The following is a 111,711-nucleotide window of genomic DNA, read 5'->3' as shown; positions in this document are numbered from 1 at the left end:
GGTCGGGGATTTCCGTGAGTCCACGCCCCGTCCTGCCGTCGGCGGCCTGCAGGGGCAGGGCAGGGGCCATCAGCAGCAGAGCCATCCATACGTGTTGACGGAACATGGTCGTACCTCCTCAGAACAGGTCGGCGTGGCTGAAGCCGAAGTCGACCAGTTCGGCATCGGTGATCGGCCCTTGCCGCGCGTAGAGCGCGCGGGCGCTTGGCCGTTCGCTGGGTTGCAGAAGAACGGTGTTGCGATCGAAGTCGCTGCCGATCACCACGAAGACCGCGCGCGATGGCCAGGCGGCCAGGAACTCCGGCAGCGCCAGGCTGCGGTTGCCGAGGATCGGGTCAGCCACTTCCACGATGCCGTTGCGCACCTGCTTGAGCACCACGAAATGGCGGAAGCCGCGCACGTCCATCAGCACCAGTCCTGGCACGCGAAGGGTGCGCAGTCGTGTTTCATCGATGCGGTAGCCCCGGCCACGCATGCCCAGCGATTCCACGTAGCGCTTGATGTCGAGCAGGGAGAAGCCGCGTTCGGCCACCAGCGCTGGATCGGAAACCCCCATCATTCCTTCGATCACCGTCGCTTCGTCGGTCTGCAGGTGATAGGCATGGCGCAGGATGGTCGCCAATGCGGCTGCCCCGCAGCTGTAATCGGTGTGCTGGCGCACCACGTTGCGGTAGCGCCGCTCCTGCATGCTTTCGACCTTCTGCTGCAGCAGCGCGCCGTTGGGCAGCACGCCGGCGAAGTGGACCTCGCCGGCCCACGCCCATGCGGTGCCCAGCAGCCACAGGCAGGCCAGCAGGCGCATCGATGGAGGGCAACGGATCATCTACGTTCTCCGGCAGCAGGGGGGAGCCCCCGTTCCAAGGGGGAGGAGGAACAGGGGCTCCCGGGGACCCGGCCATTGGCGGACGGCCGGGGTGTTGCGCTTACTCGCCGCTGCCACCACCGCCGCCGGTGCTGGGCTGGGCGACTGCCAGGGCCAGGCTGTTGGCCTGCAGGTTGCCGGTGCCCGCAGCAACGTTCACGCCGATGTTGCCGGAGGCGCCCGAGAAGGCACTGCCGGACAAGGCCGAGGTGTTGGTCGCATTGACGTTCACCCACCGCGTGGTGCTGACCGTGCCGCTGAGGCTGGCATACAGGTCAGCCACGCCCAGTTCGACGAACTGGCTGGTGCCACTCTCACGCGTATCGAAGCCCAGGCCGCCCACCCCTGGCCGGTTGGGGTTCATCGTGGCGTTCTGGATCTGGTTGTCCAGATCGATATGGCCGGTGCTGTTGCCACCCGGGTGCGGCAGCTCGCCACTCCACGTATCCAGGTAGTAGTTGGCCATCTGGTAGGCGTTGCCGGTGCCGCGGTAGGTGCCCGCGCCATAGGCCAGTGTCAGGCCGCTGACGCCGCCACGCATGCCGACCTGCACGGTATCGGTGTAGGACTGCACGAAGCCGGCGTTGCTGACCGTGTTGCCGGTGGAGACCTGGTTGGAGCTGATGCTCGACTGGGCCACCGCCGTGGTCGCTACCGACGCCGCGAGCGCGTTCTTCTGCTCATTGTTGTTGCCCGAGGCGATGTTTACACCGATGTTGCCGGACGCGCCGCCAAAGGCGTTGCCGCTGAGACCTGCGGCGTTGGTGACACCGGAGTTCATGGTGGCGTTGCCGAAGCCGGCCTGGTTGACGAACACCTCGGCGTCGGCCATGCCGAAGCTGAAGGACGCATCGGCCGCAGATAGTGAGGCCGCGTTGTCCTGCGCATTGTTGTCGCCGGAGACGACATTGAAGCCCAGATTGCCCGAGGCACCGGCACCGACGCTGTCACCGATCGACGCGCTGTTGGTGACCAGGCTGTTGCTGGTGGCGTTGTTGCTGATCGACTGCCGGTTGTCGATCACGGCAATGGCCGCCGAGTCGAGGTCGATGTCGCCGGTGATGTTCGGGTCGCCGGAGAAATTGATGTCGGTGCTCAGGCGCAGGTCCTTCTCCAGGTTCACGTCGACGCCGTGGTTGTTCTTTTCCTTGCGTTCGTCGGCCTGGATGTTGCTGTGCTTCTGCACGTTGACGTTGACAGTGCGGTTGCGCACGTCGTTGTCGGTGTGGTTGTGCGTGTCGTTGCGGGTCTCGCTGACGGTGTGGTTGTGGTTGATGTTCGCGTTGGCGTTCTGGTTGTCCCAGCCATTGGCCGCAGCGGCGGTCGAGGCAGTGGCAATCGCCATGGCGAGCATGGTCTGTTTGACGGTCGCTTTCATGGTGCCCTCTCTCTCATCAGGTGGTGCATCGGTTGGGTGGTTGTCACGGGCGGTCCTGCACGACCAGGCCCAGTACGTTGGCCGTGTCGTTGCCGTTGCCCGCGATCTGATTGAGTTGCAGGACCCCGTCGAATCCCCGCAGTGCGGTGCTGGCTACACCGGCGCTGCGGGTGCCCGTCGCGACGCCGTAACCGGTGTCGTCCCGCCCCCCTGCCAACGCGGAACCCTCGGCGGCCAAGGCCGTATCGTCGGTTTCGCGTATGCCCTGTCGGGCCAGCGTCGCGCTGACGACGTTGAGCGTCGTGTTGGCGATGCCGCTGGCCTGGTTGATGGATGCGATGCCACTGGCACCGGCCAGTGCGTCACCGCCAATGAACGCGGTGGCCTGCAGCGGCCCGGACAGCACGCGGTTGCCCTGCTGCAGTTGCCGGGCATTGATCGCCACGTCGGCGCGATCACCCTTGGCGATACCCCGCAGGTTGGCCTGCACGTTGAGGTCGCCGGCGGCCTGGTTGACGGCGATGGCCCCATTCGCCCCGGCCAGTGCGTGGCCGTCGATGCGGGCCACGTCGAGATAGGCGAGCATGCCGCCGTAGTCATCGGCCCGGGTCGCCCAGGGCGCGGCAGCGAGCAGCAGAAGCACGCCGTGCAGGGCCTTCATTTTCCACCTGCCGGGGCCGTGCCCTGCAGGGGGAACTGGGCCAGTGCGCCGCGCACGGTATCGGCGATACCGCGGGTGCTGCTGCCGACCGCACCGAGCGGACCGCTCATGGCGCCCCCGAGGTTGCTGCCGACCATGCCATCACCACCGCGGCCAAGCGTGCCGCCCAAGGCCTGCTGGGTGACCCGTTCAACGGTGGTTCCACCCGGCGCCGCGATGGACGCGGCCTGGCCGGCGCCCATGCGGGCATAGTCCTCATCGCTCAACTCGTCCATGCCGGTCGTCGTGCCACCGGCGCCCAATGCGGTGGCGATCTCGCGCTGTGGCTTCGGGTCGGCAATCAGGGCCATGCCCGGTGGTGCCATGCGATAGGCCGGCCGCGCGGAGACGTCCCGCAACAGGACGATTTCGCCCGGCTGTGCCTTCACGCCCTGGCGGGCGCCGGACGCGGATGCGCCCGTGCCAACCAACAGCAGGGCGATTGCCAGTGCTGCGGCCAGGCCGCGAACCAGGGTGGTGCCGTCCATGCCGATCTCCCGCGATGGGTGCGGCGGAACCACGCATCAACCGTGCCAACCTGGAAGTGCCCACCCGCCAATGTCGGGACCGTGCAGCACCTGACCGTGCTGCTGCCACGGTGTTACAGGCACGTCGGGGAATCGTTGGGATTTCGAAGCCCCAGGCACCGCAGGGCAAGGGTGGCGGGCAACTGTTGCATGGGTGTTACAGGTGGCGCCGCCGTCTGCAACGGTGCCGGTTCAGCCACGAATTTCTTGACGCATTGCTCATTGCGCCGCCGTTTAGGGAAGCGCTAGGATCCGCCCAACAAAGGCCGCCCCGGTGGCCGTAGAGGTCCCGGCGGGGGGCGGCACGCCGGCGATTGCCTGACAGTCCGCCGACGGTGTCCGGATGCTGGGGGAAGCATGGCAGCGGTCCCGGAGGCTTCTACGTCACGTTGCGTGCTCTGGTTTGGCGAGCCGTTGGCGAACGAGCGCAGTGCGCTGGCGGCAGCAGGCTGGCATGTGCGCAGCATCCATCCCGATCCCGCCATGGCGATAGGCCTGCGTGGGCGCGATCGATTGCTCGCCGTACTCGATCTGCGCCATCTCGATGCGGCGTCGCTGCAGCTGCTGGAACCGTGGATCGAGCAGCACCAGCATCTGCCCTGGCTGGCGGTACTGCCACCGGGCGCCGGACCCACATCGCCGGCCTGGCTGCCGTTGCTGCAGCGATGTGGCGCGCGCTTCACGCTGCCGTTCGGCCTTCAGGACCTGGTCTGCGCAATGCGCCAGCAGTTCGATGCGGATGATCCGCCTGTCGATGCAACCTGCAGTGGGTATGGACCGCATGCACTGATTGGCGAAAGCGCTGCGCTGCATGCGGTGCGCACGGTGCTGCACAAGTTCGCGCCGGTGGAACTGCCGGTGCTGGTCACCGGCGAAACCGGTACAGGCAAGGAACTGGCTGCACATGCGCTGCATGCGCTGTCGGGGCGCGCCGGCAGGCCTTTCATTGCGGTTAACTGTGGTGCGATTCCGGCCAGCCTGGTGCAGTCGGAGCTGTTCGGCCACGAACGTGGCTCGTTCACCGGTGCCGACAAGCGGCAGATCGGTGTGTTCGAATCCGCCCATGGCGGTACGGTGTTTCTTGATGAGGTAGGCGATCTGCCGGCAGAAGCGCAGACCAGCCTGCTGCGCGTGCTGCAGGAGGGGACCTTCGAGCGCGTGGGCAGCAGCCAGCCGCTGCGCGCGGACGTGCGAGTACTTGCCGCGACCCACGTCGAACTGGAACACGCGGTGGCGCAGGGGCGGTTCCGCAGCGATCTCTACTACCGCCTGAACGTGCTGCGCCTGCTGATGCCACCGCTGCGCGAGCGCGGTGCCGACGTGCAGCTACTGGCCGAGCACTTCCTGCGCTGCTTCCGGTTGCGCCACAGCGTGCGTGCACGCGGCTTCGCACCGGCCGCACTGCAGGCGATGCGGCGCTTCGACTGGCCCGGCAACGTACGCGAACTACTGAACCGTGTGCAGCGTGCAGCGATCATGGCCGAAGGCGAGCTGATCAGTGAGCGTGACCTGGAGCTGGGCGCATCGGTAGCGGCCCTGCCCGCGGCGATGCTGCACGATGCGCGCGGCCAGGCCGAGCGCGATGTACTGCTGCAGACCCTGCGCCAGACCGGCTACAACGTCTCCGAGTGCGCGCGGCAGATGCAGATATCGCGGGTCACGGTGTATCGCCTCTGCCGCAAGCACCGGTTGGAACTGCCTGCACAGCGCTGATCAGCCGGCCGCCAGGTGCTTGAACAGGCGCAACGGTTTGCCCGCGACGCGCTCGATCACGCCCTTGGCTTCCAGGTCCAGCTGCACGGCCTTCAACCACCAGCCGGCGGTGGCACCTGCCGGGAACAGCGCGGCGGGCAGGTGTGGCAGCAGTGCCTGTTTCGCCTGCGCGACGGTCAGGCCGGGCGGTTGCGCGGGCAGCGCCCGCAGCAAGGCATGGCGCATGGCGAGGTACTTGGCGCGATCCACGCGCTGGATGTGCCCGGGCGTGGTGATGCTTTCGATCTCGATCCGTCTGGGCTCAGGCATGGGTATCTCCCGCGACCTCGATGCGTGGGCTGCGGAAGCCCATGGCGATCCACGCCTTCATCAACCGCGCATAGAAGCGCAGCGACCGGGTCTTCAGGTTCGGCACATCGTCAGGAAGCACAGACGCATCAGGAAGATCACTGACCATGGTCCGTATCTCCACGGCAGGTCTTGTCGATGCCGGCCACAACAGGCCATACAGGCTCAGCCAATGGCCGCCGCTGAACTCCAGGAAGAGCGGCGTATTGCAGCAGCCGGCCAGCACGCGGCGGCTGCCGCCCCTGCTGGACAATCGCAAGGCACGCAGCATGGCATGCCCGGCATCGATGCTGACGCGATCCTTGCGGTGCATTACGAAGAGCGTCTGGCCGTGCGGGCCCAGCACGTCCGGTGCTCGGGGCATCGACTGCAGCATGGCGCCGGCCTTGCGGCAGCTGTCGCAGCAGCATTCGACGGTGGCAATGGATTGGCCCGTGGCGGTCAGGCGTACCTGGCCGCAGGCGCAGGCAAGGGACTGGTGTGAGGCCATCTGCGTTTTCTCCTGGGGGAGTCATCCTCTCGACGAACCGGGGCGCGGAAAATCGACAACATCTGCCTTCAAGGGCGCATCATCCGATAGCGGATGCGGTACAGGTCCAACCCTGCACCGTCCGCGCGCCGCGCCGAATAGGTCAAGGTGTCGGGTTGCGAGCCATCCAGCATCGCGCCGTAGCTGTCGCCGGAGGCCTCGTTCAAGGGGGAGGGCAATGCAAGGCCCGCGTCATAGCGGCCTCCACGCTCGTAGGCGATGAACTGGCGTACCGGTGCACTGCCGAAGTCCAGGGCGCGGGCAAACACCAGCGTCCGGCCGTCGCCCAGGAAGGTGGCATCGAACTCCTGCGCTGCGGTATTGAGGTCTCCCGGCAGCGGCCGTGCCGGCTGCGCCATGTCACGGACCATCGCTGCGACGTAGAGGTCATGGCCACCCGCACCGCCTGCGCGATCGCTGGAGAACAGCAGCGTGGCTGCGTCCGGCGAGAGCATCGGCGCGAATTCATCGGCCGCGCTGTTCACTGCCGGGCCAAGATTGACCGGCTTCCCGAATCGACCGTCGCTCCCCATGCTGACCCGGTACAGATCGTCGCCGCCCAGGCCGCCTGCGCGATCCGAACAGAAATACACCACGCGGCCATCGGCGGAAAAAGCGGGATCGAAGTCGCGCCCCGGCGAGTTGAACGGCACCGGCATCGCCGGCCGCCAGCGCTGCCCATCGTTGCGGGAGACCCAGATGTCATACCCACCCGGCCCGCCGGGCCGGTTGCGGCTGAACCACAGTGCGGTTTTTCCGTCCGTGCTCAAGGTCAGTCGAATCTCGTCGTATTGCGTGGATGCAACGCCCGGGGCAAAGCGCTCGGCGGGGCCGACGATCCGCAGCTCCCGTGATGGAGACGCGGGATGCGACGCAGCAACCAGCAGCATCACGGCCAGCAGCGCCTTCATGCCTGTCGCTCGAAGTCGCTGACCCAGTTTGTTTCCCAGCTGCGCCCGCCATCGGTCGATGCCGCCTGTTCCCAGCGCGCCGAGCGCGGGGTAATGCGTGACCAGATCACCCGCGTCTGGATTGATTGACCGTCGTGCTGGTCTTCGCCGAAGAAGCGGCCGACACCGGCATGGAAACCACCACGCAGTGGCGCGCCGATCCGGGTTGGCTCCCGGCCATCCAGCCACCAGCTCAGCCAGTGCCGCTCCGCCGCATTCCAGGCGCGGATGCCCATGCCTCGCAGCGGCGCTCCAGGCATGTCCATCAGGTTGTCACCCACGTTGCCGAATCCTCCCAGGACCGGCCAGTTGTGCAGGGTGCCGTTGAACGCGTCCCATGCATCGCTGCCTGCCAGCCGAGCGCGCAGGCGACGATGGCGCACGTTCCAATGGCCAACCAGGAAATCAAAATCGCCCGGTGCATCCGGCAGCTTCGGAAGCGGAGAGGGGACCGCAGCAGTGCGGCGGAACCAGTTGCGCCAGTTCACTTCCCAGTGCGCACCGGCATCGTCGGAGAACGCCTGTTCCCACCACGGCTCCTCGCCGTGGATGTCATGCCAACGGAACCAGACCTCGACGGGGCGCCCGTCGATCCGGTCGGTGCCGCGGAAGCTGCCGGCATCGCCCTTGAAAGCGCCGCGCACAGGGGCTTCGATATGGGCAGGGTTGCGGCCATCGATCCACCAGATCGACCACGTGGAAGACACCGGATCGAATGCACGCACGCCCAGGCCCCTGTAGGGGCCCGAAGGCAGCGCCATGACGTTGTCATCGATGGTGCCGAGTCTGCCCAGGGTGAGCCAGACCGCGCTGGAACCGGTGAAGAACTCCCATCGGGTATCGCCGACCAGGCGCTCCTTCAGGCGTCGGTGCCGGACCTGCCAGTTGCCCTGCAACCATTTCCAGTCTTCGCTGTGGCTGGGCAGCGCCCACCCGGAGGGCAGCGCCGTAGATGCCGCCGCGGCGGCCAGGGTGGCCAGGAACTGCCGTCGATCCATGTGCGTGATCCCCTGTCGAAGGTGCCTCCATCGTTGCGCGTACCAGGGGGATTGACCACGCAGATATCGGGGCTCAGGCTAAGTCACACTTATGGTTACCCAACGCCAGCTGCCATCGCTTGCCGCCATCCGTGCCTTCGAGGCGGCGGCGCGGCTGGGCAGCTTCGCGCGTGCCGCCGAAGAGCTCGACACCAGTGCGGCATCGGTGAGCTACCACGTGCGGCGGCTGGAGGCCCAGACCGGTACCTGCCTGTTCCTGCGCCATGCACAGCACGTAGAACTGACAGCGACGGGTGCCAGCGTCGCCCAGGAGGCCACCCGGGCATTCGATGCACTGCGCGCCAGCTTCATGCACGCCGCAGACATGGATGCGGCGCGACTGCGCCTGTCCGTGCTGCCCACGCTGGGCACCAGTTGGCTGACGCCGCGACTGGGCACGTTCCGTGCCCGCCACCGGCAGCTCGTGCTGGAACTGGACCTGTCGGCAGCGCCGCAGGATCTGGCCGCCGGTCACTTCGATGCCGCCATCCGCAATGGCCAGGGCGAATGGCCGGGTCTTCAGGCAACTCCCTTGTTTCCCAGCGTGTTCACACCGTTGTGTGCGCCGGCGCTGCTGCACGAGGCGCGTGGGCTGGGCAGCAGCGCGCTGGAGATTCCCCTGCTCGGGCGGCCGGACTGGTGGGCCCTGTGGTTTGCCGCGCACGGGCACATTCCACCGCCGGCACCGGAGAGTTTCGTCGCGCCCTTTGCCGTCGAGCATCTGGATGTCGGCGCCGCGATCGCCGGGCAAGGCATCGCCATTGGTTCGCCGATCCTGTTCCAGGCCGAGCTGGACAGCGGGCGGCTGGTGCAGGCGCATCCGGGTGTCGCCAGCGACGGTCGCAGCTTCTGGTTCGTGGCACCCACGGCGCGAAATGGCAGTGCCAAGGTGATTGCATTGCGTGACTGGCTGGTCGAGCAGGCCGCTGAGGCGCGGCACGCGGCACGCCACTACCTGGCCCAGGCGGTGGTGCCATGAACCAGAGCCCCGAACTGCTGCGGCGCCTGCTGCGTGCCAAGGACCGGATGGACCGCGCCAGCCATGAGGAATGGCCGGTCGCGCGCCTGGCCGAGGTCAGTGCAGTGTCGCCGGCGCACTTCGCCCGCTCGTTCAAGCAGGCCTTCGGGCTGCCACCGCACCGCTATCTCCTCAGCCGGCGCATCGAACGGGCCGTGGCGATGTTGCGTGACACCGAGTTGCCGGTCACCGAAATCGCCGCGCAGACCGGGTGGAGCAGCCTGGGTACCTTCGGCCGCATCTTCCGTGACATCACCGGTGACAGCCCGGGCAATGTGCGTGAGCGTGAGCGTGCAACCCGGGCGGCGTCGGCCAGCGTGCCGGAATGCCATGCACGCGCCGCGCAGCGCCCGGACCTGAAGATCGCAGTTTTGGAGAAGCGCCGCCGCGAGGCGGTTGCTAACGTGGACCCCACCTGAGGGAGGTCCCATGACGAACACTGTGAACACGGTCGGCCTGTATGTGCGCGACCAGGATGAGGCGCTGGCGTTCTACGTCGGCAAGCTCGGCTTCGAAGTGCATACCGACGTACGCAATGGCAGCTACCGATGGCTGACGGTCCGCAGCCCGGGCCAGGACGGTTTCCAGCTGGGCCTGTTCGTGCCAGGCCCGCCCACCCACGACGCCGCTACCGCACTTGCGCTGCAGCAGCTGGTGGCCAAGGGCGCAATGCCGCCGCTGGTGCTGGCCGTGGATGACTGCCAGGCGCGCTACACGCAATGGCTGGCACAGGGCGTGGAATTCACCCAGGAGCCGATCGAGCGCTATGGCGCCGTCGACGCCGGATTCCGTGACCCGTCAGGCAATGGCTGGAAGATGATCGAAGCCCGTTCCGAAGCGAGGCGCCGGCAATGAGCCGCGGTGGCTGGGCACGGCCCGTGCATCGTTGGACCTCGATCGTGTTCACCCTGGCGGTGATCGCCAACTTCGCCGTTCGCGGGCTGGGGCAGGGCGAACCTGCAGCGTGGATCACCTATGCGCCGCTGCCGCCGCTGTTCCTGCAACTGTTCACCGGGTTGTACCTGTTTGCGCTGCACTACAGCGGCAGGTGCCGCAGCGCCGGGCAGGGCGCTGCGGGTTGACGCCTGGTCAGGCGGCAGCGTCGGCGGCGTAGGCCGCCAGCAGTGCGGGAAGATCTTCCATGCGCTGGAAGATCACCTGGGCACCGGCCGCGCGCAGAGCTTCGGGTGTGCTGTGGTGCGGGCCGCCCTCGGTGAAGCCGAACACGGTGGCACCTGCCGCCACGCCGGCGGTCGCGCCGGTCACGGTGTCTTCAATGACCGCGCAGCGCTTCGGATCCACACCCAGCGCGGCAGCGGCCGCCAGATAGACGTCCGGGTGCGGCTTGGTGTTCGGCATGTCCTGGCCGCTGTAGACGTGGTCGCCGAATGCATCGAGGATGCCGACCTTGCCCAGCTGCAGTTTCACCTTGATCAGGTCGGCACCGGACGCGCAGGCAATGCGGCCACCGGTCGCTGCGGCGATCGCACGCACGGCCTCGGGCGCCCCCCGGATCGGCTCCAGATCCCGTTCCAGCGCCCGGTTGCGCTGCTGGCGGAACTCCTCCAGCCATTCCTCGGTGAACGGCTTGCCGGTGCGCTCTGCGATCAGCCCTGCCAGATGGGCCACGGACTGCCCGAGGAAGACTTCACCCGCCTGCGCCGGGGTCAGCGGCCAGCCGCGTGCGGTCAGCATTTCCGAGAGAACGCGGGCGACCAGCGGCTCGGAATCGACGAGTACGCCGTCGCAGTCGAACAGCACGGCATCGAAGGGGAAACAGGACATCTACAGCTCCAGGGGGCAATGCGGTGGTGCAATTGCCCGCCATTTTCCCACAGCCATCCTTGCGTGGCACCCGGACCGGGTGCCACCCATTCCCGGCAGACCGGTCAGCCCAGATCACACCCCGCCGGCTGCGACCAGGTGCTGGCCGGCAGCATGTTCTTCAGCGAGGCCGGTGCGTTGATCGCAACGTAGCTCGCACCCAACAGCTCCTCCAGATCGGCGATGGTCACCAGGTAGCTGTCGAGGCTGCCCAGATTGGCTTCGTTGGGAATGATCCAGCTGATCGCCTTGGCCGTGCCAGTGTTCGGATCACGGGTGATGATCGTCTTCCAGAAGAACTCCGGCGTCGGGATGCCGTGGCTGGCCAGGAAGTAATCGTTGGCGGCGTCGCCGTAGACCACACCACCGTAGACGTCCACCGGTGCGATGTCGCGGTAGCACTCGGCCACGTTTTCGGCCTTCACCCAGATGCCCTGGTTGAAGCTGGAGACCTGCGGGACGATGTTGGTCATGTAGTTGGCGCGGCGGATGTAGGTCGCGTCGTAATCCATGTGGTTGGACGTGACCAGATGGCCACGGTCATAGCCGGATCTGATGCTGGCGTAGGACGCGGTGCTGGACTGGCCCAGGCAACCGGCCGGCAGGTCCGGGTCCTTGTAGAAGCTGGACGGCCGTGCGGCCGAACCGGTATCGGCGGTAAGCGTGTACTCGTAGCGGGTGGCGCTGTGGATGCTGCAGTCGTAGGTGAGCACGAAGCCGCCCTTGTTGAGGGTGACGACCTGGGCTTGGGCAGCGCTGGCGAAGGCACTGAGGACGAACGCGAAGAAGAAGCTTGCAAGGCGCATTGCGGTTCTCCAGCAGAAGTTCAGGGCGCAGCCGTCCGCCACGACCTGGCAGGGCGAGGTCACGGGGAGACGGTGCGGAGTCGGGTGCAGCGGATTGCGGTGGGACGTGACCGCGTTGTTGGGCTGTGGAGGCCCTGCGGTGTCGTAAGCGTCACAAGCTGTCGTCTTTCGGTCAACGACGAAAAGACGAAGCTGTGACCGCCCGCAAGCACTGGAGAGGTGTCAGATCACACGGCGCGTGGGTGACATGCGCGCGTGCTAGGGCGTCGTAGCGCAGGGGGTGTACGACTCGATATCCTGCGCAGCAGGACCGGAAACCGCAGGATCGAGCAAGGCGAATGATCAACAGTGAACTGCTTGCAGGGGGCGCTGCTGCTGCGCTGATCGGGGTTGCAATCGTGGCTGCGCTGCGTCGGCAGAGACGCCCGCCACATCGCAGTTTCAAGTGTGGGCGCTGCGGCAACGCCGCCCTCCATGACGAACGTACCCGTGGCGCTTGGCGCGCCGGGAAGCAGCGCTTCTACTGCAGGGCCTGTCATGCCGCTTGGCTGCGATCGCATCCACAGGCTTCCGCGCCGCACCGCGGGGCGTCCGGATGCCTGGGCGTCGTTGGCACACTTGCATTGATGCCACTTGCAGGCCTGGTGGCGTGGGTGATCCACCGCGCCTGAATGTGGTCCTGCATCGATCCAGCCGGGCGCCTGGTTCGAAAGCGCCATGCTGCGTCGCAAGGTGCCGCCCACCATTCGCACTGGTACGGTCCGATCCGTTGCACCACCACCGACGGGGAGAGACAACGATGCGCAAGGTTCTGCTGCTGTTGATCCTGCTGACCGGGCTGGCGCCCACGGTCCTGGCGGCCACGGTCAAGACCACCCATCGCACCATCCCCAGCTGGGATGGCACGCCCCTCGGGGCCTTCGTCATCGAACCCCAGGATGCCGGCAGTGGCCGCTATCCGCTGCTGGTGATGCCCAGCAGCTGGGCAGTGCCCAGCGTGGAGTACGTGGGCGTGGCACAGTCGCTGGCGCAGCGCGGCTATGTGGTCATCAGCTACAGCTCGCGCGGCTTCTGGGAGTCCGGCGGCAGCATCGACATCGCCGGGCCCGCAACGGTCGAAGACGTCAGTGCGCTGATCGACTGGGCGCTGGCCAACACCCGGGCCGATCCGGCCAGGATCGGTGTCTCGGGCATCTCCTACGGGGCCGGCACCAGCCTGCTGGCGGCGGCACGCGACCCCCGCATCAAGGCCGTTGCCGCGCTGAGCGGCTGGGCCGACCTGCAGGCGTCGCTCTACAGCCATGACACGCCCAGCGCACAGGGCATCGCCCTGCTGGTGGCAGCCGGCCTGGCCACTGGCCGCCCCGGGGCGGAGCTGGCCACCATCAACGGCAATGTGCTGGTCGGCAACTACCAGGGGGCGGTGGACTCGCTGCTGCCGGTAGCGGCACAGCGCAGCCCGGCCAGCAGCCTTGATGAGATCAATGCCAACCAACCCGCGGTATTCCTCGCCAACGCCTTCAACGACAGCCTGTTCCCGCCGGGCCAGCTGGTGGACTTCTTCAACCGTTTGAAGGGCCCCAAGCAGCTGCAGCTGCGCCATGGCGACCACGCCCTCAACGAGGCCTTCGGTGCGCTCGGCATTCCCAATGAAGTCTATGCCGCGGTGGGCGACTGGTTCGACCACTACCTCAAGGGCGTGGCCAATGGCATCGACCGCCAGCCGGCGGTGCAGCTGAAGTCGCAGAAGGGCAGCTGGAGCCGTTATCCGGACTGGCAGGCCACCTCTACCGGCGCCGTAAGCTACGGGCTGACCGCGCCGAGCGGGTTGTTACAACCCACCGGTGGACTGGTGGCGAACGGTGGCGGCACCGGCTGGAGCTACCGCATCGGCAGCGGCCTGCTGACGGCCGCCAACTCCGGCGTGGTGATGGCGTCCGGCGCGCTGCAGATGATCAACCTGCCACCGGGCGCGTATGTGCCGTTCGTCGGACGCAACGCCGCAGGAGTCTGGCAAGGGCCGATCTACTGGAGTGCGCGCCGTCTGGATGGCGCGCCGGAAGTGCGGATGACGGTCACGCCAAGCCGCGCCGACACCACGTTGTATGCCTATCTCTATGCCGAGGACGTGCTGGGCAATGGCCAGCTGATCAGTCACAAGCCCTATACGCTGCGGGGTGCCACGCCGGGGCAGGCGAAGACCATCGACCTGCGGCTGGAGGCCAGCAGCTGGGAGGTGCCGGCCGGCAGTCGCCTGACCCTGGTGGTGGACACGGTGGACCTGCGTTATGCGGGCATCAGCCAGTTGGGTGGCACGGTAACCTTCAGTTCACCGGCGAACGCGCCGTCGGTACTGAAGCTGCCTTTGCACTGATTGGTCATCGCAGGTCCGGTGGATTCATCGAAGCGTCGCGGACACAGGGATCACCGGCGTCCGGTGTCAGGCGCGCCTCGATGTCCGGTGGAAACCGCGGAATCCTGCTGGTCTGCATCACCACCCAGCGCATGATCGTGTGCAGGTAGTTGAGTGGCAGCATCGTGAGCCACATGAAACCCGGGAGGCGCGCGTCTTCGGCGAAGATGCGCTCCTTGCCGGACGCGAAGCTCTCGCGCTTGCCGTCCAGCGGCATGCAGCAGTGCACCGCGTCCACGACGGCTGCCGGTCCTTCTTCCATGTAGCGCCGCAGGAACTCCCAGTGGGCATGCGCGTTCTCGATGCGGGAGGTCGCGATGCAGAACGCGAACGTCTCCCGTACTGTCACGCCATCCGCGTCCAGGATCAGTCCGCGGACATCCCAGTTGTACCATCCGAAGGTTCCGGTTCCGCGGCCCAGCGTGAAATGGACCCGGTCCCAGGGCACGCTGAGGGTGGTGCCATCCAGCCGGAACACGTGTATCTGCCGGTGCTTGCGATCGAGCGCGATCGGATAGTAGGTCCAGCGGAACAGCTCGAGGCAAGCCACCCAGATGCTCGCTGCAGTGAAGGCGGCCAGCATCGCCATGCCGATGAATATCGCCTCCCACAGGCCGTTTTCGTTGGGTAGCCTGTTCACGACCAGCGACCAGAGCAGCATCAGCATGCCGCCCAGCCCAAAGGCAATGCCGATCGCGCCCAGCAGGGCTGCAAAGCCACGCGCGGCGAACCAGCGATCCACCGAAACCAGGCCGTTCGAATTCATCTTCACCACGCACAGCTGCGCCAACGGCACGACATCCAGCCGCTTCTTCTGCAGCAGGCGGTGCTCGCGTTCAAACGCATTCAGCGGGCGGTTGTTGGGAAACTTGCGCGTGTATCCGGTGTAATCCATGGGCGATCCCTGCGCGATTCCAGCGCCCGTTGGATTCTAGCGGGATTCTCCCGGGGGGAGATCAGCGACGGACGTCGAACGGGTGGCTCTCCATCAGTGCCCGGACTTCAGCTTCGCGGGCAGGGCTGAAGTCGCCGGGAATGGCGTGCTTCAACGCGCCTGCGGCCAGTCCGAAGCGCACGGTGCTTTCTGCGTCCAGCCCGGACAGCAATCCGTGCAGGATGCCGGCGGCAAAGGCATCGCCACCGCCGATGCGATCAACGGTGCCGGGCAGCGGCCTCGGAGGAGCCTGCGCGCGGGTTCCATCGCGCCCCAGTAGCAGCGCGCCGAGCACGTGATGGTCGGCGCTGATCACCTCGCGCTGGGTGCAGGCCAGCCACCGCAGGTGCGGGAACGCGGCAAAGGCAGCGGCCGCAGCGGCCTCGGTTCGGGCGACCGCATCGTCCTGCGCGAAGTGCAGCCCCAGCACCAGTTCGATGTCCCGATGATCGGCAAAGACAATGTCGGCCTCGGCGAAGACCTCGCGCAGGATCGCCGCTGCGTCGCCATCCCAGCGTCGCCACAGTGACGGACGATAATTGCCGTCGAAGGACACCTGCACACCGGCCGCGCGAGCCGCACGCACCGCACCCAGCACCGACTCGGCCACGTTGGCGCCCAGCGCCGGACTCACGCCCGAGACATGCAACAGGTGCGCGCCGGACAGCAGGGCGGGCCACGCATGGTCACTGGCATTGCTGTTTGCGAATGCAGAACCGGCGCGGTCATACACCACTTCACTGGCGCGCTGCACCGCACCGGTCGCCAGGAAGTACAGGCCCATGCGGTCACCCGCCACTTCACGCACGGCGGCCACGCCCACGCCATGCCGCCGCAGCTCGGCCACGGCATGCCGGCCCAGCGCGTTGCCGGGCACAGTGCTGGCCATCTGCACATCGTGGCCCAGGCTGGCCAGCGAGACCGCCACATTGGCCTCGGCACCTCCCACATGAACCTGCAGCTGCGGCGTCTGCAGCAGCAGTTCACGACCGGGCGCGCCCAGGCGCAGCAGCAACTCACCGAAACAAACGACGTGGCTCATCGGTTCTCTCTCACTCGGGGGTAGTGCAGCCCAGCATGCGCAGATCGATGGCATCGGCCATGCGCCGGTAGCCCTCGTCGTTGGGGTGCAGATTGTCGCGGGTGATCTCGTTGGGCAGCGATTCGGCTGCCTTCGGGTCACGCAGCGCGGCGTCGAAATCGATGATGCCATCGAAGCCGCTGTTGCCGCCGCGTGCCCACTGGTTGATCGTGGTGCGGGTGGCGGCGGACACGGGCTCGTAGCGCTCGGAACCGCCGAACGGGGTCAACGTACCCAGCCAAGCGCGGATGCCGTGCGCATGCAGCCGCGCCGCAACCTGTTGATAGCCCAGCAGCATGTCCGCCGCACTGCGTCCAGGCAGCGGCTGCGCGCCACCGCCGTGGCGGATGTCATTGATGCCTTCGAACAGGATCACCTGATCGGCGTCGGCCACGGCGATCACATCGCGATCCAATCGTGACAGGGCGCTGTGGCTGCGGCCATGGTCAAGCAGTTTGTTGCCGCTGATGCCCTGGTTGAGTACCACGAACCGGTTCGGGCAGGCCTGCTGCAGGCGCTGCGCCAATCGCTCCGGCCACTGGTTGAAGGTGCCGCGGCGTGCGGTGGCGCCTTCCGTGATGGAATCGCCCAGCGCCACGATTACCTGGGGACGATCTTCACGCTGCACCATCACTGCCGAGAACACGTTCTGCTGGTAGCTCAGCCGCACGCTGTCGGCGACGGCTGTCTGCCTGCCATCTGCGACCCGCAGCTCGGTGCGGCGCACGGCGGGGCGGGTGGGCTGCGGGAAATAGGCACTCACGCTGATCTCCTGCAGCGCCGCCACCGGCATCCGCACCGGGTCGCTCAGCAGCGCGGCTCCGACCGGCACCTCGATGACCGCGCGGCCATCCACCGTTACCGGCAGCGGTGCGGCCTTGCCGTTCTTCACTCCCACGCGCAGGTCCTCGACCCGCAAGGGCGCCGTGCCGAGCTCGTTGCTGATGCGCAGCCGCAGCGCATCGCCACGGCTGCCGATACGCATGTCCTGGCGCACGGTCTGTGCGGCGAACTGTACCGGCGCATCGGACGTTCCGTCCTTGCGGTCGGGCGCGGGCGCGGCCGTCCAGGCAGTGACCCACACGGGTGCGGCCCACGCAGCGGGCGCCGTCATGGCGGAGCAGAGCGTCAATGAAAACAGAAGTGTCCAGCGCTGCATGGGCAGGAGTCCGGTCAGGTGTCAGGAGAAGTAGGTGCCGCCGTTGACGTCCAGATTCGTGCCGGTGATGAACGCCGCCGCATCCGAGGCCAGGAACACCGCAGCGTCGGCGGCTTCGTCCGGCGCACCCTGGCGGCGCAACGGGGTGGCGCCGGCAACGGCCGTGCGTACTTCCGGCTTGGTGAATTCATCGTGGAAGCGGGTGGCGATCATGCCGCAGCACAGTGCGTTCACCCGGATACCCTTCGGCCCCAGCTCCTTGGCCATGGCGCGGGTGAAGGTCATCACCGCCGCCTTGGCGGTGGCGTAGATCGATGCGCCCGGGCCGCCACCATCACGGCCTGCCTGTGAGGCGAAGTTGACGATGGCCGCGCCTTCGCGCATGTGCGGCACCACCGCGTGCGTGGTCAGGTAGGTCGAGGTGAGGTTCAGGTCCATCACGGTGTGGAAGAACGCCGGGTCGATGTCGGCCAGCGGCCGGCGCTGCACCATGCCACCGGCCACGTTCACCAGCAGGTCGATGCGCTCGCCGAACGCGGCCTGTGCCGCAGCGACCAGGCCGGCGACGGCCGTGGCGTCGGTGACGTCGGCACGGTGCACGATGGCCTGGCCACCGGCCGCACGGATCTGTGCCAGCGTTTCCTGGGCACTGGCTTCATCATTGGCGTAGTTGATGCAGACGCGTGCACCGGCGGCAGCCAGCTTGATCGAAACGGCGCGACCGATATCGCGGCCACCGCCGGTGACAATGGCCACCTTGTCCTGGAACGACATGCGGAAAACTCCTTGGTTTGCGGGGGAATTGAAGAGAGATGCAGGCTCAGCCGGCGCGGCGGTCGAGCTTGTGGATCGGGCCGGTCCACCACCACAGCGCGGCCAGCGACAGCGGCACCAGGGCGGCGACGAGGATGAAGATCGGCGCATAGGAGTGGCGGGTCAGCACCGGCACCAGCCAGGTGGTGATCAAGGTGCCGGCCACGGCGGCCAGGCCACCCAGGCCTGCCAGCGTGCCCACCGAGCGGCCGTCGAACAGGTCGCCCGGCAGGGTCTGGATGTTGCCGATGGCCACCTGGAAGCCGAACAGCACCGCAGCGATTGCCAGCACCGCCAGTAGCGGCTGGTTGGCCAGCACGGCAGCCAGCAGGGCAGGGGCCATGATCACGCAGCCCAGCGTGATGGCCAGCTTGCGGGCGCGGTCCACGCTGTGCCCGGCGCGGATCATCCGCCCGGACAGCCAACCGCCGCTGAGGCTGCCCAGCATCGCGCCAACGAACGGCACCCAGGCGAACAGGCCGATCTGCTTGATGTCGAAGCCGAAGGTTTCGGCCAGGTAGATCGGCAGCCAGGACACGAACAACCACCAGATCGGGTCCAGGAGGAAGCGGCAGGCGAGCATGCCCCAGCTCTGCCGGTGGGCCAGCAGCTCACGAACGCTGGCCTTCGGTGCCACCTCTGCCTGCTGCCCGGCTTGGTCTTCCTGGATCAACCGGCGCTCGGCATCGCTCACCCACGGATGCTTGTCCGGCCCGGCGCGGTAGACAAACAGCCATGGCAGCAGCCACAGGAAGCCGATCGCACCGACCAGCACGAAGGTGCCGCGCCAGCCCAGCCACAGGTAGAGGCCGGCGATGGCCGGCGCGGAAACGATCGCGCCGATCGACGCGCCGGCGTTGAACACGCCTTGCGCCAATGCGCGCTCGCGCGCCGGGAACCACTCGGCATTGGCCTTGACCGCGCCCGGCCACGCCCCGGCTTCGCTGATGCCGAGCATCGCCCGCACCAGGCTGAAGGAGAGCATCGAATGGGTGATCGCGTGCAGGGCGATGGAGATCGACCACACGCTGATCGACAGGGCGAAACCCAGGCGCGTGCCGATCATGTCGAACAGGCGCCCGAACAGGAACTGGCCAGCGGCGTAGAACAGCATGAACACCGTCACCAGCAGGGCGTAGTCATCCTTGGTGGCGCCCACTTCCCTGGCGATTTCCGGCCACATTACCGCCAGTGCGTTGCGGTCGATGTAGTTGATCACCGTGGCCACGGCGATCAGGCCCACGATCAGCCAGCGCACGGCCGACCGTAGCGGCACCTTGCGCAGGTTGGCCACCACCGCAGGGCCGTTCATTTGCCGTCAACCTTGCTGCGGTCCATGCGTGCATGGCTGCCGCTCCAGCGGTAGGCATGGCCGTCCACGCTCACGCTGTGCTCGCCCTTGGCGCTGCTGTCGTCGGCCACGCCGAGGGCGATGCGTGCACCGCTGGCCAGGCGCAGCTCGATCACCTCGGCATCGTTGCCCCGGCTGCGCACGATGTCCTTGATGCGGCTGTCCGCGCCGTGCACGTATTCGGCGGTGCCGTTGTACTCGCCGTGCGGCTCCAGCACGCTGAAGAAGGTCACGTCCTTCTGTCCGTCCACGCGCTGCAGCAGGGCCGGTTCGCGGCGCAGGTTGAATTCCGGATCGTTCGCGCCGCTTTCCACCAGCAGCGCCTGTGCCGGCGCACTGCTGCCGAAGCGGTAGGTGTAGAAGCGCCCGTCCAGCAGCCATGTCAGCGACCGCGGCTCGCTGCCGGGTTTGCTGCGTGCATCCAGCCACAGGTGCTGGTAGCCGTTGTCCTTGCCCAGCACCGGGCGCTGGGCGGGGAAGTGTTCGGCTTCGAAGCCGGTGGTGACGATGTGGCCGTTGAAGTGCAGCGGCAGGTCGTAGCGCGCGGCCTTGCCGCCGTGCACCTGCAGCAGGTCCAGCGCGACCGGCAGGCCCAGGTCGGGATGGCGCAGCAGCGCCTGGGTGCGGGTGAACACCACGCCGGGGTAGGCGTCGCGCATCGTTGCCGAGGCAATCTGGGTATCGGCATCGGCCTGGAAGAAGCGCACCTGCGGCGCGTGTTCCTCGCCGCGTTTCCAGTCGCCCTTGAAGTGGCTCTGCTCGTCCACCACCAGGGTGTTGTGCGCCACGGTCTGCTTGGCCCAGCTGCGGTTCTCGGCCAGGTAGATGCCGCCGCGCTTGGCTTCCACGTTGAGGAAGCGGGCCGCGCCGTAGTCGGTCACCACTGGATTGCCGTTGTCGTAGAACAGCCAGTTGAGCTTGTCGAAGTGGCCATGGCCCATGCCCTGCATCGTGTCCTTCTGCACCAGCGCCTGGCCGCGTTCGCCGTTCATGCGCAGGATCGCCAGGCCGCCGCGATCGCCGTCGGGGCCATCGCGCAGCAGCATCGGCCGATAGTCGAAGGGCCTGGTCTTGTTCGCCGCCAGCGCCTGCGCCACCTGCAGGCCCTCGGGCGACAAGAGCAGGCGCTTCTGCTGCTGGGCCACGGACAGCAGGCGGTCGTCACCGGTACGCGCATAGGCGATGCCGATGCCGGCCACCAGCTCTTCGGTGTCGATGCCCTTGTCCAGGATGGCGTCGTTGATCGGGAAGAACAAGCCGTTGTAGCTGGACTGCACCAGCACATCCACGGCCTTCAACAGCACGCCGTCGCGGCGCGCGAAGATCTTCCGCTGCGGTTCGTTGCGTTCGATGGCATTGGCGAACAGCAGGAACGGCGCCAGTGCATAGCGCTGGTAGTAGGGGCCTTCCTCGTAGTAACCATCGGGCGAGAACAGCAGGTCGATCTGCCGAAGAAAGCCGAATTGATCGTCCTTCCGGCTGCCGCGCAGGGATTTCTCCACCAGCTCAGGGTCGCGCAGCACGTAGCCGGTCATGCCGGTGGCGGCCACCGCCCAGGTGGCGTGGTTGTGGATCTGGTCGTAGTTCTTCGGCTCGCTGACGAGGAACTCGGCCATTGGCCGGAACACCTTCGATTCGATGGTGTTGCGGTCGTTGGCGGACAGCGCGTCGCGGATCGCGTCGTAGCCCTGGATGGCGTTGACCAGCCATACCGAATCGTTGAGCACCTGCCAGAACACGCGCCCGGGGATCTGCCCACGGCCTTCCGGGTGCGGGCCCAGCGTCGGGTAGAGCTGGGCATACTGCAGCAGCATGTCGCGCGCATAGTCCACGTAGGCCCTGTCGCCGGTCAGCCGGTACAGCGTGCCTGCCGCCAGCAGCGCCTGGTAGTTGCGCTTGTGCTGTTCGTGGGTGCGGCCGCCGCCCTTGTCCTTCGGTACCGGCACGTCGATGCCGGCCTTCATCATCTTCTTCAGCGTTGCTTCGGTGCGTGCCTGCTCTTTGGCAAACCACGGGTAGCGGCGGCCTTCGCTGGCCATCTGCTGCCATTGTGCGGCGGTGACCAGCACCGGCGCGGCTTCGGCCTGTCGCACGGCAGCAGTGGGGGATGCGAACAGCGATGCGCTCGGCAGCAGGGCGAAGGGGGCGGCCAAAGCCAAGGAAACGAACAGCGGCTGCAACCTCATCGATCAACTCCAGTGCGGGTGCGTGAGAGGGTGGCTTCGCCCACCTTGGGATACCAGTCGACGCCGGTCGCCTCGCGTGCGGTCATCGTCAAGGCAGGATCGGCGCCCACGGCGGGCAGGGCAGGCGTGGCAACCCACAATCCGCTATCAGCCTGCTGCAGGCTGACACCACGGCTCTCTACGCCTCCCGGGAACACGGTGCTGGCTGCCGGCGACTGCACGTTGCCGCTGAAGTCGATGCCGGCCAGCGAACTGGCGGCAGTGGGCGGATTCCGGTTGTCGCGGTTGACGATCAGGTTGCCGGTGAAGCGGCTGTTGCTGGCGGCCACCACGATGCCCTTCGCCTCATCATGGCCGACACCGAAACTGATCTTCGCCACGTCCACGAAGGTGTTGCGGCTGATCGTGGCATTCACCACCGGCGCATAGCCGGACAGCGGCGGATTGGCCTGCGCATCCATCACCGCCAGTGCCGAACGGTTGCTGGACCCGGCCAGCCGCTCGAAGTAATTGTTGCTGACGGTCTGGTCGGCGTTGATGATGCGTACGCCGCCGGTGCCGGCCTTGTCATCGCCGAGGAAGACATTGTCGATCACCCGGTTGCCATTGCCGTGGCGCAGGGTGAGTGCTCCGGCGGAACGATAGAACACGTTGCCGCGGTAGGTGTTGCCGCCGGACTTGTTGCTGATGATCTCGGTCTCGCCGTCGCAGCCTTCGAACCAGTTGTTCTCCACCGTGCTGTTGGAATCGCTCAGTGAGCTATCGCTGGTGCCGACGCGGAGGGTTTCGCCGCCATTGACGCCCAGCGCCGGGCGCGGCCCGAACCAGTTGTGGTCGATGCGGTGCTGGTTGTCCAGGCCCTGGGTTGCATCGCGCACCACCACGACTGTGGGTCCCGCATTGGTCTTGCCGCGCAGCTGGCTGTGGTCCAACCGATTGTGGCTGCCATACAGCGACACCCAGTAGTCCTGGTCGCTGGCATCGGGGTTGGTGTAGTCGTCGATCACCAAGCCGGTGACGCGGCTGTTGCTGGCGACGGCCTTGCTCGACTCGCGGAATGCCACCACCGCATCACCCGGCGCATAGCCGCTGCGGAACACCAGGTTGGACACCTGCAGGTAGCTCCCCGCCAGGCGCAGGTCCGAGCGCCCGCTGAAGATGACCTTGCCGGCGGTCTGCGCGCGCAGCACGATCGGGGCATCCGCCGTGCCTTGGCCCTTCAGCAGCAGCCGGGCGTCGGTCCAGGTGCCGTCAGCCAGCACGATCTCATCGCCGGGCTGCAGCGCCGAGGCGGCGGTAGCGAACTCCGCGACATCGTGGACGAGCCAGCTGGCTGCACTTGCTGCTGGAGTGGTCAGGCACATTGCCAGACCAGTGGTCAGGCAAAATAGCCATGAACCATTGGATCGGTGACGCGCCAGCGAGTGAATGCGCATGAAATCCTTCCAGGGACGGCCGGGCCGTCGTTTCAGGGTGGGCCTGCATACCACTTTCAGGTCTGTTGTAAGCCAGCTTTCGCGCAAAGTCATGCTGCATGAGCACATTAAATTGCGATCAACTGGTATGGATCAAAGGCATTTGAACAATCGCATACCAATTGGTTGACATTTTCATGTCGCCGTGCCGAAGCTGCGTCCCACGCCTGGCATGCAGGCGATCCTTTGGGAGGAGGAAACCATGCGGCGACCCGCCGGAGCAGTGCACAGCATCTCGTTGTCCCCTACACCCCTGATCGTGGCGCTGCTTGCCGCATTGGCTGGCCTGCCCGCTGCCCACGCGCAATCCGGCAAGGACGCGGCAGGGCAGGATCCCACCACGCTGGACCAGGTGCAGGTCACCGGCATCCGCGAATCGATGCAGAGTTCGATCAACAAGAAGCGCGACGACACGGTCATCGCAGACGTGCTTTCCGCAGATGACATCGGCGACCTGCCGGCGCCGTCGCTGGCCGACGCGATCGAGACCCTGACCGGTGCCGCCTCGACCCGCGACAAGACCGGTGCGTCGGAGATCTCGATCCGTGGCCTGGGCGCCTTCCTAAGCAGCACCAACTTCAACGGCCGCGAAATCACCAATGGCAGCGGCGACCGCTCGGTGAACTTCAACATGTTCCCGGCCGAGCTGATCAACACGGTGGCCATCTACAAGACCCAGCGTGCCGACATCATCGAAGGCGGCGTGGCTGGCACCATCGGCCTGGAAACAGTGCGCCCACTGGAGTACGGCAAGCGTGCGGCGCAGCTGGACCTGCGCGGCAGCTGGGCCGAGTATGACAAGAAGTACCGCGACGACGACGGCATCGGCTATCGCGGTACCGCCAGCTACATCGACCAGTTCGAGTTCGGCAACGGGCAGAAGCTGGGCATCTCGCTGGGCTTCCAGCGCCTGGATGGCACCGACCCGGAAGAGAGCATCACCAGCGGTTCCACCTGGTATGCCTGCGATGGCACGCAGAACGTGAGCAATGCCAACTGCAATGAAGTGTCCGCGCAGGCCATCGCCAACGGCGCACCTTATTACCTGGTGCCCAGCAGCCGCATCTACCGGCTCAAGCAGGAGCGCAACGACCGGCAGAGCGAGTTCGCCGCATTGCAGTGGCGGCCCAATGACGTGGTTGAAGTGAACCTCGACTTCGAACACACCGAGCGCAACTGGTACGAGAACCGCAGCGACCTGAGCCTGTCCAACGCCCGCCGTGGCATCACCCGGCGCGAGGTGGACGAGGACGGCATCGTGCGCCACCTGCATGGCAGCACCTCGATTGATTCCACCTCAAACCGCTACTGGCGTGGCGAGGAATACACCGGGGGTGGCCTGAACCTGATCCTGCGACCGACCCCGGCCTGGGAACTGTCCACCGATCTTTCGTACTCGCACACCAATCGCCTCGACAGCGAGCGCATGACCCGCCTGCGCGCCAACCAGCGCGACGTCAACAATGCCATCGTGCCGGGCATCAGCAGTGGTGCCACCGGCTACGTGGACTATGACTGGGACTGGCGCGGCGAAGTGCCCAGTGTTGCGCTGGCGCCGAACTTCGACCCCAACAACTGGGACGCCTACACCGGCGCGGCGCGCGTCACGTCCAGCGCAACGGAGAACGACCACAGGATCAGGGCCGGCCGCTTCGATGCCAGCTTCATGCCCGAGTCCGGTTTCTTCACCCGCATCAAGGGCGGCGTGCGTGCCAGCCAGGCCGACTACCGCCTGCGCGACAACACCCTGGTAACCGACTACGACCAGCGCGTGGCGGCCGACAAGGCGAAGATCATCGCCGCCAACCAGGCCTGCCGTGCGCCGTTCCCGCAGGATGACTTCATGGATGCCGCCAGCGGCAACACGATCTCCTCGTGGGCGTACTTCGTTCCGGACTGCCTGTACCAGTCGTTCCGTGGCAGCCTCGACAGTGGGTTGGATCCGGGTTTCCAGGATCCGAACAATGTCGATATCACCGAGAAGACACGCGCGCTCTATCTGATGGGTGAGTTCAGCAGCAGCCTGTTCGGCTTGCCGGTGACCGGCAACCTGGGCCTGCGCTGGGTCAAGACCGACGTTCGCTCCGAAGGCGTGCGTACGGGGCTGCGTATCGAGGACAACGGTGACGGCACGATCCGCCTGCAACCCACCGGTGCGTACAGCACGCAGGTGTTCAAGGCGGGCAACGACAAGCTGCTGCCCAGCCTCAACGCGGCCTTCGAACTGCGCCCGGACGTACTGCTGCGGGTCGGTGCATACCGCGCTATGTCACGGCCGGACATCGCCGCGCTGGGCGCCGGGCGCACCATCAACGTCAGTAGTGATGCCACCTACGGCAATCTGGCCGACGCGCTGGATGACATCAGTGCCAGCGGCAACCCCGCTGCGCAGCCGCTGATGTCCTGGAACGGTGACCTCTCCCTGGAGTGGTACCCGAACCCGGACACGATGCTGGCCGGCGCGGTGTACTGGAAGCAGTTCAACGGCGGCACCGCCACCGCGCTGGTGCCTGAGACCTACACCATCGACGGCCGGAGCGTGACCGTGCCGGTGCGGCAGCAGGTAACCACCGACGAGGACAGTACGCTGACCGGCTTCGAGCTGACCGCCACCCATCGACTGTCTTACCTGCCCAAGCCGTTCGACGGGCTGGGCTTCAAGGTCAGCTACAACTATGCCGATGCCGACTACCAGACCCAGGATTCACGGCTGGGTGAGCAGTTGGCCGGTGATGGCACGATCATTCCGGCGATCGTGCCGCCGGCCGGTCTCAGCGGCTTCTCGCGGCACGTCCTGTCCGGCTCGATCTACTGGGACGTCGGGCGCTTCAACATCCAGGCCATCGGCAAGTTCCGCTCGCACTACTACCAGGACTTCACCGGCAACGCCGCGCAGCAGAACCGCTACTACGATGACAACACCAGCGTGGACCTGCGCCTGCGCTACCGGGTGAACAAGCAGTTGTCGCTGTCGCTGGAGTTGATGAACCTGACCAACGAGCCGCGCGTGGCCTACCAGCCGCTTTATGGGAACTTCCGCGAAGTAGTGACCTACGGGCGGCGTGCGTATTTCGGTGTACGATACAAGTTCTGAACAGGGCGGCGCGGCCAGTGGCCGCGCCGTCGCTCCAACCGGACCCTCGCCGGCCGCGGTGGCAGGGCAGGGACCCGGAAGGAATTGAATTGCCAAGGGTCAGCCGCATGTCCGCCAACCGCCTTTACCAGACCATCGCTGCCAAGCTCCGCAAGCTGATCGAGGACGGCGAATTCCCGCCGGGCTCGCGGCTGCCGGGCGAGCGCGAGCTGGCCGAACGGTTTGGCGTCAGCCGGGTCACCATCCGCGAAGCGGAGATTGCACTGGAGGCACAGGGCTGGATTGCGATCCGTATCGGTTCGGGCGTGCACGTGAAGCCGCGCCCGACGCAGGCGTCCGGCGGGCTGCCGGATGTCAGCGCCTTCGACCTCACCGCTGCCCGCGCGGTATTCGAGGCCGAGGCCGCCGCTCTGGCGGCAAGCAATCTGGATGATGCCGGCATTGCCGAGCTTCAGGCGTTGGCCGAAGCGCTGTGCCGTCGCGACCTGAGCGACGCGGAAGCCGGCGAGTACGACCGCCGCTTCCACCTGACCATCGCGCGCCTCTCCGGCAACCCGGTGGTGGAGTTCTTCGTGCAGCAGATCTGGCGCATGCGCAGCGAGTTGCCGCGGGTAACCGAAGTCTATGCGCGGGTCTGCCATGATGATGGCGCCAGCCGTGCCGACGAGCACATGGCCATCTTCGAAGCATTGCGCGCACGTGATCCGGTGGCCGCGCGCAATGCGATGCGCCATCACTTCCAGCGCCTGTTCGAGGCCATGCTGCAGGCGACCGAAAGCCAGGCGCTGGAGGAGATCCGCCGGCGCACGCAGCAGGATCGTGAACGGTTCCTGGCCACGACGCGGATCTGAACGACGGAGCGGACACCGGCCGAGCGTCTGCGTGCCGCGACCTGGCCAGCGCCGGGGGTAATGGCTGTTGCATCGTTGAGCATGCCGGCGGGTGATCGCCGGTGATGTGTCATGCCAATGATGCATGCCGGTGCCGAGAGGGCAGCGACCATACTGCACCGTTGCGTTTCCATTGAACGATTCACGGCCGCGGCTACGTGCCCATTCGAATCTCATCCCCTGCGACGGCAGCCCGTATCCTTCCTGCATGCATTCCTTCTCCGATCTTCGCGGTCTCCCGGCAGTCCCCGCGTCCTCCGGCTGGGTGCAACGCGGTGAGCGCTGGGATCTATGGTGGAGCGGCCGCATCGTGGCCAGCATCGTCCCGCACGCAGTGCTCGGCTTCCAGGTGTACCTGGATGCACGCAGGATGTCCCCGGCCAAGGTGGTGCACGCGGTGAATGCGCGGCAAGCCCGGCGCTATGCCGAGCGCTGGTGCGCGGCTCGGCTTTGCCCCCGGTTGCGGCTGCGCGACGCGGTCGCCTGTCTTGTGGGCGCCGCGCCTTCGGCAGGCGCGGCGCGGCCGCCGCCGCTCACACGGGAGCAGCGCCAGCAGGCGCGCCGCCTGGCCGAGGCCGGGACAGGGGAGGTGGCACGCATCAAGCAGGCGCTCGCACTGCGGCAGCCTGCCAGGCCCTTGGGGCGGTTAACGTGTCAGGCGTGGTCGGTACCCGGCAGGACGCCCACAGCCCTGGCAAGCGCTACGCCGAAAGCTCCTCACGCACGATCCTGGCCCCTTCGCTGAGCGCGCGCAGCTTGCCCCTGGCCACGGTGCGGGCCAGCGGCGCCATGCCGCAGTTGGTGCTGGGGTAAAGCTTGTCGGCATCCACGAACTGCAGCGCCCTGCGCAGGGTGTCGGCCACTTCTTCCGGTGTTTCCACCGCGCTCGAGGCCACGTCGATCGCGCCTACCATCACCTTCTTGCCACGGACCAGCTCGATCAGGTCGATCGGCACGTGCGAGTTATGGCATTCCAGCGAAATGATGTCGAGGCTGGAGGCCTGCAGTTTCGGGAACGATTCCTCGTACTGGCGCCATTCCGATCCCAGCGTCTGCTTCCAGTCGGTGTTGGCCTTGATCCCGTAACCGTAGCAGATGTGCACGGCTGTCTCGCACGTCAGCCCTTCGATCGCGCGCTCCAGGGCGGCCACGCCCCAGTCGTTCACTTCGTCGAAGAACACATTGAAGGCCGGCTCATCGAACTGGATGATGTCCACGCCGGCCGCTTCCAGCTCCTTCGCTTCCTCGTTGAGGATCTTCGCGAACTCCCAGGCCAGCTTTTCCCGGTTCCTGTAGTGGGCGTCGTACAGCGTGTCGATCATCGTCATCGGGCCGGGCAGCGCCCACTTGATCGGCTGCGCAGTCTGGCGGCGCAGGAACTTCGCATCCTCCACGAACACCGGCTTCGGACGGCTCACGGCGCCGACCACGGTGGGCACGCTGGCATCGTAGCGGTTACGGATGCGCACGGTTTCGCGCTTTTCGAAGTCAACGCCGCTGAGATGCTCGATGAAGGTAGTGACGAAGTGCTGCCGGGTCTGCTCACCGTCGCTGACGATGTCGATGCCCGCGTGTTGCTGTTCCTGCAGCGACAGGCGCAGCGCATCCTGCTTGCCTTCAGCCAGGCCTTCGTCCTGCAGCTTCCAGGGCGACCAGAGCTTTTCGGGTTCTGCCAGCCAGGACGGCTTTGGCAGGCTGCCGGCGGTGGAGGTGGGGAGCAGTTTCTTCATCGGTGTCGGGTTGTCCTGGAATGCGAAGGGGAAATCGATGGATCAGCGCGCAGCCCACTGCTCAAGCACGGCGCGGTACGGCTTGATGAAGTGCTCTTCGGTGAACCGGCCCTGCTTGACCGCCAGCTGGCTGCGCTCTTCGCGGTCGTAGACGATGCGGGTGGACGAGTAATCCTGGTGCTTCAGGCTGGGCTGGTAGACCTTGCCGGCCACGGAATTGGCGTTGTAGATCTCCGGGCGGTAGATCTTCTGGAACGCTTCCATCGTGCTGATGGTGCCGATCAGCTCCAGGTTCGAGTAGTCGCCCAGCAGGTCGCCCTGGAAGTAGAACGCCAGCGGCGCGACGCTGCCCGGCGGCATGAAGTAACGTACCTGCAGGCCCATCTTGTCGAAGTAGTGGTCGGTGGCGGAGAACTCGCCCTGCCGGTACTCCACGCCCAGGATGGGGTGATGATTCTCGGTGCGGTGGTAGGTCCTGCTGCTGGAGACGCTGATGCAGATCACCGGCCCCTTGCGGAAGCTGGCGCGGTAGGCGCCCGATCCCAGGAAGTGCTTGAACAGCTTGCCATGCAGGTCGCCAAAGCCTTCCGGAAGACCGAAGGTGGCCTTGCCCTCGTTGCTGGCCGGCAGCACCACGCTGAAATCATAGTCACGCACGTAGGACGAGAAATTGTTGCCGACGATGCCTTCGGTACGCGCGCCGGTCCGCGTGTCGACGATGGTCGGTTGCAGCACCTCGATCAACGGAAACGGATCGTTGCCGTCGGCGCCGTCGATGTGCATCTCCACCGAGATGATGTCCAGCTCGACGGCATAACGATCGGCGCTCGGGTTGTCCCAGTGCGCCAGGTCGTTGAAGCGGTTGTTGATCATGCTGAGGGTGTTGCGCAGGTTTTCCCGCCGGGAAGCGCCGCGCGCCAGATTGGCGAAATTGGTGGTGATGCGCGTGCCCTCGGCGGGCTGGTAGTCCTCGTTGAAGGGGATGCGCGTGATGCTGAAGGTGAAGGTGTCGTTCGTCATGGGCGGCGTTCCGTGATGCGGGGTGACATCCGGATGCGGGCGAGGGCATCCGGCATTCAGGGTGCTGCGGCAGCCTCGAGGGCGGCGACGGGATGGCGGGCCAGGGCCAGCAGTGGCATGGCTCGGTGGACCGCCAGTCGAGCGCGCTCGATCAGCGGTTCGTTGCGCACGCGGCCGTCGGCGAAATCGCGGTCGGTGGCATAGACGCCCAGCGGCAGGGTGCGGGCCTGGAAGAAGCTGAAGAGCGGCCGCAGCTGGTGATCGATCACCAGCGCATGGCGCTCGCTGCCGCCGGTCGCGGCCAGCAGGATGGGGGTGTCGACCAGCGCATCCTGGTGGATGAAGTCGAAGAAATGCTTGAACAGCCCGGTGTACGAGCCGCGATAGACCGGCGTGCTCACCACGAGGACATCGGCCTGCTCGACGGCAAGCAGCTGGCGCTCGACAGCCTCGGGCAATTGTGAGCGCCACAGGGCGCCGGCCAGCTGCGGGGCGAGCTCGCCGAGCTCGATCAGATGGTGTTCGCAATGGACGTCGTTGCCGATCACGCCCAGCAGATGCTCGGCCAGGAGGGTGGCCCGCGAGGGGCGCTGCAGTCCGCCGGACACGGCGACGATACGGAGAGGGCGGTGGGATGAAGGCATGACCCGATCCTAGTCATGCCTTTCCATGACGTAAAATGGTATTACTTCACCTATCCATGAGTGAGATTCATCGTCATGCTGGAGCGCATCCACCTCAGCATCGTGCAGCAGGTCGAGCAGCAGGGCTCGCTCACCGCCGCCGCCGGCGTGCTCAACCTGACCCAGTCGGCGCTCAGCCACAGCATGAAGAAGCTGGAGCAGCAGCTGGGTACCGAGGTCTGGCTGCGTGAGGGTCGCAGCCTGCGGCTGACCCAGGCCGGACAGTACCTGCTGGCAGTGGCCAACCGGGTGCTGCCGCAGCTGGACCTGGCCGAGGAGCGCCTGCGCCAGTTCGCGCAGGGCGAGCGTGGTGCGCTGCGCATCGGCATGGAGTGCCATCCCTGCTACCAGTGGCTGTTGAAGATCGTCTCACCGTACCTGGCGGCATGGCCGGACGTGGATGTGGACGTCAAGCAGAAGTTCCAGTTCGGCGGTATCGGCGCATTGTTCGGCTACGAGATCGACCTGCTGGTTACCCCCGACCCGCTGCTGAAGCCGGGCCTGAAGTTCATTCCCGTGTTCGACTACGAACAGGTGCTGGTGGTGGCCGGGAACCATGCCCTGGCCAAGGTGGACCACGTAAAGCCGCGCCAGCTCGGCCAGGAAGTGCTGATCAGTTATCCGGTGCCGTTCGAGCGCCTGGACATCTACAACCAGTTCCTGCTGCCGGCCGGCATCACGCCGCGGCGCCACAAGGCCATCGAAACCACCGACATCATGATGCAGATGGTGGCCAGCGGCCGCGGCGTGGCTGCCATGCCGCGCTGGCTGGTGGAGGAGTACGCCACGCGCATGGACGTGGTGCCCGTGCGCCTGGGCGCCAAGGGCATCCCCAAGCAGATCTACCTGGGCGCGCGCGAGGCCGATACCGGTATCGACTACCTGCAGGCCTTCATCGAACTGGCCCGCAACAGCTCGCCGCTTGCCGGCAATGCACGCGAGGCGCGCTGATGCCGGCCGGTACCTCAGCGCACGCGGAAGCCTTCATCAACGCCTTTTCACTGGAAGTCAGCGCGAAGGCCATGCCCGCGCTGCGCGCCGAGGCGGATCGGATCCCGCGCGGTACGGTCATCTCCATTCCCTGGCTGGCCAGCGAGGATGACGACGCCCGCCTGGCCGCCGTGCGCACCGTGCGCGCGCTCGGATTCGAGCCGATGCCGCATCTCTCCGCGCGGCGCATCGGGTCACGCACAGCGCTTGAACGCTTCCTGGAGCGCGCCACCAGCGAAGCCGGGGTGGAGCGCTGCCTGCTGATCGCCGGTGACCTCGCGACGCCTGCCGGGCCGTTTGCCGACAGTGCTTCGATCATCGAGACCGGGCGTCTTGAGCGTTTCGGCATCAAGGTCGTAGGTATCGGCGGGCATCCGGAAGGCCATCCGGCGATGAGCGGCGACGCTCGCTGGCAGGTACTCGAACGCAAGTGCCAGGCCATCGAAGCGCGCCGCATGGCGCCTGTGATCGTCACCCAGTTCGCCTTCGATGCCGATGCCGTGCTGGCCTGGCTGGATGCACTGCGCGCGCGCGGCATCAGCGTTCCGGTGCTGGTCGGCGTGCCGGGCCCGGCCAGCGTCTCTCGCCTGCTGCGCTACGCCGCGATGTGCGGCGTAGGCGCCAGTGCATCGATGCTCGCCAAGTACGGCATCTCGATCGGCCGCCTGCTCGGCACGGCAGGGCCGGAGGTGTTCGTCGATCGCCTGGTGAAGGGGCTGACCCGCGCCCATGGCCAGGTCAGCCCGCATTTCTTCCCGTTCGGCGGTGTTGCGCCGTCGCTGGAGTGGGTGGCGCAGTACCGGCGGCGCATTTCCATCAGCCAGCGCCGATGATCTGCGTCATGGCATGGATCGCGTTGTCCGGGTGCCGGGTTGATCCAGCGAAGGCGCCGGCCTGGAAAGCCTCCCATTGCAGCGACTCATGCCCAGGTCGAGGCGCTCTGCAATGCCCTGCGGGTTGATGTCTCCGGCGCGATTGATCAGTACGACGAGCGTTCTTCGATCGGTGGGACGGTGCCGGAGATACCCGGTAAAGCCTGCGGTCCCGCCGCCATGGCCGACTACCTTTCCGCCATCGGAAACTTCCCAGCCGGCCCCCCAGCCCGCCTTGCTGCCATTGGCGAGGAGTGTGTCGCACCACATCCGCTTCAGGGCCGCCTCGGGCAACAGTCGATGCTGGTCCAGCGCCACAGCAAAGCGCGCCATGTCGTCGATGCTGGCGAGCAGGCCGCCGGCGGCCCATGCCGAGCCCGGAGCAGTGGGCGGTGGTGCGCGCCAGTGGCCATCCTGGAACAGATGCCCCTGGGCAACCCGGCGCCGATCGCCTGCACGACGCGGTCCCGCATCGCGCATGCCCAGCGGCGACAGTATCTCCTCCTGCAGAACCCGCCAGTAGTCCATGCCGGTTGCATGCTCTATGGCCAGGCCGAGCAGGATGTAGTTCGTATTGGAATAGGCGTGCCGCGCACCGGGCGCAAACGCCAGCGGCCGCTCGGCCACCTCTGCGAGCAATTCACGGGGGGCTGGATTCGTCGGCATCAACCGCAGGAAATTTTCTTCATTCAGATAGTTGGGAATGCCTGAGGTATGGCTCAGCAGCTGCAGCAGCGAAGTGGATGCCCATGCGGAAGGCAACCCTTCCATGTACTGGCCGATGGGCGCGGTGACGTCGAGCAGATGCCGCTGCTGGAGCCGGAAAATCAGCAGGGCCGTGAACAGCTTGGTGATCGACCCCAGTTCGAACACGGTATGGCGATCAATCGGTGCAGGCCGGGTGTCATCGAGCCGCCCGGTCGTGCACAGCGCGGCAATGCGCCCGTGATCAACCAGAACGGCCGCCATGCCAGGCTGCCGTTCGGCCTGCAGCAATGCGGTCAGCGAACCGCATCCCGCCAACGTCGCCCGGCTCGCCAGCGCCGATGGTGCTGACAGGCCGAAGCCAGTGGCCAGCAGCGCCGCACACAGGCGACGTCGAACAGGGTCGTGGTACATGCACGTGGCTCGCAGCGGCGTCGTGGTGATGGTAGCGCGGACTGAGGGCCGGCCCGCGCAGGGTGCACCGGGTGAATCCACCCCGACAGCTGCCGGGGACGCGCAGCATGCCGGCGGGTCATCCGCGATGGCTGACAGCTGTCACTGGCTGCAACCCGGGCGGAAGCGAATAGTGAGCGCCAAGGCGAGGGCACCTCGCCACCACTCAGCCACCACTCATCAAGGGGACCGCTCATGAACATGCTCCAGCAACTCGCCTCGCAGACGCCGATCTGGGTCTGGCTGCTCCTGGCCTTCCTGGTCACCCGTGGCATCGCCGCCATGAAGCCTGCAGAAACCTCGCTGCACAAACTGGCGATCGTGCCCGCGCTGTTCGCCGTCTGGGGCGCGTGGTCGATCAGTCATCGCTTCGGCGCGTCGCTGGCCGCCTGGAGCGAGTGGCTTGCCGGCATAGCCACGGGCGCGGCACTTGCCTGGCTGCTGCTGAATCGATTGAAGCTGACGCTGGACCGCAGCACCGGCAAGCTCTGGCGCAGCGCGGACTTCAGCCTGCTGCCGCTGCTGCTGGTCACCTTCCTGGTGAAGTACGGCTTCGAAGTCGCGTTTGCGGTGTCGCCGTCGCTGTCCGCCAGTGCCGGCTTCAGTGCCGCCTACCTGCTGCTGACGGGCGGGTTCACTGGCATCTTCGTCGGCAAGTACTGCCGGTACCTGGCCTCGTTGCGGATGGATGCGGCAGGCAAGGGGCTGGAAACCGCAGGCTGATTGACCTGGTAGTGCCGGCCGCTGGCCGGCTTCCCCATGCAGCGTTGCGCGGGGCTGGCGCAGGCGTCACGATGCCCGCCACTGGCCAACACCGGAAACGCTGACGTCATGAAGACCACATCCTGGTTCTGGATCAACGTGGCCAGTCACTTCGGCATTGTCGCAGCCCTGGCTTGGCTGCCCGCACGGTGGACGGGGCAACTTGTGGAAGCCCTGGCCGGGACTCAGCCGGCTATCGGCGACACCCGCCATTTGGCCTTCATAGGCTCCATGTTCGGCTTCTGCGTGACCGCACTGATCCTGATGGGGGTGTTGACTGTCACCGGCGAACTGCTGGGTTTCTCCAGGCCCTATGCGCGACGGTCGGAGGCCCAGAACGAAGCGCAGGCCGTCCACCGGAAGGTACTGCTGACTGCGTTCGCCACGCTCTCATGGGTGGCCGTGGGATCGCTTGCAGGTATTGCGTCGATCTTCGCGGCCTCGTCATGAAGGGCGGCCCCGTCAGCGCCCCGTGTGCCGGAACGGATGGGTGCGTGAACTGCGGGGCTGCTCACGCCTCCCCACGCCACTGGCTCATCAGCATCTGCAGGAATCGCTCCGCCGTGGGCGAGAGCAGGGCGCCGCGGCGGCGGACGATGCCGATCGTGCGTGACACCACCGGGTTGCCGATCGCGCGCGTCACCAGGGTGGGGTGATCCCCATCTGGCGTAGCCATCTTCGGCAGCACCGACACCCCGATGCCCGCCTCGACCATGCCCAGTGACGTCGACAGGTGGGTCACTTCGTAGTGCCAGCTCAACTTGAGGTTCTCGCGCGCCAGCGCACCATCCAGCAGCGTCCGGTTGCCGCTGGTGCGATGCACGGTGATCAACTGGTGCTCGGCCAAGTCGGCCCATTCCACTTTGCGCTTGCGCGCCAGCGGATGATCGCGCCGGCAGGCGAGGACGAAGGGGTCCTCAGCCAGCACGTCGAAGTCGAGATTCGGATCGTTGGCGCCCATGAAGTTGATGCCGAACTCGACTTCGCCACGTTCCACTGCCTGCAGACCCTCCGTGGCCGGGATATCCAGGATGCGGAAGCGAACGTTCGGGTGCGCTTCGTGGAAACGCGCCATCACGCTGGGCAGGAAGTAGAACGCCGCCGTCGGCAGGCAGGCGATGGTCACTGTCGCGCCGCGGGTGTCTTCGCGGCCGCGCAGCGAGAACAGTGATCCATCGAATTCCTCCAGCATGCGGCGCACCAGTGGCAGCAGGTTCTCGCCGACAGCGGTGGTACTGACGCTGCGCGTGGTGCGCTCCAGCAGCGGCGAGCCCACCGCCTGCTCCAGTTTCTGGATCCGGCGGCTGAGTGCGGGCTGGGAGACGTGAAGGATTTCCGCGGCCCGATGAAAGCTGCGTGTCTCCGACACCAGCAGGAACGCACGCAGATCGAGGATTTCGCAATTGATGCTCATCAGGTATCAATCATCCAAAAAACAGCAATTCACAGATCAATTGGGGTCATGCCAGTATCGAATCACAGAGGGGTCATTCATCCCCTATACGCATCAATCTAGCACACGTATGTCCAACGATCTGCTCAGCATTCCCTGCGTGCTCATGCGCGGCGGCACCTCCAAGGGCCCGTTCTTCCTGGCCAGCGACCTGCCGGCGGACACCGCCGAACGCGATCGCCTGCTGCTGGAAGTGATGGGCTCGGGACATCCGCTGCAGATCGACGGCATCGGCGGTGGCAACGCGCTGACCAGCAAGGTGGCGATCATCGACCGCTCCAGCCACCCGGACGCCGATGTCGACTACCTGTTCGCCCAGGTACGGGTCGAGCAGCAAGTGGTGGATACCTCGCCCAACTGCGGCAACATGCTGGCGGCCGTAGGCCCGTATGCCATCGAGCGTGGGCTGGTGCAGGCGCAGGATCCGCAGACCGAAGTGCGCATCCACAACGTCAACACCGGCAAGTTGATCATCGCCACGGTGGAAACGCCGGGCGGCAATGTGGCCTACCGCGGTGATACGCGCATTGCCGGCGCGCCGGGCTCAGCCGCGCCGGTCAGGCTGTCCTTCCTTGATGCGGCAGGCGCCCGCACCGGCAAGCTGCTGCCCAGCGGGCATGCGCAGGAAACCATCAATGGCGTGCCGGCCAGCCTGGTGGACTGCGCCATGCCGATGATGCTGGTGCGTGCCGAAGACCTGGGCGTGCGCGGTGATGCCTCGCCCGCCGAACTGAACGCGGACGCGGCGTTCATGCGCCGACTGGAAGCGCTGCGCATCGAGGCGGGCGCCCGCATGGGCATCGCCGACGCCGGCAACAAGGTCATTCCCAAGCCGGTGCTGCTGTCGGCGGCGCAGCAGGGCGGCGATCTGCAGGTGCGCTATTTCATGCCGCACCAATGCCACACCGCACTGGCCATTACCGGCGCGGTCGGCCTGGCCACCGCCGCCGTCACGCCGGGCACGCTGGCCCACACTTTGGTCGGATGCCGGTCCGTTCCCGGCAGCATTACCCTCGAACATCCGAGTGGGGCGCTGGAGGTGGGCCTCAGTCGCAGCTCGGGCGATTCGCCGGTGATTGCCAGCGTGGTCCGCACCGCACGCCGCTTGTTCGAGGGGCGCGTGTACGCGACTTCGCCCGCGCCCGCCACGGCCAGTGCCACCCAAGCCCGCCAATGGACGTCAGCGGCATGATCTGAACCCGGACGGGCCTGCGTAGACGCGCATGCCCGCCATTACAACGTAGATGCTTCACTCCTGGGAGGGATGATGTACAAGCAGTTCTTGATGGCCGCGCTGTGCGTGGCCGGGCTGGCCGCGGCCGGATGCAGCAACAGCGGGCGCGTGGAAGGCGCGGCCGCCGGCAGCAGCGACAACGCACCGGTGCGCATCAGCGTCGGCTCCTACAACCTCAACAACCTGCCGTTCTTCATTGCCGACGCCAAGGGCTACTTCAAGGACGTCGGCCTGCAGGTGAAGACCGAGAACTTCGCCCAGGGCGGCTCCAAGGTGCTGCAGGCGCTGGTGGCCAATTCCACCGACGTAGCCGTCGGCTTCTACGACCACACCATCCAGATGCAGGCCAAGGGCAAGGACGTGGTGGGCTTCGTACTGCTCTCGCGCAACTCCGGCCTGGTGATGGCCGGCCGCGAGGATGCCACCTTCGATCCGGCGCGCCCGGAGACCATCAAGGGCCAGAAGGTCGGGATCACCGCACCGGGCTCCTCGTCCGACTTCTTCGTCCATCACTTCCTCGCCCAGCACGACATTCCGGCCGACAGCATCTCATTGATCGGGGTCGGCTCGGGCGCCGCAGCAGTGGCCGCGCTGGAGCAGGGCAAGATCGACCTGCTGGTCAACTATGATCCCGCCGCCACCCTGATCACCGAGCGCAAGGTCGGCAGGATCCTCCTCGACGCGCGCAGCGACGACGGCGCCCGCCAGGTCTATGGCGGCCTGTACCCGACCTCGGTGATGTACGCCAACCAGAGCTTCCTGGACAAGCGCCCCGAAGCGGCCGAGAAGATCGCCCGCGCCGAGCAGATGGCCTTGAAGTTCATCGCCGACAACAGTGCTGAAGACATCGTCGCTGCGCTGCCGGACAGCTACGTCTCCGGTGACCGCGCCACCTATGCCCGCGCAGTGGAGAACGCGCGCGCGATCTTCACCCGGGACGGTCACTTCACGCCTGCCGATCTGGAAACACCGCTGAAGGTGCTGCGTGAGTTCAACACGGATGTCGCCAAGGCCGATATCGATCTGTCCCGGACCTACACCAATGCCTTCGTCGAGCGTGCCAACGCTGCGGCGCCGGCTGCCCAACCGTAAGCGGAGGTAACCCATGGCCCTCAATGCCACCGTGCGCCAGTTCAATGGCGCGCCGCAGCTGGAGCCTGCACAGACCATGGTCGCCATCAACAAGGTGACCATGTCCTTCGGCGAATTCACCGCCGTACGCGATGTCGACATCCAGGTGGGTGACGGCGAGTTCCTTGCCATCGTCGGGCCGACCGGCTGCGGCAAGAGCACCATCCTCAATTCCGTGGCGGGCCTGCTGAAGCCGTCGTCGGGCCAGGTCAGCATCGATGGCCGTGCCGTCAGCGGCGTGCAGGAGTCGGTCGGCTACCTGTTCCAGCAGGACGCGCTGCTGCCGTGGAAGACCGCGTACCAGAATGTTGAACTCGGCCTGCGCTTCCGTGGTGTGCCCGAGGCCGAACGCAAGGCCAAGGCCAACGCTTGGCTGGCCAAGGTCGGCCTGGCCGGCTTCGAGCATCGCTACCCGCACCAGCTGTCCGGTGGCCAGCGCAAGCGCGTGCAGATGGCCCAGGCGTTGATCGTCGAGCCGAAGGTGATCCTGATGGATGAACCCTTCTCGGCGCTGGACATCCACACCCGCCATCTGATGCAGAACGAGCTGCTGCGGTTGTGGCAGGAGGATCGCCGCTCGGTGATCCTGATCACCCACGACCTGGAAGAAGCCATCGCCCTGGGCGACCGCGTGGTGGTGCTGTCCTCCGGCCCGGCCAGCCGCGTGGTGCGCAGTTTCGATGTGGATCTGGAACGGCCGAGGAACGTGGCCGAGATCAAGCTGGATGACCGTTTCACCGACCTGTACCGCGACATCTGGGCCTGCCTGCGCGGCGAAGTGGAGAAGAGCTATGCACGCCAAGACTGACAAATTCATCCAGCTCGCGCTGGTGGTTGCCGTGTTCGGTGGCTGGGAAGGCGGCATCGCGCTGGGCGTGATCGATCCGTTCTTCTTCCCATCGCCAACCGCCATCGTGCAGCAGGCCTGGACCTGGCTGTCCGATACGTCGTTCTATCAGCATGTCTACATCACGCTGACCGAAACCGCGCTGGGCTACATCATCGGCACCGGCCTGGGTGTGGCCGGCGGCGTCTGGCTCGGCCTGAGCCGCCGCTCGGCACGCATCCTCGATCCCTTCATCAAGGGCTTCAACGCGATTCCGCGCGTGGTGCTGGCGCCGATTTTCGTGCTGTGGCTGGGCCTGGGGCTGTGGTCGAAGGTGGCGCTGGCGGTCACGCTGGTGTTCTTCACCACGTTCTTCAATGCCATGCAGGGCGTGCGCGAGGTGAATCCGGTGGTGCTGGCCAATGCCCGCATCCTGGGGGCGAGCCGCAGCGACCTGCTGCGCCATGTCTACTTCCCCGCAGCGGCGAGCTGGATCCTGTCTTCGCTGCGCACCTCGGTGGGCTTCGCGGTGGTCGGCGCGATCATCGGTGAGTACCTCGGGGCCTCGGCGGGCCTGGGTTACCTGATCGCGCAGGCCGAGGGCAACTTCAATGCCGTGGGTGTGTTCGCCGGCATCATCATCCTGGCCGCCTTCGTGCTGGTCATCGACGCGCTGCTGGACGTGGTCGAGAACAAGCTGATCACCTGGCGTCCCAACGCGCAGGCACAGGCCACCAGCTGACCGGGCCGGGCTGAGCCCGCCTGCCGCGCCGCCGGGCCGATCCGGCGGCGCGCGCTTCCTCCCCCGATCTTCCCCCGCACCACCGCAACAGGCCAGCGCCGGGCCAGGCGGCCGGCTGGCCGGAGAGAGAGCCCATGAATCATTCCACCGTGCTGCCGCTGGCAGTGCTGCCGGTCGCGCTTGGCCTGCTGTTGGCCAGTGGCCATGTTGGCGCCCAGGCTGTTTCGTCCCCTCCCGCACCACTGAGCCAGGCCGAACTCTCACGCCTGGTGCAGCAGCAGGCACTGCAGATCCAGCAACTGGAGGCGCGCCTGCGTGCCGTGGAGGGCGGGCAGGGCAGTGCGGGCGCACCGTCAACGCCGCCCCCGCCTGCGCTGGAAACGCGGGTGGCCGCACTGGAAACCAGCCAGTCCAGACTGCCGAAGGTCTCCTGGGCCAAGGGTGCGCCGGAGTTCAGCAGTGCCGATGGCGCCGTGGCGTTCCGTCCGCGCGGACGCCTGTTCGTCGACGCATCCAGCACCGACGGATCCTCAGTGAGTGACCGCAATATCTCCGGTACCGAGATCCGCTCGGTGCGGCTGGGCGCCGAAGGCCGCTACGGTATCCTCGGCTGGGCAGTGGAAGGTGACTTCGCCGACAACGCGGTGGCGTGGAAGTCGGTCTACGCCACCGTGGAACACCGCCTGTTCGGGCTGCCGGCCGACCTGACCGTGGGCAACCGCCTCAACGACCGGGGTATCGACGGCTCCAGCAGCACGTCCAACACGCCGTTCCAGGACCGCAACGTGGTCGGCACGCTGATGCTGCCGCAGCGCGGCCTGTTCGGTGTCGGGCTCACCGAGCGGGTGTATGGAAAGGGCTGGCATGCCAGCCTGTCGGTAGCCGGCAACGACCTCAACAACGCCGGCACCGACAACGACAGCCAGACCTGGGCCACCCGCGTCCACTGGAATCCGCTGGACACTGCCGACGCCACGGTGCATCTGGGCGCATGGGCCTTCCACGAGAAGATTCCCACCGGGGCCACCGGCGTGGTGCGCAGTTCGGCCATCGCGGGGCATTTCAACGATCTGGTCAGGATCACACCGGGCACGCTGGTGGGCGCCGAGCGCAGCACCGCCTACGGTGCGGAACTGGCCGGCTTCTTCGGCCCGGCGTGGGCAACCGGCGAGTGGGGTACGCGAAGCCTGCGCGGGGCCGATGCCGGCGGGCGCTATGATCGCGACCACGAGGCGTGGGCGATCTCCGCTGGCTGGTTCCTGGCGGGCGCGCTGCCGTCCTACTCGGGCAAGGCCGGCACGTGGGGCAAGGTAAAGGTGGCCGATCCGGTGACGCGCGGCGGCAGTGGCGCGTGGGAGCTGAAGGGCCGCTATGAGGACGTGGACTATGCCGAACTGCCCAGTGGTGGTACCGGCCACGCGTGGACACTGGGCGCGAACTGGTACCTCAACGATTTCAGCCGGGTGATGTTCGAAGCCGTGCGCTGGCAGACCCGCCACCGCAGCGGCAGTGCTGCGGGCAGGGATGAAGGCACCACCTTCAATACCCGTCTGCAGTTGGCCTTCTAGGGCCGGGCCGCCGCCTGCATTCTGGTCACAGCAGCAACAACGCAGCGATGAGTGCAGGCGGCATCACCAGCGCGCCGACGCGCAGGAAGTCGAGCGCGCTGACATGCTCGCCCTCGCGGCGCAGCGCCACCAGCCACAGCATCGTCGCCAGCGAACCGGTGACCGACAGGTTGGGTCCCAGATCCACGCCGACCAGCAATGCGGCACGGGTCTGCGCGGGCAGGTCGGCCATCTGGCCCAGCGAACCGGCGGCCAGGCCGACCGGCAGATTGTTGGCCACGTTGCTCAGCAGCGCGGCCGCGCCCCCGGCCAGCCAGCTGGCCTGGCGGGGAGATGCCTGCGCCACGGCCTGCAGTGCGCTGGCCGCGCTCTGGATGACACCGGTCTGCGCCACCGCTTCCACCAGCACGAACAGTCCCGCCACCAGCGGCAGCACGCCCCAGGACACGTGGCGCAGCAGTGGCAGCGGGCTGCGCCGCTGGCGGATCGCCACCACCGCCACACTCAGCGCGCCCGCGCAGAACGTGGTCAGGCCCAATGGCCCGTTCAAGGCGGACGTGACCAGCAACACGGTGCCGGTGAACAGCACGCCCAGTGCGCTCAGCCGGCCGCCGTCGGTCAACGGGCGATGCGCCGGCGCGGCCACCAGCGGCTGGGCGATCTCGCGCCGGTGCACCCAGCGCAGGACCAGGTAGGTGGCACCGATCGCCGCCGCCGACGGCAGCGCGAACTGCGCCAGCCACTGCAGCAGCGGCGGCATGTGCTGGCCGTACACCACCAGGTTGGCCGGATTGGAAATGGGCAGCACGAAGCTGGCCGCATTGGCGATGAATGCACAGACGAACAGGTAGGGCAGGGGATTGGCGCGCGCCGCCTTGCAGGCGGCGTAGACCGCCGGGGTCAACACCACGGCTGTCGCATCATTGGAAAGAAAGACTGTCACCAGCGTGCCGACCAGGAATACCAGGTCGAACAGGCGTCGCCCGGATCCGCCCGCATGCCGCACCGCGTACAACGCCAGCCAATCGAACAGGCCTTCGCGCCGCGCCAGTTCGGCCAGCACCATCATGCCGACCAGGAACAGGTAGACGTCGCGGCCTTCGGCCACCGCGCCCCATGCGGTGTGCAGCGACACTGCGCCCAGCAACGGCAACAGGGCGGCAGCGCCCAGCGCCCACACATATTCGGGGATGCGGAAAGGACGGAACAGCAGACCGAGGGTGGCAACGGCGACCGCTGCCCAGATCACGAGGGGGGCTTGGGGGGGGAGCATGGAGTGGGGCTTCAGCGGCACCTGCAGCGACCCCGGCGCAGGGGGGGGGCCTGGCGCGCGCGATCAGCGGATGGGCGGCCGCTGCAATCATCGCAGGTTCCGGGTCGCCGCATCATACCGTGCGGCGCGGCATGGCGACCGCTGCCGTCGACCGCGCTGCAGGTGGGCCGGGGCGGCGCCCAGCCCACGTTCAGCACTCAAGCGGGCCATGACTTCAGGCACTGCAGTGTGACTACACATGTAGTCAAGCTACGCACACACTCATTGGACGAGATTGCGATGCCAAGATCCTGCTGGTTGTCCTGCGCCCTGGCCCTGGTGTTCGGCATCGCCGGGCCCAGCCAAGCGGCGACACGTGCCGATGCCCTTGCCGCGATCGAGCGCAATGCACGCGCCGCGCATTCCGATGCGGTCCTGGTGATGCATGAGCGGGAGACGCTGCTTGAGCTGAAGCCCGCCGCCGGGCAGGAATCCGTTCACCTGATGTCGGCCACCAAGTCGGTCGTCGCGCTGGCCATTGCATTGCTGCTGGACGACGGAAAGCTGGCTTCGATCGATACGCCGGTCAGCCAGATCTATCCCGAATGGAAGCAGGGCAGGAAGCGCGCCATTACCGTGCGCATGCTGCTGGACCATACCTCGGGCCTGCAGAACGTGGCGAACGCGGGCGAAGAGCTGGAAGGGGCCCCGGACCTGGTCAGGCTGGCACTGGCCGCCGAGCTGAGCGATGCCCCGGGTGCCGTGTTCTCCTACAACAACAAGGCCACCAACCTGCTGCCCGGTATTGTCGAGCGCCTGGCAGGCGAGCCGCTGGATGCCTATGTGGACGCGCGCCTGTTCAAGCCCCTGGGCATTGCCCACTACACCTGGATGAAGGATGAGGCAGGCACCCCGCTGGGCATGGCCGGGCTGTCCCTGCGCGCGGCCGATCTTGCCGCCATCGGGCAACTGTTGCTGGACGGAGGCGTGGCGCCGGATGGCAAACGTCTCCTGAGTGAGCAGTCGGTCGCGTTGATGACGACCGAAAGCGCCCGTGCGCCAGATGTTGGGCTGCTGTGGTGGCGGATACCGGCCTGGGAACGCTACCAGCTCAAGCCCCGGCTACGGGATCTGCTGGTGAAAAGGGGCGTGGACGACGACGTACAGCGCGCACTGCAGGCCAGCGCAGGGCGAGTATTCGAAAGCCGCAGCACGCTGGTCGCCTTCCTCGCCGATCAACTGGGCGCGGACTGGTCCCAGCGCTACGGCAGCCAGATCTCCGCGCGCGGCCTGAAGCTCGCCGATCTCTACGACATCTCACGGGGGCCGGTCGTCGGCTTTGCCGCCAACGGCTACCTGGGCCAATACCTGATGATCGTTCCGGAACAGCGTGTCGTCGCAGTGCGCCTGATCCACCGGCGCCAGACCCACAACGCTCCTCAGGACGACTATCCCTCCTTCTTCGCCGATGTCCTGCAGTTGGCGCGGGCACTGCAATAGGCCCTGTCGCCATCATGTCCACGCGCGCTGAACATCTTCCTGGAGCGTTCTTCACTGGCATGCCGCCTAAAGTGGGATGACATCTTGGCCGCACACGTACTGAAGCATGTTTGATTATCAGGACTGGACCTTCCACGCCAATGGCCGAACGGTAGTGGCGCGGGTAGCGCTGGACGGTGAAGGTGGCGGCACCATCAACCGCTACCAGCTGGTGCCGGGACCGGCACAGTCGGGGTTGTGCATCAAGGTCGCCTCCCAGGACGAGGCCGCGCAGAAACTGGAGGCCGAAGTGATGAAGCTGCTGGGACCGGTGTGGTAGCCACTACGCCATGCCGGCCGCGCATCCGCATGTTGACGGCGGCATGACCGGCCCGGGCAACGGGCATCGCGCCGGATGCCCGTTGCATGAGGCCGCATACTAGGGCATCAGCACGGTGTCGACCACGTGGATGACGCCGTTGGACTGGCTGACATCTGCAGTGCTGATGCCTGCCTTGCCACCCTTTGCGTCGATGATCCAGAGCTTGCCATCGTGGAGCGCCACGGTGAGAGGCTCACCCTGCACGGTCTTGAGGGTGGCCTTGCCGCCGTGCTTGCGGGCATCGGCCAGAAGCTGCGCCGAACTGTAGCTGCCCGGGACGACGTGGTAGGTCAGGATCCGGGTCAGCTGTGCCTTGTTTTCCGGCTTCACCAGCGTATCGACAGTGCCTGCAGGCAATTTTTCGAAGGCCGCATTGGTGGGCGCGAAAACAGTGAAGGGCCCGGCGCCGTTGAGGGTGTCGACCAGGCCGGCTGCTTTGACCGCTGCAACGAGGGTGGTGTGATCCTTGGAATTGACGGCGTTCTCGACGATGGTCCTGGTGGGGTACATCTCTGCCCCGCCCACGATGACGGCGTTGGCGGCGAAAACTGAGGAGCCGGACGAAACGAGTAGGGCGAAGCCGACTGCGGCGGCGATGCGCTGAAGAGCGTTCACGGTGCGTTCCTTTCTGGATGACCCGCAAGTGCGGGCATCCTTCCTACGTCGGGTGCGCCTGACCGGATGCAGCAGCAGCCGGGTCATGAGCTGTGCCGCGCGCTGCTGGTTTGCTGCGCTGCATGGTGACAAGCGCGAACCGGGGTGATTACTCTCCGCTGCAACGCGATGGTAGCGCTACCAGTCGGACGGGGATCCAAGGTCCAGGGGCTGCCTTCTTTGCCGCGTGTTTGTCCTGGCAGGCTTGAAAAGCAAGTGTAAGTCGCGGCGTGCCCGAGCACCCGTGCTGTTCGGTTTGGAATGCGGGCCACGCCCGTGCGTGCCCCTGGGAGGGGGCGGTACATCCATTCGATCGTATGTCAGAGGGGACTTTCATGAGCACTTGCAGTTTCCGCGGCACCCTGGCCCCGAGGTCCGGTTCATGAGCCGCGCATTGGCGAAGTTCCGGTCCCGGGCCATGTTCACCTTCGTGGGTGGCGCCCTGGTCATCAATCCTGCCTTTGCGCAGGACGCAGCACCGGCGACCGGGCAGCAGCCGCAGAGCCAGTCGCAGCCCACCCAGCTCGATGCAGTGCAGGTCACGGGCATACGCAACAGCCTGAGCCAGGCCATGGACATCAAGCGCGACTCGGCGGGCGTGGTCGACGCGATCAGCGCCGAGGACATCGGCAAGTTCCCCGATACCAATCTTGCCGAATCGTTGCAGCGCATCACCGGCATCTCCATCGAGCGCCGTGACGGCGAGGGTGCGCAGGTGACCGCGCGTGGCTTCGGCCCCCAGTTCAACATGGTCACGCTCAACGGTCGGCAGATGCCGGGTGCCGATGCATTCGGTGCCTCTGGACAGGTCGCCATCGGCGGTGTCGACGGCGGCACCCGCGCCTTCAATTTCGCGCAGCTGGCCGCCGAGGCCATCAATGGCATCGAGGTCTACAAGACCAGCCAGGCACAGGTGCCCAGCGGTGGCATCGGTGCGACGATCAACATCCTGACCTCGCGCCCGCTTGATCACGCCGGCATCGTGGCCAACGCCGGGGCGAAGCTGGTCTCCGACCAGAGTCAGCCGTTCGACAATGACCTGACACCGGAGCTGTCGGGCATCTTCAGCTACAGCAATCCGGAAAAGACCTTTGGCGTCAGCCTCAGCGCGAGCCAGCAGAAGCGCAAGGGTGGCTCGGTGCAGGCCACGGAGAACTACTGGAACGTGCAGCCGTGGACAGGGTCGATGCCGGGCAATCCGACCGTGGTCAATGCCCCGGCCGTCGGCCAGCTTTACGCGCGGCCCAACGACCTGCGCTACGCGTTCTCCGAATTCGAACGCGAACGCGTCAACGGCCAGGCCGTGCTGCAGTTCGCACCGACGGACAGCCTGACCCTGACCGTGGATTACACCTACTCGACCAACGAAATCACCGAGAATCGCGGCGAGCAGGGCATGTGGCTGCAGAACAGCAACTACACCAACGTCGAGTTCGACACCAGTGGCGCCGTCGCGACGCCGGTATACATCCGTGAAATCGCCGGCACCAAGGATTTCGGCCTGGAACAGCAGCGCAGCATGCAGGAGTACAAGCTGGGCTCGCTGGGCTTCAACGCCGTCTGGAATGTCAGCGACCGCTTCAAGCTCAGCTTCGATGCGCACAACTCGAAGAACGAGAGCCGCCCGAATGATCCGCTGACCGGCGGTGGTTCGATCTTCATGAGCATCGCCGGCACCAACAACTGCACCCGTGGCCCGCATTGTGGCGGCTCCTGGGTGCAGGAATTGAACTTCAACAATGGCCTGCCGGTTGGCACCCAGGTCTGGTATCCCAGCACCGCCGATGCGGTCGCCGGGACCAATGGCGTGGTCAACCCGGGCTTCCAGGAAGGCGAGGTTGGCACGCAGGTGCTGCGCGTCAACGCGCAGACCCAGATCAGCGAGATCAAGCAGGCGCGCGTCGATGGCGAATGGAACTTCGACCACGGCCGCTTCCAGTTCGGCGTGGACACCAACAAGTCCACCACCCACCGCATCCAGGCCGCCGAGGCCTACTCCACCCTGGGTGACTGGGGCGTGGCCAACGTGGACCGGGATACCGCCGCGGGCCTGATGGACCTGCTGCAGCCGGTCAGCATCGTCGGCCTGTTCGACGACTACAGTGCCAACAGCTGGCCCGCCTGGCGCGGCAATGCCGGACAGCTCGCGCAATGGGCATCGGGCGAGTACGGCGTCGGCCTGGGTGTGAACCCGCAACGCGCGGCCGACAACTTCGTGGAAGAGAAGACCAAGGCGGCGTACTTCCAGGTGGAACTGGACGGGGAGCTGGGCGGCATGCGCACCAACACCCGCCTGGGCGTGCGCTATGAAACCACCGACGTGGTGTCGACCTCGGTCATTGCCGTTCCCGAATCCATCGAGTGGCAGGCCAACAACGATTTCCGCATCGTGCTGTCCGATGAGCAGCAGCCCTTCACGGAGAAGGCGCGGTACAGCTACATCCTGCCCAACCTTGATTTCAGCATCGACCTCACCGAGGAGCTGAAGGGCCGCGTTTCGTTCGGCAAGAGCATCGCCCGCGCGCCGTACGGCAATCTCTATGCGGGACCCGGGGCCCAGCAGCCGTTCGGCTCGGTGCTGATCGATCCCTCCTCGCGCGCCAGCGGCAATTCCCAGAACCCGAGCCTGAAGCCGCTGGAATCGGACAACCTCGACCTGGGGCTGGAGTGGTACTTCGCCGATGCCAGCTATGTGTCATTGACCTACTGGAACAAGTCGGTCAGCAACTTCATCGGCAACACCGTCGTGCAGGAAAGCCTGTACGGCCTCACCGACCCGACCTCCGGGCCGGATGCGCGGGCGGCGTTGGACTTCCTGACCAGCGGCGCCTGCGTCGCCCAGGTCGGGCCGGCCAATGCCGCTGCCTGCTCGGCCAACGACACCTCGCTGTTCACCGCACTGGCGTTGCTGCGCAACAATCCCGCCGGGCTGGGTGCCTACAACGGCACCGATGCGCAGGTGCTGGCCACCGAAGCGGCCTACGATCTGTATGGGCAGGCCAACGATCCGCTGTACCAGTTCAACGTCAATCGCCCGATTAACCAGAACAAGTCCAAGCTGCACGGCTGGGAGCTGGGCGGGCAGTACTTCTTCGGTGACACCGGGTTCGGCGTACTGGCCAACTACACGGTGGTGAAAGGTGATGTCGGCTACAACAACGGCGGCGATCCGGGTATCGACCAGTTCTCGCTCACCGGCCTGAGCGACACCGCCAACGCCATGCTGATGTACGAGAAGTACGGGTGGTCGGTGCGACTGGCATGGAACTGGCGCGATCAGTACCTGATCCTGGCCAACCAGGGCTCCAGCCGCAATCCGTACTATGTGGAGCCGTACGAGCAGTGGGATCTCAGCGTCAACTACGCGCTCGATGACCACTGGTCCTTCAGCCTGGAGGCGATCAACCTGACCGGTGAGGATGTGCGGTGGCGCTCGCGCACGTCGCAGATGATCGTCAAGCTGGCAGACCAGAGCCCGCGCTACATGCTGGGCGTCCGCTACAAGTTCTGAACCTGGTTGCCGATGCGTCCGGCACGGCACCGCTGCCCGCCAGCGGTGCCGTGCCGGGACGGTGTCGCCGCACCTGTCGCGCCTGCGCTACCCTGCCGGCCAGCAACCCGCATTGGACTGGATACCCTGATGGCCCGCTACGAAATGCTCAACAACATCGCGCATCGGGACCTGAAGGTCGCCACCGGATTCGGGCCGCAGTTCGGCGATGCGGTGGGCATGGTGCCGGCCTATCCCAGCGAGTTCGCTGAACTGCAGCGTGAGTATCCGATCTTCCTGCGCAGGGAAACCGGGTCAGAAGCGTGGCAGTCCGTGGCCCTGCTGGGTTTCGAACAACACGAGAACCTGTTCCTGCAGGACGGGCGCTGGAATGCCTCCTACCTGCCTGGTGCGGCCGCCAAAGGGCCGTTCCTGATCGGGTTCCAGGAGCACTACGTGGATGGCCTGCTCACCCAGGATGCGGTGATGCACGTGGACCTGGACCATCCGCGCGTCACCGCCGGCGCCGGTGAGCCGGTGTTCCTGCCGCAGGGCGGCAACACGCCCTACCTGGACCACATCGCCGGCGTGCTGCGCGGCATCCACGAGGGCAGCGCGTACGCGGCCGCAATGTTCGCGATGCTCGACGACTGCGGCCTCATCCAGCCGGTCACGCTCGACGTGCAGATCGCGCCGCACCACCGGGTGAGCGTGAGCGGATTGCACGGCATTGACCGCGAGCGCCTGGCGGCGCTGGACAGTTCGCGCCTGGCTGCGTTGAACCGCGCCGGTTACCTGGAAGGTGCGTACCTGATGCTTGCCTCGCTGCATAACATGCGCCGCCTGATCGCCGAGAAGCAGCGCCGCCTCCGCGTCCAGGACGGCACCGCGCGGGCGGTCAGGAACTGACCGGTGCACGCCCGCCTGCCGATGCGGATCCTGGAAGGCATCGATCCTGCCGCCTTGCCATTGGCTGACCTGGTGGAGGCCGGTGAGCCGGTTGTACTGCGCGGCATCGCCAGCGGTTGGCCGCTGGTCCAGGCCGGACTGGGCGGGGTGCAGGACGCAATGGCGTACCTGTGCAGCGTCGATGCGGGTGCGCCCATCCAGTACTCGTTCGGCGGCCCCGAGATCGCAGGCCGCCCGTTCTACAGCGCGGACTTCACCCGGCTGAACTTCGAAGTGCGGCGTGGCGGTCTGGCCCAGGTGCTGGAAGAGATCGCCATGACGCTGCATGCACCGCAACCGCCCACTTACTACGTGGCCTCGCTGCCGATTGCGCGGGCACTGCTGCCGGCATTCGCGCAGGCCAACGACGCCGGTCTGGCGAAGCAGGGCATCGACGCCACCGCCAGCATCTGGATCGGCAGCCGGGTGACGGCCTCGTGCCATTTCGACACACCCGACAACCTCGCCTGCTGCGCGGTGGGGCGGCGCGAGTTCACCCTGTTCCCGCCCGCCCAGATCGACAACCTCTATCCGGGCCCGCTCGATCCCACGCCGGGCGGACAGGTGGTCAGCGTGGTGGACTTCGAACAGCCAGACTTCGATCGGCATCCACGTTTCCGCGAGGCGCTGGCGAACGCGCGCAGTGCGGTGCTTGGGCCCGGCGATGCGATCTTCATTCCCAGCATGTGGTGGCACCATGTACGCAGCCTGGAACCGTTCAACGTGCTGGTGAACTACTGGTGGCGAAGCTCGCCGGCCTGGCTGGGGTCGCCGCTGGCGGCGCTGCAGCACGCGATGTGGTCCGTGCGCGACCTGCCAGCGCGTGAGAAGCGGGCCTGGGAAGGGCTCTTCCGTTACTACGTATTCGGCCCCGGCGAGCGCGCGGGGCAGCACCTGCCTGACGCCGCGCGCGGGGATCTGGCACCGTTCGACGAGCAGCGCGCCCGCCGCATGCGCGCGATGCTGCTGGGCAGGCTCAACCGTTGAGAGAGGGCACCGCGTTGGATACCGAGAGCACGCCTGCAGGGCGCATCCGCAATGTGGTCATTGCCGGTGGCGGTACAGCGGGATGGCTGGCCGGCTGCGCGCTGGCGCATCAGTTCCGTGACCAGCTGCAGATCACGCTGGTCGAGTCCGAGCAGATCGGCACGGTCGGCGTCGGTGAGTCCACCGTGCCGCCGATCCGCACCTTTCATCGCTTCCTGCAGATTGACGAGCAGGAGTTCCTGCGCGCGGTGGCCGGCACCTTCAAGCTGTCGATCTCGTTCGAGAACTGGCGGCTGCCGGGGGATCGCTTCTTCCATCCGTTCGGCACCATCGGCCATGGCACCTGGGCGGCTCCCTTCCATCACTTCTGGCTGGACAGCCTGCGCCGCGGCATGCCCTCGGACCTGGGCGACTTCTGCCTGGAGAGCATCGCGTCGCGCGGCGACCGCTTCTCGCTGCACACCCAGCCGCAGGCCAGCTATGCGTATCACTTCGATGCCAGCCTGTATGCGCGGTTCCTGCGCGGCAGGGCCGAGGCCAACGGCCTGCGCCGGATCGAAGGCAGGATCGCCCAGGTCAGGCCGCACGCGCACGACGGCTCGGTTCAGGCGCTGGTACTGGACGACGGCCAGGTGATCGAGGGCGATCTGTTCATCGACTGCACGGGGTTCCGTGGCCTGCTGATCGAGCAGGCGCTGGGCACCGGCTACGAGGACTGGCACGAATGGCTTCCGTGCGACCGGGCCGTGGCGGTGCAGACCGAAGCGGTGGCGCCGCCGGTGCCCTATACCCGGGCGATCGCCCACGAGGCGGGGTGGCGCTGGCACATCGCGCTGCAGCACCGCGTTGGCTGTGGGCTGGTGTATGACAGCCGCCATCTGTCTGATGACGAGGCCGCCGCGAAACTGCTGCGCGATGCAGGGGCTCCACCTTTGCGCGACCCATGGAACGTGCCGTTCCGCAGCGGGCGCCGGCTGAAGGCCTGGAACAGCAACGTGGTGTCGCTCGGGCTGGCCAGCGGTTTCATCGAACCGCTGGAGTCGACCAGCATCCATCTGACGATCAGCGCGGTGGTGCGCCTGATCCAGTTGTTCCCGTTCGACGGCATCAGTGCGTCGCTGGTGCAGTTGTACAACGATGTCAGCCGCCAGGAAATGGAGCATGTGCGCGACTTCATCATCCTGCACTATCACGCAACGCAGCGCACCGAACCGATGTGGAAGGCGTGTCGCGAGATGAGCGTGCCCGGATCGCTGCAGCAGCGGTTGCAGGCGTGGCGCGAGCGTGCGCACGCCTGGCAGGACCCCGGCGAGCTGTTCCGCATCGAGTCCTGGACCAGCGTGCTGCTCGGGCAGGGCATTCCGCCAGGCCCGCCGCATCCGCTGGCGCGGGCGGTGAGTGACGCCGATCTGCGCACCCTGTTGAAGGGCATCCAACAGCCCGTGCATCACGCCGCGGCGCAGATGCCGACCCAGGCAGAGTTCATCGCGCAGTACTGCAGGTCCGGCGCAGACGTGTGGCGTCCGACGGCGACGATCGCATAGCAGGGTTTTGCGTTGCAGCACGCTTTTTCCGCTGCAGCTGGTTACAGTGCGGGAACACCGCAGGCGATGACGCATGCGGTGGCAACGAGGGGGCCGGACAGCACGCCCCCTTTTTGAGTCCACGGAATGTTAGCGCTACCTTTTTGTTGATCGGAGGCGGTTTCGATGGGTCTGGTTGCAGGGATCGATGCAGGGACGCAGAGCCTGAAGGTGCTGGTCTACGACCCGCAGGCGCAAGCGGTGGCCGCCGTCACCAGCGCGCCGCTCACGCTGGACAGCGGTGCCGACGGCAGCCGTGAACAGGCGCCTGCCGACTGGGTGTCGGCCCTGCGCGACTGCTTTGCCAGGATCGACCCCTCGCTGCGCGCTCGCATCGTCGCACTGGCGGTATCGGGGCAGCAGCATGGGTTCGTGCCGGTTGATGATGCTGGCGAGGTACTGGCGCCGGCCAAGCTGTGGTGCGACACCAGCACCTCGGCCGAATGCATCCAGATCATGGACGCCGTGGGCGGATTCCAACGGACCATCGCGCTGGCGGGCAACCCGATCCTGGCCGGCTACACAGCGTCCAAGCTGCCCTGGACCCGGATCCACCGTGCCGACGCCTACGCGCGGCTGGCGACCATCCTGCTGCCACACGACTACCTGAATTTCGTGTTGACCGGGCAGCGGTTCTGCGAGCTTGGCGATGCGTCCGGAACCGGCTGGCTGGACGTGCGCACACGCACCTGGTCGCAGGAACTGCTGCGCGCCACCGATCCTGATCGTGATCTTGCCGCCTGCCTGCCGCCGATCGCCTCACCCGACGCCCTGTTTGATATCGCGCCGAAGGCCGCGGCCGCGCTCGGGCTTGCAGCGGCGGTGAAGGTGGCCGTTGGCGGCGGCGACAACATGATGGCCGCGATCGGCACTGGCTGCGTCACCGAAGGCCGCCTGGCGATGAGCCTGGGAACGTCTGGAACGCTGTTTGCCTATTCCAGCGCGCCGGTGATCGACGCGAACGGCGCCTGGGCCGCGTTCTGCTCGTCCACGGGAGGATGGCTGCCGCTGATCTGCACCATGAACTGCACCGTGGCGACCGAACAGGTGGCCCGTGCCTTCGGCTTCAGCACCCGCGACGGCGATGCGCACCTGCGCGCGACGCCACCGGGAGCAGGCGGGCTGGTGATGCTGCCCTTCCTCAATGGCGAGCGTACGCCGGACCTGCCGCTCGGCAAGGGTGTGCTGGCCGGCCTGGACACCGCCAACTTCACTCCGGCGCACCTCTACCGCGCCGCCATGGAGGGCGCGACCTACAGCCTGAGGTACGGCTACGACGCCTTCGTCCGCGCGGGCATGCAGTTTGATCGCATCGTGCTCACCGGCGGTGGCAGCAACAGCGCTGCCTGGCGTCAACTGGTGGCCGATGTGTTCGGCCTGCCCGTGGAGGTCCCGGTGCAGGCCGAAGGCGCGGCGTTTGGAGCGGCGCTACAGGCGCTGTGGTCGCTCGCCAGGGCGCAGGGCAACGCCGCTTCGATCAGCGACATCACCGCACGGCACGTCACCGTCGATCCCACGCTCTCCGCGCGCCCGGATCCGGACCGCAGCGATGCCTATGCACGGGCCTACGCACGCTTCCTCAGTCATCTTGATGCCATCACGCCGCTGCAGCGCGGCTGATGGCTCCTCCACGCCACCCCGTACAACGACAGGAGCACGCACCATGAGCACGCAGCCCTTCATCGGCGCCAAGGAATACTTCCCCGGCATCGGCCGCATTCCGTTCGAGGGCAAGGGCTCGGACAATCCGCTTGCCTTCAAGGTCTACGATGCAAACCGGGTCATCGGTGGCAAGACCATGCAGGAGCATCTGCGCTTTGCCGTGTGCTACTGGCATACCTTCTGCAATGCCGGGCACGATCCGTTCGGCCCGGGTACCCGGCAGTTCCCGTGGGAGGCGGGCTCGCCGCTGGCCACGGCCGAAGCAAAGGTGGACGCGGCGTTCGAGTTCTTCACCAAGCTGGGCGTGCCGTACTGGTGCTTCCACGATATCGACCTGGCGCCGGATGCCGATGATATCGGCCAGTACCTGAAGAACCTCACGCACATGGTGGGCCTGGCCAAGGCGCGCCAGGAGGCCACCGGCGTCAAGCTGCTGTGGGGCACGGCCAACCTGTTCTCGCACCCGCGCTACATGAACGGTGCATCGACCAATCCCGATTTCGCCGTGGTGGCCCGCGCCGCGGTGCAGGTCAAGGCCGCCCTGGAGGCCACGGTCGAACTCGGTGGCGAGCACTACGTGTTCTGGGGCGGGCGCGAGGGCTATGCGTCGCTGGCCAATACGCAGATGAAGCGCGAGATCGAGCACTTCGCACGCTTCCTGACCATGGCCCGCGACTATGGCCGCAGCATCGGCCTGAAGGGCAACTTCCTGATCGAGCCCAAGCCGATGGAGCCGATGAAGCACCAGTACGACTTCGACAGTGCCACGGTGGTGGGTTTCCTGAAGGAGCATGGGCTGGACAAGGACTTCAAGCTCAACATCGAGGCCAACCACGCCACATTGTCCGGCCATACCTTCGAGCACGACCTGCAGGTCGCGTCCGATCATGGCCTGCTCGGCAGCATCGATGCCAACCGCGGCAACGCGCAGAACGGCTGGGACACCGACCAGTTCCCCAGCGATCTGTACGACACCGTGGGCGCGATGCTGGTCGTGCTGCGCCAGGGCGGGCTGGAGGGCGGGTTGAACTTCGATGCGAAGGTGCGCCGTGAGTCGACCGACCTGGAGGATCTGTTCATTGCCCACATTGGTGGCATGGACGCGTTCGCACGCGGCCTGGAGGTTGCCCATGCACTGCTGACCGAGTCTCCTTGGGAGCAATGGCGCAAGGAGCGCTACGCAAGTTTCGACAGTGGCGCCGGCCAGGAGTTCGAGCGCGGCACGCTCAGCCTGCCGGACCTGGCGGCACTGGCCTCCCGGCTCGGCGAACCGCGCCAGGCCAGCGGCAAGCAGGAGCGTTACGAAAACCTGCTCAACCAATACCTGCTGCGCTGAGCGCGGCAGGCGAAGGGCGCAACGGTGCACTCAAGGGGATGGGGATGAACCAGGCAGCGGGCAGTGGTGAGAACACGCGGCTGATCGTACTGATCAGTGTGGTGGCGACGATTGGCGGTTTTCTGTTCGGCTTCGACAGCGGCGTGATCAACGGTACCCAGGATGGCCTGCACCAGGCGTTCCGGTCCGGTGAGTGGATGCAGGGATTCGAGATCGCGTCGATGCTGCTGGGCTGTGCGGTGGGCGCGTTCAGTGCAGGCCGGCTGGCCGACCGCTTGGGCCGTCGCAACGTGCTGATCCTGTCGGCAGTGATGTTCCTGCTGTCGGCACTCGGTGCCGGGGCAGCGGTGTCGTCGGGCTGGTTCATCGCCGCACGGGTGGTGGGTGGATTCGCGGTCGGCGCGGCCAGCGTGATCTCGCCGGCCTACATTGCCGAGGTCGCTCCGGCCCGCTATCGCGGCCGCCTGGCTACCGTGCAGCAGATCGCGATCATCACCGGCCTCACCGCTGCCTTCCTGTCCAACTACCTGCTGGCGGCCGCAGCGGGCGCGTCGACCGAACCGCTGTGGGGCGGGCAGGCCGCCTGGCGCTGGATGTTCTGGATGCAGGCCGCGCCGTCGCTGCTGTTCCTGCTGCTGTTGCTGACCATTCCTGAGAGCCCGCGCTACCTGGTGGTGAAGCGGCGCAAGGACGATGCACTACGGGTGCTGACCCGGCTGCTGGGCAGCGGCAAGGCCCGCGCCACGCTCGAGGAGATCGATGCCTCGCTGTCCAACGACCACCATCGCCCGCGACTGTCCGACCTGAAAAGCAGGGGGACCGGGCGGATCCGCCCGATTGTCTGGGTCGGCGTCGGGCTGGCCTGCTTCCAGCAGTTGGTCGGCATCAACGTGGTGTTCTATTACGGCGCCGTGCTGTGGCAGGCGGTCGGCTTTTCCGAAAACGACGCACTGCTGATCAACGTGCTGTCCGGCGCGCTGAGCATCGGTGCCTGCGTGGTCACGGTGCTGCTGATCGACCGGATCGGCCGCAAGCCGTTGCTGTGGTTCGGCTCGGCCGGGATGTCGCTGTCGCTTGCACTGGTGGTGGTGGCCTTTGCCAGTGGTTCGCTGGCCGACGGGCATCTGCAGCTGCCCGGCCGCATGGGCACGCTGGCGCTGGTGGCGGCCAACGCCTACGTTGTGTTCTTCAATCTGTCCTGGGGGCCGGTGATGTGGGTGATGCTGGGCGAGATGTTCCCCAACCAGATCCGCGGTTCGGCCCTGGCGGTCGCCGGCGCGGCGCAGTGGACCTCCAACTTCGTGGTCACGGTGACGTTCCCGATGCTGCTGGCCGCGGCAGGGCTGGCAGCCACCTACGGCATCTACCTCGTCGCTGCCGTGATCTCGGTGATTTTCGTGGTCCGGCACGTGCACGAGACCAAGGGCAAGGAACTGGAGCAGATGGAAGGATGAGCGCCATGACATCGCAGGCCTTGGTAATCCGCAGTGGCGCGCTGGTCGCCGCACTGATGCTGGGATTGTTCGGCTGCCGCGGCCAGGACCGGGCTGCCGCCGCCGCAGCCACCGACAAGGATCCCTGGCCGAAGGTCACCTGGCCGCTGGCCGCAGAACCGGCACTGGAGAAGCGCATCACCGATCTGATGGCCGGCATGACGGTGGAGGACAAGGTTGGCCAGCTGGTGCAGGGCGACATCGCCAGCGTCACCCCCGATGACGTGCGCCGCTACCGGCTCGGCTCGATCCTGGCCGGAGGCAACTCCGATCCCGGCGGCCGCTATGACGCCTCGCCGGCCGAATGGCTGGCGCTGGCCGACGCTTTCTACGACGCCTCCATGGATACCTCCAAAGGCGGCAAGGCCATCCCTCTGCTGTTCGGCATTGATGCCGTGCACGGGCAGAGCAACATCATGGGTGCCACGTTGTTCCCGCACAACATCGGGCTGGGCGCCACGCGCAATCCGGAGCTGCTGCGGCAGATCGGTGGCATCACCGCGCTGGAGACCCGCGTCACCGGCATGGAGTGGACGTTCGCGCCGACCGTTGCGGTACCCCAGGATGATCGCTGGGGACGCACCTACGAAGGCTACTCCGAATCGCCGGAGGTGGTGGCCAGCTATGCCGCCGCCATGGTGGAGGGATTGCAGGGCAGGGTGGGAACACCGGAGTTCCTCGATGGTCGCCATGTGATCGCCTCGGTGAAGCACTTCCTGGGCGATGGGGGCACCACTGACGGCAAGGACCAGGGCGACACCCGTATCAGCGAGTCAGATCTGGTGCGCATCCACGCGGCCGGATACCCGCCGGCAATCGCCGCCGGCGCGCAGACCGCAATGGCGTCGTTCAACAGCGTCAACGGTGAAAAGATGCATGGACATCGGCATTACCTCACCGATGTGCTCAAGGGTCGCATGAACTTCGGTGGCTTCGTGGTGGGTGACTGGAATGGTCATGGACAGGTCAAGGGCTGCACCACCACAGACTGCCCGGCCACCATCATCGCGGGCCTGGACATGGCGATGGCCTCGGACAGCTGGAAGGGCTTCTACGAGACGACGCTGGCTGCGGTCAAGGACGGCCGGATCACGACGCAGCGGCTGGACGATGCAGTGCGCCGGATCCTGCGGGTCAAGTTCCGCCTTGGGCTGTTCGAGGCCGGCAGGCCATCCACGCGGGCCGTCGGCGGGCAGTTCGCACTGATCGGCGCGCCGGCACATCGCACGGTTGCCCGGCAGGCCGTGCGCGAATCGCTGGTCCTGCTGAAGAACCAGAACGGCCTCCTGCCGCTGTCGCCGAAGCAGCGGATCCTCGTGGCCGGCGACGGAGCCGACGATGTCGGCAAGCAGGCCGGCGGCTGGACGCTCAACTGGCAGGGCACCGGCACCACCCGCAAGGACTTCCCCAATGCGGACACGATCTACGAGGGCATCGCGCGCCAGGCCAGCGCGGCCGGTGGTGAAGCCGTGCTTGCCGTTGACGGTCGCTATGCAGTGAAGCCCGATGTGGCGGTGGTGGTGTTTGGCGAAGACCCCTATGCCGAGTTCCAGGGAGACCGGCCGACGCTGGCGTACAAGCCCGGCAACGAAACGGACCTGGCGCTGCTCAAGCGGCTCAAGGCCGAAGGCATACCGGTTGTTGCGGTTTTCCTGAGCGGGCGGCCGCTCTGGGTGAACCGGGAAATCAATGCCGCCGATGCCTTCGTGGCTGCATGGCTGCCGGGCTCGGAAGGCGCCGGCATTGCCGATGTACTGCTGCGCGGAAGCGATGGCCGCGTGCAGCACGATTTCAAGGGCAAGCTCAGTTTCAGCTGGCCGCGCACCGCCACCCAGTACGCCAACAACGTTGGCCAGAAGGACTACGATCCGTTGTTTGCGTTCGGCTTTGGCCTGACCTACGCCGACAACGGCGACCTGGCCGCGCTGCCGGAGGCATCGGGCGTGACCGGCAACGAGGGCGCGACCGGCGTGTTCTTCGCCCGCGGTGATGCAGGCCCCGGCATGGCGCTGCGCCTTGAGCAGGCCGCAGGCCAGGGCCTGACCGTGACCCGCGTGCCGGATGCATTGCCCGATGATCGGCTGAAGATCACCGGCGTGGATCATCTGGCGCAGGAGGATGGGCGACGCCTGGCCTGGTCGGGCAAGGGCGAGGCCGTCGCTGCACTGCAGTCGCACACGGCGCTGGACCTGCAGCGCGAATCCAACGGCGACCTGATGCTGCTGACCACGCTGCGGGTCGACGCTGCGCCGCAGGGGGAGGCGTGGCTGTCGGTCGGTTGCGGCGCGGGCTGCTCGGCACGCATCGCCATCGGGCCGTCGCTGGCGGCGCTTCCACAAGGCCAGTGGAAGCGTGTTGGCGTGCCGCTGAAGTGCCTGGGCAAGGCGGGCGCCAAGCTGGACGCGATCGACCGGCCGTGGTCGGTGGTGACGGGCGATGCGATGACGATCTCCGTGTCACGCGTCGCGCTGGGTGCGCTGAACGAAGCCGAGGTCACCCTCGGATGCGGAGCATGATGCCTGCGCTACCGCCGCCGGGGCGGCGCGGCGACCGAACCGCGTGCGATCAGCCGATGCGGCATCACATGATCGCGCAGCACCGTTGTGTCCGCCGCCGGACGGCGGATGGTGCGCAGCAGGATGTCGACGGCCGCGTTGGCCATCGAGGCGATGGGCTGGTGGATCGTGGTCAGTTCCGGCCACACGGTGGTGGCGGCCGAGGTGTCATCGAAACCCACGACCGACAGGTCGCGCGGCACTTCCAGCCCGCGCCGATGGGCGACGGAGATCGCGGCGGCGCCCATGTCGTCGTTGCTGGCGAAAATCGCGGTCGGTGGCCGGCGCTGGGACAACAGCTTTTCGGCGGCAGCCAGGCCGGACCGGTAGGTGTAGTCACCGTGCTGGACCAGGCCGGGGTCCACCGCCAGCCCGGCCTCGCGCAGGGCGGTGACGAAGCCGTCGTAGCGGAGCGCACTTGCGCTCAGGTCATCGCGCCCTCGGATGAAGCCGATGCGGGTGTGTCCCTGCCGGAGCAGGTGCTCGGTCATTTCCCTGCCCGCACTGAAATCGTCGATGCGGACGCAGGACAGGGCTTCGCTCAGGCGACCCGATGCGATGGCCACCACTGGAATGCCAGCCTTGACCAGTTCGCTTACGGCGGCCTGCGATTCGCAGAGCGGCGGCGGCAGGATCACCCCGTCGACGCGTCCGGCGAGCGCGCGCGCCGCCCTGCGTTCGGATTCGGCATCCAGGTTGTCCCAATAGTCGATGACCAGCTGGATGGCGGAACTGGAGGCGACGCGCAGCAGGCCCACCAGCAGTTCGCGCAGGTAGGCGCCGCTGGGGTTGGTGTAGATCAGCGCAATGCGCGTGTGCTGTGCGGCGGCCAGCGAACTGGCGGCAAGATTGGGCGTATAGCCCAGCTCACGCACGGCGCGCAGCACGCGCTCGCGGGTGACGTCGCGCACCTTGCCCTGGTTGATCACCCGCGACACGGTCATCGGCGAAACGCCGGCAAGGGCCGCAACCTCGTCGATCGTCACGCCTGCGGTTCTGCGGCGAACCGATTTCTTCGGCTTGTCCAATGCACGATCCCTTTGTTCTTGGTGGCGCTGCCGCGGGGGTGCGAAGGACGATGATGCGCTGCCCCGGGCCCGGACGTAGTCTACAAAGGCGCATGTTAACGCCCTTGTTGCGTGCTGTCGGCACGCGCCTGTCGGCCGTGGTCGTGCTGCTGGCCTGTGCTGGCGTGGCGCGGGCGGAGGATGGCTACGGGCTGTGGATGCGCTACCAGCCGGTTGCCGCAACGGTCGCTGCCGATTACCGGCGGCAATTGGCCGAAGTGGTGGCCCCGGATTGCACGCCGATGCAGCGCGCTACCCGCGACGAGCTTGCGCGCAGCCTCCCTGGATTGCTGGGAACGGCGCTGCCAATGCGAACGGCAATCAGTACTGACCATGCCCTGGTGCTGGGTACGCCGCAGTCCTCGGCGCTGGTCGCCGCGTTCGGCAACGAGGTTGCCACGCTGGGCGACGAGGGCTTCCTGATCCGGGGGGTCCGGATCGAGGGGCGCGATGTACTGCTGGTGGCGGCACGCCGGGATGTCGGCGTGCTGTATGGCACGTTCCATCTGCTGCGCCTGTTGCAGCGTGGCATGCCGCTGCAGGGGCTGGACGTGCGGGAGTCGCCGCGGGTCGCACTGCGTGTGCTCGACCATTGGGACAACCTGGATCGTTACGTCGAGCGTGGCTATGCAGGCAGCTCCCTCTGGGACTGGCAGACGTTGCCGCAGTGGCGTGACCCGCGCTACACCGACTACGCCCGTGCCAACGCCTCGCTCGGCATCAACGGCACCGTCCTCAACAACGTCAACGCCAGTGCGATGAGCCTGTCGCCGGCCTATCTGGCCAAGGCCGCAGCGCTGGCCGACCTGTTCCGCCCCTATGGCATCCGGGTCTATCTGAGCGCGCGCTTCAGTGCGCCCATCGAGCTCGGCGGCCTGACAACGGCCGATCCCCTGGATCCGGCTGTGCGGCGCTGGTGGCACGACAAGGTCGATGAGATCCATGCGCGCATTCCGGATTTCGGCGGCTTCCTGGTCAAGGCGAACTCGGAGGGGCAACCCGGCCCGCAGGATTACGGTCGTTCCCATGCCGACGGCGCCAACCTGCTGGCCGACGCGTTGGCACCCTACAACGGCGTGGTGATGTGGCGGGCCTTCGTGTATTCGCACGAGGTTCCCGAAGATCGCGCCAAGCAGGCGTACAGCGAGTTTGTCGGGCTGGACGGTGCCTTCCGCCCCAACGTGATCGTGCAGGTGAAGAACGGCCCCATCGACTTCCAGCCGCGCGAGCCGTTCCATCCGCTGTTCGGCGCGATGCCACGTACGCCGCTGATGATGGAACTGCAGATCACCAAGGAATACCTGGGTTTTGCGACGCACCTGGTCTACCTGGGAACGCTCTACGAGGAAGTGCTGCATGCCGACACCCATGCCCGTGGCGAGGGCTCCACGGTTGCCCGCGTGGTCGATGGCTCGCTGGAGGGTCATGCGCTGACCGGTATCGCCGGCGTCGCCAACATCGGCGTGGACCGCACCTGGAGTGGCTCGCACTTCGATCAGGCCAACTGGTACGCCTTCGGCCGACTGGCCTGGAACCCGCAGGAATCCGCGCGCGCGATTGCCGAAGACTGGGCAGCGCTGACCTTCTCGCCCGACCCGCAGGTGACCGGCCCGATCGTGCGGATGATGATGGACTCGCGCGAGGCGGCAGTGGATTACATGACGCCGCTGGGCCTGCACCACCTGATGGCACGCGGCCATCACTACGGCCCCGGCCCCTGGGTGGACGGAGGCCCACGTGCGGACTGGACGTCGGTGTACTACCACCGCGCAGACAGCCAGGGCATCGGCTTTGACCGCAGCGCCGGCGGAAGCAACGCCGTGGGCCAGTACGCGCCGCAGGTCGCCGAGGTCTATGGCGACCCCGAGCGGGTGCCCGAGTCGCTGCTGCTGTGGTTCCATCATGTGCCGTGGGATCACCGCATGCGCTCGGGCAGGAGGCTCTGGGATGAGCTGGTCGGGCGCTATTCGCGGGGTGTGCGCCAGGTGCGGTCGATGCAGGACACCTGGGCCGGCCTGAGCGACCGGATCGATCCGCAGCGGCATGGGCACGTCGCGGCGTTCCTGCAGATCCAGCACGACGAAGCGCAATGGTGGCGTGACGCCAGCGTGGCCTACTTCCAGTCGCTCAGTGGCCGCCCGCTGCCCGCGGGCGAACAGCCACCGCCGCATGCGTTGTCGTACTACCAGGCCTTGCAGTTTCCGTCCGCACCGGGGGATGGCCGATGAGCAGGTTCGGAGCGGTCGGGTGTGCGCTGTTGATGATGGCTGCGGCAGTGGTGGCGATGCCGGCCGCGGCGCGGGAAACGACGGGATTGCTGCATCCGCTGTTCAGCGATCACGCCGTCCTGCAGCGTGACCGGCCCATTGTGGTCTGGGGGCACGCAGGCCCTCTGCAGCCGGTTTCCGTGACGTTTGCCGGGCAGGCGGTAAGCACCCGGGCGGACGCCGCAGGCGGCTGGCAGGCAACGCTGCCCCCGGTGGCCGCAGGCGGTCCGCACATGCTGGAAGTAAGCGCCGGGACACGTCGGGAGATGGCGCGCGACGTGCTGGTCGGCGACGTGTGGCTGTGCTCGGGCCAGTCGAACATGGAACTGCCGGTGTGGCGCTCGCTCAACGCAGCCAGCAAGATTGCCGCAGCCACGATGCCACGGATCCGGCTGTTCACCGTGCCGCAGCACGCCGCCGTGCAGGCACAGGAGAGCTTCAACGGCAGCACTGCCTGGACATCGGCAACGCCTGATACGGTGCGCGATTTCTCCGCCACCTGCTTCTACTTCGCGCGCGAACTGCAGCGCACGGTCGACGTGCCGCTGGGGCTGATCGAGGCGGCGTGGGGGGGCTCGCGGATCGAGGCCTGGACCAGCGTGGGTGCACTGCGAGGGCAGGATAGCCTGGACGAGGCACTCGATATCCTCGCGCGGTCTGCGCGTGATCCGCTGGAGGCACGCGCAGCCTGGGGCCGCTACTGGCAGCACTGGTGGGCCACACGCGAGGGCACGCTGCCCGGCGACGCCCCATGGCGGACGGATGCCGATGACCGCGGATGGTCGCCCGCACCGGCCACACTGGGCGCATGGGAGCGGTGGAACGAGCCCGCACTTGCCGACTACAACGGCATGGTCTGGTATCGCACGCAGGTGATGCTGAGCGCTGAACAGGCCGCACGCGGCGCGACCCTGGAGCTGGCATCGGCCGACGAGGTGGACGTGACCTGGGTGAACGGGGTCGCCGTCGGCAGCCAGTACGGCGCCGGCGAGAGGCGCTACCCGTTGCCACATGGCCTGCTGAAGGCAGGATCCAACAGCATTGCGGTCAACGTGCTGGACACCTACGGCGAAGGCGGCCTGGCCGGTCCTTCAACGGCACACGGCCTGCAGTTCGATACCGGCGAGCGGGTGCCACTGCAGGGACCGTGGATGTATCGGGTTGCGCCGGGCCAACAGGCGCCGCCATTTGCCCCTTGGCAGGCGGCCACCGGGCTGTCGACGCTGTACAACGGAATGATCGCACCGCTCGGCGGTTTCGGGCTGCGCGGCATGCTGTGGTACCAGGGCGAATCGAACACCGGTGATGGCGCGGCATACGCGGCGCGGTTGCGTGCGCTGCGCGAGGACTGGCGGCGGCAGTTCGGTGCGCGCACGCCACTGCTGCTGGTACAACTGGCCGGCTACGGCCAGCCGCCGGCTGCGCCCGCCGACAGCGGCTGGGCGCAGGTGCGTGAGGCGCAGCGGCGCGTCGCGGCCGAGGATGCGCAGAGCGGTCTTGCCATTGCCATCGACATCGGCGACGCCTACGACATCCATCCGCCGAACAAGCAGGAGCTCGGGCGCCGCCTGGCGCGCGTGGCGCGCCATGTGGTGTACGGCGAGCAGGATCTGGCACCGTCAGGTCCGCGGGCGGTCACGGCCGTGCGGACGCCCGCGGGCGTGGCCATCGCGTTCGAGGATGTCGAAGGTGCGCTCACCGCAACCGGCGCACTGCGTCCGATCGGCTTTGAACTGTGCGAGGCCAGGGGCCATACGCGCCACTGCGAGTACGCCGATGCCGGACTGGATGCGCGCCGGATCCTGCTGCGCGGCCCGCTGTCCACGCGCGCAACGCATGTGCGCTACTGCTGGGCCGATGGCCCGGTGTGCACGCTGCGCGACCGCAGCGGGGCGCCGGCCGGCCCGTTCGAACTTCCCATTGCCGAAGCCGAGGCCCGACGATGATGACGTTGTCCAAGCAGTCCCCTGTGGCCCGCGACAGGGCCGGCCTGAGGTCGATGGCGCGCCACCTGCTGGGGGCGTTGTTCCTGCTGTCGGCCGCAACCACCCGGGCCAGCGCGCCGCCGGATGCTCCGCCGGTGTACTTCGACTGGTTCGAGTACCGCGGCAATGACCAGGCGTTTGAAGTGCCGCTGCCGGCCGGGCACTACCGCAATCCCGTCCTGGCCGGCTTCCATGCCGATCCCAGCATCGTGCGCGCGAACGGCCGGTTCTATCTGGTCAATTCCAGCTTCACCTACTTCCCGGGCATTCCGGTGTTCGAAAGTGCCGACCTGGTGCACTGGAAGCAGATCGGCAATGTGATTGACCGCCCCACGCAACTGGATTTCGACGGCCTGAGCGTCTCGCGCGGCATCTTCGCGCCGACCATCGAGTACCACGAAGGTACGTTCTACGTCGTCACCACCGCCACCGACAGTGGTGGCAACTTCATCGCCACCGCGCGCGATCCGGCCGGTCCGTGGTCCGATCCGCACTGGCTGCCCGGCATCGATGGCATCGACCCGTCACTGTTCTTCGACGATGACGGCAAGGTATACCTGGTCAACAACGATGCACCGCCCGGCCCGCCGCGCTACGACGGGCACCGCGCCATCTGGATGCAGCAGATCGATCTGGCGGCATTCAGGCCGGTCGGGCCGCGCCGGGTGCTGGTTGATGGAGGCGTGGAGCCGGCAAAGAATCCCATCTGGATCGAGGGACCGCACATCTACAAGCGGGAGGGCTGGTATTACCTGTCCGACGCTGAAGGAGGTACCGGGCCGCAGCATTCGCAGGTGGTGCTGCGCAGCCGCACGGTGTGGGGCCCCTACGTTCCCTATGCGGGCAATCCGATCCTGACCCAGCGCGAACTGCCGGACGACCGTCCACTTCCGATCACCAATGCCGGCCATGCCGACCTGGTCGAAGGCCCGGATGGCTCGTGGTGGGCGGTGTTCCTGGCCAGCCGCAACTACCAGAAGCAGCACTACAACACCGGGCGCGAGACCTACCTGTTGCCGGTACGCTGGCAGGATGGCTGGCCGCAGATCCTGCCGGTTGACCAGGCCATTCCCTATGTGGCCAAGGCCCCCGCGTGGATGCAGGGCGAGGCATCCCAGGCCCCTTCGACCGGCAATTTCGTAGCGCGCGACAATTTCGATGGCCCGACGCTTGATCCACAGTGGCTGCGCGTGCGGGTGCCCAGGCATGCCTGGGCCGACCTGGCCACGCGCCCCGGCATGCTGGCCGTGCACCCGCTTGCCGAGGATCTGGACACGCTGCGCAATCCGGCATTTCTCGGCCGGCGCCAGCAGCATCTGCGCTTCGAGGCGAGCACCGCGATGACCCCGCCAGCTTCCGGAGTCGCCGCCGGTCTGGCGGCGTTCCAGAGCGAGGCGTACTGGTACTTCCTTGGCGTTCGTGACCTTGGCGGGGGGCGCCTCTCGCTCTTCCTCGAAGCGCGCGACGGTGGCCGCAGCACGCGGACGCTGGCCAGCCGTGAAGTACCTGTGCCTGCAGCACTGCGCCTGAAGGTTGCCGGCAACGAGGGCGACTATGCGTTCTCGTTCGACACTGGCGATGGGCAGGGCTGGCAACTGCTCGCAGGCGGGGTGGACGGCACCGTTCTGAGTACGGACCGGGCAGGCGGCTTCGTGGGCGCACTGCTGGGTCCTTTCGCGCGCGACGAGCGCACCGGGAGAAGCAAATGAGGCTGTCGATTTCGTCCAAGGCCCGCCGCCGTACCTTGCGCGGTGGGGCCGCCCTGTTCGTACTGACCTGCGTGGCGGCCGCCGCGTCCGCGGCCGCGCCGCGGCCCTGGCTGGACGTTTCGGCCAGCTTCGAGCAACGGGCCGCCGCACTCGTCGCGCAGATGACGCTGGAAGAGAAGGCCGCGCAGATGCAGAACGCCGCGCCGGCGATCGAACGGCTGGGGGTACCCGCCTACGACTGGTGGAACGAGGGACTGCACGGCGTCGCACGGGCAGGGCAGGCCACGGTGTTTCCGCAGGCAATCGGCCTGGCCGCGACCTTCGATGTACCGTTGATGGGGCAGGTGGCCACGACCATCAGCGACGAGGCCCGCGCAAAGCACCACCAGTTCTTCCGCGAAGGCGCGCATGGCCGTTACCAGGGCCTGACCTTCTGGTCGCCGAACGTCAACATCTTCCGCGACCCGCGCTGGGGGCGCGGACAGGAAACCTATGGCGAGGACCCGTACCTCACCGCGCGCATGGGCGTGGCCTTCGTACGTGGCCTGCAGGGCGACGACCCCGTCTACCGCAAGCTGGACGCCACCGCCAAGCATCTGGCCGTGCACAGCGGACCGGAGGCCGACCGCCATCACTTCGATGCACGGCCCAGCCGGCGCGACCTGTATGACACCTACCTGCCGGCGTTCGAGGCGCTGGTGAAGGAGGGCGAAGTGGATGCGGTCATGGGCGCCTACAACCGCGTGTACGGCGAGTCCGCCAGTGCCAGCCGTTTCCTGCTGCACGATGTGCTTCGACGCGACTGGGGTTTCAAGGGCTACGTGGTCTCGGACTGCTGGGCCATCGTCGATATCTGGAAGCACCACCGTATCGTCACCACGCGCGAAGCCGCTGCGGCGCTGGCGGTGAGGAACGGCACCGAGCTGGAATGCGGCCAGGAGTACGCAACGCTGCCTGCCGCAGTGCGCCAAGGGCTGATCAGCGAGGCGGAGATCGACGATGCGGTGACCCGCCTGTTCACCGCACGGATGCGCCTGGGCATGTTCGATCCGCCGGAGCGGGTGCGCTGGGCGCGCATTCCGGCCTCGGTGAACCAGGCGCCGGCCCATGATGCGCTGGCCCTCAAGGCCGCGCAGGCATCGCTCGTGCTGCTGAAGAACGACGGCATCCTTCCACTGTCGCGCGACATCAAGCGCATTGCCGTGGTCGGACCCACTGCCGACGACACCATGGCACTGCTCGGCAACTACTTCGGCACACCGGCGGCGCCGGTGACGATCCTGCAGGGCGTACGCGAGGCGGCCAAGGGCGTTGAAGTGCGTTATGCCCGCGGCGTCGACCTGGTGGAGGGCCGCGACGATCCCGGCGCCACACCGCTGATCGAGCCGACCTACCTGCGGCCCTCGGCGGAGTCGCCCGAGCGCGGCCTGCGCGGTGAGTACTTCCGCACGCCCGACCTGTCCGGCACTCCGGCCCTGGTGCGTACCGACGCGCAGATCGGCTTCCGCTGGGACCGCGGCTCGCCGACCGACAACCTGCTGGCACGCGGCGAAGCGGCACCGGGGCAGGGGATTCCCAACGACCGCTTCAGCATCCGCTGGAGCGGCCAGCTGCTGCCCCCCGTGTCCGGTCGCTACCGGCTGGAGGTGGCCGGCGATGATGGCTACCGCCTGTATCTGGACGGCAAGCGCGTGATCGATCACTGGGTGAACACGGATCGCCTGCATGCCGAGGGTGTCGAACTCGACCTGCAGGCCGGGCGTGCTTATGACCTGAAGCTGGAGTACTACGACGACCAGCGCGATGCCGGCGTGCGCCTGGGCTGGCGCATGCCCGGCGCCAAGGCACCGTTCGATGAAGCGCTCGATGCCGCACGCGATGCCGATGTGGTGGTGTTCGTTGGTGGACTCACCGGCGATGTCGAAGGCGAAGAGATGACGGTCAACTACCCGGGCTTTGCCGGTGGCGACCGTACCGACCTGCGGCTGCCCGCGCCGCAGCGCACCCTGCTGGAGGCCCTGCACGGCACCGGCAAGCCGGTGGTAATGGTGCTTACCGGTGGCTCGGCCATCGCCGTGGACTGGGCGCAGGCGCATCTGCCGGCGATCCTGATGAGCTGGTACCCCGGGCAACGCGGCGGCACCGCAGTCGGTCAGGCGCTGTTTGGCGACGTCAATCCCGCCGGCCGTTTGCCGGTCACGTTCTACAAGGCCGGCGAAGCGATGCCGGCATTCGACGACTACGCCATGGAGGGCCGCACCTATCGCTACTTCCGCGGCACGCCCCTGTATCCGTTCGGTCACGGTCTGTCGTATACCCGATTCGACTATGGAACGCTTCGCCTCGATGCAGACAGCCTCCGCGCCGATGGCCGCCTGGGCGTGGCGGTGGATGTGACCAACGCGGGCACCCGCAGCGGTGACGAAGTGGTGCAGCTGTACGTGCGGCGCGAGCACGCTGGCAGCGGCGACGCCGTGCAGGAACTGCGTGGCTTCCAGCGCGTCCAGCTGGCCCCGGGCGAACGCCGCACGGTGACGTTCATCCTGGAGGCGGCGCAGGCCCTGCGCCACTATGACGAAGCGCGCGCGGCGTACGCGGTGCAGCCCGGTGCCTATGAGGTCAGGGTGGGGGCGTCCAGTGCCGATATACGTGCGCAGGGCAGGTTCACCGTGGTGACCGCGCTTGACTGATCATCCCCGCCGGCATCGATTCCGCTTCGACCAGATTCCTTTTCAAGGACGTCCGCTGCATGGCAAGCACTGAACACGCGCTATCGGTACGCGAGAAGCTCGGCTACAGCCTGGGCGATCTCGCCGCCAACCTGATCTTCCAGACCCTGATCACCTACCTGGCGTTCTTCTACACCGACGTCTACCGCCTGCCGGCTGCCACCGCGGCCACGATCATCTTCGTGGTGGGCCTGCTCGGTGCGTTCGTGTTCACGCCGTTGATCGGCATCGCGGCGGACCGCACATCCACACGCTGGGGCCGCTTCCGCCCATGGATCCTGTGGACAGCCATTCCGTTCGGCGTGCTGTCGCTGCTGGCGTTCAGCACCCCGGACCTGGGCGAGCGCGGAAAAGTGATCTATGCACTGGCCACCTACGCGCTGCTGGTCTGCGTCTACGCCGCGAACAACCTGCCGTACTCGGCGCTGAGCGGCGTGCTGACCGGCAGCATGGCCCAGCGCAACAGCCTCTCGGCCTACCGCTTCGTGGCTGTGATGGTCGCGCAGTTCATCATCCAGGTGCTGCTGATGCCGCTGGTGCTGATCCTGGGCGATGGCGACCGGGTGCGCGGCTTCGAGCAGGTCATGACCGCATTCGCCATCATCGGCACGGTGTTCTTCCTGATCACGTTCGCCACCACTCGCGAACGCATCGTGCCGACGCGCGAGCAGACCGGGGGCGTACTGCAGGACCTGTCGGACCTGCTGCACAACCGCCCGTGGCAGGTGATGCTGGCCCTGACCGTGCTGGTATTCATCAACCTGGCGCTGAAGGGCGGCACCTACATCTATTACTTCCAGTACTACATGAGTGAAGCCGCGCTGGCCGGCTTCCTGGACGGCTCAGGCTTCAACGGCCTGATCAGCGCCTTGAATGCTGCCCTGGCCAGCGCCGGCTTCGCGGCGTTCACCTGGCCGAAGGACGCGGCCACCTCGGCGTTCAGCCTGTTCAACGCGTGCGGCATCCTGTGCATGATCCTGGGCATCGGCGCATCACGACGGCTGGCGGATCGCTTCGGCAAGCGCGACGTCTTCGGTGGCGCCCTGTTTGTCTCGACCCTGTTCCTGCTTGCCTTCTACCTGTTTCCACCCACGGGCGTGGCGGTGGCCTTCGCTGCCTTCATGCTGCATGGCTTCTGCTATGGCATCACCATCCCGTTGCTGTGGGCGATGATCGCCGACGTCGCGGACTACTCGGAGTGGAAGAACCATCGGCGGGCGACCGCGATCATCTTCTCGGCGATGCTGTGCGGGCTGAAGATCGGCCTCAGCGTCGGAGGCGCGCTGGTCGCGGCCATCCTTGCGCACTACGGCTACCAGGCAGGACTGGCGCAGCAGCCTGAGGCCGTGGTGCAGGGCATCCGCTTGACCGTAAGCGTCTACTGCTCCCTTCCTTTCCTGCTCGCCGTCGCGCTGCTGTTCTTCTACAGGATCGACAAGCGCACCGAGACCCGCATCGAGCAGGACCTCCACCTGCGTCGCCGTTCCGCCGACGCTTCCGCGTAAGGCCAAGATGACAACCATGATCGACCTCCATGCCGGCGAAGACGGCCAGGCCAGCGAAGCCCGTCTTGCGCAGCTCACCGCACACGCCATTTCGCAACCGCTGGTGACCCACATCTACACCGCCGACCCTTCGGCGCACGTGTTCGAGGGGCGCCTGTACATCTATCCGTCGCACGACATCGACGGTGGCCAGCCGTTCGACGACGAAGGTGGTCACTTCGGCATGCAGGATTATCATGTGCTGAAGATGGATACGCCCGACAGCACGGCCGTGGATTGCGGCATGGCGCTGCACGTGCGCGACGTGCCCTGGGCGCGGAAACAGATGTGGGCCCCCGATGCCGCCTGCCGCGATGGCCGCTACTACCTGTACTTCCCGGCCAAGGACGCCGAGGGCCGGTTCCGCATCGGCGCGGCGATCGGCACGCGGCCGGAGGGCCCGTTCGTGCCCCAGCCGGAGCCGATCAAGGGCGCGTACTCGATCGACCCTGCCGTGTTCGAAGACGAGGATGGCAGCCACTACCTGTACTTCGGCGGCATCTGGGGCGGGCAACTGCAGAAGTATCGTGACAACCAGTACGACGTGGCACACGAGGAACCCGAGGGCAGCGCACCGGCCCTGGGGCCGCGCGTGGGCCGCCTGGATGCCAGCATGACCGAGCTGGCCGAGCCCACCCGCGAAGTGCAGATCCTGGATGAGCATGGCCAGCCGCTGCGTGCGGACGACCACGCGCGCCGCTTCTTCGAAGGCCCGTGGCTGCACAGGTACCAGGGGCGCTACTACCTGTCGTACTCCACTGGCAACACCCATCAGCTGTGCTACGCCATCGGCGACAGCCCGTATGGCCCGTTCACCTACGCTGGCGTGATCCTCACCCCCGTGGTCGGTTGGACCACCCACCACTCCATCTGCCAGTTCGAAGGGCAGTGGTACCTGTTCTATCACGATGCACTGATGTCCGGCGGCATCACCCACCTGCGCTCGGCCAAGTGCACACCGCTGCACATGGAGCCGGACGGAAGCATCCGCACGATCAATCCGTATGGGGCCTGAGCGCATGCTGCCGGTGGATGATGCGCTGGCCCCGCTGCCGGCCGGTGAACTGCACTGGCTGAGATGCGGCGAACTGGAGGTTGCGCTCGCCGCAGGGGCGGGCGGGCGCGTGGCGCACCTGCGTTACCAGGGCGTGGAGTGGCTGGTGGATGCGCAGGCGGGCGGGGCGGCTGCGATCGCCTGGGGCTGCTACCCGATGGTGCCCTGGGCCGGGCGCATCCGCCATGGAACGTTCCGCTTTGATGGCAGGCCGCATCGGCTGCCGCTCAACTTCGACGGGCATGCCATTCATGGGTTGGGCTTCTCGCGACCGTGGCAGATCGACCGGCTGGATGCGGCGGCAGCCAGGTTGGCGCTGGCGTTGCCGCACGACGGCTACTGGCCCTTCGGTGGCATCGCCATGCTGGACCTGCAGCTGGAGGCTCACGCCCTGCAGATGCGCCTTTCGGTCCAGGCCGGCGAGCAGGCGATGCCGGCGGTGCTGGGCTGGCATCCCTGGTTCCGGAAGCCTGACGGGCTGCTGTTCACGCCTCGTGCGATGTACCCGCGGGACGGGGAAGGTATTGCCACGCTGCCCTGTGTGGCTCCCACTACCGGTCCCTGGGATGACTGCTTCATCGCCGACAGCGACATCACGCTGATACGCGGAGGCCAGCGCCTGCGGCTGCGCTCGGACCACGACCATTGGGTGGTCTACGACGGCACGCCGCACGCCACCTGTGTGGAGCCCCAGAGCGGTCCGCCGGACGGCTTCACGCTGGCGCCGCACCGGCTGGAGCCCGGCCAGCGCCTCGCGTTGACGTTCGACCTGGCGTGGGCAGCGGACAGGGCGTGAGCCTGGCACTGGCATGCGTCTCCCCGAACCTGCGGTGCCGGCACAGGAGGAAGACCGGCTGCGGATCCTGAACACGCCGAGGAAAGGTGCACCGCTGGTCGGATAGTGGCGATCGGATCACGGAATACACACGATGGGAACTTCCCAGGTCCTCGGATGGGCTACGGTGAGGCCATCGGAATCTGGGGGGATTCGTCACAGGAGCAACCGATGCCTATCAGGGCAGTGGTATACGTCAGCGAAGCCAGCCCCACTGTTGTGGGCGACAACGGGCGCAAGGAGGGCAACAGGCTGGACCAGCTGGTCGACGACGCCGCACGTTTCAACCGGGACGCCGGCGTTACCGGCGTGCTTCTCTTCGATGGCGGGCGGTTTCTCCAGTACATGGAGGGACCGGAGGACGGGTTACGGGTGGCGTACGCGCGTGTGCTGGGCGCAACCAGCCACGCAGGGCTGGTGGAGCTGCAGCGGGGCAGGGTGGGCAACCGGCGCCTGCCGTTCTGGCCGATGCGCTGGCTTCCGGTAGATCCCGGGCCGTTGAAGTCGCTGGCCCACGCGGACTGGGTCGGCTTCGTGCAGCGTGGCGATACGTCGGCCGGTGGGCAATCGGCAATGGATCTGCTGGTGGGACTGGTGGAGCCGTACGCTCTTGCCGCATAACGCAAGGGGATTGCCAACGTACGCTACGGGCGAGCAGTCATCTCCTGCAGTTCCAGTCAACCCGCACTGCCCGCGATCACTGCATCGTGCAGATCATGCTGGCGTGCCGGTTCATTGGACGGGTCCGGACGGACGATGCAGGGCAGGTGCCATGCCGCTCTCCGCGTGAAGACCCTGCACAGTCGTGACACGGTGCTTTCACTGCCGCCGACATCCGTGATGGCCACACTGCAGGCTCCTTCCAGAGCAGGAGGTGCCCGATGGCTACCTGTGATGTCTGCGGCAACGACTACGACAAGAGCTTCACCGTACAGCAAGGCGGGCGTAGCGGCACGTTCGATTCCTTCGAATGCGCGATCCATGCGTTCGCCCCGCGCTGCGCCCACTGCGATTGCGCCATCATCGGACACGGTGTCGAGGGAAACGGCCGGATTTTCTGCTGCGCACATTGCGCCGGTCATGCCGGTGTAAAGGGTGTCGCAGACCGGGCTTGAGCCGAATGCTGCTCCATCCCGCTGGTCATGCCGGCACCAGAGAAGCAATTCGTGCCACCCGGGCTGCTCCCGAATCGGCGAGCAGCGCCATTGCCCGCTGTTTCTGTGACGGCATCCCCGCCACGGCCTCCCTTGCCAGGACGACGTCGAACTCCCTGGCGTTGGCGTCCAACGCGGTTGCCAGCACACACGAATCGGCTGTCATCCCGCTGAGCCAAAGTCGGCGCACGCCCAACTTGGCCAGCAGGACCGGCAGCGGGGTGGCGAGGAACGCCGAGTGCTTGGGCTTGAGTACAAAGTAGTGATCGGGCAGGGGCGAGAGCAGGTCGGCTATCCGCCCGGCTGCGCCCCCGTCCCGCCTGCACTGCGCAACCTGTTGTCGGAAGTCACGCTTCCAGTCGGAGAAATTGTCATTGGCATAGATGACCGGCCACCTGCGGTCATCGAAGTGGTCTCTCAAACGCCGGATCTGTCTGGCCGCCCGCTCCGCAACGGGCGCAAGATCCTGCGCGCCGGGGAAGTCGAAACGGCTGAACATGTCGATGATCAGCAAGGCCGTCGATGGATCCTGTCCCATGCCTCAATCACCTGTCTGTGCGTGCGGGGCCTCGACCGGCTTGGACTGCGGTGAATCCTTCTGGCGCAGGAAGATCGTCAGTACAACCAGGGACAGCACGGCGAGAAATTCGCTCTGCCAGTTCTGCATCGATTCAAACCAGAATGTGCTGCTGGCCAGGTGCCGCAGGAAGCCGGGTGCGGGCAGGCCCCGCAACAGCTGCTCGGCCTGCTCGGCTCGCCAGCTTCCCAACGCATGCAGCGTGAAGCTCAACAGGAACAACAGCCCGAAGGCGATTGCAAGCGAATGACCGTACAGCACCTTCCAGACGCCGCCACGCCTCACCGGCCAGGGCGTAGGTCCTGGCTCGACGCGGCTCTGCTCCTGTGCAGGATCCAGCGGCCGCGATTCAGCCGAGCCACGCTGGCGAAGGGTGACGGTCAGGAGGACATACATGCCCATCTGCAGGAATTCGCTCTCCCAGTTCTCGAATGTGGCGCTGACGAAGTGGCCGGTCGCCAGGTAGTGCCATAGATCGATCGGCGCGCGCCCGTGCTGCGTCAACTCCTGGTTGTGGACATGGTGCCCCGCAACTGCCTGCCCAACGATGAACACGACGGTGAGTGCAAGCAGCACCAGCGAGAGACCGTTGCGTTTCCACATGCAACACCTCGATCAGCTGTTCCAGAGACCGTGCGGAAGCATGCGCGGGCAAGAGGGCAGGGCTCGTGATCACTGCGCATCGAGGATGTGAGGCGGGCTCAACGCTTGCCTGTCGGGTCAGGATCCGGGCGCTCGTAGTCTTCAGGTACCGCCTTGGGGCCGTCCCCATCGTCGGGCATGTCGTGGTCCTTCCACCTGGCCTGGTCGTTGCGACGCTTGTCCGGCGTGTGGGCCTTCGACTGATCGTCCACGTCCGTGGTTGGATTGAAAGGCAACTTGTCGTTCATGAGCAGCTCCTGCGGCGAGAACCTGAAGCCTGCACCGCGCCGGGTTAACGCCACGACGCCGCGGAATGAACGCCGCGCACACCCGGATGTCACCGCAGCAGGGGGACAGCCCTGAGATGCTGATGTTCCGATCTTTCTGGAGAACCGCGATGCAGGCATTGACCTATCACGGCCGCAGGGATGTGCGCGTCGAGACCGTGCCGGACCCGGTGCTGGCGGCCGAGGATGATCTGATCCTGAGGGTGACCGCCACCGCCATCTGTGGTTCGGACCTGCACCTGTATCGGGGCAAGATTCCTGACCTGCACGATGGCGATGTGCTGGGCCACGAATTCATGGGCGTGGTGGAAGAGGTCGGCAGCGGCGTGACCCAGGTGAAACCCGGTGATCGCGTGGTGATCCCGTTTGTGATTGCCTGTGGCGAGTGCTTCCACTGCCGGCTGGCCGAGTATGCCGCCTGCGAGACCACCAATCCGGGCAAGGGCGCCGCACTGAACCAGAAGGGCATACTGCCTCCGGCCGCATTGTTCGGCTACAGCCATCTGTATGGCGGCGTGGCCGGCGGGCAGGCCGAATTCGTACGCGTGCCGAAGGCGAATGTAGGCCCGCTGCGCATCCCGGAAGGCGTGGCCGACGAGCAGGTTCTGTTCCTTTCAGACATCCTGCCCACCGGCTACCAGGCCGCGCTGAACGCTGGGGTCAAGCCCGGCTCGACGGTGGCCATCTTCGGTGCCGGGCCGGTGGGGCTGATGAGCGCAGCCTGCTGCCGGCTGCTGGGGGCCGAGACCATCTTCATGGTGGACCATCTTCGCTACCGCCTTGACTACGCGCGTCGCGCCTACGGGGTGACCCCCATCGACTTCAGGGAGATCGAGGACCCGGCCGATTACATCCTGACCCAGACCAGCGGGCGGGGCGCAGACGCCTGCATCGAGGCCGTAGGCTTCGAGGCCGAAGGGAGTGCGCTGGAGTCAGCGCTGACCGCCGTGAAACTGGAAGGCAGCAGCGGGGTGGCGATCCGGCAGTGCATCGCCGCGGCCCGCCGCGGCGGCGTTGTCAGCATCCCCGGTGTCTATGCCGGCTTCATCCACGGTTTCCTGCTGGGTGACGCGTTCGACAAGGGCTTGACGTTCAAGATGGGGCAGACCCACGTGCAGGGACTGATGCCGGAGCTGCTCGACGCCATCTTGGAAGGAAAGCTGGATCCGGGTGACATCATCTCGCACCGGATGCGCCTGGCCGATGCAGCGCAGGGCTATGCGATGTTTGATGCCAAGGATGACGACTGCCGCAAGATCGTTCTGACACCGTGAGCGTGGCGCCATGAGTGCGATTGTCGTGGGCTGTGTGTACGCACTGTGGTTGTTGGCCGGTTCGCTGGACTTCCATTTTCACCGCCGGACCGACCTTCCACACACCTCCGCGATGCGCGAAAGCCTGTTGCATGGGGTGCAGCTGCTTCTGATCGGCAGCGGCGTGCTGGCGTGGCTGCTGCTGGAAAACACGTTGTCGCTGGTCACGCTCCTGGCGCTTCTGGTCATTGCTCACGCAATCGCCGGCTACCTAGACACCGTCAGCGCAGACGGCCGCAGACGCATCAGTCCGGCGGAGCAGCATGTGCACAGTGTGCTGGATGCCGCGCCGTGGGTCCTGTTGGCCTGGGTGGCCTGGCAGGCCCATCCTCGATGGTCGCTCAGTGTGGAACCGGCAGCACCCGGGATCTGGTGGTGGGTCCTGCTGCCGGCGTCTGGCCTGGTGGTGCTGCCTTGGCTGTGGGAGCTTCTCCAGTGCGTGAGGGCGAGAGCGAGGCGCCCGCGCTGACCGGGTGAGGATCACCGCACAGGGTATTCATGGGCACGCCACGCTTCCAGCCGAGTGATGTGGCCGCCGGCGCCTGCGCCCATTACCATCAACAGCCGTGAACGCTGTTGGCGCTGAACCGCTCGGCCGGGAGCGCAGAAGCTCCCGCCTGCCGACGCGTTATCGCAGCGTGCAGCTCGGGGGAGGGCACTGGTAGCCCGGCGATTGAACACCTCATCTCTGCCTACATCAGCGCGGCGATCATTGAAGTGCAGGAAATTTCCTGCGCCAGAAGGAACGAATGTGCCCCTCCGTGCAGTCGCCTACGCAAGTGAGGCGACATCGGGGCTTTCCATGGACCATGTGGATGACCTCGCCAGGGCCGCCGCCCGCTTCAACCTTGAAGCCGGCGTTACGGGTGTGCTTCTTTATGACGGGCTCCGCTTCCTGCAGTACATCGAGGGGCCGGAAGACAGCATCAACGTGGTGTACAGCCGCATTCTCAGTGCCCGCAGCCATCGCGAGCTGATCGAACTGGGCCGCGGCAGGGTTTCCGGCAGGTTCTTTCCCTATTGGTCGATGCGGTTGCTGTGGGTTGAGGCCTCCGAGATCCGTAGCGTCGCGCACGGCAACTGGGATGGCCTCTCCCGTGGCGGCGCGCTGCGCCAGCTGGGCCTGGTGGTAGCCCCGCACCTGGGGTGACGGTTGCATGGATTCAATGCGGGGGCGGCTGCGCGCAGGTATCGCCCAGCACGCGCCGAACCGTGTCCTGCAATTGACTCACATGGAACGGTTTGGCAACGAAGGCTGCGCGCCGGTGGCGCTGCGGCACCAGCTGGTCGTAGACCGCAGAGACGAACAGGTAGGGGATGCCGAGTTCTGCCAGGCGATCAGCGACGGGAAAGACCACACCGTCGCGAAGTTCGACATCGAGCACGGCGCCGTCGAATCGCTGGGTGTCCAGCAGCCCGAGAGCGTCGAACACGCTGTAGGCATGCGTCACCTGATCACCCACGTCCTCAAGGGCGTGCTCCATGAGTGTGGCCAGGTCGAGTTGGTCTTCCACCAGCAGCAGGTTGCACCTGCGCTGGCTCATTGCGGATTGCATGCGTACATGCCTGTGTTGTCCTGGGAACACGAGTTTCTGCTGTGCTGCATCAAGATCCTGCGTGCACATTGTCAGTCCGGCGCGAAGCCTTGCGCGAGTGCCAACCTCGTGGAGGAGGCGTGGAGGGCCTTATGGATCTCGTTGACGGCTTCTTGGCATGCGCTGTGGATACTGCCGCCGACCCCTGTATCGGAGTTTCTGTCATGCCTCTATCCGGAAACGAAGCGGCCTCTCCAGGCGTGCTGCGTATCGAGTGCATGCCGCTCGATTGTGGCGGCGCCGCCATTGTCGTGGAACTGGACCGTACGCCTGAACGGACATGGATGAAGTCGCTGAAGCGGGCATTGCAGGCCGACGATGCCCTTGAAGGCGCACAGGCCAAATTTGATGGCCGTTTTGTCTATGTCGTGGGCGTGGACGGGGGTGGGCACCGCGCTCAACACCGCGTGATGCAGGCCGTGATGGCGGCGGACGGCGGGGGCGCTTCGAACACCCGCCCCCGGGGCCCCAGGGCGGGCGCGGTCGCATCGAGCGCCCTGGCGACCTGAGGGTGCCCCGGGTCCAGTCCGGGGTGCGGATGTTATCGCTGCATCAGCGCCGCGTGCAACGCCAACCTGCGGCGGCTCACATCGCCCGCAACGCGGTGATTGCGCTCGCTCCACGATGGTCTCCGGAGGCATGTCGCCCCGCACCGGAGATCGAGATGGCAGACCAGAACACCGCCCGAAGCGAGCGCCTGCAGAAGTGGCTGCAGGACGCCTACGCCATGGAACAGGAAGCGGAGACCATGATGAAGGCCATGGCTTCGCGGATCGAGAACTATCCCCAGCTTGCCGCACGCATCAGCCAGCACGTCCAGGAGACGCAGGGGCAGGCTGCCTCACTGCGGCAGTGCATTGAGGCGCTGGGAGGAAGCGTGCCCACCGCGAAGGGATTGTTCGCGAGCATGACCGCCGCCATCCACGCCGCCGGCAACACGCTGATGGAGGACGAGGTGGTCAAGAGCGTGGGCCTTTCATTTGGCTTCGAGAACACCGAGATCGCCACGTACAGGGCGCTGGTGATCGCTGCCGAGCGCGCCGGCGCGCCCGACATTGCGGCGGTGTGCGGCCAGATCCTGCAGGAAGAGGTTGCCATGGCGCGCTGGCTGGAGGACCACCAGGACGGGCTGGTCGGAGCGTTCCTCAACCGTGACGAAACGCCCGGCGCCCAAGCCAAGCGTTGACCCCTAAGCCAGCCCACACCAGCCACCGGAGAAGCCCTCATGTTCTTTCATCACAAGAAACTGATGTATACCGTGCGCGTCCGCGAATCCAACCCGCAGCTCGCCAGCCTCATGCTTGAACAGTTCGGCGGCCCACAGGGCGAGTTGGCCGCCGCGATGCGCTACTTCACCCAGGGACTTGGCGAATGCGATCCCGGGCGCAAGGAACTGTTGATGGACATCGCCACCGAGGAGATCAGTCATCTGGAGATCATCGGCACCATCATCGCCATGCTCAACCGCGGGCCCAAGGCGATCCAGTCCGAAGGGCTTGCCGAGGCCGAGGACATGCGGCTGCTGGGCCAGAACAGCACCAGCCACACCGAACAGATCCTGTACGGCGGCGGCCCCGCGCTGGTCAATTCCAGCGGGGTGCCGTGGACAGCCGCCTACATTGACTCGATCGGCGACCCCACCGCCGACCTGCGCTCGAACATCGCGGCCGAAGCGCGCGCCAAGCTGGTGTATGAGCGCCTGATCAACGTTACCGACGACCCGGGCATCAAGGATGCGCTGCGCTTCCTGATGACCCGCGAGATCGCGCACATGAAGTCGTTCGAGAAAGCGCTGCACAGCATCCAGCCCAACTTCCCACCGGGCAAGCTGCCGGGGGATCCGGCGTTCACCGACCTGTACATGGACATGTCGCAGGGTGACGGCGCCGACGATCTGCAGGGCAGCTGGAACAGCGGCGAGCTCTGGGAGCGGGTCAGCGACCGCGACGCACAGGCCGCTGTGGATGGTGGCGACGGCGGCGGCACGGTGGACCTGGACCCGCGCGAACAAGCGGCGGTGCAGGCCATGACCCTTCGCACGCTCTCCGACCCGGAAGCGCGGCCGGCCACCGGGGCCGAGCTGGGGGCAGGCCCGGGTGCAGGTGCACTGGACCTGCCGCCACGCGAGCCGTGAAAGAAGCCGGGGCGCCCGTTCGCGGCGCTCCGGTTGCAACGCCCCTGAGCCGCGTGGGGCGTACAAAAGTGGGCGGACATCACGTCCGCCCACGAAGGGATGCAACGGGTTTCAGCGCCGATCAGCGCTGCTGGCCACCGCGGTTGTTGTTGCCGCCGCGTTCCTGCTGTTGCTGCCCGCCGCCCTGGTTGCCGCCCTGGTTGCCACCACCGCGACTGTTCTGGCCGCCTTCGCGGCCGATGTCAGCCATGTGCTGGCGGTCCTGGCTCACTGCTTCGCCGCCCTTGCGGCCGGCTTCGCGTGCTTCTTCCGAGCTGAATTCATGGGCGTTGCCTGACTCGTGCGCGGCACGTCCACCCTTGGCGGCGATCTCGCGCTGCTTGTCCTCGTCCATCGAAGCGAAACCGCGGTTGCTGGTGCCCTGGTTCTGGTTCTGGTTGGCCATGGAAAGTCTCCTTGGGTTCAGCCGCCTCATTGGCGGCAGCGACCATCTTCCAGATCCGGCGCTAGACGGCGGTGGCACGACCGCCAACGTCGCGTCATCCGGAAGGCTCTGATTCCTCATCCGGCCTCCACGAACATCCCTGCACGCGTGCGCACAGTGGCAGACACACGTTCCGCGGCCCAACCGTGCGTCAACGCGATGCGGAAGGTACACGCCACAGTTCGACGCAGCCTCCACACCGGTCTCACCGCGCGTACGATCGGTGTGGCTAAGGTAGAGCGGTCTGCAACAACCGGTGGTGCCATGCCCTTCAGAGCGATTGCCTATGTAAGTGAAGCCTCCCGCAACCTGACGGAACATCGGCTGCAGCAACTCGTGGCGGAGGCGGTGCAGTTCAACGAGTCCGCCGATGTCACCGGCACATTGCTGTTCGATGGCTCGCGCTTCCTGCAGTACCTGGAAGGCCCGGAGGCAGGGGTCAAGGCGGTGTACACGCGCATTCTGGCTGCAAGCAGCCACAGCGGAATCGTCGAACTGAACCGGGGCAGGGTGGGTCGCCGACAGTTTCCGCGCTGGCGGATGCGCAGCGTGCGGGTGGATGAGCTCGCGCTGGGAAAGATCGCCATTTCCGACTGGACCGGATTCGTGCGCAGCGCGTCGGCGCTGCAGTCGGGCACCAGTGCCCTGGATCAACTACTGTCGGTTTCGCAATCGCAGACGGAAGCAAGCGCGGGTGGCATCATCGAACCAGACGGGCAGCTGGCACGATGAAGGCCACAGCCGCCCCGGTTGCGTCCGGCCCACCACGCGTCGGTTGTGCGGGATGGTCGCTGCCGCGGGCGGATCAGGAAGCGTTCGGCGCGGGCGACAGCCTACTGCAGCGCTATGCCACACGCCTGTCGATGGTGGAGATCAACTCTTCCTTCTATCGACCGCACCAGCCCAGGACTTACGCGCGATGGGCGGCGAGCGTTCCGGAGGGCTTCCGGTTTGCGGTGAAACTCCCGCGCGAGATCAGCCATGAGCGTCGGCTGCGCGATGCAATGCAGCCGCTCGAACAGTTCCTTGAGGGCGTGCTGGAGCTGGGTGGAAAGCTCGGTCCATTGCTGCTGCAGCTGCCGCCCAGCCTGGTGTACGACACGGCCACGGCCGAAGCCTTCCTGCGGGGCCTGCGCGCGCGCACGCAGGCCGATGTAGCGTGCGAGCCGCGGCATCCGACTTGGTTCACGGCGGACGTGGATGCGCTGCTGAGCGCGCATGGTGTTGCACGGGTAGCCGCAGATCCGGCACGTGTGCCGGCGGCAGCGGTTCCCGGCGGTGATCGTGCGTGGAGCTACTGGCGCTGGCACGGCCAGCCGCAGATCTATCGCAGTGCGTACAGCGAACAGGCCCTGGCGGAACTGGCGCAAGGGCTGCGGCGCGACGCTGATGCGCAACGGCCGGCCTGGTTCGTACTGGACAATACAGCACTGGGCCATGCCACCGGCAACGCACTGCGCCTGCAGGCGCTGCTGCAGGAGAACGCCCATGCCTGAAGGTCCTTCCATCGTACTGCTGCGCGAAGCCACTAGCCATTTCAAAGGGCACGTGGTCCGCACCGTCTCCGGAAACAGCCGCATCGACCTGTCGCCGCTGCAGGGCCGAAGGGTCAAGGCGGTCCGCAGTTGGGGCAAGCACTTCCTGCTGGAATTCAGCCGCCACACACTGCGCATCCATCTGATGATGTTCGGCAGCTCGCGCATCGACGAACGGAAGCCAACCCCGGCGCGTGTATCCCTGCTGTTCGACAATGGCGAGCTGAACTTCTATGCGTGTTCCGTGCGGCTGATCGACGAGCCGTTGGACGACGTCTACGACTGGCGCGCGGACGTGATGAACGATGCCTGGGATCCGAAGCTGGCCCGGCGCAAGCTGAAGGCAATGCCGGACGTCATGGTCTGCGATGCGCTTCTGGACCAGACGGTCTTTGCCGGCGTGGGCAACATCATCAAGAACGAGGTGCTGTTCCGTATAGGCGTGCACCCCGCCACCCGCTTGGGCGACCTGCCGCCACGCAGGCTTACCGCGCTGATCGGCCAGGCGCGCGCCTACAGCTTCGACTTCCTGGAATGGAAGCGGCGCTTCGAGCTGAAGAAGCATTGGCAGGTGCACACGAAGAAGGTCTGTCCCCTGTGCGGTGGCCCAATCAGCAAGCTCTACATGGGGACCACGCGGCGGCGCACGTTCTTCTGCCCCAATGATCAGGTGCTCTACGGGCACTGAGGCCGCCGTCCGTGGCAGCCGGGTTCCAAGGCGCGCCGATCAGGCGGCCTGCGCGGCCTTGGCGTTGCCGCCGTCCTTGGCCAGCAGGGTCAGCTTTTCGTCGGTGGCCTTCTCTTCCTCAAGCGTCTCCAGCAGCAGCGGCAGGGCGTCCTTGTAGCCCAGCTGCTTGGCCAGCGCGGCAATGGTCCCGTAGGACGCAATCTCGTAATGCTCGACCTTCTGCGCGCCGCCGATCAGCGCAGCATCCCGCACAGGGCCCTTGTCGATGCTGTCGATCACTTCCTTGCCTTCCTCCACCAGGCCCTCCATCGCCGCGCACTTGATGCGCTTCAGGCGAATGCCCAGGATCTCGACAACCTGGTCGATGCGTTCGATCTGGCCCTGGGTCTCTTCCAGGTGCGTCTCAAACGCCGTGGCCAGGTCCGGATTCTCGGCCGCACGGGCCAGGCGTGGGAGGGCCTTGGTCAGCTGCTTCTCGGCGCTGTAGATATCCGAGAGTTCGTGGATGAACAGGTCTTCCGCCGTCTTGATAGCCATACTGGGCTCCGCAGTGAGTGGAGCGATCAGCGTAGGGTCTTCCCGGTTGCGATCAGGCAGGTGCCAGGTGAAGGCGGCATGTGAAGGTCCACGCGAACCGTGCGCGTGCCCTTCACGATGCGGGATCCGCCACTGCGGGTTGGCGCCGGTGCCGCCAGGCCTTCGCCATGGCTTCACAATGGCATCGCCTCGTGCCCATGCACCGGCCGGTACGGTCACTTCACGCCCGACCACGCGCGGAGACTCCCATGAGCGATGACAAGCAGAAAACCGGCCGCCCGGACCGGGATCGCATCAACGTCAACGAAGATTACGAGCTGCAGTACTGGACCACCACGCTGGGCGTGTCCGCCAAGGAACTTCGTGCTGCTGTGGCGGCGGTCGGACCCACCGTCGTTGCTGTCCGCAAGCATCTGGGAAAATAGCGCGGAGCTGCCCATGTCCCTGGTCGAGTACCGCCGCAAGCGCAGTTTTGACAAGACCAAGGAGCCCGAGCCGGGCAAGGCGCTACCGAAAGGGCAACGCGCCATTTTCGTGGTGCAGCTGCACCATGCCAGCCGGAGGCACTATGACTTCCGCCTTCAGGTAGGGGACGCGCTGAAGAGTTGGGCCGTGCCCAAGGGGCCCAGTTACGACCCGAAGGTCAAGCGCATGGCGGTGGAGGTGGAAGATCATCCTGTCGACTATGCGGCCTTCGAAGGCGAAATCCCCAAAGGCCAGTACGGCGGTGGCCATGTGGCCCAGTTCGACCATGGCGTGTGGGCGACGCAGGGCGACCCGGAAGCCCAGCTCGCCAAGGGCCATCTGCGCTTCGAACTGTTCGGCGCCAAACTGAAGGGCGGATGGCATCTGGTCCGCTCCGGGAAGCCGGCGCGCCAACCGCAGTGGCTGCTGTTCAAGGATGACGACGAATTCGCCGGCGACATCGAGGCAGACGATCTGCTGGCGGATGTCGCTGAAGCGCCAGCGGAGGATCTGAAGCGGGCCGGGGCCGGCAAGAGCGCGAAGAAGCGGCTCACCGCGGTACCCGTCAAGCGCACCCGACGAACGAACTGGGCGAAGAAGGCGCTGGCGCTCAGCAAGGCAAGAAAGGCCGCAGCGCCGTCCGGTCCATTCGAACCGCAGTTGGCCAAGCTGGGAGACGCGCCGCCCCAGGGCGAGCAGTGGGTCCACGAGATCAAGTGGGACGGGTACCGCATCCTTGCCACGGTCGCCAAGGGCAAGGTGCAGCTGTGGTCCCGGAATGCACTGGAATGGACCGGCAAGATCCCCGAGATACGTGACGCGGTGGCGGCGCTGGGCCTGACTTCAGCCGCACTGGACGGTGAGCTCATCGCCGGCGCCGGCACCAAGGAGGACTTCAACCTGCTGCAGGCCACGCTCTCCGGCGAGCGCCAGGGCGTGCTGACGTATGCCCTGTTTGATCTGCTGCATCTTGATGGCGTGGACGTCGCCGATGCGCCGCTCCTGGAGCGCAAGGCCTTGCTGCAGTCCTTGCTGGAAGGACAGGGCAGCCCGTTGGCGTTCAGTTCCCATGTGCAGGGCGATGGCGGCGAGGCCTATCGCCTGGCCGGTGAGCAGCATTTCGAAGGCATCATTTCCAAGCGCGCCGACGGCAGCTACCACAGCGGCCGCAGTGATGACTGGCGCAAGACCAAACAGCTGGCCAGTGACGAGTTTGCGGTGGTGGGCTACACCGCACCCAAAGGCAGCCGTGCCGGCTTCGGCGCGCTGCTGCTGGCCCGTCCAGATGCGGAGCACGGCTGGCTTTACGCCGGCCGGGTGGGGTCCGGGTTCTCGGACGAGCTGATCGGCGACATCAGCAAGCGCATCAAGGGCGGTGGCGGCCGCAAGCCAACCGCGTACGTGCCCACCCAGGACACCGACCTGCGCGCTGCGACCTGGTTCGAGCCGCGATTCGTGGTGGAGGTCTTCTACCGCGGGATCGGCGGGCAGAAGCTGTTGCGCCAGGCGTCGCTGAAGGCGGTGCGCGCGGACAAGGATATCGGCGACCTCGCCGATTCCGATCGCGCTGGAACGGCCCTGGCGGCGGCGCGCACACCGGCACCTCCGCGGCCTGCGCGCAAGACCAGGCTGGCACCGGTGGCGGATCGCGCGCCGCCATCGCTGTCCTCGCCGGGCAAGATCCTGTTCCCCGGCGACGGTTACACCAAGCAGGACGTGTGGGATTACTACACGGCAGTGATGGAGCACCTGCTTCCCGAGGTGATTGACCGCCCGCTCTCGATCATCCGATGCCCCAGTGGCGCCACAAAGCCCTGCTTCTTCCAGAAACACCATACGGCCGGGCTGGAGCTGGTCGACGCAGTAAAGCTCAAGGAAGAAAGCGGGGTGAACGCGCATTACCTGGTGGTGCGTGACCCGGCCAGCCTGCTGGAACTGGTGCAGTTCAACGCATTGGAATTCCACCCGTGGGGCAGCCATGCCGAAACGCCCGACCAGGCCGACCGGGTGGTGTTCGATCTGGATCCAGGACCCAGCGTTCCCTTTGCCGAGGTCAGGAAAGCGGCCACCGACATCCGCAAACTGCTGGCGCAGCTGGAGCTGGAGTCATTCCTGCGTGTATCCGGCGGAAAGGGCCTGCACGTGGTCGTGCCGCTCAACCCGGGATGCGATTGGGACCTGACCAAGCGCTTTGCGAAGGGTTTCGCCGAAGCGCTGGCGCAATCCGAGCCGCAGCGGTTTCTGGCAACAGCCACCAAAAGCCTGCGCAACAAGCGGATCTTCGTTGACTATCTGCGAAACGGGCGCGGAGCAACGGCCGTCGCGTCGTACTCGTTGCGGGCCAGGCCGGGGGCGCCGGTGGCGCTGCCGATTGCATGGAGTGATCTGTCAAAACTCAAGCGCGCCGACGGGTTCACGATCAAGGATGTGCCGGCAAAGCTCAAACGACGCCGCAAGGACCCGTGGGCCGGCATCGGGCAAGTGAAACAGAATCTCGCGCGATGGGCGCAGTCAGACCCGTAGCAAACGGCCAGGGCCTCCATGGCCCGCCGGCCACGGAATCTCTCCGCTGAACAGATGGAGGTGCCCGGTGCGCATCACGCAGTACAGCCGGGCCTCCGGGTCCGCACTGGCAGCAATGTAGTCCAGCGCTTCGGCGAGCATGCGCATGAACTGCTGCTCGGGGTAGAACGCCGCCCATTCCGGCAGCGTTTCCTCCAGTTGCGCGATGATCAGGTCGAGCCCCAGGTGCGTGCTCACTGCGGGTTCCTCCTTCCGGGCAAGCTGGCAACCGCATCGCAAGGAGGGTGTTGTGGGCCGCACAGCGGACGCAGGCGTGCCGTCTACGCGATGTTCAGCCACCCCCTGCTCGGCATCGCTACGGCTACGTGTGTGAGGATTTTCTGCACGGTCGCACCACGGCTGTTTCACCCCCGGCGGCGTATCAGGGAAGGCTTCCAGCTGACTCTGCAAGGGTGCATTTCATGACCGACCCGTTACTGCGCGCCAGCCTATGGTCCCGTGATAGCGATTCGAACAGCTTCCGTCCACTTGCCGGAACCACGCAGGCGGACGTGCTGGTGGTGGGCGCCGGCATGACCGGCCTGCTGACAGCGGCCCGCCTGGCCGATAGCGGCCTGGATGTGCTGGTGGTTGATGCGGGGCCCATCGGCGGGCGCAATACGGTGATGTCCACCGGCAATCTTTACGCGCCCGTCTCCCGGCTGGCCGATCTGATCTCCCGTTGGGGCGGCGACACGGCCAGCCGTGTCGTGCAGTGGCGGCAGCAGGCGCTGCGGTCCATCGAAACCCTGGTTCACCGCTACGATCTGCGCTGTGGCTTCGAACGCGTGGCCATGCAGTACGGCATGCAGGAACGCACCCGCGAGGTCACTGCGCGATTCGAGCGTGAGCTGCAGGCCTATCAGCGCGTCGGCCTTCAGTGCGAACACCACCAGTCCGGGTTGCCGTTCGCCTTGGGCCACGCCTTCCGCGTTGCAGATCAGGCGCAATTGGATCCGGCGGCGTTCTGCATTGAGCTGGCGCGACATCTGGCGGGCCGGGTGCGCATCCACGACTGGACCCGGATCAACAGCATCGAGGCATCCGCCGGCGTTGCGACGGCCGACGGCGCCCGCATCCACGCCAGGCACTTCGTACTGGCCACCCATTCGCCAGCAGGTTTCAACCTGGTGCAGGCCGAGATGGAGGTCTACCGCGAATACGGCGTGGCGGTACCGGTTGCCACGCCGCCCGCGGCAGGCATTCATTGGATTGCCGATCGGCACCGATCGCTGCGCGGGGTGCGCGGTACTGATGGCCGTGACTGGCTGGTGCTGGTCGGCGAGACCCACCGCACCGGCGAAACGCCGCCGATGGATCCAGCCCAGCATCTGGTCGCCGACGCGCATCGCAATTTCACCGTGCAGGGAGAGCCGCTGTGCTGGTCCGCGCAGCAGTTCCGTGCAGCCGACCAGCTGCCCTACATCGGCAGCAGCGCGCACGATGATGTGTGGGTGGCTACCGGCTATGGGCCGGACGGCTTGACCTGGGCGGGCGTGGCCGCGCGTGCGATTACCGAGGGAATCATCGGCACGGCCAGCGAGATCGAGCAGCTGCTCAGCCCCATGCGTTTCACCCCGGTGCGCTCGGCCTCTGGTTGGGCCCGCACCAACGCCACGGTGGCGCGGCACATGGTGGGAGATCGGCTTGCCACGGCGCCCTCGCGCTCGCCCAGTGAGCTGGCCCGTGGTTGCGGCGCACTGCTGGACGTGGATGGAAAGCGCACTGCGGTCTACCGCGACGAGGGCGGGCGCCTGCACACCATGTCGGCGCTCTGCCCGCACCTGAAGTGCGTTGTTCAATGGAACGGCCATGAGCGCACATGGGACTGCCCTTGCCACGGCAGCCGCTTTTCGGCCACCGGAGCGCTGCTGGAAGGCCCTGCCAGGCAGGGCCTCACACCAGAACCGTGATGGGCGCAGGTAGCCGTCGGAGCCGCGACCTCAGGCTTCGGCGGCCGCGTCCGCATCGCTGGGCATGCAGCGCTCCTTCTTGGACTTGATGTCTGCAGCGGTCCTGGCCAGTGCCTCGTAACGCTGGCGTATCTCTTCAAGATGGGCCGGCTCCATCGACTCCAGGTTCAACAACTCCTGGTTGGCGTCCTTGCTCACGCGGATCAGTTCGTCCAGCTTGATGTGCAGCGCAGCGGTATCGGCGTTCTGCGTATGCTGGATCAGGAACACCATCAGGAAGGTCACGATGGTCGTTCCCGTATTCACCACCAGCTGCCACGTGTCATTGAAGTGGAAGGCCGGCCCGCTGGCAGCCCAGGCGATGATCACCCCCAGCGCTGCGACGAATGCCCCCAGGCTGCCGGACAATCGCGCCGTCGCGGCCGCGACACGGGCGAAACCGCGCCGGATCACTGGTCACCTCCCGCGGCCTCCTCATCCATGTGTCGGTCTGGCAGTTTGACCCGCTCCTCGAGGCGCTTGTCCTGCTCTTCCGGCGTTGGCGCAGCGACGAAGGGGGAGATCGGGTCACTGGCGGGGAAGGTTTCCTGCAGCGCCTCGTCATGATTGCGGCGGTTGTGCAGCCTCGCCTGCAGCGGACTGACAGGATCGGGGCGCTGTGCCTCCTGGTCCGGATGGGGAAGGTCTTTCTGGTCGCGTTGCATGGTGCATCTCCAGGCTGATCACCACCCCTCAGGTGGCGGGCCCAGCATAGGAGTGCGCTGTGAGCGGCCCCATCAAGAGTGGGGCAACGTGATGTCAAACCTTCAGGCAACACGCGTTAACAATCAGCAGGGTGGAGGAGCCCGGCGTCGGCCGCGGCGGCGCCACGCCATCACCTGGCCCACCACCGCCGTCAACAGCAGCATCGCATTGGTCACCACGAAGACCACGCTCCCCAGCATCGCGCTGTACACCGTGAACAGCGCAGAAGCGGTCATCTGGCCCGCGAACAGCCACCTGGATACGGCTTCCGGGTGGGACGACTGCCACTGCTTCACCATCTGCCGGATCAGGGTTGCCATCAGCACCGCCGTGGCGGCCCAGCCAAGTACGTCGGGATGCATGAGGGCCTCCGATGTGTGGGCGCCCCACGCTAGCCCCTGGCTGGGCAACGCCGTACGAAGGGGAGGTGAAGACAACATCCCGCCTCCGGCGCCCTCGCGCCATTCACTCCACAGCGGCGACAATGGCCGCTCGGGCGCACCATGCGCGATCCGCCCACCGAATGCAGGAATGCTGAGATGTCCAACACCCCCTTTGGCGAATCGTCATGTGCTGCCGCAGCCAGCGGCTGCATCGAGGTCCGCGGTGCGCGCGAGCACAACCTGAAGAATGTCGATGTCTCCATTCCACGCAATGCACTGGTGGTGTTCTCCGGCGTGTCGGGGTCCGGCAAGTCCTCGCTGGCCTTCGGCACGGTCTTCGCCGAGGCGCAGCGGCGCTACTTCGAATCCGTCGCGCCCTACGCGCGACGCCTGATCGATCAGGCCGGCGCGCCCGACGTGGATGCCATTGACGGGCTGCCACCGGCGGTCGCCCTGCAGCAGCAACGCGGTGCCAGCAATGCGCGCTCATCGGTGGGCAGCGTGACGACGTTGTCCAGCCTGGTGCGCATGATGTATTCGCGGGCAGGGGCCTACCCGGCCCACCAGCCCATGCTGTACGCCGAAGACTTCTCGCCCAACACCCCACAGGGTGCCTGCAGCACCTGCCACGGCCTGGGGCACGTCTACGAGGTGACCGAAGCGCTGATGGTGCCGGACCCATCGCTGAGCATCCGCGAGCGCGCCATCGCCTCCTGGCCACCGGCATGGCATGGCCAGAACCTGCGCGACATTCTGGTCACGCTGGGCTACGACATCGATGTGCCGTGGAAGAAGCTGCCGAAGAAGGACCGCGACTGGATCCTGTTCACTGAGGAAACCCCGACCGTGCCGGTCTATGCCGGCTTCACGCCCGCCGAGACCCGCGCCGCGCTCAAGCGCAAGCTGGAGCCCAGCTACATGGGCACGTACACCGGCGCACGCCGCTACGTGCTGCACACCTTTGCCAACACCCAGAGCGCGCTGATGCGCAAGCGTGTTTCCCGCTACATGGAGGGCCGGCTGTGCCCCGCCTGCAACGGAAAGCGCCTGAAGCCGGAAGCACTGTCGGTCACCTTCGCCGGCGTGGACATCGGCGAGTTCCTGCGGCTGCCGATGGACCAGCTGGCGGCGTTGCTCGAGCCCATCGCGCAGGGCGACTTCAGTGCACACAGCCACGGCGCGCGTACCAGCAGGCGTGCAACGCCCCGCGATCGCGCCAAGCGGGCAGCAAGTGGCCGCGCGACCCACGAAGGCGCCCCCGACGTGCGCCTGACCTCAGCCTTGTCTGAGGAAAAGCGCCTGGCGGCACAACGCCTGGCGGGTGGGGTCATGGCGCGGGTGGGGCAACTGCGCGCGCTCGGCCTGGGCTATCTCTCGCTGGATCGCGCCACGCCCACGCTGTCGGCCGGCGAGCTGCAGCGCCTGCGGTTGGCCACCCAGCTCAGCTCGTTGCTGTTCGGCGTGCTGTACGTACTCGACGAACCCTCGGCCGGCCTGCATCCGGCCGACAGCCAGGCGCTGTACGACGCGCTGGAACGGCTGCGCGACGGCGGTAACTCGGTGTTCGTTGTTGAACATGATCTGGAGCTGATGCGCCGCGCGCAGTGGCTGGTGGATGTGGGCCCGCAGGCAGGAGAGCACGGCGGACGCGTTCTCTACAGTGGCCAGCCGGATGGCCTGCGCAACGTTCAGGATTCGCGCACGGCGCAGTACCTGTTCGACCAGGTGCCTGCGCCAGCCAGCCGGCAGCGCAGTGCCAACTGCTGGCTGGCGCTGAAAGGCATCCATCGCCACAACCTGCACGGTGTGGACGCGCAGGTACCGCTGGGGCTGCTGACCGCAGTGACCGGCATTTCCGGATCGGGCAAGTCCAGCCTGATGGCGCAGGCGCTGCCTGAGCTGATGCTGCTGCACCTGGGGCACGAGACGGTAGACGACAGCGCCGACAGCTCGCCCACGGATGGACCCACCGTGATCGAAGCCACTCGGGGCCAGCTTGCCGGCGATGTGGATGCCATCCAGCGCGTGGTGCAGGTAGACCAGAAGCCCATCGGCCGCACGCCACGCTCCAACCTGGCTACCTACACGGGCCTCTTCGACCACGTGCGCAAGCTGTTCGCCGCGACACCCGACGCGCGCCGTCGCCGATTCGATGCGGGCCGCTTTTCGTTCAACGTAGCCAAGGGGCGATGCGAGACCTGCGAAGGCGAGGGTTTCGTCAGCGTCGAACTGCTGTTCATGCCGAGCGTCTATGCGCCGTGCCCCACCTGCCACGGCGCCCGCTACAACGAAGCCACGCTGAGGGTGCAGTGGAACGACCGCAACATTGCCGAGGTCCTGCAGATGACGGTGGACCAGGCCCATGCGTTCTTCGCCGGAGAAGAGGCCATCGCCCGCCCGCTGCAGCTGCTGCAGGAGATCGGCCTGGGCTACCTGCGGCTGGGCCAGCCAGCCACCGAACTTTCAGGCGGCGAGGCGCAACGCATCAAGTTGGCCACAGAGCTGCAGCGCAGCCAGCGCGGGCGCACGCTGTACGTGCTGGACGAACCCACCACCGGGCTGCATGCAGCAGACGCGGACAGGCTGCTGGTGCAGCTTCAGCGGCTGGTGGACGCAGGCAACACGGTAGTGATGATCGAGCACGACATGCGTTCTGTCGCACAGGCCGACTGGGTGATCGACGTCGGCCCGGGCGCAGGCGGCGCGGGCGGCACCATCGTGGCGGCTGGGACGCCGCATCAGGTGGCCCACGCCAAGGGCAGCAGGACGGCACCGTTCCTTGCGCGCGAGCTGGCTCCACTGTAGAGCCGAGCCATGCTCGGCTATCGATCTCCAGCGCCGGAAGTCCAGCATGCAGGCCGCGCCTTTCAACAGAAAGCGGGCTCCGGCGCATCGCCGGAACCCCTGGCGGCTCACTTTTCCTGCAGGAACGTCAGTAGGTCCTGGTTGACCTTGTCCTTGTGGGTGTCGGTCAGGCCGTGCGGCGCACCCGGGTAGACAATCAGCTTTGCGCCCTTGATCAGCTTCGCCGATTGGCGGCCTGAGATATCGATCGGCACGATCTGGTCGTCGTCACCGTGGATGACCAGGGTGGGCACATCGAATTTCTTCAGGTCTGCGCGGAAATCGGTGGCCGAGAACGCAGCGATCGAGTCGTAGGTGTTCTTGTGGCCGCCCTGCATGCCCTGTGCCCACCACGCATCGATCAGCCCCTGCGACACCTTCGCGCCCGGGCGGTTGAAGCCATAGAACGGGCCCGACGGAATGTCCTTGTACAGCTGCGCGCGGTTATCCATCTGTGCCTTGCGGATGCCATCGAACACTTCGATCGGCAGGCCGTTCGGATTGTCGGCGGTCTTCAGCATGAACGGCGGTACAGAGCTGATCAGCACGGCCTTCTTCACCCGCCCGGTGCCATGCCGGCCGATGTAGCGCGCCACTTCGCCGCCACCGGTGGAGAAGCCCACCAGGGTCACATCGTGCAGGTCCAGCGTATTGATCACCGTGGCCAGGTCATCGGCGTAGTGATCCATGTCGTTGCCATCCCACGGCTGGCTGGAACGGCCGTGGCCGCGACGGTCATGGGCAATGACGCGGTAGCCGTGGTTGGCCAGGAAGATCATCTGCGATTCCCAGCTGTCCGAGTTCAACGGCCAGCCGTGGCTGAAGGTCACGACCGGACCGTTCTTCGGGCCCCAGTCCTTGTAGTACAGCTGCACGCCATCGGCGGTGGTGATGTAGCTGGCGGTGCGCGCGATGCTGGTGACTGCCGCCGGCGTGGCCGGTTCGGCGGCCTGCGCGGACAGGCCGGCTTGGACCGAGAGGGCGAGGGCGGCAACGGCCAGGGTACGGGCGAAGGTGTTCATGCGGGAACTCTCATGGGTGGGTGGTGAGACGTACTTTGCGCCCGCGATCAGGCGCCCGGGTGATGAACTGTCCTGATTTCTTGATAGATCGTCTTGCACGGATGTGCGCGTACGAATCGATCGCGATCGCCTGTTGACAGGGTAGAACGAGCGTTCTACTTTGCAGCCATGAGCAAGCTCACCACCGACACCCAACAGAAGATCCTGGCCACGGCCGAGGCGCTGATCTACCAGAACGGGATCCACGCCACCGGCATGGACCTGCTGGTGAAGACCTCGGGCGTGGCGCGGAAGAGCATCTACCGCCACTTCGAGAACAAGGACGACGTGGCCGCCGCCGCGTTGAAGGCGCGCGACGTGCGCTGGTTGGCCTGGTTCCGGAACGAATGCGATAAAGCGGACACCCCGGAAGCGCGCATCCTCGGAATGTTCACCGTGCTCAAGAGCTGGTTCCAGTCCGAGGGCTATCGCGGGTGTGCGTTCATCAATACCGCGGGGGAGGTAGGCGACCCGGCTGATCCGATCCGGCAGATCGCGCGTGATCACAAGCAGAAGCTGCTCGATTACACGCTGGAACTTACCGAACAACTGGATGTGGAGCAGCCGGCGGATCTGGCCCGTCAGCTGCTGATCCTGATGGAAGGCGCCATCACCCTGTCACGCGTGATGGGTGATTTCGACGCCGCAGACACCGCGAAGGATGTCGCGAAGCTGTTATTGGAACAGGCCAAGCGTTAGCGCCTGGGTACCCCAGATCCGTTGAAGCAACCCGTATATCCATTTCGATTGGAGGTTTCCCCGTGTCCGCTGAACAACCCCGTCCGCCGCTTCCTCCGTTCACCCTTGAATCGGCCACGCAGAAAGTGCGTCTTGCCGAGGATGGCTGGAACTCCCGCGATGCCGACAAGGTCTCGCTTGCCTATTCGCTCGACACCCAGTGGCGTAACCGTGCCGAATTCACCAACGGTCGGGAGGAAGCCCGGCAGTTCCTGGCACGCAAATGGAACAAGGAGCTCGAGTACCGCCTGATCAAGGAGCTCTGGGCCTTTACCGAAAACCGCATTGCGGTCCGCTACGCGTACGAATGGCACGACGACTCCGGCAACTGGTTCCGTTCCTATGGCAACGAAAACTGGGAATTCGGAGAGGATGGCCTGATGCAGCGCCGCTTCTCGTGTATCAACGACATGCCGATCAAGGAGAGCGACCGCAAGTTCCATTGGCCGCTGGGGCGTCGCCCGGATGATCACCCGGGGTTGTCGGAGCTGGGTATGTGATTCCCGCTGAGGCGCCATCCGAAGCACGCTCAGGTACGATGGGGAGGCCGGCGTCTGCGCCGGCCGGGGGAAGGGGGCGCAATGGACATGCAGGCAGGGGGCGGATTCGATCCGCCGGCAAAGACCGATTCGCAGGAACTGACATTCCACTGGCTCTACCAGCGGGTGCAGGGACTGGTTGAGCACAGCATCTACCCCAAGGCGGGCAGGGTGGAGACGTGGGCGTTTCGCATCGGCGTGGGTGCGGCGATCATCGGCATTCTCATGGGGCAGCTTCCGGATCGATGGCTGCCTCTTGGCGCAGTGCTCCAGGTGGTTGTTGCCTGCCTGGCAATCGAAATCGGAGGGTTCATTGTCGGTGGTGTCCTGGCCGCCCGCAGGGGCATTCGCCAGTTCAGCCAGCCGCGGCTCTCGCACGCCCGGGAGATGGATGAAGACTTCGCTCACTGGCAAGCGGTGGTGACCGAGCTTCGCGGATTCCCGCGCGTCCAGCGCGAGCGGCGACTCAAGTTCGTCAGCACCTTGCGCACAAACATGGTTGAGCGCATGGGCATGATGTATGGCGGCCTGCAGCGGCTGGGACCATTTCCATTGCTGATTGCCCTCTATCTGCAGTTCCGCGGCTGGAAATGGGGCGACTGGGCGGGCGCTTTCGATGTTGGTCCACTGGGTGCACTACTGATCTTCGCCATGGTGCTGCTGTACCTGCTGGGCTGGATGCTGATCGGCCTTCGCACCAGGCTTGATACCTACGTTGCCTTGTTGGAGGGCTCCATCCACGAACCCGAGCCCTCCCAGCCAACGCCTTTGTAGCGTCGGGCCATCATGTTCCTCATGCTGAGGGACAAACAGGACTGTGAGTCATCCAGTCAGGCATACGCATGGCTCAAGAGTGCCGCGCTGCGGCTGGATGCAGCCGATTTCTTCGGGCGTGCTGCATCGTGTTCGTACATTTCGCCGACTTCACAGGCCTGTACCCCGCAGAGGGGCATAGTAGCCCTTCGGTAGTGTGAGCGCGTCCATCCAGCCACGGGGTTTCCCCGAACGCCAGGAGGTCACTGTGCCAAGTTGTGATGAAGGAATGAAGTTGACGCGTCGCCAGGTGATCGCCGGCGGCGTCACGACCGTGGCGATATCCGCCGCACCGGGGGCGTCATCGCTCGCCGCCGAACTGGCGGCGCCCCCGCCGCCCAGGCCGCCGGTCATCAGCAAGGTGGCCTTGACCGTCAACGGCAAGCGGCGGGAACTTGAACTGGACACCCGGACCACGCTGCTCGATGCCCTGCGCGAACATCTGAAGCTGACCGGGACCAAGAAGGGCTGCGACCACGGTCAATGCGGTGCCTGTACCGTACTGGTCAACGGTGAGCGCATCAATGCCTGCCTCAGCCTGGCGGTGCAGCACCAGGGCGATGCCATCACCACCATTGAAGGCCTCGGAACCCCCGATGACCTGCATCCGATGCAGGCCGCCTTCATCAAGCATGATGGCTACCAGTGCGGGTATTGCACGCCGGGGCAGATCTGCTCGGCGGTGGCGGTACTGGACGAGATCAAGCGGGGTGTCCCCAGCCATGTGCAGGCGGATGTCAGCGCACGGCCCCGTGCCACCAACATGGAAATGCGCGAACGCATGAGCGGCAACCTCTGCCGCTGCGGGGCCTATTCCAACATTGCCGAGGCGATGGCAGAGGTCGCTGGCGTGACCTCTGCAGGGAGGCGCTCATGAGGGCCTTCAGTTACGAACGCGCCAAATCCCCGGCCGAGGCCGCCAGGGCCGTCGCCGGTACCGAGGGCGCGAAATTCCTGGCTGGAGGGACCAATCTGCTCGACCTGATGAAGCTGGAGGTCGAGACGCCAACGCACCTGGTCGACGTGCAGGACATCGGCCTGGACAGGATCGAACCCACCGACGAGGGCGGCCTGCGCATCGGCACGCTGGTCACCAATACCGCACTGGCGTCGCATGAGCGCGTGCGCCGCGACTACGCGGTGCTGACCCGCGCGATCGTGGCAGGCGCCTCCGGGCAGCTGCGCAACAAAGCCACCACCGGCGGCAACCTGCTGCAGCGCACGCGCTGCCCGTATTTCTACGACCCCAATCTGCCTTGCAACAAGCGCCTGCCCGGATCCGGCTGCGGCGCACTCGAGGGGTTCTCCCGGCAGATGGGCGTGATCGGCACCTCGGACAGCTGCATCGCGACCTATCCGGGCGACATGGCGGTGGCCCTGCGGGTGCTGGACGCCTCGATCCAGACCGTCAGGGGGGACGGCAGTACGCGCAGCATCCCGATTGCCGATTTCCATCGTTCGCCCGGCGACAGGCCGCAGCAGGACAACGTGCTGCAGCGCGGTGAGCTGATCACCCACGTCACGCTGCCAGAACCCCTGGGCGGTCGGCACGTGTACCACAAGGTGCGGGACCGCGCGTCCTATGCGTTCGCACTGGTGTCGGTCGCCGCGGTCGTACAGCGTGACGGCTCGGCGCGGTTCGCCTTCGGTGGGGTCGCGCCGAAGCCGTGGCGCGTCGAGGCAGCCGAACCCCTGCTGCGCGACGGCGTGAAGGCCGCGACCCGGCAGGTGTTCGCCGGTGCCCGTCCGACGCCGGAGAACGCGTTCAAGATCGCGCTCGCCGAGCGCACCCTCGCAGCCGTGCTGGCGGAAGGAGAGCGCTGATGCCCCTTGAATTCAACGCCCCCGCCGGCGACAACCTGTTCGACAAGGCCAAGGTCGTCGGCAAGTCGACGCCGCGCATCGACGGTCCACGCAAGACCACCGGCACCGCTCCCTATGCCTACGAGCGCCATGACGTGGCGCCGAACCAGGCCTACGGCTACATCGTCGGCGCGGGCATCGGCAAGGGGCGCATCATTTCGATGGATGCCTCCCGCGCACGTGCCGCGCCCGGCGTACTGGCGGTCATCACCGCACCGGAAACCAAGCCCGTCGGCACATCGAACTGGAACAATGCACCGTTGTTCGGCGGAGCAGAGGTGGCCCACTACCATCAGGCCATCGCCTGCGTGGTGGCAGAGACCTTCGAGCAGGCCCGCGCCGCCGCGGCGCTGATCCGCACCCGCTACGAGCGCAGCAAGGGCCGCTTCGATTTCCAGGCCCTGGCACCGTCCGCGCCGCTGGCAAAGGGGCGTGACGGCAAGCCCGACCGGCAGGCGCTGGGCGATTTCGACACTGCCTACGCGAGCGCCGCGGTCAAGCTCGACGAGACTTACCACACCTCCGACGAAAGTCATTCGATGATGGAGCCGCACGCCACCATCGCCGCCTGGGAGGGTGACACGCTCACGTTGTGGACGGCGAACCAGATGATCGACTGGGCCAGGCAGGGCATGGCGGCGATCCTCGGCATCGATCCTGCCAAGGTGCGTGTGGACTCGCCCTATATCGGCGGCGGCTTCGGCGGCAAGCTGTTCATCCGTGCCGACGCGGTGCTGGCCGCGTTGGCGGCCAAGCAGGTCGGGCGACCGGTGAAGATTGCGCTGCAACGCCCGTTGATGCCCAACAACACCACGCACCGGCACGCCACCCTCCAGCGCGTGCGGATCGGCTGCGGAAAGGATGGCCGGATCTCCGCCATCGCCCATGAGAACTGGTCGGGCAACATCAACGGCGAGGATGGCGAAAACGGCACCCTGCAGACGCCCAAGCTCTATGCAGGCGCCAACCGCCTGGTCGCCAACTACATCGCCACGCTCGACATGCCCGAAGGCAATGCGATGCGCGCACCGGGCGAAGCACCGGGCCACATGGCGCTGGAAGTGGCGATGGACGAAATGGCCGAGAAGCTGGGCCTCGACCCGATCGCGTTCCGCATCCTCAACGAGCCCGAGGTCGTGCCCGGCGATCCGTCCAAGAAGTTCTCCGACCGCAACCTGGTGCGCTGCCTGCGCGAAGGCGCGGAGCGCTTCAACTGGAACAAGCGCAACCCCAGGCCGGCGCAGGTCAGGGAAGGGGACTGGCTGGTCGGCATGGGCGTGTCTGCGGGCTATCGCGGCGCACCGACGATGAAGTCGGCGGCGCGGGTGCGGCTTGACGGCCAGGGCGGGGTGATTGTCGAGACCGACATGACCGACATCGGCACCGGCTCCTACACGATCATCGCGCAGACGGCAGCCGAGACCATGGGCGTGCCACTGGACCAGGTCCAGGTGACCCTCGGAGACTCCCGTCATCCCGCCTCCGCCGGTTCCGGCGGCCAGTGGGGCGCGGCAAGCTCCACCGCAGGCGTGTACGCGGCGTGCGTCAGCCTGCGCCGCAAGGTGGGTGAGAAACTGGGCTTCGACGGCGACACCGCAGACTTCGCCAATGGCCGCATCCAGGCGGGTGGGCGGACCATCAAGCTGGCGGAGGCGGGGACACTGTCGGCGGAGGACGGCATTGCCTTCGGCGACTTCAAGCAAGGCTACGACGTCGGCACCTACGCAGGGCATTTCTGCGAGGTTGCCGTGCATGCCTACACGGGAGAGACGCGCATCCGCCGCATGCTTGCCGTATGCGATGGCGGCCGGATCCTCAATCCTCTCTCCGCACGCAGCCAGGTCATCGGCGGGATGGTGATGGGTGCGGGCGCGACCCTTATGGAGGAGCTGGTGGTCGACAAACGGCTGGGCTTGTTCATCAACCACGACCTGGCCGGCTACGAGGTTCCCGTGCATGCCGACATTCCGTACCAGGAAGTGGTCTTCCTCGACACGCTGGATCCGGTGATCTCGCCAATGAAGGCCAAGGGCGTGGGTGAACTGGGCATCTGCGGGGTCGGCGCCGCGATCGCCAATGCGGTCTACAACGCAACCGGCGTGCGCGTCCGCAACTATCCCATTACCCTGGACAAGCTGCTGCCCGGCTTGCCCGACGTAGGCTGACGGTGCGCATGGACCGACCCGCAGCCTCGACCAGCCTGGAGGCCTCCGCCGCAGGCGGAGGGGAGCCCTGCGGTCTTGCAGGGCAGCTGTCGGCAGCGCCGGGCTTCCTCGCCGAAGGCAGCCCGCGCGGCGTACTCGAGACGGCCTTGACGCGCGTGCGCACGGGGGAGCACGCCGTGCTCGCGCTGGTGCTGGAAACCGATGGCTCCACTTACGCCGGTGCCGGCGACATGGTGCTGTTCTGCAACGGCAGCCAGGTCGGCTGGCTCAGCGGCGGATGCCTGGAGCCCGAGCTCGCGCGACGCGCGGAGCAGGTGAGCGCGGCAGGGCGGGTCGACTGGATCGAGATCGACACCCGCAGTGACGACGACCTGCTGAGCGGGTCCGCGCTCGGGTGCCGCGGCCGGCTGCGGATTGCGCTCCTGCCATTGCGTGCCATGGCCGGCATCGACGACGTCATCGAGGCTTGGCTCCGCGAGGGCGTGTCACTCCAGCGCGACCTTCGTACGTCGGGGCAGATCGTTTTCCGCGCCGGCCATCGCGAGCAGGCATGGCAGCTGCGTCCGATGGACGGGGCGCAGTCCTTTGGCGAGGGCGCATGGCATTTGCCGTTGCTCCGGCTTCCGCGGGCCCTGGTGTTGGGGGGCGGTCCCGAAACGCCCTTCCTGGTTCCGTTGCTGCGGGGCCTGGGGTGGCGGGTCAGCGTGGCCGAACGGCGAGCGCGCTGGGCCTCAGCCGGGCAGTGCGCAGATGCGCATCTTCAGACCAGCCCGGCCGAGGCCCTTCATGGCGACCCGTGCGACGCGGTACTGGTGATGCATCACGATTTCGAACTGGACCGGGAGGCGCTGGTGGCTCTGGCTGATACCAAAGTTATGTTCGTTGGACTGCTGGGTCCGCGGCGAAGGCGCGAGGACCTGTTCAAGTTGCTGACACCGGATCAGCGCCACCGCCTTTCCCCGAGACTTCGATCACCGGTCGGCCTGGACATCGGCGGCCGAGGGCCAGAGGCGATTTCGCTCAGCATCGCCGCGCAGCTGCAGCAATGGCGAAGCGCGCACGGCAGGTGACTGACGCGCATGCGGTCGTCGTGCTGGCTGCCGGCGGGAGCACCCGGCTTGGCCAGCCCAAGCAGCTTCTGACCCGGCAGGGCGAAACCCTGGTACATCGCGTGGTGCGGTTGGCGCGCGAGCTCGCGCCAGCGCAGGTACTGGTCGTGGTGGGCGCGAACGCACAGGCCGTGACATCCAGCATTGCCGGGCTGGAGGCCACTGCAGTAACCAACCAGCACTGGGAACGCGGCCTGGCGAGCAGTCTGCAGGTTGCCGACGCACACCTGCTGCCCACGGTGACCGCGGTGATGGTCGTGGCATGCGACCAGCCCGCAATCGAGCGCTCCCATCTGCAGGCGCTGCTTTCGGGTGCCCGCGCCTCGGCGTCAGGGTGCGCTGGCACCTGTCATGGAGACGCGCTTGGCATTCCTGCAGTAGTGCCGCGCGCATGGTTCAATCAAGTGGGTGCAAGCGGTGACCGCGGCTTCGGAGCGCGCTTGAGGCAGCTTCCCAGCGATACCGTGCATGCCCTTCAAGCGCCGGAACTGGGCCTGGATATCGATACGCCAGAAGATCTTGTGCGTGCGCGCGATGCGGGCTGGATCGATGCAGGGAGGTGACCCGCATGATCACTGGGCCAATGCCTGTCGCGCAGGTGACGAGCGGTAGGGCTGGAGCCCGGACCCTCGCTGCCCGCAGCCCTGTAGAGTGAAGCCATGCTCGACTACGGCACGCCACATCGCGCCCCATCAGGCGCTTCACCAGCAAGAATCTGCAGCAGCCGATCCAACAGAACAGGTTCCGGCACGCCAGCCAGTACCTGCTCCAGGTAATCCAACGGCTCCACCTGCCATTGGAGGAGCGCCCGCAACCGCACAACGGCGGGCGCCCGCTGCCTCGCGTCCAGCGAGGTCCACAACAGCAGATGTTGCGGGCGCCTCTCCAGCAAGAGCACCGGAACGCCGTTGCAGCGAATCTGGAAAGCGACATCCCGTTGCCGTTCAACGAACTGGAAGCCCTGTCGTGGCCGAGCCTCCACGAACTGCACGGCTTGGCGGCGCAGTTGTGAGAATCGATCATCGTTGATGATTTGGAACGCGACAGGCGAGGGCACCGGCGGCGCCGGCCACAGCGCCTGTGCCGCAACCACCACCACAAGACAGAGCGCGTTGGCTGCCCAGCGGCACCACCCCACTCAGCCCTCCGGATGCAGTCGGGTACTGGCGTGTGCGGTAAGGCCGATTCCGGCCATGATCAGCCCCTCCATCACGCGCGGGCCGACGTATTGCTCCAGCTCGCCGTTCTCGCGGGCGCGCTCCGCGGCCAGCAGAATCTCCAGGACCACGCGAAGGCCGGCCAGCGAGCAATCGGTATCCGCCAAGGCAATGCGCCGGCCCGGCATCTGATGGCGCTCAGGCCAGGGCTGGCCATCGGAGGCGGCGCCGGAGCCGATGCTGTGCAGCAGGGCGATGAGGGTGTTCGGGTCCAGCGCAGGGCCATTCGCAGGCAGGTCGTGGATGGGGTGCGGGGCAGGGGAGGGGGGCTGGGTCATGGCTGGGCTCCTTGCGTGCATGCAGAAGCCGCCACCGATAAAGGTGGCGGACGGTGCGAGGTTCGAAACCCGGTCTACGCTAAACCGGCAGGCGCAAGGCCTCCACGCACCGCCCGCCATAGCCGGCCGACGGATTGCCAGCCGGCACCACCTGATGGGTGATGCCGGCTGGCAAGCGTTTACTTCAGCGTAGAACCGGGGTTTCGAATCCCGGCCACCTGTTCAAGGTGGCACGGCAAGGAATACGCCCGGTTGTGCGCGATGCCAATGCAGTAGGGCTGATGACGTCACTACTTTCAACATTTTCAGAATCGTTGCATATCGCGCAATGAGGCTGGAGCCTTGCGCTGCAATGCTATCGGCGATGTCGGTGGTGCAAGTCTGCCGACTGTCGGCATCCGCCCGGCGAGGCTGTGAGCGAGGCGGATGCGACATGTTTGCCAAGGGCCGTCGGGCGTCAGTAGCCCTTCAACGCGGCCTTAGTCCGCTCCAGCCATGTGGCATTGTGGCTCCGCGCGTGGCGCGACCAATGCTGGGCATCGTCGATGATGCTGGCGAACAGGCTGCGGGCTTGCTCGCGATCGTCGGGTTGCGGCTGCGCCATCAGCCATTCGGCGTAGAGGCAGCGTGCGGCCGCATCGTTTCCGCATTCCACGGCCCGCTCGAACGCGGCACGGGTGCCGGGCGCTTGGGTAGCCGCCAGTGCCTGCGCGTAAAGCAGCGTCTGTTCCGGCTTGCGACGCACGTCCGGGTGGCGGGCGAACAGGCCGTCCAGCGTCTCCACCGCAAGCGTAGCGTGCCCGGACTCGAGGCGGGCACGGGCAAGGCCGGTCAGGATGTAGGGATCGTCGCCCAGCGGCGAGCTGGCTGCCTGTTCAAGCAGGGTCTTGGCTTCCTCGGCCTGGCCGGCATACAGCAGCGTCATGCCCAGGCGAACCCGGTTCTGCACGGTGGGCGTGCGGGCCAGTTCGGTGCGGGCGTTGCGCAGGTCCTGGCCCGGGTCCATGAGCTGCTTGGCGGAACGGACAACCTGCCGGGCGCCGCGCGAATGGCGGACTTCCGGGAAGTAGATCGCCAGGAAGTAGACGACGCTAGAAAGTACTCAATGTTCCTGTGTTCGGGCCGATAAGTAGCCATGGACTTGGGCGGTTGCGCCTGCGTCGCCTCTTTGAACGCAAAGGACTGTGTTGCATGAAGACAGTATTGGAGCTCGTTGCCGATCGCGCCGCGTCGGACATTGCTCGCATCTTCCCAGAGAACTGGAGCTCGCCCAAGGCCGGCCGGAACATCAGAGATCTGGTGGCCTACGCACTGGCGGGGATGAACTATCGGGACGCTGTTCGGCAGGTGCGCGCTGAGGGCGAGCCTCGCTATCCCAACCCGCTGCCATTCATGGACGCGGTTCCAGATCACGATGGGGAGTTCAGCCTGGACGTCGCCATCAGGGACGCCTTCGACTGGCTCCAATTCGAACTCGTCGCTTGCGGAGGTGTGTTAACCAGCGTGTCCAAGGCGAGGCACGGGCCAACTGCCATGCTTGTTCGTACGCGCTTGGACGCGGTCCGCAGTCAGACGATCGAGGATCCAAACAAGAGGGCGTTCACGGCAATCGTTCTCGCGACCGATCACGGACAACTGCTCAGTGAACTGGAGCTTCTTGCCGACCTCAAAGGTTCATGGGAGCTTTCGAACTATGAGTATGCGCTTGCTGGCAAGGGCGATGCCATTGGTGTTCACGTCACGGTCGATCCTCAGGATCGATTCCGCATCAGGAAGCGCCGCAGGTGGGCTGCCCCCTCTGTTGATGTGTCCAGGAAGCGATCCGCCCTGAGCGATTCAATGGCCGCCGTCTACAACCCTTCCTATGAAAGTCGCGTGTGGGTTCCCGTGCTACGCGATGAGCAGGACTGGTGGCTGGAGCAGTAGCCACCCCAGCAGTAGCGGCCTTGCCGCATGACCCGCACCGCGGATGGAATTAACGTTTTTCAAGGAGTGCAAGATGGCTGAAGAAAAGAAGGCAGTGACGCTGAGCAGTGTGGATCAGAAGAAGGTAAATCGACTTGCGCGGGAAGGGATGAAGCTGGTCGACATCCGTCGGGAACACTTCCCGGAGGTCAAGTACTCCGCGCTCCGCGCCGTGGTTCTCGATACGGGTTCCCAGTCAGCGATTGGTCGCTTCAAGGCGATCAACAAGGAGCTGGCTCTCATGGCACAGGCCACTACGGGGGCGCAGCGCAAAGAACTTGCTGCTTCACTGAGTGCGCGTATCAAAAGCCTTCATGAGGACTACATCAGGAGCGCAAAGAAGCTGGACCAGGTGCGCGACGTCCTCCAGAAGTAGCCCGGCGCAGGAAGCCCGCCAAGGGTTGAAGGCAGCTGCCTGGCGCTGATCAGCCGGGCAGTTGTTCTACTCATGAAAGCCAGGCCGGACTTCCCAGCGCAGCGTTGAGAGCGATCAGTTCAGGGCGAACGTCACCGGAACCACGATACGCCCTCTTGCAGGCATTCCATCGATGGTTGCCGGGTTGAAGGTCCATCGCCGCGCGGCCTCCTTGGCGGCGCGATCCAGGTCGCTGTTACCGGAGGATGTCTCCACCGACACATCGGTGGGATAACCCTGCGCATCGACATCGACCCTCACCCGGACAACGCCCTCGATGCCAGCGCGGAAAGCTGTCGGAGGGTAGCGCGGGGCAGGGGAGGAACGAATGGTGATGTCGGTGGAACCGGGTGATTGCTCGGGTGCCGCATTGTCAGCCGGGGGAGTCACATCATGATCCTGCGCGGGCTTGTCCTGTTCTGCAGGCAGGCCTTCAGCTACCGGCTGGGAGGGCCGGGGATCCGCCGCTTGCGGAGCTGCCCTGGTTGTCGCGCATCCCTCCATGATGCGATTAGCGATCCAACCCTGGATGTCACGGCAGGCATTGAAATTTCCACCCTGACACTCCCGACGGGTCTGGGCCTCGCCTCGATCGATGATCGCGCACTTGTCCTCTACAGGCGCGACTGCGGTCTGAGCCGGAGCAGCCATTCCCTGCGCCGTTGTATCTCCCTTCACCACCATGCGGGCGTTGACGGTCAACACGGAGCCGTTGCTGGACTGCGAGACGATCGACATGTAGGGCGTGTTGGCGGGAATCTCACCCCGCCGATCTCCCTCTGGAAGGATGAATTGCTTCACTGGAACCGGGGAGACGCAGACCACGTAGAACCGCTTTGCCAGGTCATGCGCTGGTGCAGTGGTGGCGATTCCCTTGCATTGCGTGCCGTTGGTCAATCGCTCCTCGCTGACCGGACCGCTTGCACTGCATTGGCCAGCAGTCGTGCAAAGCGTCATCTCGCCGCCGCCGATACGGAATTCGTAGCTGTTACCCGTCAGCGCTTTCCCTGTGGTGTCGTCCACCAGAAGCAAGGATTTCGGCTTGTCAAAGAATGCAGGCCCAATCGATGCGATGTAGCCCCTTGAGTCCAGCGCATAGTCCTCGTTCTCGGCACCTTGGCCCGTAGGAAGGTGCCGGCAGGCAAACCACGCAACGCCAGCGAGGACAGCGCAAACCAGCAGCAGCGCTGGCCAAGGGCTCCGCCGGGCATTCCGCTCGGCCTTGCTTTGCCTGAACTGCAGCGGCGCAGTATCGCCAACAGAAGCTGTCGCGGCCTGTTGGGGCCCAGGCGTGCCGCCATTGACGGGCATGCCAGAGGCGGGCTCCCGCGCGGCCGATATCGGGTTTCCGCAGTGTGGACATGAGGAAGCGCGGTCACTGACCTGCCTCCCGCATTCCGAGCAATTGATCAGCGCCAAGTTATCCCCCTGTGCCTTCGTGGCTATGTGATGTCCTGAATGGCACGCTGGCCATCGCTCGCTATTATAGGCATCGAGGCCGCTGTCATCACGTTCGATAAAGACCAGAGGGCATCGGGTCACTGCTGGCGAAATCTAATAGGCGCGGGAACTGGCCACTCTCGTGTACCTGCTCCATACCGCCTACATGACGTCGTTGCGGCGCTCGCGGCAACCGTTAGAATCTCGCCAACCTATTGAATTCTGCCACGCAAGATGATCGATGACATTGAGCTTGCCATGGCGCTCGACCCTGAACTGGGAAGGCTGCACGAGAGCGGCAAGAACCTGAGTGGAGAGGCCCAGGCACTCAGCTTTTCCCATCTTCGCGGCTTCGCCCATAGATTCTGTACGCTCGTAGATGAGCGCAATGCTCAGAGTAATGAGCCCCTTGCATAGAAGATTCGAAACCTCGGCACTCGCGGCATAGCGAACCGGCCTGTATTGAGTGCTCTGGGTGTACTGCATTCCAACGGCAACATAGCGGCTCATCCCGAACACTACGGCTACACTTCACACGACTTCGGTGGCATGTCCAAGCTGTCACTCGACGCCGCTTTGCGGCTTCTGAAGGAGCTGTACTGGCGAGCGCACTAAGTCGAAGTTGACTGCATCGTAGCCCCCGTGAAGTCCAGCACTCTATGGCAGATGTGTGGGAAAGCCACGCTGGACGGTGATTCGGAGGCAATGTTCCAGGCCGGATCGTACTTCATGGAGTGCTCGAGCCCCGCTGGCCGGACGCTGGTGGAGGCCAAGGACGTTGCAACCACCTTCGTCTGCTCCAAGCATCCGGAGACCGGTCAGTGGTGCATCCCCGATGAGTTCAAAGATGCGCTGGTGGTGATCGATGAGGTGCATGAGTTCTACGTCGCACAGCGCAATCAGCTGCCGGAAGAAGTGGAGAACTTCTTCGCCCTGATCGGATAGAACGGCGGTGACGCGTTGATCATGACGCAGTGGATCAACCGCGTGCATTAGGCGGTCAGGGCACGTATCGAGCGCAAGAACGTCTTCCAGAAACTCACGGCCGTAGGTCTGAAATCGCGCTACCGGGTCACGTATTTCCACACCGCCAGCCCGGGCAAATTCGAGGTCGTTGGCAGCAAGACGCTCAAGTACGATCCGGCCATCTATCCGCTGTACCACGGCTATGCGGTCGGCACCGAGAATGCAGAGGTATATGAGGAAGGCGGGACGAACATCTGGAAGCAGCTTGCGCCCAAGATCGCCATTGCCGCCGTGGGGCTGATCTTCGGCATATGGGCATTCGGCGGCTACTTCATCAGGATGATGCACAGCGACGAGCCGGAAGCTGCTGTAGAGGCCCCGACAGGCACTAGGGCAACGCAGGGGCAGGGCGCCCACAAGCCGATCAGCACCGGCGCCGTGCCGGCCGCGGCCGTTGCGGTGCCTGCCGCCGATCCACTGGCCGGGATGACCGTCGAGCAGCGCTATGTGGCCGCCATGACGCAGGCGAACCGGATTCGGTTGGCCTTTACCGCCCAGTTCGGAGACCGTTCGGTGGGCATGGTCGAATGGGTCGACGGCTCAGGGAACACGGTCGATCAGTTGACCTTTGATGCACTGATCGCGATGGGCTACCGACTCCGGGTTGCCGTCTACGGAGTTCGCCTCACGGCGGGTTCGTTTGAGACGGTTGCAACGGCGTGGCCGAGGGAAGCACCCCGGCGCGAGGAAGAGCCAACGTTGTACCGCCTGGACAGTGACCGTGCTGCCGCTGTATCTGCGAGCGTAGCGAGTGGAAGCGGCGGCGGCGCGGGCGCGGTCATGGCGGCAAGTAGCGGGGGCACCATCGTGCGCGTAGGTGAGCGCCCCATGGGCACGTTCCCAGAATCGAAACCCTACCCACCAAGCTTCTAATTAATGTGACGCGTCACGCCCAACTTGGCCTAACGCCCTGCGCACGGTAAGCTTCGGCCTGCACAGGGGAAAGCAATGAAGACATGGATTTCAGCAGGCCTTCTTCTGCTTGCGTGCAGTGCGCACGCTCAGCAGGTCAATAAATGCGTCACCAAGACCGGCACCGAGTATCGATCCGGCCCCTGCGATGACGGCGTTGCGACCAAGACATGGTCCGCGCAGGTAGCCCCGAGATCTCCCGAGGTGGTCGCCAATGAGCGTCGCCTCGATCAGATCCGCCAAGAATCAGCAGCCAGGACACAGCGAGCTCACGCGACACCGGCTTCTCGCGGTACCGCGATCCAGTTTTCCCAATACAAGGATCCCGATCGCTGCGCCTGGGCAAAAGCCCAACGGGCGGCGGCGTTTGAGGCGGCAGGCCATAGGCGGACTTTCGCGCTGAGCCGCCAAATGGATGACTTAGTCTATGGATCTTGCAAGTAGGCCCACCTTCGTGATCGCGAAGCGTAAATCAGCCCTAAAGGCCCATTTTTAAGAGTGCAATCACAATGGCTGACTGGATTGATGGAATAGCATTGATCGGAACTCTCGGGTCACTATGGATCGCACGGAGCGCACTGAAGCTATCGAGAGACGCGAACCAGCTACAGCAACGAATGGCGCTTGCACAGGTTCGGCCATGGGTAGTTACAAAGGGACCTTGCAGTCTAACCGCCCCTCTGTGCATCGGGCGTCCGGTTTCCTTTGCGCAGTGGATCACTCTTAACGGCAATGCTCCAGCAGTTCGGCTACGAGTCGATTCGTACTGGGAGCTGGTTGCAGCCGAGAATGCCAAACAGCATTTCGGTATTGAGCGGGTCTGCATTCAACGGCGCATCGGTGAGGGCAGCTTAGGCGTGTTAGCGCCCGGGCAAAGTCAGTGCTTGGTGAACGGGAAGAACAAGTGCCTATCGGCCTCGGATTTCGGAAAGATCTTCGCCGGAACTCACGTACTCCGCATTGTCATCATTGTCGAGTACGAGCACACATCAAGCCCAGGCATCGTCTTTCGAACCACTACGGCAGCAATTTGTGATAAGTCCGTATTTAAGCCTTTTGACCGAAGCGTGGATCTGTTGCCAGCACCGGATGGATTCCACTTGGAGTAGCTCCAAAGGGGTGTAGGGGCGACGCCCCTACGGAAGCGCCTCACACGCGCTGGCGAGGCCTCGGCCCACGGCTCATGTAGACCACATTGGAAGCCTCGGCGTCGGAGCCGGGATCACGCACGCCAAACCGTCGCTCCCGCCGAATTCTGATAGCTTCGGCAAGGTAGATGACGCTAGATTTCGCCGAGCCCGAAGCTTTCCGGTTTGCCGAAGCCCGGGGAGCGGCCTCGGCCATCATCAGCCGCCATTCCCGGGCAATGTTGCAGGTCAACGACCACCAGGTGATATCGCATGGATCCAGCTGGTGACCTTCAGGTGTGAACATATGGCCGCCTTGGAAGCCGAATCCGGCCCACTGGCCGGTTAGGTCAGTTCGGTCATGCGGATCGATCTCGATCATGCTGCAAGCTCATCCTTGTCGGGGGAGCCAACAGGGAGTGATGGAGCAGCTAATCCTGTTACCTCGCAGTCTTTGCATTTCAACAGTCTACAAAGGTGAAGCTCCAACTCCAAAAAAATGAATAGGCGAGCATCTTGAGGTATATGTGTTACTTATCCATTGACTACAGGTATTTCTGTTACTAGTTCGGCGGGGAGTCTGACAGGGTTCGGTCACCGGTTGCGCCCCAAGCCGCTCGGGAGTAGCGTGATGCAGCACGCCAGCGACATCTGACGCCGCAACCGGCAACTGCCCAGGCCCAGGTCGCCCACGAAGCGATCAAGCCCGAATAGATCCTGTGGATGCCTAGACCGTTGCCCCGCCCTCGCAGGGATGTCCATTTGGAGCACGGGAATGAGTGTTACGACCAAGGCTAGGCAACGCCGTCTAGGTGTGCGGCAGGCTCGGACAAGCAACTCGGCAAACCTTTGGACACTGCAGTCTCCGACAGCTGAGTGTCCGGTGACGCTTAGTGGTGACCTGAGAATGAAGCTCTTCTTCCACTGTGAAGGCGACCCAAACGTCCGTGACGCAGAGTATCGTGAGCCGCTGACACAGGTCCTTCTAGACAGCGGACCGATCAGCCTTGATGCGCTGACTACACTAACGGATGGCTCTATTCAGGCTCGGATGATCGACGACGGATCGGAGCGGGCCCGACGAGATATCGAAGCACTGAGTGCAAAGCTCGGCAAATCAGTCACCATTTTCAGCACGCGTGATCTGGGTCAGGCCAAGATGAGGATCCGCAACTGGCAAGCAGCCATCTCTGCTTTTCACCGCTGCCGCGGTTCGGATCTCACTTTTCTGGCAAAAGAAGTTGAATCGATGGTCCGACGACGCGGCAAGGCGACCCTAAGAGAAGTCATTCGAACGCTTAATCAGCAGCATCCTGCGGTGCTGGTAGGAGCGACGGTACTAGCGCTGCGCACTCGAACCATAGGCTCGGACATGGATGCCCACCCATGGTCTGTGCACACAAGGCTATTCAGGTGCGGACATGGCCCAGAACCTTAAGTTCAACCGGAGAACGCTCCCGGCAGACCTTGCAGACTATAGCGAGTGGCCGGCCTGTGAAACCAGTCAGATGGACCCGGCTGATCTAGCGCTGTTTGAGCGAAGAAAGAAGGCACTGATTGCGTACTTAAGTGGCTACCGAACTGCCGAGATAGCTTCTCGGCTCGGGATCGAGCGTACTGAGGTATTGCGGTACCTGAATCGATGCGTCGCTGTCATGGATGATGGCCGTATTGCGGGGTGGGTCGGCCTCATTAAGGGATTTCGCAAGCAGAAGCCTACACGCTCTAAGCCCGTGAACGCGATGCCAGGCCAGTCATTCGGTGGCTATACGGGTGCCCTATCAGCGCTGTTTGACTCGCAACCGGATGTGCAGTCCGCACTGGACAATTACCTCGCCACTGGCATCACCCCAGAGGGAGCTAAGCAAGGGCGTGTTACCCCCAAGAAGGCTCATCAGATCTTCCTCGAGCTCTGTCGTCATGCCGGACTTCGCAGGAGTGAATGGCCGTTCTGTGTCACCCGGCGCGGCAGGGAAGCCATTTGTGCGTACCTGAAGCAATTCTTCACTGCAAACCACGAACGCGTCGCATCCCTGCAGTACGGCGAGGAGTGCAGGCAGCGTTCAAGGAGGCCATGGGAGCAGTCGGATACTCCTAAAGCCTCGGCCCCTTTTGAGATAGTAGAGGCTGATGAGCATACGGCCGACATCATCTTTGCAGTGGGTGTGAGCACTCCAAAGGGAATCAAATACGTTCCCAGTCATCGCATGACGCTCATCGTCATCGTTGATAGGTTCACGAGCTTCATTCTAGGCTGGGACGTGGTAGTCCGTCGAACGATTGCTAGCTCCGACTTCCTCAGGTGCATCGATCATGCATCTTCTGGACAGTGTCTCTCAGAACAGCTGCGAATTGCACTTGCAGGAACGCTTTCAGAGGAGGTCGATCCTTCAGAATTGCGCTTTGGCTTTGGAAGCCTTTTCGTCGACAACGCACTCGCGCACCTGTCGGACAACGTAGGCGACAGGGTTAGGGGAGAGACTGGCGCCGCCATTTCCTTCGGTGCCATTAGGCGGCCCAAGCGTCGAGCACTTGTAGAGCGAGTGTTTGGGTGGTTGGCATCGGCCGTTTTTCATCAGTCGCCATCGACCACGGGGAATACCCCCAAGGATACCCTGCGCAACCAACCGGAGTGTAAGGCCGTCAGAAATCAGGTGACCCTTGAGAAGCTGATGAAGGACACGGCAAAGGCCGTTGCGCGTTGGAACTCGACGCCTACGGAGGCCAACTATGGCAGCAGTCCCGCTGACCAATTGCTCGAATACTATGCCCCTGGCTTGAAGTGACCCCCGAGACTTGGACAGGGGTCAGGCGGCCGATTGGGCCTGTTGGGCCTGCTCCCGGTACTGTACCGGGCTCAGGCCCTTCAATTTCAATTTGATTCGCTCTTGGTTGTAGTACTGGATGTATTCCACCAG

Annotated in this window: 105 protein-coding genes and 2 pseudogenes (1 of these 107 only partly in view); 63 read left to right on the top strand and 44 right to left on the bottom strand. The window is 65.9% G+C overall.

Annotated features, from left to right (window positions below):
- From AC5P8J_RS05220 to AC5P8J_RS05200, 5 genes are all read right to left on the bottom strand, one after another.
- Positions 1-106: the 5' portion of a hypothetical protein gene (locus tag AC5P8J_RS05220; protein ID WP_197574998.1), read on the bottom strand. The gene continues 644 nt to the left of window position 1, outside the view; only the first 106 of its 750 coding nucleotides appear in the window; the start codon lies at positions 104-106; its stop codon lies beyond the left edge, outside the window.
- 12 nt (positions 107-118) lie between these two features.
- Positions 119-823: a C39 family peptidase gene (locus AC5P8J_RS05215; protein ID WP_134729190.1), complete on the bottom strand. Its 705-nt coding sequence runs from the start codon at positions 821-823 to the stop codon at positions 119-121.
- Between the two features lie 100 nt (positions 824-923).
- Entirely contained in the window at positions 924-2,240 is a 1,317-nt protein-coding gene (locus tag AC5P8J_RS05210; protein ID WP_057504019.1) for a FapB/FapC family functional amyloid domain-containing protein, read from the bottom strand.
- 43 nt (positions 2,241-2,283) lie between these two features.
- Entirely contained in the window at positions 2,284-2,901 is a 618-nt protein-coding gene (locus tag AC5P8J_RS05205; RefSeq protein WP_111098489.1) for a FapB/FapC family functional amyloid domain-containing protein, read from the bottom strand.
- Positions 2,898-3,428, bottom strand: coding sequence for a FapA family amyloid fibril periplasmic chaperone (locus AC5P8J_RS05200; protein WP_134729192.1), 531 nt, complete (start codon positions 3,426-3,428; stop codon positions 2,898-2,900). Before AC5P8J_RS05200 ends, AC5P8J_RS05205 begins: the two co-directional genes overlap by 4 nt.
- Positions 3,429-3,824: 396 nt before the next feature.
- On the opposite strand from AC5P8J_RS05200, the gene AC5P8J_RS05195 reads away from it, so the two are divergent.
- Positions 3,825-5,180 carry a sigma-54 dependent transcriptional regulator gene (locus AC5P8J_RS05195; protein ID WP_021202356.1) on the top strand — a complete coding sequence of 452 codons (1,356 nt, stop codon included), beginning with the start codon at positions 3,825-3,827 and terminating at the stop codon, positions 5,178-5,180.
- Here the strand turns inward: AC5P8J_RS05195 and AC5P8J_RS05190 are convergent, their stop codons facing one another.
- The 4 genes from AC5P8J_RS05190 to AC5P8J_RS05175 form a co-directional block, all read right to left on the bottom strand.
- Entirely contained in the window at positions 5,181-5,489 is a 309-nt protein-coding gene (locus AC5P8J_RS05190; protein WP_134729194.1) for a DUF6958 family protein, read from the bottom strand.
- Positions 5,482-6,018, bottom strand: a complete 537-nt coding sequence (locus tag AC5P8J_RS05185) for a GFA family protein (RefSeq protein ID WP_134734809.1) — start codon at positions 6,016-6,018, stop codon at positions 5,482-5,484. Before AC5P8J_RS05185 ends, AC5P8J_RS05190 begins: the two co-directional genes overlap by 8 nt.
- Before the next feature lie 68 nt (positions 6,019-6,086).
- Positions 6,087-6,968: a TolB family protein gene (locus tag AC5P8J_RS05180; RefSeq protein ID WP_495216654.1), complete on the bottom strand. Its 882-nt coding sequence runs from the start codon at positions 6,966-6,968 to the stop codon at positions 6,087-6,089.
- The gene (locus AC5P8J_RS05175; RefSeq protein ID WP_134734811.1) at positions 6,965-8,005 is read right to left on the bottom strand and encodes a twin-arginine translocation signal domain-containing protein; all 1,041 of its coding nucleotides are present in this window, start codon (positions 8,003-8,005) and stop codon (positions 6,965-6,967) included. The genes AC5P8J_RS05180 and AC5P8J_RS05175 overlap by 4 nt, the downstream gene beginning before the upstream one ends.
- Positions 8,006-8,096: 91 nt before the next feature.
- Here AC5P8J_RS05175 and AC5P8J_RS05170 point away from each other — a divergent pair, with 91 nt between their 5' ends.
- From AC5P8J_RS05170 to AC5P8J_RS05155, 4 genes are read left to right on the top strand one after another with little or no spacing between them, the layout of a single operon-like run.
- Entirely contained in the window at positions 8,097-9,023 is a 927-nt protein-coding gene (locus tag AC5P8J_RS05170) for a LysR substrate-binding domain-containing protein (RefSeq protein WP_134734812.1), read from the top strand.
- Positions 9,020-9,481, top strand: coding sequence for a helix-turn-helix domain-containing protein (locus AC5P8J_RS05165; protein WP_021202362.1), 462 nt, complete (start codon positions 9,020-9,022; stop codon positions 9,479-9,481). The genes AC5P8J_RS05170 and AC5P8J_RS05165 overlap by 4 nt, the downstream gene beginning before the upstream one ends.
- A 10-nt stretch (positions 9,482-9,491) precedes the next feature.
- Complete coding sequence (locus tag AC5P8J_RS05160; RefSeq protein ID WP_005409768.1) at positions 9,492-9,917, top strand: VOC family protein; 426 nt, start codon at positions 9,492-9,494, stop codon at positions 9,915-9,917.
- Entirely contained in the window at positions 9,914-10,144 is a 231-nt protein-coding gene (locus AC5P8J_RS05155; RefSeq protein WP_021202364.1) for a hypothetical protein, read from the top strand. Before AC5P8J_RS05160 ends, AC5P8J_RS05155 begins: the two co-directional genes overlap by 4 nt.
- A gap of 7 nt (positions 10,145-10,151) precedes the next feature.
- Here AC5P8J_RS05155 and AC5P8J_RS05150 read toward each other — a convergent pair whose 3' ends face one another.
- A complete protein-coding gene (locus tag AC5P8J_RS05150; RefSeq protein ID WP_227854189.1) occupies positions 10,152-10,847 on the bottom strand; it encodes an HAD family hydrolase in 696 nt (231 codons plus the stop codon).
- 104 nt (positions 10,848-10,951) lie between these two features.
- Complete coding sequence (locus tag AC5P8J_RS05145; protein ID WP_134729207.1) at positions 10,952-11,692, bottom strand: DNA/RNA non-specific endonuclease; 741 nt, start codon at positions 11,690-11,692, stop codon at positions 10,952-10,954.
- Positions 11,693-12,491: 799 nt separating this feature from the next.
- Here AC5P8J_RS05145 and AC5P8J_RS05140 point away from each other — a divergent pair.
- Positions 12,492-14,066, top strand: a complete 1,575-nt coding sequence (locus AC5P8J_RS05140) for a S15 peptidase family protein (RefSeq protein ID WP_111098479.1) — start codon at positions 12,492-12,494, stop codon at positions 14,064-14,066.
- Between the two features lie 4 nt (positions 14,067-14,070).
- On the opposite strand, the gene AC5P8J_RS05135 is transcribed toward AC5P8J_RS05140, so the two are convergent.
- The 7 genes from AC5P8J_RS05135 to AC5P8J_RS05105 form a co-directional block, all read right to left on the bottom strand.
- Complete coding sequence (locus AC5P8J_RS05135) at positions 14,071-15,000, bottom strand: DUF6708 domain-containing protein (RefSeq protein WP_111098478.1); 930 nt, start codon at positions 14,998-15,000, stop codon at positions 14,071-14,073.
- Positions 15,001-15,061: 61 nt separating this feature from the next.
- Complete coding sequence (locus AC5P8J_RS05130; protein ID WP_021202370.1) at positions 15,062-16,081, bottom strand: sugar kinase; 1,020 nt, start codon at positions 16,079-16,081, stop codon at positions 15,062-15,064.
- 10 nt (positions 16,082-16,091) lie between these two features.
- The gene (locus tag AC5P8J_RS05125; RefSeq protein WP_227854188.1) at positions 16,092-17,279 is read right to left on the bottom strand and encodes a GDSL-type esterase/lipase family protein; all 1,188 of its coding nucleotides are present in this window, start codon (positions 17,277-17,279) and stop codon (positions 16,092-16,094) included.
- 21 nt (positions 17,280-17,300) lie between these two features.
- The gene (locus AC5P8J_RS05120; RefSeq protein WP_134734815.1) at positions 17,301-18,053 is read right to left on the bottom strand and encodes an SDR family NAD(P)-dependent oxidoreductase; all 753 of its coding nucleotides are present in this window, start codon (positions 18,051-18,053) and stop codon (positions 17,301-17,303) included.
- Positions 18,054-18,099: 46 nt separating this feature from the next.
- Positions 18,100-19,404: an MFS transporter gene (locus AC5P8J_RS05115; RefSeq protein ID WP_021202373.1), complete on the bottom strand. Its 1,305-nt coding sequence runs from the start codon at positions 19,402-19,404 to the stop codon at positions 18,100-18,102.
- Positions 19,401-21,629, bottom strand: a complete 2,229-nt coding sequence (locus AC5P8J_RS05110; protein ID WP_227854187.1) for an oligoalginate lyase — start codon at positions 21,627-21,629, stop codon at positions 19,401-19,403. The genes AC5P8J_RS05115 and AC5P8J_RS05110 overlap by 4 nt, the downstream gene beginning before the upstream one ends.
- Positions 21,626-23,065, bottom strand: a complete 1,440-nt coding sequence (locus AC5P8J_RS05105) for a polysaccharide lyase 6 family protein (RefSeq protein ID WP_134729217.1) — start codon at positions 23,063-23,065, stop codon at positions 21,626-21,628. The genes AC5P8J_RS05110 and AC5P8J_RS05105 overlap by 4 nt, the downstream gene beginning before the upstream one ends.
- A gap of 241 nt (positions 23,066-23,306) precedes the next feature.
- Between AC5P8J_RS05105 and AC5P8J_RS05100 the strand changes: the two genes are divergently transcribed.
- Together AC5P8J_RS05100 and AC5P8J_RS05095 are read left to right on the top strand one after the other, a co-directional pair.
- Positions 23,307-26,198: a TonB-dependent receptor gene (locus AC5P8J_RS05100; protein WP_227852920.1), complete on the top strand. Its 2,892-nt coding sequence runs from the start codon at positions 23,307-23,309 to the stop codon at positions 26,196-26,198.
- 107 nt (positions 26,199-26,305) lie between these two features.
- Positions 26,306-27,049 carry a FadR/GntR family transcriptional regulator gene (locus AC5P8J_RS05095; protein WP_021202377.1) on the top strand — a complete coding sequence of 248 codons (744 nt, stop codon included), beginning with the start codon at positions 26,306-26,308 and terminating at the stop codon, positions 27,047-27,049.
- 740 nt (positions 27,050-27,789) lie between these two features.
- Here AC5P8J_RS05095 and AC5P8J_RS05090 read toward each other — a convergent pair.
- From AC5P8J_RS05090 to msuE, 3 genes are read right to left on the bottom strand one after another with little or no spacing between them, the layout of a single operon-like run.
- Positions 27,790-28,818 (bottom strand): methionine synthase, encoded by a 1,029-nt coding sequence (locus AC5P8J_RS05090; RefSeq protein WP_021202379.1) that lies wholly within the window; start codon positions 28,816-28,818, stop codon positions 27,790-27,792.
- A 42-nt stretch (positions 28,819-28,860) separates the two neighbouring features.
- Positions 28,861-29,838 (bottom strand): DUF1852 domain-containing protein, encoded by a 978-nt coding sequence (locus tag AC5P8J_RS05085; RefSeq protein WP_021202380.1) that lies wholly within the window; start codon positions 29,836-29,838, stop codon positions 28,861-28,863.
- Between the two features lie 56 nt (positions 29,839-29,894).
- Positions 29,895-30,482, bottom strand: coding sequence for an FMN reductase (gene msuE, locus AC5P8J_RS05080; RefSeq protein WP_021202381.1), 588 nt, complete (start codon positions 30,480-30,482; stop codon positions 29,895-29,897).
- Positions 30,483-30,557: 75 nt separating this feature from the next.
- On the opposite strand from msuE, the gene AC5P8J_RS05075 reads away from it, so the two are divergent.
- Together AC5P8J_RS05075 and AC5P8J_RS05070 are read left to right on the top strand one after the other, a co-directional pair.
- Positions 30,558-31,472: a LysR family transcriptional regulator gene (locus AC5P8J_RS05075; protein WP_021202382.1), complete on the top strand. Its 915-nt coding sequence runs from the start codon at positions 30,558-30,560 to the stop codon at positions 31,470-31,472.
- Positions 31,472-32,344: a methylenetetrahydrofolate reductase gene (locus AC5P8J_RS05070; RefSeq protein WP_021202383.1), complete on the top strand. Its 873-nt coding sequence runs from the start codon at positions 31,472-31,474 to the stop codon at positions 32,342-32,344. The genes AC5P8J_RS05075 and AC5P8J_RS05070 overlap by 1 nt, the downstream gene beginning before the upstream one ends.
- Positions 32,345-32,350: 6 nt before the next feature.
- On the opposite strand, the gene AC5P8J_RS05065 is transcribed toward AC5P8J_RS05070, so the two are convergent.
- Positions 32,351-33,502, bottom strand: coding sequence for a serine hydrolase domain-containing protein (locus tag AC5P8J_RS05065; protein ID WP_021202384.1), 1,152 nt, complete (start codon positions 33,500-33,502; stop codon positions 32,351-32,353).
- Between the two features lie 234 nt (positions 33,503-33,736).
- Between AC5P8J_RS05065 and AC5P8J_RS05060 the strand changes: the two genes are divergently transcribed.
- Both AC5P8J_RS05060 and AC5P8J_RS05055 read left to right on the top strand, forming a co-directional pair.
- The gene (locus AC5P8J_RS05060; RefSeq protein WP_021202385.1) at positions 33,737-34,264 is read left to right on the top strand and encodes a DUF6622 family protein; all 528 of its coding nucleotides are present in this window, start codon (positions 33,737-33,739) and stop codon (positions 34,262-34,264) included.
- 108 nt (positions 34,265-34,372) lie between these two features.
- On the top strand, positions 34,373-34,753 hold the full coding sequence (locus AC5P8J_RS05055) for a hypothetical protein (protein ID WP_019337724.1): 381 nt from the start codon (positions 34,373-34,375) through the stop codon (positions 34,751-34,753).
- 61 nt (positions 34,754-34,814) lie between these two features.
- Here AC5P8J_RS05055 and AC5P8J_RS05050 read toward each other — a convergent pair whose 3' ends face one another.
- Positions 34,815-35,717, bottom strand: a complete 903-nt coding sequence (locus AC5P8J_RS05050) for a LysR family transcriptional regulator (protein ID WP_010485668.1) — start codon at positions 35,715-35,717, stop codon at positions 34,815-34,817.
- Between the two features lie 109 nt (positions 35,718-35,826).
- Between AC5P8J_RS05050 and AC5P8J_RS05045 the strand changes: the two genes are divergently transcribed.
- From AC5P8J_RS05045 to AC5P8J_RS05025, 5 genes are all read left to right on the top strand, one after another.
- Entirely contained in the window at positions 35,827-36,948 is a 1,122-nt protein-coding gene (locus tag AC5P8J_RS05045; RefSeq protein ID WP_021202386.1) for a 4-oxalomesaconate tautomerase, read from the top strand.
- Positions 36,949-37,023: 75 nt separating this feature from the next.
- Positions 37,024-38,082 (top strand): ABC transporter substrate-binding protein, encoded by a 1,059-nt coding sequence (locus AC5P8J_RS05040; RefSeq protein WP_495216653.1) that lies wholly within the window; start codon positions 37,024-37,026, stop codon positions 38,080-38,082.
- Between the two features lie 13 nt (positions 38,083-38,095).
- On the top strand, positions 38,096-38,929 hold the full coding sequence (locus AC5P8J_RS05035; protein ID WP_014647218.1) for an ABC transporter ATP-binding protein: 834 nt from the start codon (positions 38,096-38,098) through the stop codon (positions 38,927-38,929).
- The gene (locus AC5P8J_RS05030; RefSeq protein WP_005409726.1) at positions 38,913-39,689 is read left to right on the top strand and encodes an ABC transporter permease; all 777 of its coding nucleotides are present in this window, start codon (positions 38,913-38,915) and stop codon (positions 39,687-39,689) included. The genes AC5P8J_RS05035 and AC5P8J_RS05030 overlap by 17 nt, the downstream gene beginning before the upstream one ends.
- Positions 39,690-39,823: 134 nt before the next feature.
- On the top strand, positions 39,824-41,257 hold the full coding sequence (locus tag AC5P8J_RS05025) for an OprO/OprP family phosphate-selective porin (protein WP_021202388.1): 1,434 nt from the start codon (positions 39,824-39,826) through the stop codon (positions 41,255-41,257).
- A gap of 25 nt (positions 41,258-41,282) precedes the next feature.
- On the opposite strand, the gene AC5P8J_RS05020 is transcribed toward AC5P8J_RS05025, so the two are convergent.
- Positions 41,283-42,530, bottom strand: coding sequence for an arsenic transporter (locus AC5P8J_RS05020; RefSeq protein WP_021202389.1), 1,248 nt, complete (start codon positions 42,528-42,530; stop codon positions 41,283-41,285).
- 297 nt (positions 42,531-42,827) lie between these two features.
- Between AC5P8J_RS05020 and AC5P8J_RS05015 the strand changes: the two genes are divergently transcribed.
- Positions 42,828-44,009: a serine hydrolase domain-containing protein gene (locus tag AC5P8J_RS05015; RefSeq protein WP_021202390.1), complete on the top strand. Its 1,182-nt coding sequence runs from the start codon at positions 42,828-42,830 to the stop codon at positions 44,007-44,009.
- 106 nt (positions 44,010-44,115) lie between these two features.
- Entirely contained in the window at positions 44,116-44,328 is a 213-nt protein-coding gene (locus AC5P8J_RS05010; protein ID WP_021202391.1) for a hypothetical protein, read from the top strand.
- A gap of 99 nt (positions 44,329-44,427) precedes the next feature.
- Here AC5P8J_RS05010 and AC5P8J_RS05005 read toward each other — a convergent pair whose 3' ends face one another.
- Complete coding sequence (locus AC5P8J_RS05005; protein ID WP_021202392.1) at positions 44,428-44,985, bottom strand: fasciclin domain-containing protein; 558 nt, start codon at positions 44,983-44,985, stop codon at positions 44,428-44,430.
- Between the two features lie 421 nt (positions 44,986-45,406).
- On the opposite strand from AC5P8J_RS05005, the gene AC5P8J_RS05000 reads away from it, so the two are divergent.
- From AC5P8J_RS05000 to AC5P8J_RS04965, 8 genes are all read left to right on the top strand, one after another.
- A complete protein-coding gene (locus AC5P8J_RS05000) occupies positions 45,407-48,535 on the top strand; it encodes a TonB-dependent receptor (protein WP_031269491.1) in 3,129 nt (1,042 codons plus the stop codon).
- 129 nt (positions 48,536-48,664) lie between these two features.
- Positions 48,665-49,423, top strand: a complete 759-nt coding sequence (locus AC5P8J_RS04995; RefSeq protein WP_227854266.1) for a SapC family protein — start codon at positions 48,665-48,667, stop codon at positions 49,421-49,423.
- Between the two features lie 3 nt (positions 49,424-49,426).
- Positions 49,427-50,449, top strand: a complete 1,023-nt coding sequence (locus tag AC5P8J_RS04990) for a cupin-like domain-containing protein (RefSeq protein ID WP_495216652.1) — start codon at positions 49,427-49,429, stop codon at positions 50,447-50,449.
- Between the two features lie 14 nt (positions 50,450-50,463).
- Positions 50,464-51,993 (top strand): tryptophan halogenase family protein, encoded by a 1,530-nt coding sequence (locus AC5P8J_RS04985; protein ID WP_495216724.1) that lies wholly within the window; start codon positions 50,464-50,466, stop codon positions 51,991-51,993.
- A gap of 165 nt (positions 51,994-52,158) precedes the next feature.
- Complete coding sequence (gene xylB, locus AC5P8J_RS04980; protein WP_495216650.1) at positions 52,159-53,652, top strand: xylulokinase; 1,494 nt, start codon at positions 52,159-52,161, stop codon at positions 53,650-53,652.
- A 43-nt stretch (positions 53,653-53,695) separates the two neighbouring features.
- Positions 53,696-55,030, top strand: a complete 1,335-nt coding sequence (gene xylA, locus AC5P8J_RS04975) for a xylose isomerase (protein WP_227854263.1) — start codon at positions 53,696-53,698, stop codon at positions 55,028-55,030.
- A gap of 44 nt (positions 55,031-55,074) precedes the next feature.
- Entirely contained in the window at positions 55,075-56,484 is a 1,410-nt protein-coding gene (locus tag AC5P8J_RS04970) for a sugar porter family MFS transporter (protein ID WP_227852909.1), read from the top strand.
- Positions 56,481-59,039 (top strand): glycoside hydrolase family 3 protein, encoded by a 2,559-nt coding sequence (locus AC5P8J_RS04965; RefSeq protein ID WP_495216649.1) that lies wholly within the window; start codon positions 56,481-56,483, stop codon positions 59,037-59,039. The genes AC5P8J_RS04970 and AC5P8J_RS04965 overlap by 4 nt, the downstream gene beginning before the upstream one ends.
- 8 nt (positions 59,040-59,047) lie before the next feature.
- On the opposite strand, the gene AC5P8J_RS04960 is transcribed toward AC5P8J_RS04965, so the two are convergent.
- Positions 59,048-60,106 (bottom strand): LacI family DNA-binding transcriptional regulator, encoded by a 1,059-nt coding sequence (locus tag AC5P8J_RS04960; protein WP_021202401.1) that lies wholly within the window; start codon positions 60,104-60,106, stop codon positions 59,048-59,050.
- 92 nt (positions 60,107-60,198) lie between these two features.
- Between AC5P8J_RS04960 and AC5P8J_RS04955 the strand changes: the two genes are divergently transcribed.
- From AC5P8J_RS04955 to AC5P8J_RS04915, 9 genes are all read left to right on the top strand, one after another.
- Positions 60,199-62,373: an alpha-glucuronidase family glycosyl hydrolase gene (locus AC5P8J_RS04955; protein WP_050584636.1), complete on the top strand. Its 2,175-nt coding sequence runs from the start codon at positions 60,199-60,201 to the stop codon at positions 62,371-62,373.
- The gene (locus AC5P8J_RS04950) at positions 62,370-64,358 is read left to right on the top strand and encodes a sialate O-acetylesterase (protein ID WP_494539911.1); all 1,989 of its coding nucleotides are present in this window, start codon (positions 62,370-62,372) and stop codon (positions 64,356-64,358) included. Before AC5P8J_RS04955 ends, AC5P8J_RS04950 begins: the two co-directional genes overlap by 4 nt.
- A 53-nt stretch (positions 64,359-64,411) precedes the next feature.
- Positions 64,412-66,106, top strand: a complete 1,695-nt coding sequence (locus AC5P8J_RS04945) for a glycoside hydrolase family 43 protein (RefSeq protein WP_134734893.1) — start codon at positions 64,412-64,414, stop codon at positions 66,104-66,106.
- Positions 66,103-68,796 (top strand): glycoside hydrolase family 3 protein, encoded by a 2,694-nt coding sequence (locus tag AC5P8J_RS04940; RefSeq protein WP_227854261.1) that lies wholly within the window; start codon positions 66,103-66,105, stop codon positions 68,794-68,796. Before AC5P8J_RS04945 ends, AC5P8J_RS04940 begins: the two co-directional genes overlap by 4 nt.
- A gap of 59 nt (positions 68,797-68,855) precedes the next feature.
- Positions 68,856-70,340 carry an MFS transporter gene (locus AC5P8J_RS04935; protein ID WP_111101953.1) on the top strand — a complete coding sequence of 495 codons (1,485 nt, stop codon included), beginning with the start codon at positions 68,856-68,858 and terminating at the stop codon, positions 70,338-70,340.
- 16 nt (positions 70,341-70,356) lie between these two features.
- Positions 70,357-71,394, top strand: a complete 1,038-nt coding sequence (locus AC5P8J_RS04930; protein WP_188249896.1) for a glycoside hydrolase family 43 protein — start codon at positions 70,357-70,359, stop codon at positions 71,392-71,394.
- Complete coding sequence (locus tag AC5P8J_RS04925; protein ID WP_188249897.1) at positions 71,384-72,229, top strand: aldose epimerase family protein; 846 nt, start codon at positions 71,384-71,386, stop codon at positions 72,227-72,229. Before AC5P8J_RS04930 ends, AC5P8J_RS04925 begins: the two co-directional genes overlap by 11 nt.
- Positions 72,230-72,439: 210 nt before the next feature.
- Complete coding sequence (locus AC5P8J_RS04920; RefSeq protein ID WP_227854260.1) at positions 72,440-72,889, top strand: BLUF domain-containing protein; 450 nt, start codon at positions 72,440-72,442, stop codon at positions 72,887-72,889.
- A gap of 260 nt (positions 72,890-73,149) precedes the next feature.
- Entirely contained in the window at positions 73,150-73,383 is a 234-nt protein-coding gene (locus AC5P8J_RS04915) for a metallothionein (RefSeq protein ID WP_227854259.1), read from the top strand.
- Positions 73,384-73,408: 25 nt separating this feature from the next.
- On the opposite strand, the gene AC5P8J_RS04910 is transcribed toward AC5P8J_RS04915, so the two are convergent.
- The 3 genes from AC5P8J_RS04910 to AC5P8J_RS04900 form a co-directional block, all read right to left on the bottom strand.
- Positions 73,409-73,960, bottom strand: coding sequence for a cysteine hydrolase family protein (locus AC5P8J_RS04910; protein WP_021202410.1), 552 nt, complete (start codon positions 73,958-73,960; stop codon positions 73,409-73,411).
- 3 nt (positions 73,961-73,963) lie between these two features.
- The gene (locus AC5P8J_RS04905; RefSeq protein ID WP_227854258.1) at positions 73,964-74,602 is read right to left on the bottom strand and encodes a DUF6766 family protein; all 639 of its coding nucleotides are present in this window, start codon (positions 74,600-74,602) and stop codon (positions 73,964-73,966) included.
- A 98-nt stretch (positions 74,603-74,700) separates the two neighbouring features.
- Complete coding sequence (locus AC5P8J_RS04900) at positions 74,701-74,889, bottom strand: hypothetical protein (RefSeq protein ID WP_019337695.1); 189 nt, start codon at positions 74,887-74,889, stop codon at positions 74,701-74,703.
- A gap of 149 nt (positions 74,890-75,038) precedes the next feature.
- On the opposite strand from AC5P8J_RS04900, the gene AC5P8J_RS04895 reads away from it, so the two are divergent.
- The 3 genes from AC5P8J_RS04895 (at position 75,039) to AC5P8J_RS04885 (ending at position 77,391) form a co-directional block, all read left to right on the top strand.
- Positions 75,039-76,202, top strand: coding sequence for a zinc-dependent alcohol dehydrogenase (locus tag AC5P8J_RS04895; RefSeq protein ID WP_019659722.1), 1,164 nt, complete (start codon positions 75,039-75,041; stop codon positions 76,200-76,202).
- Between the two features lie 10 nt (positions 76,203-76,212).
- Positions 76,213-76,710 carry a hypothetical protein gene (locus AC5P8J_RS04890; protein WP_111098448.1) on the top strand — a complete coding sequence of 166 codons (498 nt, stop codon included), beginning with the start codon at positions 76,213-76,215 and terminating at the stop codon, positions 76,708-76,710.
- 282 nt (positions 76,711-76,992) lie between these two features.
- Positions 76,993-77,391 (top strand): BLUF domain-containing protein, encoded by a 399-nt coding sequence (locus AC5P8J_RS04885; protein WP_111098447.1) that lies wholly within the window; start codon positions 76,993-76,995, stop codon positions 77,389-77,391.
- Between the two features lie 13 nt (positions 77,392-77,404).
- Here AC5P8J_RS04885 and AC5P8J_RS04880 read toward each other — a convergent pair whose 3' ends face one another.
- Entirely contained in the window at positions 77,405-77,797 is a 393-nt protein-coding gene (locus AC5P8J_RS04880) for a response regulator (protein ID WP_111098446.1), read from the bottom strand.
- A 131-nt stretch (positions 77,798-77,928) separates the two neighbouring features.
- Between AC5P8J_RS04880 and AC5P8J_RS04875 the strand changes: the two genes are divergently transcribed.
- The 3 genes from AC5P8J_RS04875 (at position 77,929) to AC5P8J_RS04865 (ending at position 79,970) form a co-directional block, all read left to right on the top strand.
- Positions 77,929-78,345 carry a hypothetical protein gene (locus AC5P8J_RS04875; protein ID WP_227844341.1) on the top strand — a complete coding sequence of 139 codons (417 nt, stop codon included), beginning with the start codon at positions 77,929-77,931 and terminating at the stop codon, positions 78,343-78,345.
- Between the two features lie 155 nt (positions 78,346-78,500).
- Positions 78,501-79,022 carry a ferritin-like domain-containing protein gene (locus tag AC5P8J_RS04870; protein WP_495216647.1) on the top strand — a complete coding sequence of 174 codons (522 nt, stop codon included), beginning with the start codon at positions 78,501-78,503 and terminating at the stop codon, positions 79,020-79,022.
- Positions 79,023-79,061: 39 nt separating this feature from the next.
- Positions 79,062-79,970: a manganese catalase family protein gene (locus AC5P8J_RS04865; RefSeq protein WP_227854256.1), complete on the top strand. Its 909-nt coding sequence runs from the start codon at positions 79,062-79,064 to the stop codon at positions 79,968-79,970.
- 121 nt (positions 79,971-80,091) lie between these two features.
- On the opposite strand, the gene AC5P8J_RS04860 is transcribed toward AC5P8J_RS04865, so the two are convergent.
- Positions 80,092-80,415 carry a KGG domain-containing protein gene (locus AC5P8J_RS04860; RefSeq protein WP_227852902.1) on the bottom strand — a complete coding sequence of 108 codons (324 nt, stop codon included), beginning with the start codon at positions 80,413-80,415 and terminating at the stop codon, positions 80,092-80,094.
- Positions 80,416-80,718: 303 nt separating this feature from the next.
- Between AC5P8J_RS04860 and AC5P8J_RS04855 the strand changes: the two genes are divergently transcribed.
- Genes AC5P8J_RS04855 through AC5P8J_RS04845 form a run of 3 tightly spaced genes read left to right on the top strand, consistent with a single transcriptional unit; the run spans position 80,719 to position 82,677 of the window.
- Complete coding sequence (locus AC5P8J_RS04855; RefSeq protein WP_227852901.1) at positions 80,719-81,186, top strand: BLUF domain-containing protein; 468 nt, start codon at positions 80,719-80,721, stop codon at positions 81,184-81,186.
- Positions 81,183-81,950 carry a DUF72 domain-containing protein gene (locus AC5P8J_RS04850; RefSeq protein ID WP_227854254.1) on the top strand — a complete coding sequence of 256 codons (768 nt, stop codon included), beginning with the start codon at positions 81,183-81,185 and terminating at the stop codon, positions 81,948-81,950. The genes AC5P8J_RS04855 and AC5P8J_RS04850 overlap by 4 nt, the downstream gene beginning before the upstream one ends.
- Positions 81,943-82,677: a DNA-formamidopyrimidine glycosylase family protein gene (locus tag AC5P8J_RS04845; RefSeq protein ID WP_227854253.1), complete on the top strand. Its 735-nt coding sequence runs from the start codon at positions 81,943-81,945 to the stop codon at positions 82,675-82,677. Before AC5P8J_RS04850 ends, AC5P8J_RS04845 begins: the two co-directional genes overlap by 8 nt.
- 39 nt (positions 82,678-82,716) lie before the next feature.
- Here the strand turns inward: AC5P8J_RS04845 and AC5P8J_RS04840 are convergent, their stop codons facing one another.
- Entirely contained in the window at positions 82,717-83,214 is a 498-nt protein-coding gene (locus AC5P8J_RS04840) for a YciE/YciF ferroxidase family protein (protein ID WP_021202421.1), read from the bottom strand.
- Between the two features lie 248 nt (positions 83,215-83,462).
- Between AC5P8J_RS04840 and AC5P8J_RS04835 the strand changes: the two genes are divergently transcribed.
- Together AC5P8J_RS04835 and ligD are read left to right on the top strand one after the other, a co-directional pair.
- Positions 83,463-83,639 carry a DUF3606 domain-containing protein gene (locus AC5P8J_RS04835; RefSeq protein ID WP_019659710.1) on the top strand — a complete coding sequence of 59 codons (177 nt, stop codon included), beginning with the start codon at positions 83,463-83,465 and terminating at the stop codon, positions 83,637-83,639.
- Between the two features lie 13 nt (positions 83,640-83,652).
- Complete coding sequence (ligD, locus tag AC5P8J_RS04830; RefSeq protein ID WP_227854251.1) at positions 83,653-86,202, top strand: DNA ligase D; 2,550 nt, start codon at positions 83,653-83,655, stop codon at positions 86,200-86,202.
- Here the strand turns inward: ligD and AC5P8J_RS04825 are convergent.
- Positions 86,191-86,439 carry a hypothetical protein gene (locus tag AC5P8J_RS04825; protein WP_227854250.1) on the bottom strand — a complete coding sequence of 83 codons (249 nt, stop codon included), beginning with the start codon at positions 86,437-86,439 and terminating at the stop codon, positions 86,191-86,193. The genes ligD and AC5P8J_RS04825 overlap by 12 nt on opposite strands.
- Before the next feature lie 224 nt (positions 86,440-86,663).
- Between AC5P8J_RS04825 and AC5P8J_RS04820 the strand changes: the two genes are divergently transcribed.
- Positions 86,664-88,154, top strand: a complete 1,491-nt coding sequence (locus AC5P8J_RS04820) for an FAD-dependent oxidoreductase (RefSeq protein ID WP_495216721.1) — start codon at positions 86,664-86,666, stop codon at positions 88,152-88,154.
- Positions 88,155-88,184: 30 nt separating this feature from the next.
- Here the strand turns inward: AC5P8J_RS04820 and AC5P8J_RS04815 are convergent, their stop codons facing one another.
- The 3 genes from AC5P8J_RS04815 to AC5P8J_RS04805 form a co-directional block, all read right to left on the bottom strand.
- Positions 88,185-88,607: a low affinity iron permease family protein gene (locus tag AC5P8J_RS04815; RefSeq protein ID WP_021202425.1), complete on the bottom strand. Its 423-nt coding sequence runs from the start codon at positions 88,605-88,607 to the stop codon at positions 88,185-88,187.
- The gene (locus AC5P8J_RS04810) at positions 88,604-88,858 is read right to left on the bottom strand and encodes a hypothetical protein (RefSeq protein ID WP_111101965.1); all 255 of its coding nucleotides are present in this window, start codon (positions 88,856-88,858) and stop codon (positions 88,604-88,606) included. The genes AC5P8J_RS04815 and AC5P8J_RS04810 overlap by 4 nt, the downstream gene beginning before the upstream one ends.
- Positions 88,859-88,981: 123 nt before the next feature.
- On the bottom strand, positions 88,982-89,260 hold the full coding sequence (locus AC5P8J_RS04805; protein WP_021202427.1) for a hypothetical protein: 279 nt from the start codon (positions 89,258-89,260) through the stop codon (positions 88,982-88,984).
- 177 nt (positions 89,261-89,437) lie between these two features.
- On the opposite strand from AC5P8J_RS04805, the gene AC5P8J_RS04800 reads away from it, so the two are divergent.
- A complete protein-coding gene (locus tag AC5P8J_RS04800) occupies positions 89,438-92,086 on the top strand; it encodes an excinuclease ABC subunit UvrA (RefSeq protein ID WP_227854249.1) in 2,649 nt (882 codons plus the stop codon).
- A gap of 107 nt (positions 92,087-92,193) precedes the next feature.
- Here the strand turns inward: AC5P8J_RS04800 and AC5P8J_RS04795 are convergent, their stop codons facing one another.
- Positions 92,194-93,147 (bottom strand): alpha/beta fold hydrolase, encoded by a 954-nt coding sequence (locus tag AC5P8J_RS04795; RefSeq protein ID WP_207049101.1) that lies wholly within the window; start codon positions 93,145-93,147, stop codon positions 92,194-92,196.
- Between the two features lie 168 nt (positions 93,148-93,315).
- On the opposite strand from AC5P8J_RS04795, the gene AC5P8J_RS04790 reads away from it, so the two are divergent.
- The 8 genes from AC5P8J_RS04790 to AC5P8J_RS04755 all read left to right on the top strand — a co-directional run bounded on the left by AC5P8J_RS04790 (position 93,316) and on the right by AC5P8J_RS04755 (position 100,976).
- Complete coding sequence (locus AC5P8J_RS04790) at positions 93,316-93,885, top strand: TetR/AcrR family transcriptional regulator (protein ID WP_021202430.1); 570 nt, start codon at positions 93,316-93,318, stop codon at positions 93,883-93,885.
- 62 nt (positions 93,886-93,947) lie between these two features.
- Positions 93,948-94,424, top strand: coding sequence for a nuclear transport factor 2 family protein (locus AC5P8J_RS04785; RefSeq protein WP_021202431.1), 477 nt, complete (start codon positions 93,948-93,950; stop codon positions 94,422-94,424).
- 81 nt (positions 94,425-94,505) lie between these two features.
- On the top strand, positions 94,506-95,237 hold the full coding sequence (locus AC5P8J_RS04780; protein ID WP_227854248.1) for a hypothetical protein: 732 nt from the start codon (positions 94,506-94,508) through the stop codon (positions 95,235-95,237).
- 268 nt (positions 95,238-95,505) lie between these two features.
- Positions 95,506-96,153, top strand: coding sequence for an aldehyde dehydrogenase iron-sulfur subunit PaoA (gene paoA / locus AC5P8J_RS04775; protein WP_021202433.1), 648 nt, complete (start codon positions 95,506-95,508; stop codon positions 96,151-96,153).
- A complete protein-coding gene (locus AC5P8J_RS04770; protein WP_227854247.1) occupies positions 96,150-97,100 on the top strand; it encodes an FAD binding domain-containing protein in 951 nt (316 codons plus the stop codon). Before paoA ends, AC5P8J_RS04770 begins: the two co-directional genes overlap by 4 nt.
- A complete protein-coding gene (paoC, locus tag AC5P8J_RS04765) occupies positions 97,100-99,304 on the top strand; it encodes an aldehyde oxidoreductase molybdenum-binding subunit PaoC (protein ID WP_495216643.1) in 2,205 nt (734 codons plus the stop codon). Before AC5P8J_RS04770 ends, paoC begins: the two co-directional genes overlap by 1 nt.
- 8 nt (positions 99,305-99,312) lie before the next feature.
- A complete protein-coding gene (locus AC5P8J_RS04760; protein ID WP_227854245.1) occupies positions 99,313-100,374 on the top strand; it encodes an XdhC family protein in 1,062 nt (353 codons plus the stop codon).
- Positions 100,350-100,976 (top strand): nucleotidyltransferase family protein, encoded by a 627-nt coding sequence (locus tag AC5P8J_RS04755; RefSeq protein ID WP_227854244.1) that lies wholly within the window; start codon positions 100,350-100,352, stop codon positions 100,974-100,976. Before AC5P8J_RS04760 ends, AC5P8J_RS04755 begins: the two co-directional genes overlap by 25 nt.
- A 104-nt stretch (positions 100,977-101,080) precedes the next feature.
- Here AC5P8J_RS04755 and AC5P8J_RS04750 read toward each other — a convergent pair whose 3' ends face one another.
- The 3 genes and pseudogenes from AC5P8J_RS04750 to AC5P8J_RS04740 all read right to left on the bottom strand — a co-directional run.
- Positions 101,081-101,551 carry a hypothetical protein gene (locus AC5P8J_RS04750; RefSeq protein WP_227854243.1) on the bottom strand — a complete coding sequence of 157 codons (471 nt, stop codon included), beginning with the start codon at positions 101,549-101,551 and terminating at the stop codon, positions 101,081-101,083.
- The gene (locus tag AC5P8J_RS04745; RefSeq protein ID WP_227854242.1) at positions 101,552-101,908 is read right to left on the bottom strand and encodes a hypothetical protein; all 357 of its coding nucleotides are present in this window, start codon (positions 101,906-101,908) and stop codon (positions 101,552-101,554) included.
- A 457-nt stretch (positions 101,909-102,365) separates the two neighbouring features.
- Positions 102,366-103,010, bottom strand: a pseudogene (locus AC5P8J_RS04740) (tetratricopeptide repeat protein); the annotation flags it as partial.
- Between the two features lie 89 nt (positions 103,011-103,099).
- Between AC5P8J_RS04740 and AC5P8J_RS04735 the strand changes: the two are divergent.
- On the top strand, positions 103,100-103,834 hold the full coding sequence (locus AC5P8J_RS04735) for a hypothetical protein (protein ID WP_111102673.1): 735 nt from the start codon (positions 103,100-103,102) through the stop codon (positions 103,832-103,834).
- 73 nt (positions 103,835-103,907) lie between these two features.
- Positions 103,908-104,249, top strand: a complete 342-nt coding sequence (locus AC5P8J_RS04730; RefSeq protein WP_146268422.1) for a hypothetical protein — start codon at positions 103,908-103,910, stop codon at positions 104,247-104,249.
- Positions 104,250-104,363: 114 nt separating this feature from the next.
- Here AC5P8J_RS04730 and AC5P8J_RS04725 read toward each other — a convergent pair whose 3' ends face one another.
- Positions 104,364-105,599 (bottom strand): energy transducer TonB, encoded by a 1,236-nt coding sequence (locus tag AC5P8J_RS04725; protein ID WP_227854269.1) that lies wholly within the window; start codon positions 105,597-105,599, stop codon positions 104,364-104,366.
- Between the two features lie 291 nt (positions 105,600-105,890).
- A complete protein-coding gene (locus AC5P8J_RS04720) occupies positions 105,891-106,238 on the bottom strand; it encodes a hypothetical protein (protein WP_146268423.1) in 348 nt (115 codons plus the stop codon).
- Between the two features lie 156 nt (positions 106,239-106,394).
- On the opposite strand from AC5P8J_RS04720, the pseudogene AC5P8J_RS04715 reads away from it, so the two are divergent.
- Together AC5P8J_RS04715 and AC5P8J_RS04710 are read left to right on the top strand one after the other, a co-directional pair.
- Positions 106,395-106,895: pseudogene (locus tag AC5P8J_RS04715) on the top strand (zonular occludens toxin domain-containing protein); the annotation flags it as partial.
- Positions 106,896-106,985: 90 nt separating this feature from the next.
- Positions 106,986-107,627, top strand: coding sequence for a hypothetical protein (locus AC5P8J_RS04710; protein WP_227854274.1), 642 nt, complete (start codon positions 106,986-106,988; stop codon positions 107,625-107,627).
- Positions 107,628-108,815: 1,188 nt separating this feature from the next.
- Here the strand turns inward: AC5P8J_RS04710 and AC5P8J_RS04705 are convergent.
- Positions 108,816-109,175, bottom strand: coding sequence for a DUF3653 domain-containing protein (locus AC5P8J_RS04705; protein WP_321186246.1), 360 nt, complete (start codon positions 109,173-109,175; stop codon positions 108,816-108,818).
- A gap of 525 nt (positions 109,176-109,700) precedes the next feature.
- On the opposite strand from AC5P8J_RS04705, the gene AC5P8J_RS04700 reads away from it, so the two are divergent.
- Together AC5P8J_RS04700 and AC5P8J_RS04695 are read left to right on the top strand one after the other, a co-directional pair.
- Entirely contained in the window at positions 109,701-110,231 is a 531-nt protein-coding gene (locus AC5P8J_RS04700; RefSeq protein ID WP_459004414.1) for a hypothetical protein, read from the top strand.
- Complete coding sequence (locus tag AC5P8J_RS04695) at positions 110,215-111,579, top strand: hypothetical protein (protein ID WP_495216641.1); 1,365 nt, start codon at positions 110,215-110,217, stop codon at positions 111,577-111,579. The genes AC5P8J_RS04700 and AC5P8J_RS04695 overlap by 17 nt, the downstream gene beginning before the upstream one ends.
- Before the next feature lie 21 nt (positions 111,580-111,600).
- On the opposite strand, the gene AC5P8J_RS04690 is transcribed toward AC5P8J_RS04695, so the two are convergent.
- Positions 111,601-111,711, bottom strand: a 111-nt coding sequence (locus tag AC5P8J_RS04690) for an IS3 family transposase (protein ID WP_288042072.1), incomplete at its 5' end; no start/stop codon positions are given.

Source organism: Stenotrophomonas sp. YJH_SMC_37, assembly GCF_059370035.1.
The sequence above is the reverse complement of the archived record's forward strand: the minus strand, read 5'-3'. Positions and strand labels throughout refer to the sequence as shown.

Bases quoted from the DNA above. Each gene is read 5' to 3' on its own strand.
- AC5P8J_RS05215 (WP_134729190.1), bottom strand. From the start codon at position 823: ATGATCCGTTGCCCTCCATCGATGCGCCTGCTGGCCTGCCTGTGGCTG.
- AC5P8J_RS05210 (WP_057504019.1), bottom strand. From the start codon at position 2,240: ATGAAAGCGACCGTCAAACAGACCATGCTCGCCATGGCGATTGCCACT.
- AC5P8J_RS05205 (WP_111098489.1), bottom strand. From the start codon at position 2,901: ATGAAGGCCCTGCACGGCGTGCTTCTGCTGCTCGCTGCCGCGCCCTGG.
- AC5P8J_RS05200 (WP_134729192.1), bottom strand. From the start codon at position 3,428: ATGGACGGCACCACCCTGGTTCGCGGCCTGGCCGCAGCACTGGCAATC.
- AC5P8J_RS05195 (WP_021202356.1), top strand. From the start codon at position 3,825: ATGGCAGCGGTCCCGGAGGCTTCTACGTCACGTTGCGTGCTCTGGTTT.
- AC5P8J_RS05190 (WP_134729194.1), bottom strand. From the start codon at position 5,489: ATGCCTGAGCCCAGACGGATCGAGATCGAAAGCATCACCACGCCCGGG.
- AC5P8J_RS05185 (WP_134734809.1), bottom strand. From the start codon at position 6,018: ATGGCCTCACACCAGTCCCTTGCCTGCGCCTGCGGCCAGGTACGCCTG.
- AC5P8J_RS05180 (WP_495216654.1), bottom strand. From the start codon at position 6,968: ATGAAGGCGCTGCTGGCCGTGATGCTGCTGGTTGCTGCGTCGCATCCC.
- AC5P8J_RS05175 (WP_134734811.1), bottom strand. From the start codon at position 8,005: ATGGATCGACGGCAGTTCCTGGCCACCCTGGCCGCCGCGGCGGCATCT.
- AC5P8J_RS05170 (WP_134734812.1), top strand. From the start codon at position 8,097: ATGGTTACCCAACGCCAGCTGCCATCGCTTGCCGCCATCCGTGCCTTC.
- AC5P8J_RS05165 (WP_021202362.1), top strand. From the start codon at position 9,020: ATGAACCAGAGCCCCGAACTGCTGCGGCGCCTGCTGCGTGCCAAGGAC.
- AC5P8J_RS05160 (WP_005409768.1), top strand. From the start codon at position 9,492: ATGACGAACACTGTGAACACGGTCGGCCTGTATGTGCGCGACCAGGAT.
- AC5P8J_RS05155 (WP_021202364.1), top strand. From the start codon at position 9,914: ATGAGCCGCGGTGGCTGGGCACGGCCCGTGCATCGTTGGACCTCGATC.
- AC5P8J_RS05150 (WP_227854189.1), bottom strand. From the start codon at position 10,847: ATGTCCTGTTTCCCCTTCGATGCCGTGCTGTTCGACTGCGACGGCGTA.
- AC5P8J_RS05145 (WP_134729207.1), bottom strand. From the start codon at position 11,692: ATGCGCCTTGCAAGCTTCTTCTTCGCGTTCGTCCTCAGTGCCTTCGCC.
- AC5P8J_RS05140 (WP_111098479.1), top strand. From the start codon at position 12,492: ATGCGCAAGGTTCTGCTGCTGTTGATCCTGCTGACCGGGCTGGCGCCC.
- AC5P8J_RS05135 (WP_111098478.1), bottom strand. From the start codon at position 15,000: ATGGATTACACCGGATACACGCGCAAGTTTCCCAACAACCGCCCGCTG.
- AC5P8J_RS05130 (WP_021202370.1), bottom strand. From the start codon at position 16,081: ATGAGCCACGTCGTTTGTTTCGGTGAGTTGCTGCTGCGCCTGGGCGCG.
- AC5P8J_RS05125 (WP_227854188.1), bottom strand. From the start codon at position 17,279: ATGCAGCGCTGGACACTTCTGTTTTCATTGACGCTCTGCTCCGCCATG.
- AC5P8J_RS05120 (WP_134734815.1), bottom strand. From the start codon at position 18,053: ATGTCGTTCCAGGACAAGGTGGCCATTGTCACCGGCGGTGGCCGCGAT.
- AC5P8J_RS05115 (WP_021202373.1), bottom strand. From the start codon at position 19,404: ATGAACGGCCCTGCGGTGGTGGCCAACCTGCGCAAGGTGCCGCTACGG.
- AC5P8J_RS05110 (WP_227854187.1), bottom strand. From the start codon at position 21,629: ATGAGGTTGCAGCCGCTGTTCGTTTCCTTGGCTTTGGCCGCCCCCTTC.
- AC5P8J_RS05105 (WP_134729217.1), bottom strand. From the start codon at position 23,065: ATGCGCATTCACTCGCTGGCGCGTCACCGATCCAATGGTTCATGGCTA.
- AC5P8J_RS05100 (WP_227852920.1), top strand. From the start codon at position 23,307: ATGCGGCGACCCGCCGGAGCAGTGCACAGCATCTCGTTGTCCCCTACA.
- AC5P8J_RS05095 (WP_021202377.1), top strand. From the start codon at position 26,306: ATGTCCGCCAACCGCCTTTACCAGACCATCGCTGCCAAGCTCCGCAAG.
- AC5P8J_RS05090 (WP_021202379.1), bottom strand. From the start codon at position 28,818: ATGAAGAAACTGCTCCCCACCTCCACCGCCGGCAGCCTGCCAAAGCCG.
- AC5P8J_RS05085 (WP_021202380.1), bottom strand. From the start codon at position 29,838: ATGACGAACGACACCTTCACCTTCAGCATCACGCGCATCCCCTTCAAC.
- msuE (WP_021202381.1), bottom strand. From the start codon at position 30,482: ATGCCTTCATCCCACCGCCCTCTCCGTATCGTCGCCGTGTCCGGCGGA.
- AC5P8J_RS05075 (WP_021202382.1), top strand. From the start codon at position 30,558: ATGCTGGAGCGCATCCACCTCAGCATCGTGCAGCAGGTCGAGCAGCAG.
- AC5P8J_RS05070 (WP_021202383.1), top strand. From the start codon at position 31,472: ATGCCGGCCGGTACCTCAGCGCACGCGGAAGCCTTCATCAACGCCTTT.
- AC5P8J_RS05065 (WP_021202384.1), bottom strand. From the start codon at position 33,502: ATGTACCACGACCCTGTTCGACGTCGCCTGTGTGCGGCGCTGCTGGCC.
- AC5P8J_RS05060 (WP_021202385.1), top strand. From the start codon at position 33,737: ATGAACATGCTCCAGCAACTCGCCTCGCAGACGCCGATCTGGGTCTGG.
- AC5P8J_RS05055 (WP_019337724.1), top strand. From the start codon at position 34,373: ATGAAGACCACATCCTGGTTCTGGATCAACGTGGCCAGTCACTTCGGC.
- AC5P8J_RS05050 (WP_010485668.1), bottom strand. From the start codon at position 35,717: ATGAGCATCAATTGCGAAATCCTCGATCTGCGTGCGTTCCTGCTGGTG.
- AC5P8J_RS05045 (WP_021202386.1), top strand. From the start codon at position 35,827: ATGTCCAACGATCTGCTCAGCATTCCCTGCGTGCTCATGCGCGGCGGC.
- AC5P8J_RS05040 (WP_495216653.1), top strand. From the start codon at position 37,024: ATGTACAAGCAGTTCTTGATGGCCGCGCTGTGCGTGGCCGGGCTGGCC.
- AC5P8J_RS05035 (WP_014647218.1), top strand. From the start codon at position 38,096: ATGGCCCTCAATGCCACCGTGCGCCAGTTCAATGGCGCGCCGCAGCTG.
- AC5P8J_RS05030 (WP_005409726.1), top strand. From the start codon at position 38,913: ATGCACGCCAAGACTGACAAATTCATCCAGCTCGCGCTGGTGGTTGCC.
- AC5P8J_RS05025 (WP_021202388.1), top strand. From the start codon at position 39,824: ATGAATCATTCCACCGTGCTGCCGCTGGCAGTGCTGCCGGTCGCGCTT.
- AC5P8J_RS05020 (WP_021202389.1), bottom strand. From the start codon at position 42,530: ATGCTCCCCCCCCAAGCCCCCCTCGTGATCTGGGCAGCGGTCGCCGTT.
- AC5P8J_RS05010 (WP_021202391.1), top strand. From the start codon at position 44,116: ATGTTTGATTATCAGGACTGGACCTTCCACGCCAATGGCCGAACGGTA.
- AC5P8J_RS05000 (WP_031269491.1), top strand. From the start codon at position 45,407: ATGAGCCGCGCATTGGCGAAGTTCCGGTCCCGGGCCATGTTCACCTTC.
- AC5P8J_RS04995 (WP_227854266.1), top strand. From the start codon at position 48,665: ATGGCCCGCTACGAAATGCTCAACAACATCGCGCATCGGGACCTGAAG.
- xylB (WP_495216650.1), top strand. From the start codon at position 52,159: ATGGGTCTGGTTGCAGGGATCGATGCAGGGACGCAGAGCCTGAAGGTG.
- xylA (WP_227854263.1), top strand. From the start codon at position 53,696: ATGAGCACGCAGCCCTTCATCGGCGCCAAGGAATACTTCCCCGGCATC.
- AC5P8J_RS04970 (WP_227852909.1), top strand. From the start codon at position 55,075: ATGAACCAGGCAGCGGGCAGTGGTGAGAACACGCGGCTGATCGTACTG.
- AC5P8J_RS04965 (WP_495216649.1), top strand. From the start codon at position 56,481: ATGAGCGCCATGACATCGCAGGCCTTGGTAATCCGCAGTGGCGCGCTG.
- AC5P8J_RS04955 (WP_050584636.1), top strand. From the start codon at position 60,199: ATGTTAACGCCCTTGTTGCGTGCTGTCGGCACGCGCCTGTCGGCCGTG.
- AC5P8J_RS04950 (WP_494539911.1), top strand. From the start codon at position 62,370: ATGAGCAGGTTCGGAGCGGTCGGGTGTGCGCTGTTGATGATGGCTGCG.
- AC5P8J_RS04945 (WP_134734893.1), top strand. From the start codon at position 64,412: ATGGCGCGCCACCTGCTGGGGGCGTTGTTCCTGCTGTCGGCCGCAACC.
- AC5P8J_RS04940 (WP_227854261.1), top strand. From the start codon at position 66,103: ATGAGGCTGTCGATTTCGTCCAAGGCCCGCCGCCGTACCTTGCGCGGT.
- AC5P8J_RS04935 (WP_111101953.1), top strand. From the start codon at position 68,856: ATGGCAAGCACTGAACACGCGCTATCGGTACGCGAGAAGCTCGGCTAC.
- AC5P8J_RS04930 (WP_188249896.1), top strand. From the start codon at position 70,357: ATGATCGACCTCCATGCCGGCGAAGACGGCCAGGCCAGCGAAGCCCGT.
- AC5P8J_RS04925 (WP_188249897.1), top strand. From the start codon at position 71,384: ATGGGGCCTGAGCGCATGCTGCCGGTGGATGATGCGCTGGCCCCGCTG.
- AC5P8J_RS04920 (WP_227854260.1), top strand. From the start codon at position 72,440: ATGCCTATCAGGGCAGTGGTATACGTCAGCGAAGCCAGCCCCACTGTT.
- AC5P8J_RS04915 (WP_227854259.1), top strand. From the start codon at position 73,150: ATGGCTACCTGTGATGTCTGCGGCAACGACTACGACAAGAGCTTCACC.
- AC5P8J_RS04910 (WP_021202410.1), bottom strand. From the start codon at position 73,960: ATGGGACAGGATCCATCGACGGCCTTGCTGATCATCGACATGTTCAGC.
- AC5P8J_RS04905 (WP_227854258.1), bottom strand. From the start codon at position 74,602: ATGTGGAAACGCAACGGTCTCTCGCTGGTGCTGCTTGCACTCACCGTC.
- AC5P8J_RS04900 (WP_019337695.1), bottom strand. From the start codon at position 74,889: ATGAACGACAAGTTGCCTTTCAATCCAACCACGGACGTGGACGATCAG.
- AC5P8J_RS04895 (WP_019659722.1), top strand. From the start codon at position 75,039: ATGCAGGCATTGACCTATCACGGCCGCAGGGATGTGCGCGTCGAGACC.
- AC5P8J_RS04890 (WP_111098448.1), top strand. From the start codon at position 76,213: ATGAGTGCGATTGTCGTGGGCTGTGTGTACGCACTGTGGTTGTTGGCC.
- AC5P8J_RS04880 (WP_111098446.1), bottom strand. From the start codon at position 77,797: ATGCAATCCGCAATGAGCCAGCGCAGGTGCAACCTGCTGCTGGTGGAA.
- AC5P8J_RS04875 (WP_227844341.1), top strand. From the start codon at position 77,929: ATGGATCTCGTTGACGGCTTCTTGGCATGCGCTGTGGATACTGCCGCC.
- AC5P8J_RS04870 (WP_495216647.1), top strand. From the start codon at position 78,501: ATGGCAGACCAGAACACCGCCCGAAGCGAGCGCCTGCAGAAGTGGCTG.
- AC5P8J_RS04865 (WP_227854256.1), top strand. From the start codon at position 79,062: ATGTTCTTTCATCACAAGAAACTGATGTATACCGTGCGCGTCCGCGAA.
- AC5P8J_RS04860 (WP_227852902.1), bottom strand. From the start codon at position 80,415: ATGGCCAACCAGAACCAGAACCAGGGCACCAGCAACCGCGGTTTCGCT.
- AC5P8J_RS04855 (WP_227852901.1), top strand. From the start codon at position 80,719: ATGCCCTTCAGAGCGATTGCCTATGTAAGTGAAGCCTCCCGCAACCTG.
- AC5P8J_RS04850 (WP_227854254.1), top strand. From the start codon at position 81,183: ATGAAGGCCACAGCCGCCCCGGTTGCGTCCGGCCCACCACGCGTCGGT.
- AC5P8J_RS04845 (WP_227854253.1), top strand. From the start codon at position 81,943: ATGCCTGAAGGTCCTTCCATCGTACTGCTGCGCGAAGCCACTAGCCAT.
- AC5P8J_RS04840 (WP_021202421.1), bottom strand. From the start codon at position 83,214: ATGGCTATCAAGACGGCGGAAGACCTGTTCATCCACGAACTCTCGGAT.
- AC5P8J_RS04835 (WP_019659710.1), top strand. From the start codon at position 83,463: ATGAGCGATGACAAGCAGAAAACCGGCCGCCCGGACCGGGATCGCATC.
- ligD (WP_227854251.1), top strand. From the start codon at position 83,653: ATGTCCCTGGTCGAGTACCGCCGCAAGCGCAGTTTTGACAAGACCAAG.
- AC5P8J_RS04820 (WP_495216721.1), top strand. From the start codon at position 86,664: ATGACCGACCCGTTACTGCGCGCCAGCCTATGGTCCCGTGATAGCGAT.
- AC5P8J_RS04810 (WP_111101965.1), bottom strand. From the start codon at position 88,858: ATGCAACGCGACCAGAAAGACCTTCCCCATCCGGACCAGGAGGCACAG.
- AC5P8J_RS04805 (WP_021202427.1), bottom strand. From the start codon at position 89,260: ATGCATCCCGACGTACTTGGCTGGGCCGCCACGGCGGTGCTGATGGCA.
- AC5P8J_RS04800 (WP_227854249.1), top strand. From the start codon at position 89,438: ATGTCCAACACCCCCTTTGGCGAATCGTCATGTGCTGCCGCAGCCAGC.
- AC5P8J_RS04795 (WP_207049101.1), bottom strand. From the start codon at position 93,147: ATGAACACCTTCGCCCGTACCCTGGCCGTTGCCGCCCTCGCCCTCTCG.
- AC5P8J_RS04790 (WP_021202430.1), top strand. From the start codon at position 93,316: ATGAGCAAGCTCACCACCGACACCCAACAGAAGATCCTGGCCACGGCC.
- AC5P8J_RS04780 (WP_227854248.1), top strand. From the start codon at position 94,506: ATGGACATGCAGGCAGGGGGCGGATTCGATCCGCCGGCAAAGACCGAT.
- paoA (WP_021202433.1), top strand. From the start codon at position 95,506: ATGAAGTTGACGCGTCGCCAGGTGATCGCCGGCGGCGTCACGACCGTG.
- AC5P8J_RS04770 (WP_227854247.1), top strand. From the start codon at position 96,150: ATGAGGGCCTTCAGTTACGAACGCGCCAAATCCCCGGCCGAGGCCGCC.
- paoC (WP_495216643.1), top strand. From the start codon at position 97,100: ATGCCCCTTGAATTCAACGCCCCCGCCGGCGACAACCTGTTCGACAAG.
- AC5P8J_RS04760 (WP_227854245.1), top strand. From the start codon at position 99,313: ATGGACCGACCCGCAGCCTCGACCAGCCTGGAGGCCTCCGCCGCAGGC.
- AC5P8J_RS04755 (WP_227854244.1), top strand. From the start codon at position 100,350: ATGGCGAAGCGCGCACGGCAGGTGACTGACGCGCATGCGGTCGTCGTG.
- AC5P8J_RS04745 (WP_227854242.1), bottom strand. From the start codon at position 101,908: ATGACCCAGCCCCCCTCCCCTGCCCCGCACCCCATCCACGACCTGCCT.
- AC5P8J_RS04735 (WP_111102673.1), top strand. From the start codon at position 103,100: ATGAAGACAGTATTGGAGCTCGTTGCCGATCGCGCCGCGTCGGACATT.
- AC5P8J_RS04730 (WP_146268422.1), top strand. From the start codon at position 103,908: ATGGCTGAAGAAAAGAAGGCAGTGACGCTGAGCAGTGTGGATCAGAAG.
- AC5P8J_RS04725 (WP_227854269.1), bottom strand. From the start codon at position 105,599: ATGCCCGTCAATGGCGGCACGCCTGGGCCCCAACAGGCCGCGACAGCT.
- AC5P8J_RS04720 (WP_146268423.1), bottom strand. From the start codon at position 106,238: ATGAGCCGCTATGTTGCCGTTGGAATGCAGTACACCCAGAGCACTCAA.
- AC5P8J_RS04705 (WP_321186246.1), bottom strand. From the start codon at position 109,175: ATGATCGAGATCGATCCGCATGACCGAACTGACCTAACCGGCCAGTGG.
- AC5P8J_RS04700 (WP_459004414.1), top strand. From the start codon at position 109,701: ATGAAGCTCTTCTTCCACTGTGAAGGCGACCCAAACGTCCGTGACGCA.
- AC5P8J_RS04695 (WP_495216641.1), top strand. From the start codon at position 110,215: ATGGCCCAGAACCTTAAGTTCAACCGGAGAACGCTCCCGGCAGACCTT.